84 protein-coding genes and 1 tRNA gene (2 of these 85 cut by a window edge) are annotated in these 115,343 nt (G+C 46.6%); 54 read left to right on the plus strand and 31 right to left on the minus strand.

Annotated features, from left to right (window positions below; all coding sequences use genetic code 11):
• Positions 1 to 1,015: the 5' portion of an efflux RND transporter periplasmic adaptor subunit gene (locus EHS89_RS04670; protein ID WP_229753799.1), read on the minus strand. It extends 65 nt beyond the left edge of the window; only the first 1,015 of its 1,080 coding nucleotides appear in the window; its start codon is at positions 1,013 to 1,015; its stop codon lies beyond the left edge, outside the window.
• Entirely contained in the window at positions 1,005 to 1,640 is a 636-nt protein-coding gene (locus EHS89_RS04675; protein WP_124924972.1) for a TetR/AcrR family transcriptional regulator, read from the minus strand. Before EHS89_RS04675 ends, EHS89_RS04670 begins: the two co-directional genes overlap by 11 nt.
• 306 nt (positions 1,641 to 1,946) lie before the next feature.
• Here EHS89_RS04675 and EHS89_RS04680 point away from each other — a divergent pair, with 306 nt between their 5' ends.
• The 3 genes from EHS89_RS04680 (at position 1,947) to EHS89_RS04690 (ending at position 7,707) form a co-directional block, all read left to right on the plus strand.
• A complete protein-coding gene (locus EHS89_RS04680) occupies positions 1,947 to 2,597 on the plus strand; it encodes a hypothetical protein (protein ID WP_124924973.1) in 651 nt (216 codons plus the stop codon).
• A 220-nt stretch (positions 2,598 to 2,817) separates the two neighbouring features.
• On the plus strand, positions 2,818 to 4,830 hold the full coding sequence (uvrB, locus tag EHS89_RS04685; protein WP_124924974.1) for an excinuclease ABC subunit UvrB: 2,013 nt from the start codon (positions 2,818 to 2,820) through the stop codon (positions 4,828 to 4,830).
• A gap of 231 nt (positions 4,831 to 5,061) precedes the next feature.
• Positions 5,062 to 7,707: a bifunctional diguanylate cyclase/phosphodiesterase gene (locus tag EHS89_RS04690; protein ID WP_124924975.1), complete on the plus strand. Its 2,646-nt coding sequence runs from the start codon at positions 5,062 to 5,064 to the stop codon at positions 7,705 to 7,707.
• Between the two features lie 286 nt (positions 7,708 to 7,993).
• Here EHS89_RS04690 and ald read toward each other — a convergent pair whose 3' ends face one another.
• Entirely contained in the window at positions 7,994 to 9,118 is a 1,125-nt protein-coding gene (gene ald, locus EHS89_RS04695; RefSeq protein WP_124924976.1) for an alanine dehydrogenase, read from the minus strand.
• 343 nt (positions 9,119 to 9,461) lie between these two features.
• Here ald and EHS89_RS04700 point away from each other — a divergent pair.
• From EHS89_RS04700 to EHS89_RS04715, 4 genes are all read left to right on the plus strand, one after another.
• Positions 9,462 to 9,538: transfer RNA gene (locus tag EHS89_RS04700), tRNA-Val, on the plus strand.
• A 506-nt stretch (positions 9,539 to 10,044) separates the two neighbouring features.
• Entirely contained in the window at positions 10,045 to 10,818 is a 774-nt protein-coding gene (locus EHS89_RS04705) for a hypothetical protein (RefSeq protein ID WP_124924977.1), read from the plus strand.
• A gap of 126 nt (positions 10,819 to 10,944) precedes the next feature.
• Positions 10,945 to 12,105, plus strand: coding sequence for a UDP-galactopyranose mutase (gene glf / locus EHS89_RS04710; protein ID WP_124924978.1), 1,161 nt, complete (start codon positions 10,945 to 10,947; stop codon positions 12,103 to 12,105).
• Positions 12,106 to 12,868: 763 nt separating this feature from the next.
• Positions 12,869 to 13,282, plus strand: a complete 414-nt coding sequence (locus EHS89_RS04715) for a nuclear transport factor 2 family protein (protein WP_124924979.1) — start codon at positions 12,869 to 12,871, stop codon at positions 13,280 to 13,282.
• A gap of 366 nt (positions 13,283 to 13,648) precedes the next feature.
• Here EHS89_RS04715 and EHS89_RS04720 read toward each other — a convergent pair whose 3' ends face one another.
• A complete protein-coding gene (locus EHS89_RS04720) occupies positions 13,649 to 13,987 on the minus strand; it encodes a hypothetical protein (protein WP_124924980.1) in 339 nt (112 codons plus the stop codon).
• Between the two features lie 359 nt (positions 13,988 to 14,346).
• Here EHS89_RS04720 and EHS89_RS04725 point away from each other — a divergent pair, with 359 nt between their 5' ends.
• From EHS89_RS04725 to EHS89_RS04755, 7 genes are all read left to right on the plus strand, one after another.
• Positions 14,347 to 15,624: an efflux RND transporter periplasmic adaptor subunit gene (locus EHS89_RS04725; protein ID WP_188885303.1), complete on the plus strand. Its 1,278-nt coding sequence runs from the start codon at positions 14,347 to 14,349 to the stop codon at positions 15,622 to 15,624.
• Positions 15,588 to 17,771 carry a hypothetical protein gene (locus tag EHS89_RS04730; protein WP_124924982.1) on the plus strand — a complete coding sequence of 728 codons (2,184 nt, stop codon included), beginning with the start codon at positions 15,588 to 15,590 and terminating at the stop codon, positions 17,769 to 17,771. Before EHS89_RS04725 ends, EHS89_RS04730 begins: the two co-directional genes overlap by 37 nt.
• 44 nt (positions 17,772 to 17,815) lie before the next feature.
• A complete protein-coding gene (locus EHS89_RS04735; RefSeq protein WP_170167414.1) occupies positions 17,816 to 19,636 on the plus strand; it encodes an efflux RND transporter periplasmic adaptor subunit in 1,821 nt (606 codons plus the stop codon).
• A 79-nt stretch (positions 19,637 to 19,715) separates the two neighbouring features.
• Positions 19,716 to 25,550 carry a DUF4347 domain-containing protein gene (locus EHS89_RS04740; RefSeq protein WP_124925332.1) on the plus strand — a complete coding sequence of 1,945 codons (5,835 nt, stop codon included), beginning with the start codon at positions 19,716 to 19,718 and terminating at the stop codon, positions 25,548 to 25,550.
• Positions 25,550 to 28,369, plus strand: coding sequence for a response regulator (locus tag EHS89_RS04745; RefSeq protein ID WP_124924984.1), 2,820 nt, complete (start codon positions 25,550 to 25,552; stop codon positions 28,367 to 28,369). The genes EHS89_RS04740 and EHS89_RS04745 overlap by 1 nt, the downstream gene beginning before the upstream one ends.
• Before the next feature lie 29 nt (positions 28,370 to 28,398).
• Positions 28,399 to 30,189: a putative bifunctional diguanylate cyclase/phosphodiesterase gene (locus EHS89_RS04750; RefSeq protein WP_124924985.1), complete on the plus strand. Its 1,791-nt coding sequence runs from the start codon at positions 28,399 to 28,401 to the stop codon at positions 30,187 to 30,189.
• A 354-nt stretch (positions 30,190 to 30,543) separates the two neighbouring features.
• Positions 30,544 to 31,050, plus strand: a complete 507-nt coding sequence (locus EHS89_RS04755) for an aminoacyl-tRNA deacylase (protein ID WP_170167415.1) — start codon at positions 30,544 to 30,546, stop codon at positions 31,048 to 31,050.
• Positions 31,051 to 31,053: 3 nt separating this feature from the next.
• Here EHS89_RS04755 and EHS89_RS04760 read toward each other — a convergent pair whose 3' ends face one another.
• On the minus strand, positions 31,054 to 33,312 hold the full coding sequence (locus EHS89_RS04760; RefSeq protein ID WP_124924987.1) for a bifunctional diguanylate cyclase/phosphodiesterase: 2,259 nt from the start codon (positions 33,310 to 33,312) through the stop codon (positions 31,054 to 31,056).
• Between the two features lie 302 nt (positions 33,313 to 33,614).
• On the opposite strand from EHS89_RS04760, the gene EHS89_RS04765 reads away from it, so the two are divergent.
• The 9 genes from EHS89_RS04765 to EHS89_RS04805 all read left to right on the plus strand — a co-directional run bounded on the left by EHS89_RS04765 (position 33,615) and on the right by EHS89_RS04805 (position 42,196).
• The gene (locus EHS89_RS04765; protein WP_124924988.1) at positions 33,615 to 34,265 is read left to right on the plus strand and encodes a cupin domain-containing protein; all 651 of its coding nucleotides are present in this window, start codon (positions 33,615 to 33,617) and stop codon (positions 34,263 to 34,265) included.
• Between the two features lie 2 nt (positions 34,266 to 34,267).
• Positions 34,268 to 35,113, plus strand: a complete 846-nt coding sequence (locus tag EHS89_RS04770; protein WP_124924989.1) for an Nmad3 family putative nucleotide modification protein — start codon at positions 34,268 to 34,270, stop codon at positions 35,111 to 35,113.
• 192 nt (positions 35,114 to 35,305) lie between these two features.
• Positions 35,306 to 35,620, plus strand: coding sequence for a hypothetical protein (locus tag EHS89_RS04775; protein WP_124924990.1), 315 nt, complete (start codon positions 35,306 to 35,308; stop codon positions 35,618 to 35,620).
• A 157-nt stretch (positions 35,621 to 35,777) separates the two neighbouring features.
• Entirely contained in the window at positions 35,778 to 36,533 is a 756-nt protein-coding gene (locus EHS89_RS04780) for a TetR/AcrR family transcriptional regulator (protein ID WP_124924991.1), read from the plus strand.
• A gap of 81 nt (positions 36,534 to 36,614) precedes the next feature.
• Complete coding sequence (locus tag EHS89_RS04785) at positions 36,615 to 38,936, plus strand: efflux RND transporter permease subunit (protein WP_124924992.1); 2,322 nt, start codon at positions 36,615 to 36,617, stop codon at positions 38,934 to 38,936.
• On the plus strand, positions 38,933 to 39,721 hold the full coding sequence (locus EHS89_RS04790) for an outer membrane lipoprotein-sorting protein (protein ID WP_124924993.1): 789 nt from the start codon (positions 38,933 to 38,935) through the stop codon (positions 39,719 to 39,721). The genes EHS89_RS04785 and EHS89_RS04790 overlap by 4 nt, the downstream gene beginning before the upstream one ends.
• Before the next feature lies 1 nt (position 39,722).
• On the plus strand, positions 39,723 to 40,925 hold the full coding sequence (locus EHS89_RS04795) for a hypothetical protein (RefSeq protein WP_124924994.1): 1,203 nt from the start codon (positions 39,723 to 39,725) through the stop codon (positions 40,923 to 40,925).
• A 471-nt stretch (positions 40,926 to 41,396) separates the two neighbouring features.
• Complete coding sequence (locus tag EHS89_RS04800; protein ID WP_124924995.1) at positions 41,397 to 41,858, plus strand: flavodoxin family protein; 462 nt, start codon at positions 41,397 to 41,399, stop codon at positions 41,856 to 41,858.
• Between the two features lie 104 nt (positions 41,859 to 41,962).
• The gene (locus tag EHS89_RS04805; protein WP_124924996.1) at positions 41,963 to 42,196 is read left to right on the plus strand and encodes a hypothetical protein; all 234 of its coding nucleotides are present in this window, start codon (positions 41,963 to 41,965) and stop codon (positions 42,194 to 42,196) included.
• Between the two features lie 110 nt (positions 42,197 to 42,306).
• Here the strand turns inward: EHS89_RS04805 and EHS89_RS04810 are convergent, their stop codons facing one another.
• On the minus strand, positions 42,307 to 42,552 hold the full coding sequence (locus EHS89_RS04810; protein ID WP_124924997.1) for a DUF6253 family protein: 246 nt from the start codon (positions 42,550 to 42,552) through the stop codon (positions 42,307 to 42,309).
• 274 nt (positions 42,553 to 42,826) lie between these two features.
• Here EHS89_RS04810 and EHS89_RS04815 point away from each other — a divergent pair, with 274 nt between their 5' ends.
• Positions 42,827 to 43,360, plus strand: coding sequence for a DUF4136 domain-containing protein (locus EHS89_RS04815; protein ID WP_124924998.1), 534 nt, complete (start codon positions 42,827 to 42,829; stop codon positions 43,358 to 43,360).
• 94 nt (positions 43,361 to 43,454) lie between these two features.
• On the opposite strand, the gene EHS89_RS04820 is transcribed toward EHS89_RS04815, so the two are convergent.
• Complete coding sequence (locus EHS89_RS04820) at positions 43,455 to 44,333, minus strand: DMT family transporter (protein ID WP_124924999.1); 879 nt, start codon at positions 44,331 to 44,333, stop codon at positions 43,455 to 43,457.
• A gap of 80 nt (positions 44,334 to 44,413) precedes the next feature.
• Positions 44,414 to 44,875 (minus strand): Lrp/AsnC family transcriptional regulator, encoded by a 462-nt coding sequence (locus EHS89_RS04825; RefSeq protein ID WP_124925000.1) that lies wholly within the window; start codon positions 44,873 to 44,875, stop codon positions 44,414 to 44,416.
• 288 nt (positions 44,876 to 45,163) lie between these two features.
• Between EHS89_RS04825 and EHS89_RS04830 the strand changes: the two genes are divergently transcribed.
• The 11 genes from EHS89_RS04830 to arsJ all read left to right on the plus strand — a co-directional run bounded on the left by EHS89_RS04830 (position 45,164) and on the right by arsJ (position 62,753).
• The gene (locus EHS89_RS04830; protein WP_124925001.1) at positions 45,164 to 49,957 is read left to right on the plus strand and encodes an NAD-glutamate dehydrogenase; all 4,794 of its coding nucleotides are present in this window, start codon (positions 45,164 to 45,166) and stop codon (positions 49,955 to 49,957) included.
• A gap of 402 nt (positions 49,958 to 50,359) precedes the next feature.
• Positions 50,360 to 50,518 (plus strand): sodium:solute symporter family transporter, encoded by a 159-nt coding sequence (locus EHS89_RS21560; RefSeq protein ID WP_211340296.1) that lies wholly within the window; start codon positions 50,360 to 50,362, stop codon positions 50,516 to 50,518.
• Between the two features lie 424 nt (positions 50,519 to 50,942).
• Positions 50,943 to 54,578 (plus strand): bifunctional proline dehydrogenase/L-glutamate gamma-semialdehyde dehydrogenase PutA, encoded by a 3,636-nt coding sequence (gene putA, locus EHS89_RS04840; protein ID WP_124925002.1) that lies wholly within the window; start codon positions 50,943 to 50,945, stop codon positions 54,576 to 54,578.
• 341 nt (positions 54,579 to 54,919) lie between these two features.
• Positions 54,920 to 56,629, plus strand: a complete 1,710-nt coding sequence (locus tag EHS89_RS04845; protein WP_124925003.1) for a putative bifunctional diguanylate cyclase/phosphodiesterase — start codon at positions 54,920 to 54,922, stop codon at positions 56,627 to 56,629.
• A 346-nt stretch (positions 56,630 to 56,975) separates the two neighbouring features.
• Positions 56,976 to 57,539: a YfiR family protein gene (locus EHS89_RS04850; protein ID WP_170167416.1), complete on the plus strand. Its 564-nt coding sequence runs from the start codon at positions 56,976 to 56,978 to the stop codon at positions 57,537 to 57,539.
• Positions 57,532 to 58,791 carry a sensor domain-containing diguanylate cyclase gene (locus EHS89_RS04855; RefSeq protein WP_124925005.1) on the plus strand — a complete coding sequence of 420 codons (1,260 nt, stop codon included), beginning with the start codon at positions 57,532 to 57,534 and terminating at the stop codon, positions 58,789 to 58,791. The genes EHS89_RS04850 and EHS89_RS04855 overlap by 8 nt, the downstream gene beginning before the upstream one ends.
• A 79-nt stretch (positions 58,792 to 58,870) precedes the next feature.
• The gene (locus EHS89_RS04860; RefSeq protein ID WP_124925006.1) at positions 58,871 to 59,233 is read left to right on the plus strand and encodes a metalloregulator ArsR/SmtB family transcription factor; all 363 of its coding nucleotides are present in this window, start codon (positions 58,871 to 58,873) and stop codon (positions 59,231 to 59,233) included.
• 1 nt (position 59,234) lies between these two features.
• On the plus strand, positions 59,235 to 60,248 hold the full coding sequence (locus tag EHS89_RS04865; protein ID WP_124925007.1) for a permease: 1,014 nt from the start codon (positions 59,235 to 59,237) through the stop codon (positions 60,246 to 60,248).
• Positions 60,249 to 60,263: 15 nt separating this feature from the next.
• A complete protein-coding gene (locus tag EHS89_RS04870; RefSeq protein ID WP_124925008.1) occupies positions 60,264 to 60,500 on the plus strand; it encodes a thioredoxin family protein in 237 nt (78 codons plus the stop codon).
• A 27-nt stretch (positions 60,501 to 60,527) separates the two neighbouring features.
• Positions 60,528 to 61,532 carry an ArsJ-associated glyceraldehyde-3-phosphate dehydrogenase gene (locus EHS89_RS04875; RefSeq protein WP_124925009.1) on the plus strand — a complete coding sequence of 335 codons (1,005 nt, stop codon included), beginning with the start codon at positions 60,528 to 60,530 and terminating at the stop codon, positions 61,530 to 61,532.
• 3 nt (positions 61,533 to 61,535) lie between these two features.
• Positions 61,536 to 62,753 carry an organoarsenical effux MFS transporter ArsJ gene (gene arsJ / locus EHS89_RS04880; RefSeq protein WP_373290084.1) on the plus strand — a complete coding sequence of 406 codons (1,218 nt, stop codon included), beginning with the start codon at positions 61,536 to 61,538 and terminating at the stop codon, positions 62,751 to 62,753.
• A 218-nt stretch (positions 62,754 to 62,971) separates the two neighbouring features.
• Here the strand turns inward: arsJ and EHS89_RS04885 are convergent, their stop codons facing one another.
• From EHS89_RS04885 to dctP, 3 genes are all read right to left on the minus strand, one after another.
• Positions 62,972 to 64,297, minus strand: coding sequence for a TRAP transporter large permease (locus tag EHS89_RS04885; protein WP_124925010.1), 1,326 nt, complete (start codon positions 64,295 to 64,297; stop codon positions 62,972 to 62,974).
• A 57-nt stretch (positions 64,298 to 64,354) separates the two neighbouring features.
• Positions 64,355 to 64,801 (minus strand): TRAP transporter small permease subunit, encoded by a 447-nt coding sequence (locus tag EHS89_RS04890; RefSeq protein ID WP_229753653.1) that lies wholly within the window; start codon positions 64,799 to 64,801, stop codon positions 64,355 to 64,357.
• Between the two features lie 83 nt (positions 64,802 to 64,884).
• Positions 64,885 to 65,901 (minus strand): TRAP transporter substrate-binding protein DctP, encoded by a 1,017-nt coding sequence (gene dctP / locus EHS89_RS04895; protein WP_124925012.1) that lies wholly within the window; start codon positions 65,899 to 65,901, stop codon positions 64,885 to 64,887.
• Between the two features lie 474 nt (positions 65,902 to 66,375).
• Here dctP and EHS89_RS04900 point away from each other — a divergent pair, with 474 nt between their 5' ends.
• Positions 66,376 to 67,071, plus strand: a complete 696-nt coding sequence (locus EHS89_RS04900) for a CBS domain-containing protein (protein ID WP_124925013.1) — start codon at positions 66,376 to 66,378, stop codon at positions 67,069 to 67,071.
• Positions 67,072 to 67,084: 13 nt separating this feature from the next.
• Here the strand turns inward: EHS89_RS04900 and EHS89_RS04905 are convergent, their stop codons facing one another.
• On the minus strand, positions 67,085 to 68,017 hold the full coding sequence (locus EHS89_RS04905; RefSeq protein ID WP_124925014.1) for a LysR substrate-binding domain-containing protein: 933 nt from the start codon (positions 68,015 to 68,017) through the stop codon (positions 67,085 to 67,087).
• Between the two features lie 189 nt (positions 68,018 to 68,206).
• Between EHS89_RS04905 and EHS89_RS04910 the strand changes: the two genes are divergently transcribed.
• Positions 68,207 to 70,258 (plus strand): NADH:flavin oxidoreductase, encoded by a 2,052-nt coding sequence (locus tag EHS89_RS04910; RefSeq protein ID WP_124925015.1) that lies wholly within the window; start codon positions 68,207 to 68,209, stop codon positions 70,256 to 70,258.
• Between the two features lie 261 nt (positions 70,259 to 70,519).
• On the plus strand, positions 70,520 to 70,723 hold the full coding sequence (locus tag EHS89_RS04915) for a (2Fe-2S)-binding protein (protein WP_124925016.1): 204 nt from the start codon (positions 70,520 to 70,522) through the stop codon (positions 70,721 to 70,723).
• 35 nt (positions 70,724 to 70,758) lie between these two features.
• On the opposite strand, the gene EHS89_RS04920 is transcribed toward EHS89_RS04915, so the two are convergent.
• The 3 genes from EHS89_RS04920 to csiR all read right to left on the minus strand — a co-directional run bounded on the left by EHS89_RS04920 (position 70,759) and on the right by csiR (position 76,078).
• A complete protein-coding gene (locus tag EHS89_RS04920; protein WP_124925017.1) occupies positions 70,759 to 72,714 on the minus strand; it encodes a sensor domain-containing diguanylate cyclase in 1,956 nt (651 codons plus the stop codon).
• 392 nt (positions 72,715 to 73,106) lie between these two features.
• Positions 73,107 to 75,005, minus strand: coding sequence for a PhoX family protein (locus EHS89_RS04925; RefSeq protein ID WP_124925018.1), 1,899 nt, complete (start codon positions 75,003 to 75,005; stop codon positions 73,107 to 73,109).
• A gap of 386 nt (positions 75,006 to 75,391) precedes the next feature.
• On the minus strand, positions 75,392 to 76,078 hold the full coding sequence (gene csiR / locus EHS89_RS04930; protein ID WP_124925019.1) for a DNA-binding transcriptional regulator CsiR: 687 nt from the start codon (positions 76,076 to 76,078) through the stop codon (positions 75,392 to 75,394).
• Between the two features lie 280 nt (positions 76,079 to 76,358).
• Here csiR and glaH point away from each other — a divergent pair, with 280 nt between their 5' ends.
• Positions 76,359 to 77,309 carry a glutarate dioxygenase GlaH gene (glaH, locus tag EHS89_RS04935; RefSeq protein ID WP_124925020.1) on the plus strand — a complete coding sequence of 317 codons (951 nt, stop codon included), beginning with the start codon at positions 76,359 to 76,361 and terminating at the stop codon, positions 77,307 to 77,309.
• A 97-nt stretch (positions 77,310 to 77,406) separates the two neighbouring features.
• Complete coding sequence (gene lhgO, locus EHS89_RS04940; RefSeq protein WP_124925021.1) at positions 77,407 to 78,621, plus strand: L-2-hydroxyglutarate oxidase; 1,215 nt, start codon at positions 77,407 to 77,409, stop codon at positions 78,619 to 78,621.
• Positions 78,622 to 78,829: 208 nt separating this feature from the next.
• Here the strand turns inward: lhgO and EHS89_RS04945 are convergent, their stop codons facing one another.
• Entirely contained in the window at positions 78,830 to 79,591 is a 762-nt protein-coding gene (locus EHS89_RS04945; protein ID WP_124925022.1) for a zinc ribbon domain-containing protein, read from the minus strand.
• A gap of 281 nt (positions 79,592 to 79,872) precedes the next feature.
• On the opposite strand from EHS89_RS04945, the gene EHS89_RS04950 reads away from it, so the two are divergent.
• Positions 79,873 to 81,117, plus strand: a complete 1,245-nt coding sequence (locus tag EHS89_RS04950; protein WP_124925023.1) for a L,D-transpeptidase family protein — start codon at positions 79,873 to 79,875, stop codon at positions 81,115 to 81,117.
• Positions 81,118 to 81,232: 115 nt separating this feature from the next.
• The gene (gene mepK, locus EHS89_RS04955) at positions 81,233 to 81,811 is read left to right on the plus strand and encodes a peptidoglycan L,D-endopeptidase MepK (RefSeq protein WP_244937334.1); all 579 of its coding nucleotides are present in this window, start codon (positions 81,233 to 81,235) and stop codon (positions 81,809 to 81,811) included.
• 20 nt (positions 81,812 to 81,831) lie between these two features.
• Here mepK and purU read toward each other — a convergent pair whose 3' ends face one another.
• The 4 genes from purU to EHS89_RS04975 form a co-directional block, all read right to left on the minus strand.
• Positions 81,832 to 82,689, minus strand: coding sequence for a formyltetrahydrofolate deformylase (gene purU / locus EHS89_RS04960; RefSeq protein ID WP_124925024.1), 858 nt, complete (start codon positions 82,687 to 82,689; stop codon positions 81,832 to 81,834).
• A gap of 155 nt (positions 82,690 to 82,844) precedes the next feature.
• Positions 82,845 to 83,165: a hypothetical protein gene (locus EHS89_RS04965; RefSeq protein WP_124925025.1), complete on the minus strand. Its 321-nt coding sequence runs from the start codon at positions 83,163 to 83,165 to the stop codon at positions 82,845 to 82,847.
• Positions 83,166 to 83,312: 147 nt separating this feature from the next.
• Positions 83,313 to 86,027: a cation-transporting P-type ATPase gene (locus EHS89_RS04970; protein WP_229753649.1), complete on the minus strand. Its 2,715-nt coding sequence runs from the start codon at positions 86,025 to 86,027 to the stop codon at positions 83,313 to 83,315.
• Positions 86,028 to 86,248: 221 nt separating this feature from the next.
• Positions 86,249 to 86,614, minus strand: coding sequence for a SpoIIAA family protein (locus EHS89_RS04975; protein WP_124925027.1), 366 nt, complete (start codon positions 86,612 to 86,614; stop codon positions 86,249 to 86,251).
• Between the two features lie 156 nt (positions 86,615 to 86,770).
• Here EHS89_RS04975 and EHS89_RS04980 point away from each other — a divergent pair, with 156 nt between their 5' ends.
• Positions 86,771 to 87,253 (plus strand): C40 family peptidase, encoded by a 483-nt coding sequence (locus EHS89_RS04980; RefSeq protein WP_124925028.1) that lies wholly within the window; start codon positions 86,771 to 86,773, stop codon positions 87,251 to 87,253.
• A 98-nt stretch (positions 87,254 to 87,351) separates the two neighbouring features.
• The gene (locus tag EHS89_RS04985) at positions 87,352 to 87,825 is read left to right on the plus strand and encodes a DUF2947 domain-containing protein (RefSeq protein ID WP_124925029.1); all 474 of its coding nucleotides are present in this window, start codon (positions 87,352 to 87,354) and stop codon (positions 87,823 to 87,825) included.
• Between the two features lie 13 nt (positions 87,826 to 87,838).
• Here the strand turns inward: EHS89_RS04985 and EHS89_RS04990 are convergent, their stop codons facing one another.
• Positions 87,839 to 88,240, minus strand: coding sequence for a hypothetical protein (locus EHS89_RS04990; protein ID WP_124925030.1), 402 nt, complete (start codon positions 88,238 to 88,240; stop codon positions 87,839 to 87,841).
• Between the two features lie 257 nt (positions 88,241 to 88,497).
• On the opposite strand from EHS89_RS04990, the gene EHS89_RS04995 reads away from it, so the two are divergent.
• Complete coding sequence (locus EHS89_RS04995) at positions 88,498 to 89,334, plus strand: endonuclease (protein ID WP_124925031.1); 837 nt, start codon at positions 88,498 to 88,500, stop codon at positions 89,332 to 89,334.
• A 5-nt stretch (positions 89,335 to 89,339) separates the two neighbouring features.
• Here the strand turns inward: EHS89_RS04995 and EHS89_RS05000 are convergent, their stop codons facing one another.
• Positions 89,340 to 92,525: an EAL domain-containing protein gene (locus EHS89_RS05000; protein ID WP_124925032.1), complete on the minus strand. Its 3,186-nt coding sequence runs from the start codon at positions 92,523 to 92,525 to the stop codon at positions 89,340 to 89,342.
• 330 nt (positions 92,526 to 92,855) lie between these two features.
• On the opposite strand from EHS89_RS05000, the gene EHS89_RS05005 reads away from it, so the two are divergent.
• Positions 92,856 to 93,209 (plus strand): hypothetical protein, encoded by a 354-nt coding sequence (locus tag EHS89_RS05005; protein ID WP_124925033.1) that lies wholly within the window; start codon positions 92,856 to 92,858, stop codon positions 93,207 to 93,209.
• A 24-nt stretch (positions 93,210 to 93,233) separates the two neighbouring features.
• Here the strand turns inward: EHS89_RS05005 and EHS89_RS05010 are convergent, their stop codons facing one another.
• The 3 genes from EHS89_RS05010 to EHS89_RS05020 all read right to left on the minus strand — a co-directional run bounded on the left by EHS89_RS05010 (position 93,234) and on the right by EHS89_RS05020 (position 97,955).
• A complete protein-coding gene (locus EHS89_RS05010; RefSeq protein ID WP_124925034.1) occupies positions 93,234 to 94,964 on the minus strand; it encodes a bifunctional protein-serine/threonine kinase/phosphatase in 1,731 nt (576 codons plus the stop codon).
• Between the two features lie 125 nt (positions 94,965 to 95,089).
• On the minus strand, positions 95,090 to 96,562 hold the full coding sequence (locus EHS89_RS05015; RefSeq protein ID WP_124925035.1) for a NarK family nitrate/nitrite MFS transporter: 1,473 nt from the start codon (positions 96,560 to 96,562) through the stop codon (positions 95,090 to 95,092).
• Between the two features lie 919 nt (positions 96,563 to 97,481).
• On the minus strand, positions 97,482 to 97,955 hold the full coding sequence (locus tag EHS89_RS05020; RefSeq protein WP_124925036.1) for a DUF6882 domain-containing protein: 474 nt from the start codon (positions 97,953 to 97,955) through the stop codon (positions 97,482 to 97,484).
• 99 nt (positions 97,956 to 98,054) lie between these two features.
• Between EHS89_RS05020 and EHS89_RS05025 the strand changes: the two genes are divergently transcribed.
• Together EHS89_RS05025 and EHS89_RS05030 are read left to right on the plus strand one after the other, a co-directional pair.
• Positions 98,055 to 98,681 carry a trimeric intracellular cation channel family protein gene (locus tag EHS89_RS05025; RefSeq protein ID WP_124925037.1) on the plus strand — a complete coding sequence of 209 codons (627 nt, stop codon included), beginning with the start codon at positions 98,055 to 98,057 and terminating at the stop codon, positions 98,679 to 98,681.
• 233 nt (positions 98,682 to 98,914) lie between these two features.
• Positions 98,915 to 99,172 carry a hypothetical protein gene (locus EHS89_RS05030; RefSeq protein ID WP_124925038.1) on the plus strand — a complete coding sequence of 86 codons (258 nt, stop codon included), beginning with the start codon at positions 98,915 to 98,917 and terminating at the stop codon, positions 99,170 to 99,172.
• Between the two features lie 481 nt (positions 99,173 to 99,653).
• Here EHS89_RS05030 and EHS89_RS05035 read toward each other — a convergent pair whose 3' ends face one another.
• The 6 genes from EHS89_RS05035 to EHS89_RS05060 all read right to left on the minus strand — a co-directional run bounded on the left by EHS89_RS05035 (position 99,654) and on the right by EHS89_RS05060 (position 104,724).
• The gene (locus EHS89_RS05035) at positions 99,654 to 99,992 is read right to left on the minus strand and encodes a DUF6547 family protein (RefSeq protein ID WP_124925039.1); all 339 of its coding nucleotides are present in this window, start codon (positions 99,990 to 99,992) and stop codon (positions 99,654 to 99,656) included.
• Positions 99,993 to 100,056: 64 nt separating this feature from the next.
• Complete coding sequence (locus tag EHS89_RS05040; RefSeq protein ID WP_124925040.1) at positions 100,057 to 100,533, minus strand: SMI1/KNR4 family protein; 477 nt, start codon at positions 100,531 to 100,533, stop codon at positions 100,057 to 100,059.
• A gap of 113 nt (positions 100,534 to 100,646) precedes the next feature.
• The gene (locus tag EHS89_RS05045; protein WP_124925041.1) at positions 100,647 to 101,135 is read right to left on the minus strand and encodes a hypothetical protein; all 489 of its coding nucleotides are present in this window, start codon (positions 101,133 to 101,135) and stop codon (positions 100,647 to 100,649) included.
• Positions 101,136 to 101,232: 97 nt separating this feature from the next.
• Positions 101,233 to 101,739, minus strand: coding sequence for a hypothetical protein (locus tag EHS89_RS05050; protein ID WP_124925042.1), 507 nt, complete (start codon positions 101,737 to 101,739; stop codon positions 101,233 to 101,235).
• A gap of 434 nt (positions 101,740 to 102,173) precedes the next feature.
• Complete coding sequence (narL, locus tag EHS89_RS05055; RefSeq protein ID WP_124925043.1) at positions 102,174 to 102,851, minus strand: two-component system response regulator NarL; 678 nt, start codon at positions 102,849 to 102,851, stop codon at positions 102,174 to 102,176.
• Between the two features lie 43 nt (positions 102,852 to 102,894).
• Positions 102,895 to 104,724, minus strand: coding sequence for a type IV pili methyl-accepting chemotaxis transducer N-terminal domain-containing protein (locus EHS89_RS05060; RefSeq protein ID WP_124925044.1), 1,830 nt, complete (start codon positions 104,722 to 104,724; stop codon positions 102,895 to 102,897).
• Positions 104,725 to 105,099: 375 nt separating this feature from the next.
• On the opposite strand from EHS89_RS05060, the gene EHS89_RS05065 reads away from it, so the two are divergent.
• From EHS89_RS05065 to narI, 6 genes are all read left to right on the plus strand, one after another.
• Positions 105,100 to 106,398 carry a nitrate/nitrite transporter gene (locus EHS89_RS05065; RefSeq protein WP_124925045.1) on the plus strand — a complete coding sequence of 433 codons (1,299 nt, stop codon included), beginning with the start codon at positions 105,100 to 105,102 and terminating at the stop codon, positions 106,396 to 106,398.
• A 187-nt stretch (positions 106,399 to 106,585) separates the two neighbouring features.
• A complete protein-coding gene (locus EHS89_RS05070) occupies positions 106,586 to 108,190 on the plus strand; it encodes an MFS transporter (protein ID WP_124925046.1) in 1,605 nt (534 codons plus the stop codon).
• A gap of 608 nt (positions 108,191 to 108,798) precedes the next feature.
• The gene (locus tag EHS89_RS05075; protein ID WP_124925047.1) at positions 108,799 to 112,545 is read left to right on the plus strand and encodes a nitrate reductase subunit alpha; all 3,747 of its coding nucleotides are present in this window, start codon (positions 108,799 to 108,801) and stop codon (positions 112,543 to 112,545) included.
• Positions 112,542 to 114,104 (plus strand): nitrate reductase subunit beta, encoded by a 1,563-nt coding sequence (gene narH / locus EHS89_RS05080; RefSeq protein WP_124925048.1) that lies wholly within the window; start codon positions 112,542 to 112,544, stop codon positions 114,102 to 114,104. Before EHS89_RS05075 ends, narH begins: the two co-directional genes overlap by 4 nt.
• Positions 114,097 to 114,834 carry a nitrate reductase molybdenum cofactor assembly chaperone gene (narJ, locus tag EHS89_RS05085; RefSeq protein WP_124925049.1) on the plus strand — a complete coding sequence of 246 codons (738 nt, stop codon included), beginning with the start codon at positions 114,097 to 114,099 and terminating at the stop codon, positions 114,832 to 114,834. The genes narH and narJ overlap by 8 nt, the downstream gene beginning before the upstream one ends.
• Positions 114,835 to 114,852: 18 nt before the next feature.
• Positions 114,853 to 115,343, plus strand: the 5' portion of a protein-coding gene (narI, locus tag EHS89_RS05090) for a respiratory nitrate reductase subunit gamma (protein WP_124925050.1). The gene runs 184 nt beyond the window's last position; only the first 491 of its 675 coding nucleotides appear in the window; it begins with the start codon at positions 114,853 to 114,855; its stop codon lies beyond the right edge, outside the window.

Below are 115,343 nucleotides of genomic sequence, written 5' to 3' on the forward strand. Positions count from 1 at the left end.
TGACGGGCATGCCAGGGAAAAGCTTTATCTGTCCGGCAGTGATAATGACTTCATCACCCTTAAGGCCGGATAAAATGTTTACTTCACCTGCTTTGCGAATACCCAGTTCAACCGGCGCCATACCAACAGTGTTATCGGTGACCGTCATAACAAAGAAACTGTTGTTCTGAGGAATAATGGCCTCCTCAGGTACCATAATTGCACTGTCATTGGTGCCGGTTATGATCTGAATACGGGCAAACAATCCTGGTCGTAACAGATTGTCGCGGTTAGCTATAGTCGCCCTAACCGCAATGTTGTGGCCACGTTCATCAATACTGGGTGAAATGGCATAGATAGAGCCATCGAATGATTCGCCGGGAAGGGCGTCAATCAATACTTTGATCTTCTGGCCCGAACGGATATTGGCGAGCTGATTTTCCGGTACGCGGAAATCAACTTTCATGGTATTCAGATCAGTCAGTTCCACCAGGTCCTGACCTACATTAAGGTAATCTCCGGGGCTGAATTGACGCAGACCTATAACACCGTCGAAAGGTGTCCTGATGGTCATTTTATCAAGACGGGTCTGAGCCAGTTCTTGTTGCGCCTGATCTACTTTAAGTTGTGCCAGAGATGAGTCCAGATCCTGTTGTGATCCAACCCGTTTTTTAACCAGGCTGGCAGCGCGTTTATAGGCGATGCGGCTAAGATTAACCCGTGCTTTACTTTCCTGAAGCTGGGCCTGGTAGAGGGATGATTCCAGAATCAGTAGCGGATCGCCAGCTGTTACACTAGCACCTTCCTGAAACAGAATTTTTTCAACTTTACCGCTTTGTTCAGGGCGCAGGATGATCGACTCATTTGCGCGCAGGGTGCCTACCGCTTCAATAACATGGGTGAGCGGCTTGCTTTGAACATGGATAACTTCAGCGGGTAGCCCTTGTGGGCCTTTAGTTTCTTCTGCCTGAATGGCGGCCGAGCCTAATAGAGCAATACTGATGATTGCAGGAGCAAATATTTGATTAAATTTCATCTTTTTTACCATCGCTAAGCGCCTGCGTAGTCAGCGGCGAAAACAGTGTGCATAACATATCAGCAACTTCGCGTAAGGGAGTGGCTGATGCTTCTACTTTTGTGCGTAACAGGGCGCCTTGCCAGCTATCCCAGAATAGTTGGGCCATAGCTCTTGCTGGCAGATCATCCCGTAAGCTTCCTTCTAACTGAGCCTCGCGGAAATCCTCTTCGATGCAATCGATGACCCGGTTGCATGAGAAACTGATAATTTCCTTGAAAGAGTCGCTGGCATTACCAATCTCTCCCATCATATTGGTGAGCAGGCAGCCTGTGGCTTCAGGGTCTTGTTCGTATTCGGCTATAAACACTTCCAGGGTAGCCCGAAACCGATGCTGCAATTCGCATTCAACTGAGTTAACGCGGTTTTCCCACTTTTCGTTTTCCTGTTGATGGTGGTACTCGAGTACTTCAATAGCGAACTGCTCTTTACTATCAAAGTAATTGTAGAAAGAGCCTTTAGGTACCTGGCAGGCACTCAGGATCTCTTTTAATCCCGTACCGTGATAGCCCTGTCGGTTAAACAGGTCCATGCCTGTTGCCAGGATCTTCTCTTTATTGTGTTCATTTCTTTTGGGGCGATTCATATCTATTAGACCGGTCGTCTTAAAACTATCGCTATTGTAGTCTGAGTTATAACAAAAGCAAATGACAATTTGCGCAAGGTTTCGTAAAGCTTTGTTAAGCTGCTGAATCTGGAGGAAAAGAAGGACGCCAGGTTTAGCAATCTTATGTGGACAATGAACTAAGCCCCCACTTTGGGTATTGCTAAGAAAAAGTCCTAGATACAGAGAGAGAAGTAGTGATTAAAGTGTCTTTGTTCATAGAAACATATAAAGGATTATCAGGGCAGGGGGGATCTGTACTGCTCATTTTCTTCAGGAATGAATACTATGTTGGTTGAAGCAACTACGTTAATAAAGCTTATCGCTATAGTGGCTATTTTGATGGCGATGTTGATGGCTGTTGAGATGGCCAGAGGCCGGATTGAAGGTGCAGGTTATTGGTGTGTTGGTATGCTAATGCTTGGATTGGGGGCCGGTATGGTATCGCAACGATATAATTTGGATGTCTTGTTCAGCCTGGTTGCATCGATGTCACTCGTCTCGGCCGGATTAGGGATGCTGTTGTTAGCTATTAATAGAGTGTTGCAAAAGCCCTTGAAATTGGCCTGGCTTGTTGTTCCTGTGATACTCATGGCTATAAATCAGTGGCTATATCTTGATGACTATATGCGTAGGGTCATGGGGGCCAGCCTGATACTGGGAGGACTGTTTTTTACGTTGGGCGTTATTGTTCTTATAGCGGAAGGTAATCCATTAAATCAGGAACGAGTGATTCTGTTAATGGTATCACTGATCCCCGGAGTGCTTTACTTATTGCGCTTTTTGATCATCGCACTGACACAGGGGGCTGAGTATTATGTGCTGTGGAATTCCCCGCTACAGTTGATGAGCTTTTACGCCGTGTTGCTGTTTTTGCCCCTTGCAAGTTACAGTTATTATTTCATTTTGCGGCGCTATCATATGAGTATTACGGCCTGAGATACTCCGGGCGTGAATTAGCTGCTAATTGCGACCCTTGCTGTCTTTTCTATCCTTATCACCCGTATTAATTAAAGCCATCAGAGTGCTCAATTTAAAATCTTTAGAGTGCGCGGCTTTGCCGCCGATAATAATCATCATCCTTTTAGCTGATGAGTAGGGCATAAAGGTCTGTGTCAGGGTATAATAACCGGCTACCGTTTTTACTCTATAGAGCATTATGAAACAGCGTTTCCAGCTACAGTCTGATTTTGAGCCCGCCGGTGACCAGCCTACTGCTATTAAAGGCCTGGTTGAAGGTATTAACGCAGGTCTTGCTGCGCAGACTTTACTCGGGGTTACCGGTTCCGGTAAGACCTTTACCGTCGCCAATGTCATTGCTGAATTGCAGCGGCCCACCATTATTATGGCGCACAATAAGACGCTTGCCGCGCAGCTGTATGGTGAGTTCCGGGAATTTTTCCCGAATAACTCAGTAGAGTATTTTGTCTCTTACTATGACTACTATCAGCCCGAAGCCTATGTGCCATCCTCTGATACCTTCATTGAGAAAGATGCATCAATAAATGATCATATTGAACAGATGCGTCTTTCGGCGACTAAGGCCCTGCTGGAGCGTGATGATGCCATTATCGTTGCGACGGTATCAGCCATTTATGGTCTGGGTGATCCTAAGTCTTACCTGAGTATGATGCTTCACCTGGATCGGGGAGATGAGGCGGATCAACGCTCAATTTTACGCCGTTTAGCGGAGCTACAGTACAAGCGTAATGATATTGAGTTGCACCGGGGGACATACCGTGTGCGGGGTGATGTTATAGATGTGTTTCCCGCCGAATCGGAAAAAGAAGCGGTACGTATAGAACTGTTCGATGATGAAATAGAAAACATCAGTTATTTCGATCCACTTACCGGTGAAGTGTTGCGTCGGGTGCCCCGCGCAACTATTTATCCAAAGTCACACTATGTAACGCCACGGGAAAAGCTGCTCGAAGCGGTGGATAAAATTCAGGAAGAACTGCATCCACGGTTAGAACAGTTACGCAGTAACGAAAAGCTGGTGGAAGTGCAGCGTCTCGAGCAGCGGGTAATGTATGACATCGAGATGATAAAAGAGCTGGGTTACTGCTCTGGCATCGAAAACTACTCCCGCTATCTGTCCGGTCGGGAGCCGGGGCAGTCGCCGCCGACGTTGTTTGATTATTTGCCGGACAATGCGTTGTTAGTGATGGATGAGTCCCATGTCACTATCCCTCAGCTTGGGGCGATGTATAAAGGTGACCGGTCCCGTAAAGAGACGTTGGTGGAATATGGTTTCCGGCTGCCATCGGCACTGGATAACCGGCCAATGAAATTCGAAGAGTGGGAGCGTCAGGCACCGCAGATGATCATGGTGTCTGCTACGCCGAGTAAGTACGAAGCAGCTAATGCCGGTCAGGTAGTCGAACAGGTAGTACGGCCCACAGGCCTGATCGATCCGGTAGTTGAAATACGGCCAGCGCGAACTCAGGTAGATGATCTGTTAGGCGAGATTCACAAGGTTGCAGCCAATGGTGAGCGGGTGATTGTTACTGTTCTGACCAAACGTATGGCTGAGGATCTGACCGATTATCTGGATGAGCATGGTGTTCGGGTGCGTTATCTGCATTCAGATATCGATACCGTTGAGCGAGTTGAGATTATTCGTGATCTGCGCATCGGCGAGTTCGATGTTTTGGTGGGCATTAACCTGCTCCGTGAAGGTATCGATATGCCTGAAGTTGGCTTGGTGACGATACTAGATGCCGACAAAGAGGGCTTCCTGCGTTCAGAAACATCAATGATCCAGACGATTGGCCGGGCTGCACGAAATATCAATGGCCGGGCAATTCTGTACGCAGATCGTATAACCGGTTCTATGCAGCGTGCAATCGATGAGACCGATCGCCGACGTACCAAACAAATTGAGCATAATAAGAAGCACGGTATCGTACCCAAAGGGATTAAAAAATCAGTCACGGATATTATGGAAGGTGCATCGTTTATACCCGGACGTGGTAGTAAATCGAACCGTAAAGTGGCTGAGCCGAAAGGTGAATACGATATCGATCCTAAGCAACTCAGCTCCGCTCAACTGGCTAAGACCATGAGTCGTCTGGAAGATCAGATGTTTGAAGCCGCTAAGAATCTCGAGTTTGAAAAAGCTGCACAGTATCGGGATCAGTTAGAGAAACTCAAACACAGTGGGCTTTGAAAAAGAATACCCTGATCAGAAAATCATACAAGTGTTTGAATTATGGGCATTACTCAATCTGGGGAATAACTTAAAGCTCAAGCCGGGTAAAGTTGTTATCTGACGTGTACATTTAAGTAGTCTTCCTCTGCGAGTATCACTGATGGCGTGTAATGTAGTTCATTTTATTCGTCAGTCTGGTTGTTTGATGACTAGGCCTGTCCTCTGTCTGACAAGAGAGAGGAGGGGCTGATGCGATCCAGAACTATCCTGTTTAGTCTTACATTACTCTGTTGTCTTATTGCGGCGGCAGGTGTGGCAGCCAACTACATGAACCTGATGAGCTTTGCTCAGAAAGATGCGCGCCGCAACGCTGAAAGTATCGTCACAATGCTCAATCATGAAGTTGATGCAACGTTTCGGGGGCGAATCAGTCAGGTTGCAGTGCAGTCTGCGTTGCCTGAAATTCAGCACTTTCTTCAAGGGGGGGGAATAGATGTCACCCCTCTTCTCAATAATATATGCAATCTGAATGACGCATCTATCTGCTACCTTTTGGATAGTCGTGGGGAGTTTGTTGCATCCAGCGAATTTGAACAAAAACAGCAGGCATTAGGTAAAAGCTTTTCTTTCAGGCCTTATTTTAAAGAAGCTATCTCCGGTGGTTCGGCAATCTATCCCGCGTTGGGGTATAGCACTCGTCGCAGAGGACTTTATTTTTCTCACCGGGTAGTAAATGAGCAAGGCCATTTTATTGGCGTTGTGGTGAACAAGTTTTCACTGAGTGAGTTAGAAACCCGGTTTGATCAGCTTAGTGGCCGACTGGCATTGATGGACGGTGACGGTGTGGTCTTTGCCTCAAACATGAAAGACTGGGTTTTCAGCAGTTTATTGCCTCTGGACCGGATTCAACAACGCGCCATTATTAATAATTCACAGTATGGTAGTGATGCACCCCAGGAGATGTCATTTGAATGGTTAAGTGAGACGTCGGTGCGAGACTCTTCTGGTCATGACTATAGTGTATACCGGGAGCCGGTAAACCCGTTGCCCGGATGGTCGCTGGTCTATATGACGGATAGTGATATCAGTTTATCGGGCGGGGCTGAGAATCGATTATTGATACTGCTGTTAGCACTGAGTCTGGTGGTGGTGGTGCTGGTGACGATGTTATTCAGGCATGGCAGTCATCAGATTCGGCGCCGGCTTGATGCGGAAACGAGTTTGCGCCAAAGTGAGACCCGGCTGTTGCAGTTATCTCAGGTATCCACCGAAGCGGTAGTGATGCACCGGGGTAATGAGATTATTGATTTTAATGAAGTCGCAGAGCGGATGTTTGGTTACGATCGTCAGTTATTACTCTCTACCCAGCTGTTACAGCTATTTAATGCAGATTCTGCAACAGAAACTGAAGCCTATTATAACGTCGGTGAGCATAACTTTGAGACTGAAGGGATGCGCCTGGATGGTGTTTACTTTCCTATAGAAGTGAATTTTAAAAGTACTCTGATCGATGGTGAATCGGTTGGTATGAGTTGTATTCGGGATATTTCTGAGCGTAAAGAGCATGAAGAAAAAGTCAGGTATCAGTCACAATTTGATGCGCTGACCAATCTGCCTAATCGTAAGTTGATGAAAGAGAGGTTGAATCGGGCGATTAACAGAGCCCGGTTAAATAATTACTTTACGGTGTTGATGTTCATCGATCTGGATGATTTTAAAAAGATTAACGACACCCTTGGTCATGAAGTAGGCGATGAACTACTGATCATGGTCGCCAAGCGATTACAGGATTGTGTAAGGGATGAAGATACTCTGGCCAGATATGGTGGAGATGAGTTTATTTTGCTGCTTGAGAATCAAGTAGATATAAATGATGCGGAGACCGTAGCAAAGAAGATACTGTCGATGCTGAGTATGGAATTCCGAGTGCAGGGTCGGAGCTTCTATATCAGCGGTAGCATTGGTATTGCCGTATCGCCTGCCGATGGTTTGGTTGCAGATGAACTATTGAAGTGCGCTGATACTGCAATGTATCAGGTGAAGGATGAAGGGCGGAATGGTTACTGCTTCTACACCCCTGATATGAATAGTGATATGTCTGACAGAATTGAGATAGAACATCAGTTAAGGGGAGCCCTGGAGCGTAACGAGCTATCCCTGAACTATCAACCAATTTACTGTCTCCATAATAAAAAGTTAATGGGCGTAGAGGTTTTATTACGCTGGAATAACGGTGTGCTGGGGTCGATACCGCCGGATAAGTTTATCCCTATAGCCGAGCAAACGGGTTTGATTATACCCATTGGCGAATGGATCATTCGTCAGGCTTGTCTGCAGGGCCTGGCCTGGAATAAGGATTGTGGTGAAAATTATCGGATTGCACTGAATGTTTCACCGCGTCAGTTCAGAAATGGGCATATCGTACAGGTATTGCTCAGGGTGCTAGATGAGACCGGCTTTGATCCCTCTTTATTGGTGATTGAGATTACCGAAGGCTTGCTGATTCGTAATGATAAAAACACGGCTCAGACTTTGTCGCGTATAAAGGCGATGGGCATTACCTTATCGATGGATGATTTTGGTACGGGGTACTCCTCGTTAAGTTATCTTAAGCAATTTCCTTTCGATATTATTAAAATCGATCAGAGTTTTGTGCGTGAATTGGCGGATGATCCTGGTGATCAACAGCTAGTGACTGCCGCCGTTGCGATGGCTAAAGGTTTAGGCTTAAAAGTTATTGCGGAAGGTGTAGAGACCGATTTTCAGGCAAGCTATCTTACCTCTGCCGGCTGCGATGCATTGCAGGGCTATTTCCTTGGGTATCCGGTGACTGCTGAAGAATTTATGGCAAAGGTTATCCCACCTAAAGAGTTTAAAGCGCTGGTGACAATATAAAAAAATTCCACTATTGAGTGGCGTTTTGTTGAGCTTTAAATCAAAGCTTAGCTGATAGCTTGCTCAGCTGGCACGTATTCATAACCCAGATCGTTAGCTACTGCTTTAAAGTTGGTCATGTATCGGGAGTTCCGCGGTGTACGTTCAGACTGTTACGTTACCCAGAGTGGATCATCCAATAGAGAGTGCTTACAAGCCTCGTTAACTAGTGTCAGAGCCGGAACCCGAATAAATAGCAGACAATAAAAAACGCCACATAAGTGGCGTTTTCGTTTGCAGATGAGAATTACTCTGCGATAGCTTGCTCAGCAGGTACGTATTCGTAACCCAGATCGTTAGCCACAGCTTCAAAGTTAATAGTACCGCGGTGTACGTTCAGGCCGTTACGCAAATGCGCATCATCCTTCAATGCTTTCTTATAACCTTTATTAGCCAGCGCCAGTGCAAATGGCAGAGTCGCGTTGGTCAGTGCAAAGGTCGAAGTACGGGCAACACCGCCTGGCATGTTAGCTACACAGTAGTGAACAACGCCATCGACTTCATAGGTAGGCTCCTGGTGAGTAGTCGCCTTCGATGTTTCGAAGCAGCCACCCTGGTCAATAGCAACATCGACCAGTACAGAACCGTTTTTCATCTTGCCCAGCATTGCACGGGTAACCAGTTTAGGTGCTGCAGCACCCGGAATCAGAACCGCACCAACAACCAGATCAGAGTTTATAACTTCCTGCTCAACAGATTCAGCGCTGGAGTACAACGTTTTCAGTTGAGGTCCGTACTGTGCATCCAGTTCTTTAAGGCGAGGTAGTGAGCGATCCAGAATAGTAACGTCAGCACCCAGACCCATTGCCATGCGAGCAGCGTTGATACCTACAACACCACCGCCGATAACGGTCACTTTAGCTGGTGCTACACCCGGGACGCCGCCCAGTAGAACACCCAGACCGCCCTGAGCTTTTTCAAGTGCATGTGCACCCGCCTGAATAGCCATACGACCAGCAACTTCACTCATTGGCGCTAGTAGTGGCAGGCCACGGTTAGCATCGGTTACCGTTTCGTAAGCAACGGCTACACAGTCAGATTCAACCAGCAGCTTAGTCTGCTCTGGATCTGGATCTGGAGCCAGGTGCAGGTATGTGAATAGTAGCTGGCCAGGGCGCAGCATTTTACATTCGTTTGGCTGAGGCTCTTTTACTTTGATAATCATATCAGCAGAAGCAAAGATCTCTTCCGGAGTATCGATCAGTTTTGCACCGGCCGCTTCATACTGATCATTAGTCAGACCAATTGATGTACCGCCATCACGTTGAACGATAACTTCGTGGCCATTTTCAATCAGTTCACGGACACCTGCAGGTGTCATACCGATACGATACTCGTGGTTCTTAATCTCTTTAGGGATACCAATCAACATAACTGTTCTCCTGCTGACTTATTTCTTGTTAGTGGATTTGGTTACACTAACACTGGTATTGAATATTTATCATTTGAAGTTTGTATTTTTTGCAGAGTTAATCACTATAAAAAAGCCAAAAAACAGAGTGTGTATATTGCAAATGTGGTCTGCTACTTGCTAATTTCGGCAGTGCAGCAAAGAAATAGTGATAATTCTCATATCTTTTAAGTATTGACTGTTTTTTGTACTAGGCCAACTTTGATGGTCATAGCGGATAGATTTATGATCTTATGTAAGAGTGAAATTGTTAGGAAAAGGGGCTTGCGTCGAAGAGCTAAAACCCTATAATAGCCCTCACTTCAGGACTATAGCTCAGTTGGTTAGAGCGCTACCTTGACATGGTAGAGGTCGGCAGTTCGAATCTGCCTAGTCCTACCAAATACAAAAGAGCCTCGCGAATGCGGGGCTTTTTGTTATTTGGACTAGTTTGATGAAGAGCCGAACGTAGTGAGGCAACATCGGAACCATAACGATGGCCCGAAGGGTGAGCAGCGTCGCTGTGAATAACTGGCGAAGGCAGTCGAGCCGAGCGCAGCGAGACAACATCGGAGCTTGCGACGATAGCCCCGAAGGGGTGAGCAGCGAAGCTGAGAATAATCTGCCGGTACTTGCTTAAGAGATACCAAATACAAAAGAGCCTCGCGAATGCGGGGCTTTTTGTTATCTGGCCCAGGTGGATGAGAGTCGAACGTAACGAGACAGCATTTTAGAGCTTATTCGATAGACAAGACTCTTGAGCTCTGTCAATCTGTCCTGATCTGGTTCTCAACAGGTAGCTGTGAGTATATCGCTGAGATGCTTTTTTGATTTCAAAGCAAGTGTTAAGTCGATTATCCGGAAATAAGTGTTTAAAACCGGATTCTACTTTTTTCTTTGAGTTTGATATGTCAAAGCAGTGTTTTCTTTTTCAGTCTCACTTTATGACGCCGGATGTCGAGCGGCTTTTCAGGCAGCTTGCTGATGAAACAAAAGAACTGGGAGATGCATTTATTCTTTATCATCTTCAGGATGGTAATGATGATGAGCTGTTGAGAAGAAATCCTCATTATTGCTTCACTGATGAAAGCATTGATGCGATGAACTACCGTAAGCTGGGGGAAGGATTGAGCCCGGGGGCAACACACTTTCCGGTGCTCAAGTTTAATCTTGATTTTGAAGAGTATGATTATTACTGGTTAATCGAGAATGATGTTCAGTATTCAGGCAGCTGGAATGATTTTTTCAGGTGCTTTGATGAGAACTGTGCTGATTACTTAACGTCTAATATATATCCCTTTGCATCAATGCCTGAATGGCCCTGGTGGGAACTCAGTCATCCGGATATTGAAATCCCTGAAAGTAAGCGTTTTCGTTCATTTAACCCTGTTTTCAGGGTGTCCTGTAGGGCTTTGACCGCTATGCATATACTACTGCGATCCGGTTGGCTGGGGCATAATGAAGTTGCAATGCCGACACTGCTTCATCTGGCAGGCCTGGATATTGAAGATTTTGGAGGAGAGGGGCCGTTTGTTCCAAAGGATCGTTTACATCGGTTCTATTCAAGCAGCCATGCAAATGAGTATGGCCGCCTGAATACAGGAACTTATCGATTCCGTCCTGCCTTTGAGCAGATTGGGGATCTGGAGGGAAAGCTTTATCATCCTGTTAAACTCAGGTAATACCTATAAACATCTCTTTTGTAAGCAGCTCGCGGAGCTTGAATATCTCTGTTGAGCATCTGGCGGTGGTAACAGTCTTCAAGGCTTGTTGTTGGCTTGCTGAACCAATATAAAGAATTTAAAAATATGAAGCTTCTAATTGTCGGGGCTGGCCTGACAGGGGCAGTAATTGCCCGAATCCTGGCAGAAAGCGGGCATGAATGTGTTGTTCTGGAGGAGTCTGGCCATGTTGCAGGTAACTGTCACACAGAGAAAGACTCCAAAACAGGGATTATGATGCACTGTTTTGGTCCCCATACACTGCATTCCGATGATGACCAGATATGGGATTTCATAGAAAGGTTCATCGAGATTTATCCCTACAAGCATAAGAAGCAAGCCTGGGTTAAAGGTGAAATCTATCCCTTTCCAATCAACCTGTCGGCGATCAACCGTTTTTTTAATACTGACCTGGATTCAGACCAGGCCCGAAACTTCCTTGAGCAGGAAGCTGCTCAGTTCCGGACGCAAGATCCGGAAAATTTTGAGCAGGCTGCACTATCTGGAATTGGTGCAGGACTCTATGAGGGATTCTATAAAGGTTATACAAGAAAACAATGGGGCCGTGAACCAACCGATCTGCCGCCGTTTATATTTCGTCGTTTACCTATCCATCTGGATGATGAAAGCAATGTTTATCATCACTCTAGGCAGGGACAACCGATCGGAGGCTACACGCTGATGGTCGAACGGATGCTGGATCATCCAATGATCGAGGTTCGGACGGGTGTTGCCTTTACTGCATGTATGGATACCACGGATTTTGACCACACGTTCTATTCCGGGCCAATTGATCGTTATTTTGGCTGGTGTCTTGGAAGGTTGCCTTATCGGACCCTTGATTTTAAACCAGAGCATCGTCGGGAAACGTTCCAGGAGTGCGGAACAGTAAATTATTGTGATGAAGATATACCCTATACACGGGTCGCTGAGCATAAGCACTTCTGGCCCTGGGAGGAACATAAACAGACAGTTATAACCTATGAGTTTTCGAGGGAGTGTGGAGAGGGAGATATACCCTACTACCCGGTCCAGCTAAATGAAGGTAATGAGCTATTTGAGAAATATGTTGAAATGGCGATAAAGGAACCACAGGTTAGTTTTGTTGGGCGCTTAGGGACATATCGATATCTGGATATGGATAAAGCAATTGGTGAAGCGATGCAATCGGCCTATCAAGCACTCGAAGCTATAGGGCTGAATGATTCTATTCCCGCCTTTTTCTTTTCGCCGGGTTCCTCAGAATAGCTGATAATGACAAGCAGGGCAGAGGTTTTCGATGGAGCCTTTTTCATTTTCTGTTTTCATCAGTAGATGGTTTTTGTGTTTCAAAAATGCTGCTAGGTATAGTTAGCAGGCCCTGTAATTCATAGTTAAGGCAACTACCCAAAATCAGTAGTGCTCTCTCCAAACTGTTTGATAAGCGTTTTATATTGTTCATACTGCGTGGCTTTCTATGTACTGCAGATATCGATATCACTGAATCACTAATTGTCACTGTCGCCTATGCCACGCCTGAAAATTATTTGGTGAATATGATGATACTGATTTGCCTTTTTGCCTTTTTGCCTTTTTGCCTTTTTGCCTTTTTGCCTTGGTGAACATACCAACCATCAGTGTTTGGACTTTGTCAGGGGCAGCCCTCCGAAACTGGCTAAGCGGCGAAAAGCGGATACTTTTCTTTTATAACTTCATGGCGTAACTGCTGATAGGCTCCATGATCCCGAAGTTGCTGAACAGTTGGTATGAGCATCAAAGTAGCAAAGCGCCTAATATAAGCTGGTTGATTCAGTTTTTGGTGTCTCTTTTGGTGAAAGGCAGCGATCAGATATTTTTCTGGCATATAGCTCTGGTAACTATTCCACTTTTGACACACCAGCCTGGGAACGAAAAAGGTCAACTTGTAGGTCGTGAGTAAATCACATTCAGTACTGCTCACAGAAAATAATCAATAAGCCTGCAGAATACCTACAAAATACATAACTAGTCATAGTTGTTTTAGGGGGAATAAATGTTATCACGTGAAGAAATGTTGATTGCTCTAAAGGGTTGGATAGCAGCTTGGGGGCGTCACGATTTTGAAGCGGTTATGGCGCTGTTTCATGAGGATATATTGTTTGAGCACTGGAACGGTAACCGGGTCGAGGGTAAAAATGATCTGGAGGATGGCTGGTCACCCTGGTTTAAGGAACATGAAGGTTTTTATTTTATTGATGAAGATATCTTTGTTGATGAAGTAGAGCAGAAAGCGCTGTACCGATGGGAGTTCCACTGGCCTTCAATTGAACCAGGTTTTGATGGAGAGCCTGAGGTACGCCGTGGTATTGATGTGCTTCATTTTAAAGATGGGCAGATCATACAAAAGCTGACCTACTCCAAAACTGTTCTGGAAATTTCAGGAAAGCGTCAGAAGCTTACGCCCTGATCACAGCTTGTGATACTGCTGATTCCCGGATTCATGGTCCGGATGCTTATCCGGACCATGAAATAACCTATTTAACCGATCCCCATCAGCATCCGTGGCAGGAACAAAGCCAGGTTGGGCAGGAATGTTACTGCTAGAACAACCTACAGGTAGCCAGCAGGATAAACATCAGGGTAGGTTTCTGTACTGAGTGAATTGACCAGCCATTAGTAGACACCTTAATCGCTCAATAGAACGTTCAGGTCATAACTAAATTTACATCGCAGCCCCTGTTATTCTAGCCAACAAATAGGTGCTGTTTGAATCCTGTAGGTTACGGATCCGGTACTCTTAGTAATAATGACAAAGCTCATATATGAACGCTGGTTACCCTGGGTACACCTGTACCGGCGTGTGAATTGAGAATGCATCATCAGCTTCCTGTTTAAGCATCAGTTGTACGCAATCAGGGTCTTGCCATTGTATGTGATTAAACAACTCAATAAGCCCGGCTGTATTCAGATTATTAGTTGCGCACATAAATATGTCACATTGCATACTTTGTTTTTCGCCAGCATAGGGCTCAACCTTTATTAGCCCGCTGAGAGGCGTATTTTGTTTGATGTAGTTGCTGATAAGGTCGGCATTTGCTGTTTTACTTTTATCCTGATCGTTATTGCCGTCATTTATCATCGTAATCAGGATAATATCTGTAATGCTGCTCATATCGGATAGCCTCTGTCTCTTGCTGAGAACGTAAGTTAGTTAGAGCTGATAATAAAAACTATAGCTATTGATAGCGGCTCTAACCATACCGTGTTGATAGGCTTTATAAGAGTTTTGGAAATGCGGGTTGTTTTGTGTTTTCAGGTCAGTTTATTCAGATAGAGAAATCGGGTTTATTACCCATTCTCGGTAGACGGTGCTTACTATTCCTTGAGAATCTAATTATATTCTTGGTAATCAGGGTGTTATTGATTCATACAACTTGTTAGATTCAGGGCATGGAGTTTTACATTTCAAGATTTGAATTGAGCGATGGAAGCGAATAATAAAACTGGATGTATATTCAGCGGGAGATGCTGTTGCTTAACGACTGGTTGAATACAGTTTGTGGCATGCTGACAGGGGCGCATAATGCAGGACTTTTTTCCGTTTCTAATGGGCAATTAGAACTGGATCATTGTTGGCCAGAAACGGGCGATTGCGCATCAGTCTTACAATTTAAAAAACAGGCTGAGCTTGCGTTAGCCGGACAGAATGCTGTCATAAGCTATGAGGTTGAAGCGCCGGGTTCTCCTTGCATTATCGCTCAGATGTTTAAGGCTAAAAAGGGCAAGCAATATGTGCTTCTGGTCTGTTTTTCCAGCGCAGATGTGAATCCAAAATACCAACTTTCACTGATAAACTGGGGTATTGCCTGGTTTCGGGTGCTAGACCGGCAAGCGTCAATAGAACAGCGTTTAATATTATCCGAACCGGTGATCTCTGATGACGCCCCCGTTGGTCCTGCATCTACTGAATCGTATTTTCAGCGTACTGTTAACCTGATTAAGTCCTACCCCAAGTCATCCGTTGTCAGTTTGATAACGCTGGTGCTCTGTTTATGGCTGCCCGTCGACCATTCAATTAAATCCCCGGTTGTGGTTGAAGGGCGGGTTCAGCGTTCTGTCACCGTGCCTGTTGATGGTTTTCTGAAATCGATCAATGTTAAAGCCGGTGATCGGGTTAGTCAGGGACAGTTATTAGCAACGCTGGATGAATCAGAATTTAGATTGCAGTTAGAACAGGTTAGTAATGATCTTAAGGTAGCTGATAAACAACATCGGTTGGCGCTTTCTCAGCTCAATTACAGTGAAGCACAACAGTTTGCTTTGCAGCGGGATATTGCAGAGATAGATATTCGTTTACTTGAGCAGCAATTAAGCCGCTTAGAACTTAAAGCACCTATTTCGGGGCAGATTATATCCGGAGATATGGGACGGGCCAGTGGCACCGCTGTTGAACGAGGCCAGGCATTGTTTGAAATGGCCCCGGTTGGCGATTATCGGGTGGTATTCAATGTGGATGAAACTGATATTCGGTACGTTGCCAAAGGTCAAAAAGGTGAAATTTTATTAAGTGGGCTTGGCAATACGTCATTCCCGGTTGAGATCGATAGGGTTTCCTCCATTTTTACGCCGGACCAGGGGCAAAGATATTATCGCTGTGAGGGGCGATTGCTGGGTGTTATCGATAATAACTTACGTCCCGGAATGGCCGGCACTGCCGATGTCATTGTAGGTAGCAAGTCGTTGGGAATTGTTTTGTTTGAGCCGTTACTGCAATGGCTGCGGCTCAAAGCCTGGCAGATTCTGCCATGATGCAAGGCGATAACCTGACCCTGACAGAGGCTAACCACTGGGATCGGGTGAAAACCTTAAAGCTAACCTGCGTCGATGGGCTCAGGTTCAGTCAGCGGACTGATAAAGGGCAGGTGTGGTGGTTAATTCAGAAAAACAGTTCTGACCTACAGTATCGTATTGATGATCTGTCTTACCGGATGCTACAGCAGTTAGATGGTCATATCACGCCGTTAGAGATATGGCAGGATACGGATACAGAGATTACATCAGAGCAGCTGGCTGCTCAGTTTGTACAACTGCTGGAGCTGGGGTTTCTATTGCCGGGTTCAGGTTCAGGTTCAGGTCCAGGCCAGAAGACGGCTACTCAGAAGGCTAAGAAGAAGCGGCTTCTTAATCCTGTGGGTTTTAATCTGTTCAGTTTTAACCCTGAGTTTATTCTTAAGCCCTTAGCACCCCTATGCCGTTATCTGTTCAATGCAGGATTTGGGATGCTATGGTGCGTGTTTATTTTTTGTGGCCTGCTGTTATGGCTAAATAACCATGATGATTTAGTAAGTTACTTCAATGCCCGGGCGGGCGACCCTTTATATATTTTGTTGTTTTGGCTGGTATATCCTGTTCTGAAGCTGATACATGAACTAGGCCATGGACTAGCGGTCTGGTTTGGTGGAGGTCAGGTAAAGCGAGCCGGAATATTGATGCTGGTTTTCATGCCGGTTCCTTTTGTAGACGCATCTGAAAGCTCCCATTTTCAGAGTAAAAAACTCCGTATGCTGGTGTCTGCTGCAGGAGTGATGGCCGAGATGCTTGTCGCAGCGATTGGATTGATGTTCTGGTACTTCAGTGACTCGGTTTTATTGCAAGAGATCGGTTTTATTGTTGCGCTTGCCGGCTCCGTATCGACTATTGTCTTTAATGCTAATCCGTTGCTGAGATTTGATGGGTACTATTTTCTGTCTGACTGGATTGACGTGCCCAATCTCGCCTCCCGTTCTCAGCAACTTGTACGTCGGTTTTTCTTTTCTCAGATATTTAAATTACGTAATTCAAAGGATGTTTTTACCTGTCAGGCTTACGAAAAAAAATGGTTAGTGTTATATGGTCCCGCCGCACTTTGTTACCGCTTGTTTATTATCGGCGTTATTGCATACCTGGTGAGTGGCTATTTTCTCTGGTTGGGTCTGTTGCTCGCAGCCTGGGCCATTGGGATACAGCTCATCTGGCCAGTGGCCACTTTTCTTAAAGAGGTTTGGCAGGCTGCTGTTGTGCAGCAAAGAATACAGCGCTTTACGGGAGTAACAATATCAGCATTAAGTCTTTCGGTTTTGATGTTGGTTATACCGGTCAGAACGACTGTTATTGCTGAAGCCGTGGTGGTATTGCCTGAAACCGCCTATCTGCGGACCTCGGTTGATGGTTTCGTCAGATCGATGAGTCTCTCTTCAGGTGCCGGTGTGAATCCCGGTGACGTCGTTATGCTGTTAGATAACCCGGAGCTTATTGCTCAGCGAGATAAGTTGAGCGCGGAACTTAAAAAAACATATAACCTGCATGCGTCTGTTTTACTCGATGACCCCCAGCGCGCCACCATCATTGAGGAGCAGATTAGTTCTCTGACTACTGAACTTAACTATCTTGAAGCACAGGTTGAAGGGCTTGCTGTGACGGCGGCTCAGGCTGGGAAGTTAACGATAGATAACTGGCAGGATCTCCCCGGTCGTTATCTGAAAAAAGGTGAGCTAGTAGGCTTTATATATCAACCGGGGCATTTTGAGCTTCAAACGGTAGTTTCAGTTGCCGATGCGGATGCTCTCAGCAAGGGAGAACTGTCAGCTGAAGTTAGTTTCTCCGGTTTTCAGGGCATTGAGATACCGGCTGAGAATATTCGTTCTGTTCCCCAAGCGGTTTCTTATCTGCCCGATGCGGTGCTGGGAAGTGCCCATGGAGGGGAGTTAATGATTGATATACAAGACACTTCTGGTATAAAAACATTGTATCCTGTATTTCAGTTTAATCTTGAGATACCGATATCTTATACAGAACTTGTTCAGGAAGAACGAGTACCGGCAAAAACGGCAATAGTTAAATTCAGTCATGCCCCCCGTAGCCTTGCCAGTGAGCTTTGGGCGTTGGGGCGTGAATTCTGGTTTATTAAAAGCATTTGAACTCAGCCTGATAGTGTCTGAGCGGCCATAAAAAGGAAACTGATTTGCGACCCTTTACGTTGTTTAATGTGATTGCTTCAGTGTTGTTTTCTCTTCCCCTGTCAGCCTCTGCCGATGTGGCTGACCAGTTGCCCGCCTTGGACTGTATTATCAATCCGTCAGAAAAAATCGATTTGAGCAGCCTTTCAGCTGGAGTCATTACCGAGGTACTAGTCAGACGTGGTGATGCTGTTACCCAAGGTCAAAAAATTGCTCAGTTAGATGATCGGGTCGAGCAGGTTTCAGTAATGCTTGCCGAAGCCCGCGCAGCTATTGAGTCTGAGTTGGAAGGTGGCCAGATCAACCTGGATTATGATCGTTATGCCTATAAACGGTTGACCAATTTATATCATTCGAAAGCGGTATCAGAACAGGATAAAGAGCAGGCCGAGAGGGCGGTAAAGCTTTCATCCGCGGCGATTAAACAGGCTCGCGAACAAGCTAAGATAAGAGAATTGGAGCTGTATCGTGCTCAGACATTACTGGAACAGCGTATTGTCCGTAGTCCAGTGGATGGAGTGGTACAGCGCAACCTTAAATTCAGAGGGGAATACGTAGACGAAGATCCTGTGGTACGTATTGTTACGTTAGATCCTTTGTATATTGAAACCATGGTGCCTATTAAGCATTTTGGCTCGTTACAGCGTGGCATGTTGGCTGAGGTTTATCCGGAAGTTCTGTCTCAAGAGGCAATGCAGGCCCGGGTTATTGCTATTGATCCGGTCGGTGATGTCGGTAGTAGTGCTTTTGGGGTTCAGCTGGAGATGGCTAATCCCGATAAGAAGATTCCAGCAGGAATTAAGTGTGACTTGAAGTTTACCGGGCAGCTTGAGGTTCGGTCTGAGGAGGAGCAGGAATCTGAAACTAGCAAAGTTGCAGTAAATGTTGCCGATGTAAGCAAAGGTTCTGATCAGGCTGATGATAGAACCGAAAATTCCCCGGTAAATACCCCAGAAACCAAAATTGAAATAGCTGAACAAGTAGCATTTTCTGAGAATAAAGAGCCTGAAGATCAAGAACCTGAACATAAAGTATCTGATATTAAAGATCCTGAAGTTGCTGTACCTGAGGCGATTGATGCGGATCTGGTAGCACCTGAAACAGCTATAGCGTCGACCGCATCTGAGCAAATGGCTGTAGAACAAAAGGAAGTAGACCGTCTGGTTCTTGGAAAGGAAGCAGATCTATCTGCGGTACCGGCTACTGAAGAATCAACTGATGTTGTGAACGAGCTTACACCGGTACAGACAGGAGATGCTATTGCGTCGGACCAGTCGCAGGCAGCTACTCAGGCAACTACTCAGGCAGTTGCGCAGACAGCTATACAGGCAGCTACTCAGGCAGTTGTGCAGACAGCTATTCAGGCAACTAATCAGGTAACTACGCAGGAAACTGATGCGGAACAGGAGCCTTCTGTTGTGCTGAAAAGCGTTGTTCTGGGACCTTATAAAACTGATAAGTTTCAGCAGGTTAGCGGCTTACTGAATACTGAAAATATCGCCTTTACTACAGAGACTTCAGAAGAGGTGCGTAAGATCGGTTATATCTTGCTATTGCGGGGTAGCAAGCAGGCTTTGGCGACAGCAGTCACCGAATTGAGGAGTTACGGATTGAAGGACGTTGAGTATCTCAACTATGGTGCTTATAAAGGTTCAGTCTCTCTGGGGGTTTTTTATAATGATCGTTCTGCTAATGAACGATCCCGTCTAATCTCACGATATGGTTACCAGCCTGAACAGGTAACTCGTTTTCGAAAGCAGAGTCTGGTAACGGTTCTGGCAGATATTCCGGCAGGAGATAACCGGTTAGAAAAGCTAGGGCTTTAATTTTATAGCGGTGCTGTAAGGGACATACTTAGTAATTTATACCGTTGTATTGCATTGTTTTATATGCAAAGGGGAATGGATGTCCGTAAAGCGGCGAACATCAGCTTCAGTCACCAGTTTGCTACTGGAAAGGGTAGAGCCACGTATTCTGCTATCTGCAGATCCTGTGGCGGCAGTCTTTGCCGTCACCACAGATCTGGCTGACGAGCCTGATTATGAAAAGTTATACAGTATTGAAGAGTTACTCCCCGTTACAACAAATGGGCAGGAAAGTTCTTTTCCCGCACCGCCCTCCAAACCTGAATTAATCGATTCAGACGATCAAGGATTAGCGTCCCTTTCAGACGTTCGCGAGATCATTTTTATAGATAGTCGGGTGCCGGACTATCAGGACCTTATGTCTCAGGTCGATTCGAACGACAACTCAACTATTACCGTGATACTTAATCCTACCGGTGATGGCATCGAGAATATGACTGATATTCTCAGTTCATATAATCAGATAGATACAATCCACATTATCAGCCATGGTTCTGATGGAGAACTGCAGCTGGGTGCAACGACTTTAAATACGGGTAATCTGGATGACTATTCCGGGCAGCTGGAAGCCTGGCAGGCTTCTCTAACCGATACAGCAGATCTGCTGATTTACGGCTGTAATCTGGCGGAAACTGACGTCGGTGTGAGCTTTGTGAATAATCTGGCTCAATTGACCGGAGCAGATATAGCAGCCAGTGATGATATTACCGGGCATTACACATTAAAGGGTGACTGGGAGCTTGAGTATCAATCAGGGGTGATTGAAAGTAGCTCTCTGTTTGCCAATAGCTTTGACTCTGGTTGGGTAAACACACTGGCCGATGAAGATGTAAAAGATAAGTTCGAGAGCCAGTCATATTTTAATAATGATGGGTCAGTTAACTGGAGTGGACCCTGGCAGGAGATAAATGAGAGCGATGGTCCCGGCGGCGGATCTGTATTTATTGTAGCTGGGCTGGATGGTGTTGTGATATTTGGTGCTGATGTGGGTTTGTCCCGTGAAGTTGATCTTTCTGCTGCAAGCTCTGCGATACTGGAGATTAAGTTTGCACCGGTCAATCTGGTCGCTACGAATGACTACGTGACTTTTGACGTTTCAAATGATGGTGGCGCCAGCTGGACCGAGCTTGACAGGATTCGAGGCCCTCAATTAGACACGTCCATTCACACATATAATTACGATATATCAGCACACACTGCATCAAATACTCAGATCCGTTTCTTGTCTTCTACTACATTCGATCTGGGGAGTTCGCTCTTAATCGATAGACTAACTATCGATTATAATTTGACTAGCAATCAGTTACCGACACACTCCCTGACAGTCAGCGGTACTCAAATCGAAGATCAGGTGCTGACCACTAGCGGAATAATTAATGATCCTGATGGTACTACTGGCGCGGTGTTTAGTACTCAGTGGCAGCGTTCTGCCGATGGTGATAACTGGAATGATATCTCAGGTGAATCTCTGAATTCCTATACCCTGGGAGATGCTGATGTTGGCCAGTATATTCGCTTTGCACAGACCTATACCGATGATGCAGGCAACGCAGAAGGCCCACTTTATAGTGATTCCACGTTGCAGATAGCGAATGTAAATGACCTGCCTGTTAATCTGCCGACCTTGTCCGGCACCGCACAGGAAGATAGTTTTCTGAGTGCGAATACCGGATTGATTACAGATGATGATGGTATTGGAGCTACTTTTACGTACCAGTGGCAGATATCGACAGATAATGGCGTGAACTGGAATGACATTAGCGGTGCGACGGGAAGTAGTTACTCTCTGGGCGACCCTGAGGTTGGACATCTGGTTAGAGTGGGTGCCAGCTATACCGACCTGCAGGGCACCAATGAGGGACCAGTTTATAGTGCTCAGTCTGCGTTGATAATAGGGTTGAATGATGTTGTTAATGGTTTACCGGTGATTACCGGCACCGTCACTGAGGATCAGACTCTTACAGCGGATACCGGCGCGATCACCGATCCCGACGGTATCAGCGGTTTTAACTATCAATGGCAGCGCTCCGCCGATGGCAGTAGCTGGGCAGATATCAGCGGTGCGATCAACAATACCTACAGCTTAGATGACAGCGATGTCGGTGACTTTATCCGGGTTGAGGTTAGCTTTACCGATGATCAGGGCTTTGATGAAGGGCCGTTACTCAGCAGTGCCACCGCGACGGTGACCGCCGTGAATGATGCTGTTAATGGTTTACCGCTGATTACCGGCACTGTCACTGAGGATCAGACCCTTACAGCGGATACCGGCGCGATCACCGATTCCGACGGCATCAGCGGCTTTAACTATCAATGGCAGCGCTCCGCCGATGGCAGTAGCTGGGCTGATATTAGCGGTGCGATCAACAATACCTACAGCTTAGATGATAGCGATGTCGGTGACTTTATCCGGGTTGAAGTCAGTTTTACCGATGATCAGGGCTTTGATGAAGGGCCGCTTTACAGCAGTGCAACGGCAGCGGTGGCCGCCGTGAATGATGCTGTTAATGGTTTACCGCTGATTACCGGCACCGTCACTGAGGATCAGACCCTTACAGCGGATACCGGCACGATCACCGATTCCGACGGTATCAGCGGTTTTAACTATCAATGGCAACGCTCCGCCGATGGCAGCAGCTGGAGTGATATCAGCGGTGCGATCAACAACACCTACACCTTAGATGATATCGATGTGGGTGAGTTTATCCGGGTTGAAGTCAGCTTTACCGATGACCAGGGCTTTGATGAAGGGCCGCTTTACAGCAGTGCAACGGCAGCGGTGGCCGCCGTGAATGATGCTGTTAATGGCTTACCTGTGATTACCGGCACCGTCACTGAGGATCAGACCCTTACAGCGGATACCGGCACGATCACCGATTCCGACGGTATCAGCGGTTTTAACTATCAATGGCAACGCTCCGCCGATGGCAGCAGCTGGAGTGATATCAGCGGTGCGATCAACAACACCTACACCTTAGATGATATCGATGTGGGTGAGTTTATCCGGGTTGAAGTCAGCTTTACCGATGACCAGGGCTTTGATGAAGGTCCGCTTTACAGCAGTGCCACCGCGGCGGTGACCGCGGTGAATGATGCTGTTAATGGCTTACCGCTGATTACCGGCACCGTCACTGAGGATCAGGTGCTCACGGCGGATACCGGCGCGATCACGGATCCCGACGGTATCAGCGGCTTTAACTATCAATGGCAACGTTCTGCCGATGGCAGCAGCTGGGCTGATATCAGCGGTGCGATCAACAATACCTACAGCTTAGATGACAGCGATGTCGGTGACTTTATTCGGGTTGAGGTTAGCTTTACCGATGATCAGGGCTTTGATGAAGGGCCGTTACTCAGCAGTGCCACCGCGGCGGTGACCGCGGTGAATGATGCTGTTAATGGCTTACCGCTGATTACCGGCACCGTCACTGAAGATCAGATCCTCACGGCAGATACCGGCGCGATCACGGATCCCGACGGTATCAGCGGTTTTAACTATCAATGGCAACGTTCTGCCGATGGCAGTAGCTGGAGTGATATCAGCGGTGCGATCACCAATACCTACAGCTTAGATGACAGCGATGTCGGTGACTTTATCCGGGTTGAAGTCCGCTTTACCGATGATCAGGGCTTTGATGAAGGGCCGTTACTCAGTAGTGCAACGGCAGCGGTGACCGCCGTGAATGATGCTGTTAATGGCTTACCGCTGATTACCGGCACTGTCACTGAGGATCAGACCCTTACAGCGGATACCGGCGCGATCACGGATCCCGACGGTATCAGCGGTTTTAACTATCAATGGCAACGCTCCGCCGATGGCAGTAGCTGGAGTGATATCAGCGGTGCCATTAACAATACCTACAGCTTAGATGATAGCGATGTCGGTGACTTTATCCGGGTTGAAGTCCGCTTTACCGATGATCAGGGCTTTGATGAGGGGCCGTTAATCAGCAGTGCGACCGCAGCGGTGACTGCGGTGAATGATCCTGATAGTGGCTTACCGGTTATCAGTGGCGCTGTGGTAGAAGATCAGATCCTCACGGCGGATACCGGCGCGATCACGGATCCCGACGGCATCAGCGGCTTTAACTATCAATGGCAACGTTCTGCCGATGGCGGTAGCTGGGCTGATATCAGCGGTGCGATCAACAATACCTACAGCTTAGATGACAGCGATGTCGGTGACTTTATCCGGGTTGAGGTCAGCTTTACCGATGATCAGGGCTTTGATGAAGGGCCGTTACTCAGCAGTGCAACAGCTGCGGTGACCGCGGTCAATGATGCTGTTAATGGCTTACCGCTGATTACCGGCACCGTCACTGAGGATCAGACCCTTACAGCGGATACCGGCGCGATCACCGATCCCGACGGCATCAGCGGCTTTAACTATCAATGGCAACGTTCTGCCGATGGCAGTAGCTGGGCTGACATCAGCGGGGCGATCAACAATACCTACACCTTAGATGATAGCGATGTCGGTGAGCTTATCCGCGTTGAAGTCAGCTTTACCGATGATCAGGGCTTTGATGAGGGGCCGTTACTCAGCAGTGCAACGGCTGCGGTGACCGCGGTGAATGATGCTGTTAATGGCTTACCGCTGATTACCGGCACTGTCACTGAGGATCAGACCCTTACAGCAGATACCGGCGCGATCACCGATCCCGACGGTATCAGTGGTTTTAACTATCAATGGCAACGTTCTGCCGATGGCAGTAGCTGGAGTGATATCAGCGGGGCGATCACCAATACCTACAGCTTAGATGATAGCGATGTGGGTGACTTTATCCGGGTTGAGGTTAGCTTTACCGATGATCAGGGCTTTGATGAAGGGCCGCTTTACAGCAGTGCCACCGCGGCGGTCAGTGCAGTGAATGATCCTGCAACAGGAAGCCTAAACATTAATGGCGGTAATACTATTGGTGACGTACTGACACTGACTAATAATATAGAGGACCCGGATGGACTGGGCTCCCTGAGCTATCAGTGGTATCGCGATGGTAGTGTTATCAGTGGAGCAGCGGGGCCAGGTTATTTACTGACAACTGCTGATGCAGGTAAAGAGATTAATGCAGTGGCTAGTTTTACGGATCTACAAGGGAACACTGAAACGGTGGCAAGTAAATCTGTAGCAATACAGGTGCCGGTTCCTGAGCCCGAAGCGGTAGTTCTTGAAATTGATCTTGAAGAAGTCGTTGAAGAGATAGTTGAAGAGGTAGCTGAAGAGGTAGCTGAAGCGTCTGAGTCGTTATCGGAAGGCAGCTCCGATGATCAGATTGAGGCGTTACCCGAACAAACAACAGCATCTCAAATCATTTTGGTTGATGCGGGTAATACTGTTATACAGCTCGACTCTCCTAAACTGATCGTTGAAGCTGTTGCGCAACAATATCAACGTCCAGACTATAACTCTTTGAATAGTGCGATAGCGCAACAAGTAGCTATACAGCAGTTTCAGCCTGTACTGAGTGCAATGGCTCATCCTATACAGCTTCAGAATCTAACCCAGTTTGTTGAAGGGATGGAACAGCTACAAAAAGGGGCTGCGGAGCAGGTAGAACTTGAAACAACAATGATTGGCGGCTCAATCGCGCTTTCCTCAGGCCTGTCAGTGGGCTATGTCATCTGGTTAGCACGTAGTGGAGTGTTGCTGAGTTCAGTACTGACATCCTTGCCTGCATGGCGATTTATTGATCCATTGCCCATTTTGGCGACCATGTCGGCCGAAAAAAATGATTCTGTTGATGATTCCGATCATGATGAAGATGAGTCTCTGGGTGCCATTATCGATAAGAGCAGTGATCAAGAGGGTGATGAGCTGACGGATTCAGGAAATCAGATCGCTGAGGATGCTCCGAAAGTTGTGAAGGAAAAGTAATGAGCTGGTTAAAACGACTAATCTCTGCCCGTAGTACTACCAGCCGAATTGCTTTCGGTCAGGTCAGTATGTTTATCAGCATCGCGTTGATCGCTGTAATTGTTGGCATTCTTCCGGATTACTTAGGCACCCGGCTTAAAGACAGAGTTGTTTTGGCTGAGGCGATTGCTGCTAATAGTTCGGTATTGATTACCCAGTCAGATCTGTTTCGGTTAGACGCTGTTTTGCAGCTAGTGGTTGATCGAAATAATGAAATTATTTCAGCAGGCGTACGAAAGTCAGATCAGAAGCTGGTCGTGGATGTGGCGAATCATCGTAGCCAATGGCAAACAGATAGTTCAGAAGACGTTGTCGATCGACAGATGTCTGTACCCATTTTTGCTGGTAGCACTAAATGGGGTAGCCTCGAACTCCAGTTTGAGCCTCTTTACGGAAAAGGGCTATGGGGGTTCTATCAGCGGCCTCTGGTTCAGTTTCTTCTGTTCTGTGGAATCATTCTCTACCTGGTGTACTTTCTGTATTTGGGGAAAATGCTAAAACAGTTAGATCCCTCTCAGGCAGTACCCGACCGGGTAAGGGCTGCGCTCGATACTATGGCGGAAGGGTTGATAGTGCTGGATCGTAAATCTCAGATTGTTCTGGCAAATCAGGCATTTTCTGATCTGTTAAATCGCAAGCCTTCATCCCTTATGGGCTTCGAAGTTGACCGCTTACCCTGGCAGCATAAAGGTAATGAAGAAGCAGAATATCCCTGGCTGAAAGCGCTTAAATCAGGCTTGGCTGAAATGAATCAAACTGTTCGCCTGGAGCTTGAGGATGGTGTGCGAACTTTCATGGTGAATTGCTCTCCCGTACTGGCTGACAAAGGCAAAGCCGGTGGTGTTCTGGTGAGCTTTGATGACATTACAGTGCTCGAAGAGAAAGAGGTTGAGCTACGACGTTCCAAAGATGAAGCTGAAGCGGCTAACCAGGCAAAGAGTGATTTTCTTGCCAATATGAGTCACGAAATTCGAACGCCAATGAATGCGATTCTGGGTTTTACTGAGGCGCTCAGGCGTGGTTACGGAAAAAATGAAGATAGCAACGAGCATTACCTTAGTACCATTCTGGTGAATGGTGAGCATCTGCTGAACTTGATTAATGACATTCTAGACCTGTCTAAAGTTGAGGCCGGGCATCTGGATGTTGAGTCAGTGACATGCAACCCTCATCAGATTATCCGCGAAGTAATACAGGTGCTGGATGTTAAGGCCAAAGAAAAGGCTATCGCGCTTCACTACAGTCCTCAGGGGAGTTTGCCCGAAACACTGTTGACTGATTCGGCCCGACTAAGACAGATAGTTACTAACCTGGTTGGTAATGCGATCAAATTTACCGACCAGGGCGAAGTAACAGTAATTACTAAAGCCGATCGTCGTAAAAACAAGCTGATTATTGAAGTGGCTGATACTGGCATCGGTATGTCAGAACAACAGGCTGCATCGGTATTTGACCCTTTTGTGCAGGCGGATAGCTCAATTACACGCCGCTTTGGTGGTACTGGTCTGGGCTTGTCGATCAGTAAGAAATTCGCAGAAGCGATGCAGGGTAAAATCTATGCGAGTAGCAAAAAAGGTATTGGTAGCCATTTCTATCTGGAACTGGAGATAAGGAATGATGGCACAGCTTTATTTATTGATGCAGAAGATATTCTCGCGCAACAGGAACAAATGATAGCTAAGGAAAATGCCAGCTGGAATTTCCCCGAAGCTAAAATACTTGTGGTTGATGATGCTGCCGAGAACCGAGAGTTAATTAGTCTGGTACTGATTGAGCAAGGTTTGAGTGTTGATGAAGCCGCTGATGGCCTGGAAGCATTACAGAAAATTAAGGTAAACAGCTATGACTTGATCATGATGGATGTTCAGATGCCTAGACTGGACGGTTACAGTGCTGTAAGGCAGATGCGCGAACAGGGAATTGAGTTACCGATCATAGCGCTGACTGCGCATGCTATGAAAGGCAGCGAACAGAAATGTCTTGACGCTGGTTATTCAGGTTATATGAGCAAACCGATTAAGATCGATAAACTGATAAGGTTGTTAGTCCGTGAACTGGGAGCAACGCAGTGTGATAGTTCAACGGGCAAGGAATCTAGCCTGAATGAAAATGTGGCTCTGGATGTTACACCTATCTATTCTGAACTACCGGTAAATAACCCTAAGTTTGAACAGATTGTTATGCATTTTATAGATCGACTTAATGAGGTTTGGCTGCTCATTCAGAAAGCTAAGAAGCAGCAAGACACGAGTGCTATCCGTGAGCAGGCGCAGTGGATGAAAGGGACTGCTGGTTCGGTTGGCTACTCTCAGTTAACGGAACTTGCCGCTAAGCTTGAAAAGTCTATCTCAGGTGAATGGGCAGATATCGAGAACTTAATTACCGAGATTGAACAGGTGATACAACAGATAAATGCAGGACTGCATAGTCAAACAATTCATAAACAAGCAAGCATATCGAATTCTGTGAGCTGGCCTATTCCTGAACAAGTGACATCGGAGCTGGCAGCGCAGAATGAAAAATTCAGAGCCATTGTAGAGCGCTTTACCAATAAATTGGGACCAAAGATTGATGAGATGCATGCATCTCATCAACATTCTGACTATGAAAGCCTAATGGCTTTGGCTCACTGGCTTAAAGGCAGTGGCGGATCAGTTGGGCTGCATATCTTTACTGATGTTTCAGCCGCACTAGAGAAGGCTGCCCGGGAAAGGCGAGGCGCTGATTGCGCTGAATTACTCGAAGTTATCAGTGAAATACATCGCAGAATTGTTATTTGATGATTGTCGTATAGAAGAGAAAATATGTTATGAATTTTCCAAATACAGTCACGGAACCGGGCTCAGATAGCTCCAAAACAGGTTTTCAGAATGCCTTGATTATGATGGTTGATGACGAACCAATCATGATGGAGATTGTTCAGGCTCATCTGGAAGGGGCGGGGTATAGTCGGTTTATTAGTGTTGAAGATTCTCGTGAGGCATTTGACGTACTGACTCACCGGCGCCCGGATATTCTTTTCCTTGATCTGGTTATGCCTCAGGTTGATGGTTTTGAAGTGCTGCGCCGTATCCGGGAACATGATGAGTTTGCTTATTTACCGGTCATTGTTCTGACCTCTTCTACCGATGCGGAATCAAAATTAAGGGCGCTGGAGCTGGGAGCGACAGATTTTCTGGCAAAGCCTGTAGATGCCAGTGAGCTGATTCTACGATTAAGAAATACCCTGACTGTAAAAGCCTATGTCGATCAGTTAGCTAATTCGGATGCGCTGACCGGCTTACCCAATCGTAAAACCTTGTTTGAAAAAATGGTTTGGGCAATTAAATATGACCAGATGAACGGTTATAAAACCGCTTTGCTCACAATAGGCTTAGACCGTTTCGGTAATGTAAATGAATCCTTGGGTATTCGTTGTGGTGATCAGTTGCTACAGCAGGTAAGCCAGCGGATTAAATCAGTTGTTAATCTTAGAACAAAGCAGTTTGTTGGACGAAGCGGTGAAACAGAGGTTGAGATAGCCCGGCTTTCAGGCGATGAGTTTGGCGTACTGCTGCCCTCATTTCATCAGCATGACCACGTTGCCTCGATGGCTAGCCATATCCTTGAAGAGCTGGCGAACGTATACATCGTTGATAGCCATGAACTTTATATGAGCGCTTGTGTGGGTATCTCTGTCGCCCCTGAGGATGGTGTAACCGGCGACGAAATGATCCAGAAAGCAGATGCGGCTTTACGTCAGGCTAAGCAGCAGGGGGGCGCCGAAATATGCTTTTACTCTAAGAATATCAACAGTAACCTGCAAGAGCGGCTGGAACTGGAAACAGATCTGCATAACGCCCTCAATAATAATGAATTTCAGCTGTATTATCAGCCTAAGGTTGATCTCTTGAGTAAGCGGGTGGTTGGTGCTGAAGCTCTGTTAAGGTGGATTCACCCACAAAAAGGATTTATCTCTCCTGAGCAATTTATACCTCTGGCTGAAGAAACAGGACTGATTTTAAAAATTGGTGACTGGGTCTTGAATGATGCTTGTCATCAGGCGGCGCTGTGGCATAGATCCGATATGTCAGATATCAAAGTTTCGGTGAATGTATCCGGGCAGCAGTTTAAAGAATCGGGATATATTGAGCATGTTAACAGAGCGTTAAAGCGTTCTGATTTACCCCCCTCTTTGCTGATGCTTGAAATGACCGAAAGCCTGGCAATGGACAATGTTGAAACCAGTATTGAATTGCTGAATGGGCTGAAGCAGCAAGGGGTTGGGTTGTCGATCGATGACTTTGGCACCGGCTATTCATCATTGAGCTATCTGAAGCGTTTCCCCCTGGATGAACTGAAAGTCGATCGTTCATTTATTACCGGAATACCTGAAAATGAAGAAGAGGCTCAGATCGTGCAGGCGATAATAGCTATGGCTAAGGCACTTCGTTTATCTGTTGTCATTGAAGGGGTAGAAACCGAAGCGCAACTGAATCTACTACAGCTGACACAAAGTGATCTTATTCAGGGGTATTATTTTAGTAAACCTCTGAAAGCCGATCAGTTTGAAGCCTATGCCCGCACAATGAACGATGAAGTTCCTGAGAGTGTTTATTGAGTAAGTTGGGTGGATTAAGTGCTTTTGAACTCATTATCTTCTTATGAGTAGAAGCTTCCAACATCAGCTTTGATCGGGAAAATGCAATCGAATATGATTCTGTTCCCTCGATCGGCCAGCTATTTGATAATGTCAAGTATATCCTGGTGATGCTTTGCAAAAACAATGCGTTATAGCCTTTTGCTGTAATTTGTTGTTGTGCTGCGGAACGGTTAAACAGAGCCATGGCACAGGTTGACTAAAAGAGATTGCCTGGTCTGCTAAAAGCAGATGTCTGATTTTTATCTTCATTGTTGTAACACGCATCTATACTGTTTTATGAAAGAACAAACTTATATGCCGGAGGTGAAGGTCATGACTGTAGCAACGACGCTGAACTCATATCTGAATAACAAAGCCTGCCGTTACGACATGGTGGAACATCCTTATTCAACAACAACAGCTGAAGCTGGCACTTCTTCGTCCATTCCTTTGAAGAAAGTGGCCAAAGCGGTGGTACTGCATGACCAGAATCGTTATCTGGTGGCGGCCATACCGGCGATGAATATGCTTGTGTTACCTGAAGTTGAACGGTTGATCGGTTGTCATGCTGAGTTAGCCACCGAGCCAGAACTTAAGCGCTTATTTGGTGACTGTGATGTGGGAGCTATTCCTGCGGTCGGTCAGGCTTATGGTCTAAAAGTGATCTGGGATGATGCATTAAAGGATGAAGATGATATCTATCTTGAAGCTGGAGACCACAGGCATCTGTTGCATCTGAAAAAAAGCCAGTTTATGCGACTGATGAAAAATAATCCTCATGGTGAGATCAGCTGTGCGCCAGAAGAGCTCTATGATATGAGCCATCTGCGGATGATGTGAAACTCATTCGATTGTGCCGTTAATAAACTCTCCAATAGCGGCACTGTTGTGGCTTTCTCTGATAAAGCTAAGCAGATCTGTCGAGGGCATTGGCTTGGCGTAGTAGTACCCCTGAATCATGTGGCAGCCCATTGTATTGAGCCGTTTTACCTGATCCAGGGTTTCAGCGCCTTCAGCCAGAACGGTAAAGTTCATTGCCAGGGCCATATCAGTGATCATTTTTACAATTAGCTGATTCTTTTTATTAGTTTCTAATTCAGTAATAAAGGCGCGATCAATTTTGAGCTTGCTAAGTGGGATATCTGCCAGGTACTGCATAGATGAGTAGCCGGTACCAAAGTCATCTATCGCGATAGTAAAGCCTGCTTGCTGTAGTAACTCCAGCTTATGAATACTGTTTTCAGGGTGCTCCATAAGCGTTGTCTCAGTGATTTCCAGTTCAACCTGATCAGGAGAAACCCCGTACTTTTTCAGAATAGTTTCTAACTGAAGCTGAAAATCATCCTGTTGCAGCTGCTTAGGTGAGATGTTGATGCTTACTCTGTCGAATTTTATTTCTTGTTTATTCCATTCGCTGATCTGTTGCCCGACCATCTCAATGACAGCGTATCCCAGTTTGATGATAAGACTCGAAGCTTCAGCAACCGGAATAAATTCATAAGGTGAAACGGTGCGTTGTAGCTCTTTAGAGTTCCAGCGAATAAGCGCTTCAACAGCATTGAATTTATGGTTAGAAAAATCATATTGGGGCTGATAAACCATATGAAATTCTTTATTTCGCAGGGCATTGCGTATCGCACTGGCAATCAGCAGATCATTACTTAACTGGGAATCTATATCAGGAGAGTAGATGCTGATATCAGTTTTGCGTTGCTTTTTCGCCAGGGCCATAACAGAAAAGGCTTTATCAATGAGTGATTCAATACCATCACCATGTTGTGGGAAGAAACTGGCTCCGATTCTTATTGAGCAGTTAAGCTGATGATCAGCGATACGGTAAACCCGGTTGAGGTTGTCGTTTAACTGTTGTAATTGCAGAATGCGATCGCGCTCTTCCAGTTGCTCAGTGTTTGGGCTATAGCCAATGAACCGGCTCTCAGAGAATACACCTAAGATTGACCGGTCATTAAATGAAGACTGGATACGACTACAGATCTGCTTCTGCAGTTCGTTTATGACCTGGCTGGGGTAAGTTGCCGTCAACTGATTGAAATCATCGATACTGATGATCTGAAGCATACCGTCCTGTCCGGGGTTCAGATACTGATCGGCTACCAGTTGTTTGAAGTGCTTTTTATTTGGTAGTCCGGTGATCGCATCCTGTTCAAGAAACTCCATTAACGGGGTCAGAACCTTTCGGTTAAGGGTGTAGAAGAGTAGGGCGATAAAGCTGAAAATCGCGAGAAAATAGGCTAGCAGGCTGAGCGTGTTGCTAACGATAACAGAGTTCAGGATGCGCTTAGGAATAGTAAAAACCAGATACCAGTCCGAGTTGGCGATAGGAAAGGAGCAGTATAAGAAATCCTGAGTATTTAGAAGTGTTTTATCACTGCTACTCAATATTGAAGATAGTGAGCGATTATTCAGACCTGGCAGCTGTTTGATACCAGTATTATGTAGTTCCTGATTCGGATGAATGAGAATATTGCCATTTTGCTCAGCAAGAAAGGCGTAGCCCCCCATTCCCAGTTTTATATCGAGCACCGTTTGGGTAACGAAATCAAGCGCAAGATCCCCTGAGACAACCCCGGTAAATTGTTCATTCCTGAATATCGGGGCGGTAATTGCTATATAGCGCTGATTGTTAGCATCAAAACCAAGGTAGGGATCGGTCATGACCGGCTTTCCTGCTGCTTTACTGGCCTGATACCAGGGGCGGGTTCGGGGGTCATAACCCGGAGGGATATCCCAGTTAACAAACCAGCTATAACCGTCGCTCTCTAATCCATAGTAGAGGTAATAGAAGTTTTTAGCTTTAAAGGTCTGATTAAGATAGAACTCAAAGTTGGAATTTTGTCGTAAAGGTTGATCGCTGTCGGACATTGTCTTAGCAAAGTTTGCGATAATATCCAGATTGTCGTTAAACCAACGGCTCAGTTGTACCGATGCAAGATTGGCTTTTAGTAATTGCTCCTCTTGTAACGACTTGTGTAGATTGTGACGGACCTCAGAATAGGCGACCAGCGTCGATGCCAGCAGACCAAGCAGCAGTAATGACAGGATGCTGTAAAACAGCTTGTTCTTATTATTAAGTTTTAGCATCGATTCGACGAATTAGTTTGGTAGTTTTTTTTCGAATACTGAGAATCATTCCCATCAATTATGGGTAGAATGCACTTTAACAGAATGGCTTGCCAGGGTCTTAAATGACCTATTTTTTATGTGTGAATTGTTGGCTTTTGGGTGGTTTCTTGATTTGCATCAAGTTTCAGTGCTGAGAGCTAGCACTGCCCAGTAACAAACTATGAACAGAAAATAATAGTACGCTAGGGGCTGTGCAGGAATAATTTATATCAAGATCTTCATTAATATGTTGTAAGAATATACCGGGAGTCTATAAGACTATGATAAACATGGATTATTCCAAATCGGTAACCATTGATACTCTTGGACAGGAATGGGTTGCCAGCCCTATGTCGGGTGTATGGCGCAAGCCCCTTGCCCGTGAAGATGCAGAGCGTGGTCATGCGACCAGTATTGTGAAATATGATGCTGGGGCATCTTTTTCCGCCCATGGCCACCCGAAAGGCGAAGAGATTCTGGTATTGCAGGGCGTCTTCTCAGATGAAACCGGTGATTACCCGGCGGGAACATATTTTCGTAATCCTGAGGGGTTTAGCCATGCCCCGTTTAGTAAAGAAGGCTGTACTATTCTGGTGAAATTACATCAGTTTCAGGCTGAAGACAGTGCTCATATCTGTATCGACACTCGCAAGGCTCTGGTACAGCAACCGGGTGTTTGTAAACATTTACAGTTGCATCAGTTTGCGAATGAACAGGTTGAGATGTTTCGTTGTATCGCTGATGCGGAACTCGATTTCAGTTATGCCGTTGATGGGTTAGAGATATATGTGATCTCAGGTAGTCTCTCGGACGAAGGCGGAGTCTACTATGCCGGGTACTGGACCCGAATGTATTCCGGCAAGGGTAAGTCTTATAAAGTGTCTGCCGGTAGCCTTATATGGGTTAAAAGCAATCATTTGAGCCTTAGTTAAACATGAAGCTGATTCTCAGTCGCAAAGGTTTTGATTCCTCGGCAGGAGGCTGTCCAAGTCCGATTCTACCCGATGGACGACTCCTTTCGTTGCCTATTCCCGATACAGCCTCTTCTGTACGGTATTCAGATTTACAGTATCCGGGGGTAAATAGTGGACGCCTTGTTTCACAGTTAAGCCGGGGACGGGTGAAAGGTTCTACGGGGGCTCATATAGATCCTGACCTTGATCGAAACTATCTTTCCCGAGCGAGCGGTTGGCGACCATTACTTGGACAGACCGGATCAGCTCAGGGGCACCTGCGTAAGCAAGAAATAACAACGGGTGACCTGTTTCTGTTTTTTGGTTTGTTCAGGGATGCTGAGATACATAACCGGCGCTGGCGTTTTGTGCCGGGGTCCCGTCCCCGGCATATCATATGGGGCTGGATGAGTATTGGTAAGATACTGAATGTCGATAGCTCAGATCTGAGTGCATCACTCTGGTTAAATTATCATCCACATCTACAAGGTGGTTCAGACGCTAATAATACGCTCTATCTGTCCGCAGAATCCCTGATGTTACCAGGTATTTATGATCTGCCTGCCTCAGGTGTATTCACAGAATATCATTCTGAGCTACAGCTGACTCATCCCGATTCTCCTAATCCTTCAGCCTGGCGGTTACCTGAGTGGTTTTATCCTGAAACCCGGACTCCGCTGAGCTATCACGCTAAACCTGAACGCTGGTCCAGAGATGAGCGTTACTGCCGGTTGCAGTCTGCAGCACGAGGGCAGGAGTTTGTTCTTGATGTTGACCAGTATCCTGAACTGACAGACTGGTGTGCTAATTTATTAAGGCTTAGTTAGTTTAATTTATTGTTACTTTAACCCTTAGTTAATCAGATTTAAGTCATCATCACTCATGCGTTGCTAGCGGGTTTTAATATAACCCCCAAAATGAGTGATGCCGCTTCGAAATATCCTCAATGCCCGACTAGACTGGAATGATATTCGGATGAAACGAAAGGTTTAGTGCTCGGGTAGCACAGGGATAAGTCTATGAAATTAGTTAAAGATCTGACCGATGATGGCATCATTTATTATTGGATTGATGAGGTGGGGGACCCTATTAGCGCTGATTTGCGCACCCTTGATGATGCAAGGGAGTGGCGTGTTCTTTATCTACATAATGCATACCAGGGTGCTGAGCGACGTACCTCAATCATTGATAGACGATATAACTCCGAAAAAAGACAATTTATGGAGCAAAACCATCAGTTTGCCCGGGGTAAATCTCAGGGAAGACGAGAGGCTGATATTCTTGTGACTGTTGATACGGATCTGGCAGCACAGAAAATTAAAGAATATTACTGAGACTATTCATGCGTGCTCTGTCGCGCGATCCATTCTTACATTGAACCGGTGCCAACTTTTACTATCAAATTAGTTTGTTATATCTATCCATCAGGACTTGAAGTATAAAATTCCATGTCTATAATTGACGAATCGTCATTTATAGGTTGTGTTATCCATGAGTCCACGTCAGGTTGATCTTCAAACCCTTCATAATCGCGAGCAGATTCTGCTTGATGCGGCGATGGACCTGATTATGAAACAGGGTGTGGAAGGCTTAACAATGGATAAGCTTGTTCGTGAGGTACCTTATTCGAAAGGGACTGTATACGGACACTTTTCCGGTAAGGAAGACCTGTTACTGGCAATTTGTAACAGGGGTATGGATCTGCTGGGTGGGTTGTTTGAGCGGGCACGACAGTTCGAAGGAACCAGCCGGGAACGGATACTGGCAATACACTTTTCCTATCTGCTTTACTCTCGTCTTTATCCGATGATGTTTATGCTTGTTATTACGGCTAAATCACCAGGGGTGACTGAAAAAGCATCAGATCGACAGCGGGAAGAGCATCGTCAGCTGGAAGCTAAAATCAGCGGTGGCATTATTGCCGTTATTGAGCAGGCTCTTGCAGATCGTGAATGCGAGAATCCGTATCAACTGACTTCTGAGCAGATCGCTTTTTCTAACTGGTCTACTGCGTTTGGTTCAATCTCGTTACTGAGTAAGGACTTTGAACAGTGTAGTGTCCGGGCGCAGTTGGATAGTGAGCAGGCGTTACTTAATAATATCAATCTGTTACTGGATGGATTGCACTGGCGCCCATTATTTTCTGAGTTTGACTACAATTTAACCCTGCAACGCTTTCGTAGCGAGATTTTTGCAGTAGAAGTTGAGATGTTGCGCGCCAAGGGAGTGGAGCTTCAGCCAAATTAAGCTGAAACATAAATAAACCAACGGCGTCGGCCGTTTTTTTTAATAACAATAATGACGTTTCGTCATTTTAAAGGCTTTCATATGAAGGAAAAACTATTTGCTTCAGTGCTGCGACATCCAATACTGGTTGTGCTGTTCACCATAGTGCTGGTGGTTCTGGCTGCTGCCGGTGCTAAAAACCTGGTTTTTAAAAGTGACTATCGGGTCTTTTTCAGTGATGAAAACCCCCAGTTGATCGCCTATGAGTCGATGCAGAACATCTATAACAAAAGCGACAACGTCTCTTTTATTGTGGTGCCTGCCGATGGCAATGTTTTCACACCTGAAACGCTGGATATTGTCGGTCGGATGACGACTGATGCCTGGCAGGTGCCTTACTCTACCCGGGTTGATTCGATTACAAACTTCCAATATACCTGGGCGGAAGAGGATGACATGATCGTGGAAGATCTGGTGATGGAAGGTGTCGAGCTGGATCAGCCTGCACTGGACCGGATCAGACAAATTTCGATCAGTGAGCCTCAGTTACTGAATAAGATTGTCTCTGAGCAGGGCCATGTGACGATTGTAAACGTAACGGTTCAGTTACCGGGTATCGATCCGGTTGCGGAAGTGCCTGAAGTTGTCGCAAAAGTGAGGGAGATTCAGCAGCAGTTTATGGCTGAAAATCCGGGGCTTGAGATTAAGCTATCCGGTATCGTTATGATGAATAACAGCTTTGCTGAATCCTCGTTGGAGGATAATGCTACTCTGGTGCCGGCTATGTTCGGGGTGGTGATTATTACCATGCTGTTTTTGCTGCGCACCTTTAGCGGTACGCTCTCTACTGTGGTGATCATTGCTGCCAGTATCGCCTCTGCAATGGGACTTGCTGGTTGGGGCGGATTATATCTGACCGGGCCTTCAGCGGGTGCGCCTACGATGATTCTGACACTGGCGGTTGCGGACTGTGTTCATATTCTGAGCACAATGTTCTATGAGATGCGTCAGGGAGAGGAAAAGAAAAAAGCACTGCTTGATAGTCTGCGGATCAATTTTCAGCCGATTATGTTGACCAGCGTGACAACGGCGATTGGCTTCCTCAGTATGAACTTCTCTGACTCTCCTCCGTTCCGTGATCTGGGTAATATCGTAGCGGCAGGCGTAATGTTGGCTTTTGTGTTCTCAGTCACACTGTTCCCAGCATTGCTGATGATTTTGCCGGTGCGGGTAAAAGTACGCACCGAGGAAGACCGGGACTGGACCCGTTCATTGGCGGGGTTTGTTACCGACAAGCGTAAACTGCTATTGCCGGGTATGAGCGTTATTATGATTGCGCTGATCGCCTTCCTGCCACAGAACCGTCTCAATGATGATTTTGTTAAATACTTTGATACTTCAGTACCTTTCCGTCAGGCAACCGATTTTATGCAGGATAACCTGTCGGGCATGACTCAGCTGGAGATTTCTATTAACAGTGGCGAGTCAAGCGGCATTAATGATCCAAACTATCTGATGAAGCTGGGAGCTTTCTCTGATTGGTTACGTGAACAGCCGGAAACCGATCATGTGAATACACTCAGTGATACGCTGATGCGTCTGAACAAAAACATGCATGCTGATGATGAAACATATTACAGGCTGCCGGAAGATCGGGAACTCTCTGCGCAGTACTTGCTGCTGTATGAGATGTCTCTGCCTTATGGTCTGGATCTGAATAATCAGTTGAACGTCGATAAGTCTTCAGTACGCTTAATCGGTACCTTCAGAAACATGACAAGTAATGAGCTGGTTAAGTTAGAGGAACGCATTAATAACTGGTTTAAAACCAATGCCAGTGAATACAATGCTCAGGTCACCGGGCCTAACCTGATGTTTGCCCATATCAGTCAGCGTAATATTCAAAGTATGCTGACCGGTATCGCTCTGGCCCTGGTACTGATTTCGCTATTACTTGGCATTGCATTACGCTCAGTGCGTTTCGGACTGATCTCTTTGATACCGAACCTGGCGCCGGCGATGATGGGCTTTGGTATGTGGTACCTGATTGATGGTCAGGTAGGCCTGGGTTTATCCGTTGTAGCAGGCATGACCCTGGGTATTGTGGTTGATGATACTGTGCACTTCCTGAGTAAGTATTTACATGCTCGTCGCCACAGAAATGCTGATGCTGAAGCGGCCGTACGTTATGCCTTTGGTAGTGTTGGGCGAGCATTATGGGTAACCACTTTTGTCCTTGTCTGTGGCTTTATGGTGTTGGCGCAGTCCAGCTTTAAATTGAATGCTGATATGGGCTTCCTGACAGCAGTTACTATCCTGATTGCCCTTATTGTCGATTTCCTGTTCTTACCGCCACTGCTGATGAAGCTGGATGGTAACAAGGAAAAGATTACAGTTGAGAATTCTGTCGGAGTTGAAAAATGAATATGATTAAACCTATAAACCTGCTGCTGACAGCTGTTTTGCTTAGTAGCCCTGTAATGGCGCAGACGCCTGAAGAGCGCGGACTAGAGATAGCAAAGGAAGCTAAACAGCGGGATTTAGGCTGGGGAGATATGCAGGCTGATATGCTGATGGTGCTGCGTAATAAACAGGGTGAAGAGAGTGTTCGGGAGATTAGGCTTAAATCACTAGAGCAGGAAAATGACGGTGATAAAAGTCTGTCTGTGTTTGATAAGCCAAGAGATGTTAAAGGCACTGCGTTTCTGAGTTTCTCTCATCCGGTGGGTGCTGATGATCAATGGCTCTATCTGCCAGCCCTGAAACGGGTAAAGCGAATCGCGTCTCGTAATAAGTCAGGCCCGTTTATGGGATCAGAATTCGCGTTTGAAGACCTGTCGTCTTTTGAAATTGAAAAGTACAGCTATAAGTTTATTCAGGATGAGGCGTGCGAAGCAGGACAGTGTTTCGTGGTTGACCAGTATCCGGTGGATAAAAATTCAGGTTATACCCGTCGGGTTGTCTGGATGGATCATGAGGAATACCGGATCTGGAAAGTTGAGTTCTACGACCGGAAAAACAGTCTTCTCAAAACCCTGACATTTAGTGGTTATCAGCAATACCTGGATAAATACTGGCGTGCGGACCTGCAGCAGATGACCAACCATCAGAACGGTAAAAGTACCGATCTGAAGTGGGGCAACTATCAGTTCAGAGTAGGGCTGAGTGATAAAGATTTTAATAAAAACTCCCTGAAACGGGCGCGCTAAAATGGATATGAGAGTACTTTCTATCAGTCTGGCGGCGCTATTGATGATACCTGTCAGCCAGGCTGAAGAGGTCTATTTTGAATTCAGCGGTAAGGCTTCCGGAGAACTCAGAGGGTATCTGGAAGAGGGACAGTTTCAGGATCAGGATTATCACATAGCGTCATCTGTGGCGATTGAGCCTGAGTTGTTCTGGGAGCTTAATAATGGCAGTGACACTGTTACCTTTACCCCGTTTTATCGTTTAGATCAGCATGATGAGGAACGTACCCACGGAGATATCCGCGAGCTTAGCTGGATTCACGTAGGTGATGACTGGGAACTGCGAACAGGTCTGCGTAAAGTATTCTGGGGTGTGACAGAGTTTAACCATCTGGTTGATGTGATCAATCAGACCGACGCTGTTGAAGATAGCGATGGAGAAGACAAACTGGGTCAGCCGATGGTTAATCTGTCACTGGTACGTGACTGGGGTATTGTAGATCTGTTTGTGCTACCGGGCTTTCGTGAGCGTTCCTTTGCCGGTAGTGAAGGGCGTTTACGTACCGGTTTGATAGTTGATACGGATCAGGCCCGCTATCAGTCAGATGATGAAGAGCAGCATATAGATACGGCTATCCGCTGGAGTCAGAGCTTTGATCTTTACGATGTAGGTTTGTACTGGTTTAGCGGTACTAACCGGGATCCTCGTTTTGAAACGGGTTTAAAAAACGGTAATCCGGTACTGATTCCAGTCTATGAACAGATCGATCAAATCGGTTTCGATGGTCAGGCGACTATTGATAGCTGGCTGTGGAAGCTGGAACTGTTATGGCGGGATACCCCTACAGAACAGTACAGTGCGATGCAGGCCGGGGTCGAGTATACCTTTTATGGTATTCGGGACAGTGCGGCTGATGTTGGCTTATTGGTTGAGTATGGCTGGGACGAGCGGGGTGAAGATGCCTCATCTGTGAGTCAGAATGATCTGTTTATCGGTAGTCGAATTACACTTAACGATGCGGCTAGTACTGAGTTTCTGGCGGGTGTTGGCTACGATCTGGATTATCAGAGTAAAAGCCTGTTTATGGAAGCGAGTAGCCGCTTTGGCGATAACTGGAAGCTGAGCCTGGATGCCCGGATTTTTGATGCTGAGGATGCTAATGATCCGATGGTAAATATCGAACAGGATGATCTGGTTCAGCTGACGGCTGAGTACTTTTATTGAATAGTGCTTTTTATAAGTGCTGATTATAAAACCGCCTGATGGCGGTTTTTTATTGTCTGGATATTAAGTGATATTTCCAATATTGATTAATAAATTAAAGTAACGCAGCGTAATGGTAAGTGTTCAGAGCAGAGTATCATCAGTCCGGGTATTCCTCTTGAAAATGCAAGGTTGGTAAAGCACCAGTATCAGTCATTGTTTACTCAAAGTACGATTTAATCTGGTCTACTATTAATAGCTAATCGTTAAAATTAATATTTTATGTATCAAAATTAAATAACAAGACATCACTCATAATTGACTGATAGGACCATGTATTGAAGTTTTTGTTAACTATTGAGCAGATGCTGGTTAAGTTGATTGTACCCATCAGGTAATGAAATCTTTGTGAATCAGCAATGGGCTTATTACAGCCTTGATGTATAGTGAGAATAGAACTAAAAGAAGGATCTGACTTAAGGAATTAGTGGGATGAAACAATTACTCATTGTCGCTCATGCACCTTCAGAGAATACCCGGGCAATGGCCGAAGCAGTATTAAAAGGTGCCAGCCATCAGGATATTGATAATGTAAGCTGCCGTCTGATCGCTCCGCTCGACGCTGAGCCAGCTGATGTCTTGGCTTGTGATGCCATTATCCTGGGTACAACCGAAAATCTGGGCTATATGAGTGGTGCCCTTAAGGATTTCTTTGATCGCTGTTACTACCCCTGTTTAGAAGTGAAGCAGGGTTTACCCTGTGCGCTATATGTCCGAGCGGGGCAGGATGGTACCGGTACATGCCGGGCGGTTGAGACTATTTGTACCGGGTTACGTTGGAACTGGGTTCAGCCACCTTTGGTGTGTCGTGGTGACTGGCAAGAAGGTTTCCTAGAAAAGTGCTCTGAGTTGGGAATGAATGTGTCTGCCGGACTAGATGTAGGTATTTATTGATAAGCGACAAGAAAACGGGGATAAATATTAGACGAAAGTATTGTGCGGTGCACAATGCGACATTATACTAACGTCTAAATTTTGACCAGTTAGGAACGTCCACGATGAAGAAAATGGTGTTTACCGGAGTTGAATGTGATGATCGCCGTATCGCGGGCGAGCTGCAGGCAATGGGTTATTCTGAATATCAGGCTGAGCACAAAGGTAAGTTGTCAAAGATGCTTGAAGCGGTAGGTAACTTTATCACCTGGATGCGCTGGAAAGGCGAGGTGGGTGTTTACGGTTGTCGTGTCGCTGCAGACCATGCACGTTACATGGAAGCAAAAGTAAACGCTTAGTCATTACCCGCTCTATTATAAAAAGCCGCTTACCAGAGCGGTTTTTTTGTATCTGATTATTCTGACTTTATGTTGCTTAGTACTTCATATTAGCCATACCAAAAAATAGCTTACTGTTTGGGTGGTACATATTCGATAAAGTCTTCGTCACAATCGCAGAGAACTCGTTTTCCCTGGCGTAAAACCAGACCTAATACTTCTTTGCTATTCTCATCGTGCTGGTCTTCGAAGTTACACAATGCCCAACATATCAGCGGTTGTTCTGAATGAGCACCGTTTGCTGAATGAAAACGGGCTTGCCAGCCTGTCGCCGGAATAATTGAATCAATCTCATACTTTTGATTTTCACCTAGCATAGTCACCTGCCCTTGGATATCTACATTAATAATCTGCAATAGTGACCTTTAGAACCTTAACTTTAGCCACCGTAAATAGAGGCTTTATATCGCCCAGGGTGTGTCGATGTTCTTTACTACTGCAATATCCTCCCCTTAGTTTGGTACAGCTGCGCAATAAGTGCTAAACGATTCGATAGAGTAATTCGAAGAAGTTAAGATTTTTGCTGTCTACATTAATAATTAATGAGGGGGATTACGAACCGAAAGGTTAATTCTAAGAGAGGTAAAAGCTATGAAGTTTCTAGCTTTAATGGTTCTTAATCTGATACTCCTGGCTGGCTGTAATGCGAACCCGGTCAAGGTTGATTATGAGCCCTCTTTTGATTTCACTGCGATCAAAAGTTATGCCTGGGCAGCCGATTATGATGCTGCTTATCAGACATCGCAAGATGGTCTGATGGATAAAAGGGTGCAAGAGGCCCTGGCTGATGAGCTGAGTTTAAGGGGGGTTATATATGACAAAGATAAGCCGGATATGCTGATTGGATATCAGATCAGAGATAAAGATAAACTGGATTATTATCGTTATCCTAGACTTAGAAGTTACGGTCACAGGCAGCATAGATCTTTGTTTTTCTATGATGAAGAACTGGTTGTCTTCAGTTATGTGCAACGGGTTTTTATGCTTGATGTACTGGACAGTCAAAATCAACTGATCTGGCGGGGGAGCTATGAAACGCGTCGTAAAGAGTTTTCAGTGCCGGAGGACAGGATATTTTATATTCGTGACTTAGTCGCCCGAATTCTGCTCAATTTCCCTCGATAGCTGAATTTCTATTACTGTTGTGGAAGTCAGCTCCGGGCGCTGATTAATTATGTGGGTTTGAATAATTTTGCGCATCTCATTGAGAGGTGGAATGTTACTTAGCTGACAGTCTGATCTGTTGAAACAGCACACCACTGATAATCAGAATTAATCCAATGACAGTCGAAAACATAATAGGTTCGCCGACCAGTACTGATAGTAGTATCAGTGATAAAGGTGGAGACAGATACACCAGATTACTTAGTTGAGCTGTGTTATCTGTCATTCGCATCGCCTGCATCCATAACAGAAAAGCGAAGCCCATCTCAAAGGTGCCTATATATATTCCCCCTGCGACTGCCTCCCAGGGCATAGGGGAAAAGCCTCCTTGCCATAACATCAGAGCTGAAAGCATCGGTAGGCTCAGACCAAAACAGAGCAGAAGCGAGACCACCGCATCCATCGGTTTGCGGGTGTTAAGAATCCAGTAACTGGCAAAAAAAACTGAGCTTCCTGCACCTAACACCACACCTAAAGGGTTTTGAAAATCCAGTGATAACAAGTTGCCTTCGGTAGCGATTACCAGTACACCAGTGTAAGCCAGGATGATACTGAGAAGGTTTTTCAGGGTGAATCGCTGGCCGAGAAAAGGCACAGCCAGAATGCTCAGAACCACCGCCCAAGTGTAGTTTAGTGCCTGAGCCTGCTGAGCCGGTAGCAGGTCGTAAGCGGCGAACAGGATGAGGTAGTACAAGGTAGGGTTGAGCAGAGCCAATAGCAGAAAATAGCCTGGAAACTGACGCAGATATTGTTGGGCCATTGTCAGTTTGTTCTGCTTAATGGTCGCTATCAACAGAATTACCACACTGGTAGCGACTGCAATCCACAGCATCTGTAACGGGCTGATAAGAGACAGAGTGAGCTTAAATGCACTGGCTACGGTAGACCACATCAAGACAACGCACAGGGCCAGCCAAATCGCTTTTTGATTCAAAAGATATATTTCACTCTGATATTTGGGTTGAAATAAGTAAGGATAAAATTCACAGCAGCGTTGAATTTATAGCAGCAAATTTATAACAGCTTAGACTCAATATCTTTTACATCTTCCATCACCACAAAGGTGCTGGTCTGAGCGACATAGGGTAGTGAGGAAATTTTTTCGCCCAGTACTTCACGGTAGGACTCCATACCGGTGGTGCGAATTTTTAACAGATAGTCAAAGTTAGATGCAATCATATGACACTGTTCGATCTCTGGAATTTCACGAACGGCTTCATTAAACGCCTGTAAAGCGCGGGTTTTGGTATCACTCAGTGTGACCTGAACAAAGGCGACATGCTTGGTGCCGAGTTTCTTCTGATCAACCAGCGCGATGTAACCTAGAATGTAGCCTTGTTCCTCCAGTCGCTTCATGCGGATCTGGCAAGGGGTCTTCGACAGGCCTACCCGGGATGCCAGTTCAGTCACTGTGATGCGGGCGTTTTTTTGCAGTTCACGCAGTATTGCTATGTCGAGTTTATCCAAATTATCCATAGAGAATCACAAATCTGGTTGTTCGTATGTTTTATTATAGTGAAAGGAAAGGATACGGCTATAAAACGAAAAAATACAGTGAAAAAGACTTCTGGTAATTTCCTATACTGACGTTTGAAATAATAAATCCATCAGATTTACGCCTATTCTAAGGTGATCCCGAAAGCAGGATCTCTTCTTGTGCGAATCTGGTGGGGTAAAAAGCCCGGGCAATAGGCCGATAAGGGAATAATAACAAGCCGGTAACTAGTAGCCGGACATAGCGAGTGCTATCTGGAGTCTCAAACCATGCATGATTTAGTGGGTCTGACCAAATCACAGATTCTTGAACTGCTGACCGAAAAGCTCTGTGCTCAGGTCACAAAAAGCCTGATCCCTTCGATGAAGCTGTTCGCTGAGCAGTTTTTCAGTGTATCGGCACCGGAAGAACTACAAAGCCGATCACAGGAATACCTTTACTCGACGGCGCTGTCTTATTGGCAACTGATGCAGACTTATCAGGCGCCTGCACCTGAGGTTCGGGTCTTTAACCCTGACTATGAACAGCATGGCTGGCATTCAAACCATACTGTCATTCAGATACACAATGTTGATATGCCGTTCCTGGTTGATTCGGTCCGGATGGAACTGAATCGTCGTGAACTTGCGATTCATGGCATTAATAACTGTGTTTTTGCATGTGAACGTACTAAAACTAACAAGCTTAAAGCGGTAAAAGCGGCAAAAAGCCGGGATGAAAATTCACAGATTGAATCATTGGTGTATCTTGAAATTGAACGCCACTCTGATCCTGAAGCGCTGGAAGCGTTGCGTCAGTCGCTGATTCAGGTGCTGAGTAATGTAAAAGCCGTGGTTGAAGACTTTGTGCCTATTAAGCAGAAAGTGTTGGATCTGAAAGAAGAGCTGCGTAACCGTGATGCGAACAGTGCTGAAATAAAAGAAACCCGCAAACTGATGGACTGGCTGCTGGACGATAACTTTATCTTTCAGGGCTATGAAGAGGTCAGCATCAGTCAAAGCAAAGGCAAGGTAACTGCCGCTGCGTTGAATGAGACTCAGCTGGGTACTCAGCGAAATACTGAAGTTACGGCAGACTTAAGTCAGTTAGAGCAGCAATTTGCACTGGCTGATCGATTGGTCATGTTCAGTAAAGATGTGGTGCGCTCTAAGGTGCATCGTCCTGCTTACCGTGACCTGATTATCGTGAAACGTTTCGATGATAAAGGTCAGGTGAATGGCGAGTGTCGTTTTTACGGTCTTTATACCTCGTCGGTGTTCCTGACCAATCCACTGCGCATTCCGGTGGTACGTCAGAAACTGATCTCAATTCTGTCCGTTTGTGGTTTTGAGCCGGGTGGCCATAGTCATAAAGCACTGGTACAGATACTGACAGATATGCCACGTGAAGAGCTTATTCTGGCGGATACAGCAGATCTTAAAGAGACCAGCTTCGGTATCTTTAACATGCAGGAACGGCGTAAAGCCTGCTTATTTGTACGTCAGGATGCCAGTAAGCGCTTTTATTCCTGCCTGTATTATATTCCCCGGGATCTGTATACCACCAAGCTACGAAATACCGTGCTGGAAATGTTATACAGTGGTCTGAATGGGCATGATTTTGACGCCAATTCACAGATCTCTGAATCCGTGTTGTCACGTACCCATTTTGTTATCTATGGTGACCCTGATCAGCAACAGAAAGTAGATCTGGCTACTATTGAAGCCCGTATTCTGGAGATATCCCGTTCCTGGGATGATGATCTGAATGTTAGTCTGATAGAAGCTTACGGTGAGGAGAAGGGGAGTCGTTTCGTAAACCGTTTCCGTAGCTCATTTACATCGGCTTATAAAGAGAACTTCTCTACCGGAAATGCCGTGTACGATCTGCAGCATATCTCTAATCTGCAGTCTGATTCTGACATAGCGATGAGTTTTTACCGCTCATTTGAAGAGTCGTCCGGTATTCTGAAGTTCAAATTGTTCAGTATGAACCACCCTCTGATTCTCTCAGAAGTTATTCCATTGCTGGAAAACCTGGGGTTGCGGGTTCTGGGTGAACATCCCTATGTTGTTACTGATCGCGAAGGCAAGCAGTTCTGGATCAGTGACTTCAGGGTAAGTTATGGGCATCAGTCTGCCATCGATCTGGATCAGGTAAAAACTATTCTTCAGGAAGCCTTTGCCCGGGTTTGGGAAGGGCAAGCGGATAGCGATGAATTTAACCGTCTGGTTATAGGTGCCAGCCTTAATTGGCGTGAAGTGGCCATGTTACGGGCCTATGGCCGTTACATTAAGCAGCTGCGATTCGGTTTCTCACAGCCATTCCTGGCGGATGTGCTGGTGCGTAATGTGGCTATCACTCAAAAGCTGGTGGCACTGTTCCGTTGTCGTTTTAAGCCGGGTAAGCAGGATGCTAACTTAGAACAGCAGATTGAGAACACTATTATTGAGGCACTGGAAGCGGTTAATAGTCTTGATGACGATAAGATTCTGCGTCGCTTCCTGATTGTTATTAAATCGACCCTGAGAACTAACTTCTATCAGCAGAATGAGGGTGTTGATAAGCCGTACTTCTCATTCAAGATTGATTCGCAATCCATACCGGATATTCCAGAACCTAAACCTAAATTTGAAGTGTTCATCTATTCACCACGGGTGGAAGGCGTACACCTTCGTGCAGGAAAAGTTGCCCGGGGTGGTCTGCGCTGGTCCGACCGAATGGAGGATTACCGTACCGAAGTGCTTGGTTTGGTGAAAGCGCAGCAGGTAAAGAATTCAGTTATCGTACCTATGGGCGCGAAAGGATGCTTTATCTGTAAGCGTTTGCCTGAAAAGGGCGGTCGTGAAGCGTTTCAGGCGGAAGGTGTTGAATGCTACAAGACCTATATTCGGGGCCTACTGGATATCACCGATAACCTGGTTGGTGGTGAAGTTGTACATCCTGAGAATGTTGTGCGACACGATGAGGATGATCCTTATCTGGTGGTCGCAGCAGACAAAGGTACCGCTACCTTCTCTGATATTGCCAACTCAATCTCTGAAGAATACGGTTTCTGGCTTGGCGATGCGTTTGCATCCGGTGGTAGTCAGGGTTATGACCATAAGGGCATGGGTATTACCGCACGCGGTGCCTGGGAGTCGGTTAAACGTCATTTCCGTGAGCGGGGTGTGAATACGCAGCAGGAAGAGTTTACCGTTATCGGTGTCGGCGATATGGCCGGTGATGTATTTGGTAATGGCATGCTGTTGTCAGAAACCATCAGTATGGTGGCTGCCTTTAACCATATGCATATCTTTATCGATCCGAATCCACAGGTAGCACCATCATTTGTTGAGCGTAAGCGGATGTTTGAACTGCCTCGCTCAAGCTGGACAGATTATAACAGTGAGCTAATTAGTGAAGGTGGCGGTATTTTTGAACGCTCCGCTAAATGGATCGATATTACGCCGCAGATGAAGCAGCGTTTTGATATTACTGAAGACCGGCTTGCGCCAAACGATCTGATCAATGCGTTGCTTAAAGCGCCGGTTGATATGCTCTGGAACGGTGGTATCGGTACTTATGTTAAGGCGACTCAGGAAACCCATGCCGAAGTGGGTGATAAGGCCAATGATAATCTGCGGGTAAATGGCCACGAGCTACGCTGTAAAGTACTGGGTGAGGGTGGCAACCTTGGTTTTACCCAGTTAGGTCGTATCGAGTTTGCCCTTAACGGTGGCTCATCAAATACCGACTTTATTGATAACGCCGGTGGCGTGGATTGTTCGGACCATGAAGTAAATATCAAAATATTGCTGAATGAGCTGGTCAGTCAGGGTGATATGACCATGAAGCAGCGTAATCAGTTGCTGCGGGATATGACCGATGATGTTGCTGAGCTGGTGCTGAAGAATAACTACCGTCAGGCACAGGCGCTGAACATGGCTGAAGCCTATGCTGAAGAGTCTATTGACGATTATATTCGTCTGATTAACAGCCTGAAGCGTGAAGGTAAACTGAATCCGGCGCTGGAATTCCTGCCAACCGAGAAAGAACTGACTAACCGTCGAGAGCAGGGGCTTGGCTTTACTCGCCCTGAGCTTTCGGTGTTAATTTGTTATGCGCGTATCGAGCTCAAGCAGGCACTGATAAATTCCTGGTTGACTGAAGATGCTGGTTTCTCAAAAGAGCTGGAAACCGCATTTCCGGCCCGTTTGTTAGAGAAATTCCCTGAAGCGTTGCATAACCATCGTCTGCGCCGTGAAATCATCGCAACACAGATCGCTAACGATCTGGTTAACCGTATGGGCATCACCTTTGTTCATAACCTTCATAATGCAACCGGTGTTAGCTATGCGCAGATTGCTGCGGCATATCTGGTTTCCCGGGAAATTTATGATGTAGAAAATCTGTGGCAGCAGATTGAAGCCCTGGATCATCAGGTGCCAGCGGAAACTCAGGTGGCGATGATGAAGGATATGATGCAACTGATGACCCGGAGTACACAGTGGTTATTAAGACAGCATCGTGACGGTTTGAATATGCAGTATTGTCTGGATACTTATAAGCCGTCAATTGATCAGATGGTGGGGAGTGTTGATCGAATTCGTGCGGTGATCCCGGCGAGTCGACTGGAAGAGAAGTTCCAGGGCTATGCCAGTACGGGTATTCCGGAGCCACTCGCAGCATTTTGTGCTGCCACTGAGAATGTCTACTGGTTACTGGATGTGATTGATGTTGCCAATACCATGGATGAAGATGTTGAGCTGGTGGCAAAGACCTACTTTGGTTTGGGTACCAATCTGAATCTGATCTGGATCGACCATGAGATACGTCAGTTTAATGCTGCAAATCACTGGCAGGCCCTGGCGAAAAACAGCTATCGAATTGAGTTGGATATTCAACATCGGGCACTCACCCTAAGTGTTTTACAGTCGGGTGAAAGGGGTAGCAGTGTTGAACATCGTATGGAGCACTGGCAGCAGAAAAATACTGAATTGCTGGAGCGTTGGCATACAACTCTCAGGGATATTCAGAATACTAAGCTGATCGATTGTGCGATCTTCTCGGTAGCCTTGAGTGTACTTCTTGAATTAAGCTGATTCTGATCAGTCATTGCAAAGCGATCCGGGTTTAATATCCGGGTCGATTTTTTTATCTGATATTTGTTAAATACCTGCCAAAGCAATTTTTACGTAATAAAGTGCTTAAGTTTATGGCATTAAAGAGACGTAAGCTCCTGAAGGTGAAGTTAAACAGGCAAAAGGACTTTTTGTTTTTCTTTAAAATATGAGGTTATGTGGCTGGCTCAGGCCATTTTTTTCAGCATGCTGCAGGCAGAGTATAGGCCTGCCTGCAGCCTGACTGGAACCTCTTTGACTGTTTTTATACAGCGTTGCTCAATAGGAAAGTCTGAAGAGAAGTTGGTTCAGGTAAGTTGTATTCTGGTTATCGTACATATAGCAGCCTTCTTGTCTCTGGATAAGGTTTTTTAAATTCTGAGCTTGGTATCCAGAGCTCGGGCGGGTTTCGGTGCCGCTTTAGGTAAGACTCTGATTTTGTCACTATACTGGAAGCGTATGAATAAGGCCGGTGGAATGGCGGGTATTTTGGCTGTTGTTATGACTATTGTAGTGACTGTTGTTGTAACTGTTGTGATATGAAAGCAACTGCGCGGTGATTGGTTAGATCTGTATGAAATGATTGTGCGTACTGTTTACCTTTATTGTTATCACTGTCGCGACATGCTCGACTCAAGCTCATTCCCGTTAAAGTGAAGAACACTTTGAATGTGTTAAAACTGAGAGTAAAGGCTGATGTTTAGCCTGATATTTTTTGACAGCCCCGGTCGTACGGGGCTTTTTATTGCCTGTGTTTTAGTACTACTGAATATTTTTGATTTAGGGTTAATGACTACAAAGTGGCTTTGATTGTAGAGCTAGAACTAATAATTAATATAAAAATAGTATTTATATTAATTTGTTTTTGTTTATTTGGAGAAATTGTCTTTGTGAGTGTGGGTAGAATGGGTGCTATATGACCGACTGAAACAGGTTGGTAAGAACAAGAACGATTAAAGGTGTAACTATGACTCAGACAACAGATCAGTACCGTACTCAGATTCGTGGTCACTACCTGGCAGATGAAAGCCAGGTAATCCGTACGCTTATGAACAATGCCCATATGACTGCTGATGATCGCCAGGTGATCTCAATCAGTGCAGCGCAGTTGGTAACTAAAGTTCGTAATGAAAGCTCACCATCAATGATGGAGAAGTTTCTTGCCGAGTATGGTCTGACCACTAAAGAGGGTGTGGCTCTGATGTGTCTGGCTGAGGCACTGTTACGGGTACCTGATGCCATTACTATCGATGCGCTTATTGAAGATAAGGTTGCTTCAGGTAACTGGGGTGATCACTTAGGTCAGTCCAACTCGACACTGGTTAACTCTTCTACCTGGGCACTGTTGTTAACGGGCAAGCTGATAGCGCCGACCGACGACAAAGGCTTAACGCAGACCTTGCGAGGTATGGTAAAGCGCCTTGGCGAGCCTCTGGTACGTACTGCGGTTGGTCAGTCAATGAAAGAGCTGGGGCGTCAGTTTGTTCTGGGTCGTACCATTGAGGAAGCGACTAAACGTGCCCGCAAGTTAGAAAAGCAGGGTTACTCCTACTCATACGATATGTTGGGAGAAGCGGCGCGTACCGATGCCGATGCGCTGCGTTATCATGAAGCATATTCAGCTGCAATCGCAAAACTGACTCCGGCCTGTATCCATCAGGATATACGTATGAATCCAGGTATTTCGGTGAAGTTATCTGCCCTGCATGCCCGCTATGAATTTGGTCAGAAAGAGCGGGTCATGACAGAGCTGGTTGAGCGCACTACGGCGCTGGCATTGCAAGCTAAGAAGGCCAATATGGGCTTTAATATCGATGCCGAGGAAGCTGATCGCCTGGATCTGTCTCTGGATGTTATCGAAGCGGTACTATCTGATGATGCACTGGCCGGGTGGGATGGTTTTGGTATCGTTGTTCAGGCATTTGGTCCTCGTGCTTCGTTTGTACTGGACTGGCTCTATGCCCTGGCAGACCGATTGGATCGTAAAATCATGATCCGTCTGGTTAAAGGTGCATACTGGGATGCAGAAATTAAGCGGTCCCAGGAGATGGGGCTGGAAGGTTTTCCTGTATTTACCCGTAAAGTAAATTCCGATATCTCTTACTTGTGCTGTGCTGAAAAGTTGCTGGCAATGACGGATCGGATTTATCCGCAATTTGCGACACATAACGCACATTCTGTTGCTGGCATCCTTCATCTTGCCCGCAACCTAAAAGCTGATCAGTTTGAGTTTCAGCGTCTGCACGGTATGGGTGAATCCCTGCATGATACGGTGCTTAAAGGGCAGGATACCCGCTGCCGAATTTACGCACCGGTGGGCGCGCATCGTGATCTGTTGGCCTATCTGGTTCGACGCTTGTTGGAAAATGGAGCCAACAGCTCCTTTGTAAATCAGATTGTCGATACCAGCATTAAGCCGGAAGAGATCGCCCGTGATCCTTTTACTGCTGTTGAAGCCATGGGTGATGATATTAGTAGTAGTGCCATATCCCGTCCTGCAAAGCTGTTTGGCGAGCAACGTCGCAACGCGAAAGGGTGGGACATTACTGATCCCCTGGAAATTCAAACATTAGAAGAACAGCGTGCACCGTTTAAGCAAGGGGTATGGCAGGCAGGTCCTGTTATTTCCGAGCCTGTTGTTGAAAGTGCCAGCGATGTTAAGGCTGGGTTAGTGACTAACCCGGCTCTGCCTGAAGATAAGGTAGGACAAGTAATCAGTGCTACGCCTGAGGAGATAGAGTCAGCCATCGTAGCAGCTCAGCAAGGTTATAAAGCCTGGTCCGCGCGGTCGGCCGCTGAACGGGCTGAATGCTTACTTCGGGTTGCTGACCTGTATGAGCAGCATGCTGCAGAGCTCTTTACTATAACCACCCGCGAAGCCGGTAAAACGTTGCTTGATGCGGTAGGTGAACTGCGTGAGGCGGTGGATTTTGCCCGTTTTTACGCAGAAGAAGCGAAACGTAATGAAGGTCATGGGCAGGCGCGGGGAATCATTACCTGTATCTCTCCCTGGAACTTTCCGCTGGCGATTTTCTCGGGTCAGATTCTGGCTGCTTTAGCTGCGGGTAATGCAGTATTGGCCAAGCCGGCTGATCAAACACCGCTGGTAGCTGCCCGGGCAGTAGAGTTGATGCATGAGGCAGGTATTCCTAAAGATGTTATTCAGTTGCTACCCGGTAGTGGTGTGGCTGTAGGTGCGCCACTGACCTCCGATAGTCGTATTGCCGGTGTCTGCTTTACGGGTTCAACCGCTACCGCGCAACGTATTAACCGAGTCATGTCAGCGAATATGGCTCCCGAGGCACCGTTAGTAGCTGAAACTGGTGGTTTGAATGCGATGATCGTCGACTCAACCGCGCTTCCGGAGCAGGTGGTTCGTGATGTGTTGGCTTCATCTTTCCAGAGTGCCGGACAACGTTGTTCCGCTCTGCGGGTTCTTTATTTACAGAAAGACATTGCTGAAAACTTATTGGAAATGCTGTTCGGCGCAATGGATGAATTGCGGGTTGGCAATCCCTGGTTACTGAGTACTGATGTAGGCCCGGTTATCGATCAGGCTGCCAAGCAAAAGATTGAAGATCACTGTAGTAAGTTTGCCGCTCAGGGGAGAGTGTTGAAAGCCTTAGCAGTTCCAGAGCAGGGTTTGTTTGTTGCGCCAACAGTTATTCAGCTGGATAGCATTGCGCAATTGGAAGAAGAGATCTTTGGCCCTGTCCTTCATATAGTGACTTTCGAAGCAAGTGAGATTGATCAGGTAGTGGATGCCATTAATGCGACTGGCTATGGTCTGACCTTTGGTCTTCACACCCGGGTTGATAATCGGGTTGCCCAGATTTGCAACCGGATTAAAGTCGGTAATCTCTATGTTAACCGTAACCAGATCGGTGCCATCGTTGGTTCCCAGCCTTTTGGGGGAGAAGGTTTATCGGGTACGGGGCCGAAAGCTGGTGGACCGGAGTATGTGAAGCGTTTCATGCAATCTCAGCAACGTAACCCGGTGTTCTCAGAATCTGAGGCTCAGGTCAGTGCAGCTGCTCTTCAGCAAGCGATCAATAAGCTGGATAACGCTGAATGGGCAGTCAACAGCGAGCGGGCACCGATACTGCAGTCCTTGTTTGCTGATCTGGATATTAATTTCTCTGAATTGAACATCGAAGCTGAGCTAATGCCAGGACCTACCGGTGAGATGAATCTGCTATCAAGTCACGCCCGGGGTGTTGTGCTATGTCTGGGGCCGGATCTGACATCAGCTCGTCAGCAGGCTGCTGTGGCGTTATCACAAGGTAATGCGGTGGTTATTGTGGCGCCAGGTGCGGAAGCTTTGTTAGCAAACAGCGAATCTGCTGGTATACCTATCGCAGCGATCGATGGGCTGCTCAAGCCGGGGGCGCTGGAGACCGCGCTTGGTTTTGCCGCAGTGACCAGTAATGCAGACACGGAAACCTTACGTAGTTATAGAAATGCACTGGCTGTCCGTGAAGGAGTACTGTTACCGCTGATTACAGAAAGCAGCTCCCCTGAGCGCTTTGTGATGGAGCGCCACCTTTGCGTTGATACTACAGCGGCGGGAGGGAATGCCAGTCTGATTGCTGCATCGGAGTAACACCTCCCATTAGATCTGAAGAAGTTTAGCGGTCTTGCCAGAGACTGCTATATTGCAATCCTGCTCCGCGGATTGCATCCCGCCGTCGGGTTTGGCTTTGTCAACTATCCGGCTTTTTTAGCCCCTCACCTGAGGGGTTTTTTTTATGCTTTTTCTAGCGTTATTTTACTCGAGACAGGATTTCTATAGCGCAACATTAAGGCTTCAGGTTATTAAGGTCCTTAAATTGGTTATATGAACCTTTCTGTTAGCGTTAATACAGGTTATGTTAATGCATACAAAGTTATGGTTATGCCGTTTCAATTGTAAAAGCAGATGAGTCCAGATCGGTGATTCTGATTATGGATGATCATCAAGAGTCTCTGTTTGTGCGTATAAAATTGAGCGCATTGAGTAAACAAGAAGCTTACGACAAGGAATTAGTTGTGAATGTAATTACCAATAGCACCAGCGATTTTCTTCATAATAATGTCAAAGTACTTCGATCCCGGGTATCAAAAACTGCCTGGCAGGGTATTTCTATTGCTGTAATAGCGCTGGTTATTGCCACTTTATCAGTGACTTACATTGATCAGGGACATCTGAGTATTAACGGAATGATAAAGGCTCAGAGCAACAATTTCGCCCTTTGGGTCATGGATGCTATTCCCTTTCTTTTTGCTTTTTGGGGACAGTATTCCAGTACTGTTCTAGCTTACGAAGCCAGCGCAATGGTGCTGGATCAGACTCAGGTGTTACGGGATAAAGCTGAGAACTTTGAAAAGCAGGCCCGTCACAGTGTGACCCATGACCTGCTGACGGATCTGCCAAATAAAGAGCTTTTTTACGACCGGGTCGGTCAGGTTATTATTTCACCCCGCGGCCAGACCGAGTTTTATATATTATTAGTCGAAATATCTAATTATAAAGAGATTAGCGATACCCTGGGGCGCAATAGCAGTGACAGCCTGATCAAGCAGATTTCGGTTCGCCTGCAAAGTGCTTTTCCTGCGCCTATTACTATTGCCCGGTTAGAAAACAATAGTTTTAGTATGTTATTCAGTAATTCTGTATCAGAAACAAAAGTACTTGATCTGGCTGAGAGTATTCATCGGGTATTACATGACACATTTTTCATTGAGCAGGTAAAGCTATCGGCTCATGCAAATATTGGTATTGTCCGTTTTCCAGTGCATGGTACGGATGTTGATACTTTAGTGCAGCGGGCAGGTATCGCTCTGTATGTGGCGCAGAATTCAAATAAAGGTTATGCGGTCTATGATTCATCTTTCGATGCCCATAGTCCAAAACAGCTTACCTTGATGAGTGAGCTGCATCATGCGATTGAAAAGCAGGAATTACAGCTCTACTTTCAGCCTAAAATCAGGGTGGCGGATAGCACTTTGTATGGTGTTGAGGCGCTAGTCCGCTGGAACCATCCTAAGCATGGTTTATTATTTCCAGATCAGTTTATCCCTTTGATGGAGCGGACCCGTTTGATTCAGGGATTAACCTGTTGGGTCATCCAGGAGAGCTTTGCTCAGTGTGCGAAATGGCACAAAGAGGGCTTAGATATTACATTGTCGATCAACTTGTCGGCTAAAGATCTGAATAATCCGGAGCTGCCCGATCTGATATCGGGCATTAAAGGGGCGACAGGTTTAAACCCCGAGTGGATTATTCTGGAAATTACGGAAAGCTCTATTATGACGGATCCTGAGGCTGCGATGGAGATCATTAACCGTATTCATGGGATGGGCTTTCAGTTTTCCATTGATGATTATGGGACAGGTTATTCATCGCTTTCATATCTGAAAAGATTACCGCTTAAAGAGTTGAAAATTGATCGCTCATTCGTGTCGGACATCTTAAGGGATGAGAGTGATGCAGTGATCGTAAACGCGACAATTAATTTAGCCCATAACCTTGGGCTAGAAGTGACGGCAGAGGGCGTGGAAGATGCTGAGATTCTGGCTCTATTGAAAGCTGAGGGCTGTGATCTGGCGCAGGGTTATCATATTGGTAAACCGATGCCGCTTGTTGAGTTTAATCATTGGGCAAAGAGTGTGTGACACGTAAAAACTATTTAGTTGATGCTATGGTCATCATGATAAATAATTGGGGTTCGTTAATTTGTTTGAAAAAGATATGTTTTGATTAATATCGGGCAGCTAATTGTTTGTAGTTGGGATTATATGGATTTAATCCAATGTTTAGATTGATCAGAGCTGATGGTTTTCAATAACGGCTCGGGGTAAGCGGTATTCAGAATGTATTCTTCTGATGTGCTCATTCAATATGTGCAGCTTGCCTGAAATGTTAAACGGATAAAATACTATGGTTAACCGCTAATATGAGTTTTTTTTCCCCTGTTCCGGGAATACAATTACAGACAATAATCGTCAGCTGAGCGTAAATGTGAAAACGACTGGCCTGACCCGGTATATTTTACTTCTTAGTTTGCTTCTGAGTACTGGTCTTGGCACTAGTCTTAGTTATGCTGCTACGCCTGGCGATCGGGAATATCAGATTAAACTCGCGTTTTTGACCAATTTTATTAGCTACACTCAGTGGCCAAACCATACAGAAAAGTTGAATCAATTTAATTTTTGTACCAGTAGCGATCGTTTTAAAGAATTAGCAACTCCCCACATTCAAAGTAAGAATTCTGCACAGCGCAACTTTGTTCTTCTAAAAGTAAAGCCCGGCGAAGAGCTACAGTGCGATCTGTTGTTTGTACTCACTGAAGATGCTGATATCTGGCAACCGTATTTAGCCGAGTCTAAGCCTGGCAGTATTTTATTGGTGGGCGAACGAAGAGGGTTTGCTAGCTCAGCAGGCATTATCAATTTCTTTCTTGCAGGTAATAAAGTCAGATTTGAGATCAACCTTGATCATCTTGAAAGCTCGGGACTAAAGATTAGTTCACGTTTGCTGCGGCTTGCGAAGTTGATACGTAGTGGGGAGAACTCAGATGATTAGAGAACTGTTCTCTCGTTTCACTATCGCCCAGAAGTTTGTGGCTCTGATTATGTTGATCAGCTCGATCTCTATCATCTTTGCAACGGCAATGTTCACCATGAATGAGTACTACTCAGCGGAACGTCAGTTGCGCGAGCGAGTCAATTTGTTAGGTGAAGTTGTGGCAGAAAATATAACTGCAGCGGTCGCTTTTGACGATAAGGACGCTACCGGTGAGTTGATCAACATTCTTAATGCCGATATGAGTATCCGCTTTGCTCAGGTGACGGATATTACCGGCGATATGATGGCCAGCTATGGTGATCGTAACTTTATCGATATGGATATTTCAGCTCTGTATAACAATTATGTTGTTATAGAAAGGGAGCTTTATCTGGACCGGCAAAGAGTAGGCCGGCTATTGTTGGTTGGAGATAAGGCTTCGTTTTATAGTCAGATTGAGGTCTACCTGGCGGTTGCTGTGTTCGTGTTAATCGGTTCAATACTGTTCTCTTTTGCGCTCTCATTCTGGCTACAGAAAAAACTTTCGGGGCCAATTATTCATCTTTCAAATGTCGCACGGGAAGTAAAAGATCAGGGCAACTATTCACTTCGTGCAGAGGTGATGGAGAATGATGAGATCGGTGATCTGGCAACTGTTTTCAATGGGATGCTGGAGCAGATCGCAAGTCGGGATCATATGTTGGAGACTGAAGTTAAAAAGCGTACAGAAGAGTTGGAGTTACTTAACCAAAAGTTGGCATCACAGGCATTTTATGACGGTTTAACCGGGCTGCCTAATCGTACTTTGTTTGAAAACAGATTATCAAAGGCTATGGCGCATCAGGACCGCCGGGGAGGTAAAGTTGTCTTGTTCTTTATCGACCTGGACGGATTTAAGCAGATCAACGATACGATGGGGCATTCTGCCGGCGATGAACTACTGATTAAAGCGTCTGAGCGGCTAGCAGTCGAGTGTCGGGAGATGGATACCGTTGCTCGCTTCGGTGGTGATGAATTCATTATGTTGATGGTGCTTGATGAGGATGAGAATGTAGCCACTATCGCAGCGCGAATAGTTAAACAGTTTAACCGACCATTTCTGCTTAACGGTGAAATGCGACGTATCACTCTTAGTATGGGGGTTGCTGTCTATGGTCAGCATGGTAACGATTTCGACACGTTGAAAACCTATGCGGATGAAGCGATGTACGTTGCTAAAAAGAAGGGTAAGAATGGCTTCGTCATCAGTTCGGCAGACGTTTCCCTTTAAAAGATAACAATCTAATTGCTAGTTTTTCTTTACATACGAAATAACATATATATGATTATTCGTATGTAAAGAGGTGGCTATGAATCCTGTTAGTTTCTATAAATGTTTCGCTGATGATACTCGTCTGAAATGCTTGTTGCTTATTCAGCAAGAGCAAGAGCTCTGCGTATGTGAGCTCACCACTGCTTTAGATGAAATACAGCCAAAAATTTCCCGCCATCTTGCGCTATTGCGAAAAAGTGGACTGCTGGTAGACCGGCGACAGGGGCAGTGGATTTTTTATCGAATTAATCCTGAGTTACCTACCTGGTGTCTGCAGGTTATAAGCACGACTGAGGCGGCTAATAATAGCTTCCTTAGTGATAGCGTTGCCCGACTGCATGCCATGGGTGAAAGACCTGAAAGAGCCGCTTTATGCTGTCATGCAGTAGAGGGTGGCTAAAATGTTTGAACAGTTTACTCATCTGGCGGACTGGTTAGTATATGATCTGGCTGGGTTTTCAGTCACGACGAAGGCCGGCGATGCCTTGCACTTTTTTGTTGAAGATACCGCTAAGATATTTGCACTACTGTTGGTGATGATCTACCTGATAGCGTTAGTTCGGGCCTCGCTGAATGTTGAGCGCGTAAGAGATTATCTGGCTGGAAAGCACCGGGGTGTTGGATATCTGATGGGCGCTGGCTTTGGTGCGGTTACGCCTTTTTGTTCTTGCTCCAGCATTCCCGTATTCCTTGGTTTTACCTCAGCTGGAATCCCGGTCGGGATCACTATGGCTTTTTTGCTCACCTCACCGCTGATTAATGAAGTAGCGGTATTGTTATTGATGAGTCTTCTGGGTTGGCAGTTTACGGTTTTGTATATCGTTATCGGTATGGCTGTGGGTGTATTGGGGGGACTGTTTCTCGATAGCATTCGTGCTGAACGCTGGTTGCAGTCGTTTGCAGCTGAAGCCCTGAAAAGAGGCCAGCAAAGTAGCGTTTCTCTAACGGCAGAGGCAGATACACAACCAGGCACAGAATCAAACCAGATGACCTTGGTTGAGCGACACAACTTTGCTAAAGCGGAGATGCTGGAGATTTTCGGCCGGGTCTGGAAGTGGGTAATCATTGGGGTTGGTTTGGGAGCTGCATTACATGGCTTTGTGCCGGATGGCTGGATTGAAGCGCATCTGGGCGATGGCCAGTGGTGGTCTGTACCTGCAGCAGTCGGTTTAGGTATCCCTCTCTACTCAAATGCGACGGGTGTGATACCTGTGATGGAGAGTCTGATAGGTAATGGCCTGCCCGTCGGTACGACACTGGCCTTCTGTATGAGTACGGTCGCAGCGAGTTTTCCTGAATTTATTCTCTTGAAACAGGTGATGCAGTGGCGATTGCTGGCAATTCTGTTTGCCATGCTGTTGTGTGCATTCACCCTGGTAGGCTGGATCTTTAATTATTTTTATCCAATGTTCTGATTTGAGGAAGATGCAATGAAAACCATCAAAGTGTTGGGCAGTGGTTGTGCAAAATGTACTAAAACGGCAGAGCTGATTGAGAAGCTGGCGGCAGAGCTTGGTGTTGATGTCAGGGTCATCAAAGAGACCGATGCTCAGACTATTATGACCTATGGTGTTATGAGTACTCCTGCAGTGGTGATCGATGAGCAGCTTATACATAGCGGCAGTATTCCTACTCAGGTCGATGTATCCGGCTGGCTACAGTCTTAACCGAACAGAACAGGATTAAAATTAACAATGAAAATAGGTATTAATGGCTTTGGCCGTATGGGGCGTCTGGCCCTGCGGGCGGCGTGGGACTGGCCGGGACTTGAATTTGTTCAGATTAATGATCCGGCAGGCGATACTGCGACGCTGGCACACCTGCTGACATTTGATTCAGTACATGGGATATGGCACCACGAGGCGACGGCTGAGGGCAGTGAGATGTTGATCGGTGATCAGCGCTTACAATGTACTCAGAATTCTGCGATTGAGGATACTGACTGGTCTGACTGCGATATTGTTATCGAAGCGTCCGGGGTGATGAAAAGTCAGGAAAAATTACAGCCTTATCTGGATCAGGGGGTAAGGAAGGTGGTGGTTACTGCCCCGGTGAAGGAAGAGGGGGTGTTGAATGTAGTGATGGGTGTAAATCAACATCTGTACGATAAAGATAAGTATCCAATTGTGACGGCAGCGTCATGCACGACTAATTGCCTGGCTCCGGCGGTGAAGGTAGTTCATGAAAAACTGGGTATAAAACATGGTTCCATGACAACCATACACGATATTACCAATACACAGACGATTCTAGATGCGCCCCATAAAGATCTGCGTCGGGCACGGGCCTGTGGTAGTAACCTGATTCCGACAACCACCGGGTCGGCCACCGCGATTACCCATATCTTTCCTGAACTGAAAGGTAAGCTTAATGGTCATGCGGTGCGAGTGCCCTTAGCCAATGCATCAATCACAGATTGTGTATTTGAGTTACAGCGGGAAACGACAGAAGCTGAAGTGAATGCGTTGTTCCGGCAAGCGTCTGAAAATGAGTTGAAAGATATCCTGGGCTACGAAGAGCGTCCCTTGGTGTCAGTCGATTACAAAACTGATCCCCGCTCCTGTATCGTCGATGCGCTTTCAACGATGGTGATTAATGGTACCCAGTTGAAAATGTACCTTTGGTACGATAATGAGTGGGGCTACGCCAACCGTACGGTAGAGCTGGTGCGAATGGTTGCTGAGCAGGAGCTGGCCTGAGTCGTGATTGCAGCACTAACTAAGCTGACACCCGAGATCAGGCAGTATCTGCTAGTAACCGGGAATTACTGGGCATTTACGCTGACCGACGGTGCACTACGAATGCTGGTGGTGCTGCATTTTCATCAGTTGGGCTATAGTCCGTTAGCAATAGCGCTGCTGTTTCTGTTTTACGAAATCTTTGGTGTGATTACAAACCTTGTCGGCGGCTGGCTCGGCGCCAGGATTGGGCTTAACCGTACCATGAATACCGGTCTCGGATTACAGGTAGCGGCGTTGGCAATGCTGTTAGTGCCAGCGACTATGTTAATGGTCCCTTGGGTAATGGCTGCTCAGGCGCTATCGGGTATCGCTAAAGACCTTAATAAGATGAGTGCCAAAAGCTCAATTAAATTACTGGTTTCGGGTGATGCTCAAGGTACGCTTTATAAGTGGGTCGCTATTCTGACCGGGTCTAAGAATGCCCTGAAAGGGGCGGGCTTCTTTCTCGGAGGAGCGTTGCTCACCCTGTTGGGTTTTCAGGGAGCGTTACTGCTAATGGCGGCTGCTCTGGCTGTGGTCTGGCTATTCAGTCTGCTAATGCTGAAACGGGATCTGGGTAAAGCTAAAAATAAACCAAAGTTCAGTCAGTTATTTTCTAAAGCCAGAGCAATTAATTATCTCTCTGCGGCCCGTATGTTTCTGTTTGGTGCCCGGGATGTCTGGTTTGTGGTTGCTCTGCCGGTCTATCTGGCCAGTAGCTTAGGCTGGGATCATTGGCGGGTAGGCGGTTTTCTGGCCCTCTGGGTTATCGGTTACGGTATTATTCAGTCGTTTGCGCCTTACTTTACCGGTAAAAGGTCTGGTCGGGTTCCTGCAGGTAAAGAGGCATCACTCTGGGCGTTAGGCTTATCAGTACTGCCGGTCATAATGGCGCTTTCTCTGTCGACCGGTTTTTACTCAGACACTATCTTGCTGGGAGGCTTGCTGGTCTTTGGGGGCATCTTTGCTATCAACTCTTCACTGCATAGTTATTTGATAGTCAGTTATGCTTCTGAAGATGGCGTTTCAATGGATGTAGGCTTTTATTACATGGCTAACGCGATGGGACGTTTAATTGGCACAGTGCTTTCTGGGTACTTGTATCAGGTTGCAGGACTTACCGCCTGTCTTTGGTTTTCAGCTCTGTTCCTGGGGATAGCAACGGTTATTTCGCTGCTGTTGCCCCGACATTCGGGATAGGTATGTTTTCTTAGAGCTGCATATGTGAATAGCTTGTGTAAAAGGCTTGGGTGAATAGCCTGTTGTGTTTTATTCAGATGTGATGATCCGCTTTTCATATTGATGTAATCAGGTAAGCGCATCGGTAACAACAAAAAAGCTCTGGCAATATTGCCAGAGCTTTTCAATTTTTGACTCAGATATTATATCTCTACTATAAGTCGCTACTGCTTAAGTCATTATTTTCCAAAGATCAGCTCTGGTAACCAGAGAGCGATCTGAGGGAAAGATACAACCAGTGCAAGGCCGATGATCTGCAGGATAACAAAGGGTATTGCCGCTTTATACAGATCGTAGATTGTGACGCTTGGCGGCGCCACCGATCGCATATAAAAGAGATTGTAGCCAAAGGGGGGCGTTAGGTAAGCCGATTGCATGCTGATGATAAACAGCACAGCAAACCAAACTGTATCGAAACCCAGTGAATCTACAATAGGTACAAATAGCGGTACCGTAATAAATACGATAGCGAAGTCGTCCAGGAACATACCCAGTAGGAAGTAGCACCCAAGCATCGCGATAATGACCCAGTAAGGGGACAGCGCAGTATCTTCAATGAACTCTTCCAATACCATGCCTGCACCAAGGCCGATGTAGATCTTACTAAAGAATACTGCGGCTAGCGTAATCCATAGCAACATACCCATTAGTTTGGTTGTGCCTATGAGTACTTCTTTCATTACCTCCCAGCTCAGTGTGCGGTAGATCAGAGCACAAAGTACTGAGCCAACAGCACCCACTGCAGAGGCTTCTGAAGGCGAGGTAACACCAAAGATAATACAGGATAGAACGGTGGCAATCAGTGAGCCAGGCAGGACCAGGGCCTTAAGCGCGACCAGTTTGCCGCGCAGATCGACACGATCTTCTTCAGCAATAGGCGGAGCCAGGGCAGGATTCATTTTGGCGCGGATATAGACATAAACAATATAGATACCAGCCAGCATCAAGCCAGGCATCAGGCCCGCAGCAAACAGTTTACCGACCGATTCCCGGGCCAGAAAGGCGTAGATGATCATCAGTACGCTGGGTGGGATCAAAAAGCCTAATGCACCGCCGGCCATGATCGTACCGGTCGCCAGTTTTTTGTCGTAACCCCGCTTGAGCATTGCAGGCAGAGCGATAATGCCCAGGCTGACAGTTGCCGCACCGGATACACCGGCCATTGCTGCGATCAGGGCGCAGACAATAACAGTACCCATGCCGAGGCCGCCTGGCGTCCCCCCCATGAGTTTATTGATCATCTCAAACAGATCATCGGTAATGCCTGAGCGTTGCAGCATTAATCCCATGAAGATAAACATGGGTAGTGCAACCAACAGGAAGTTATCCATTGAGGAGAACGTGCTGATCGCTAGCAGTTCAATGCCCGCAGGCCCCCAGAGGAAGTAGGCAGAAGTCACACCAACGGTGAGTAGCGCCCAGGTCAGGGGGGCGCCCATAATCAATAGCAGCAGCATGCAGCCGAACATGCCGCCTGTTACGACTAACGGATCAAGATCTAACACAATTAGCGTCCTTTTTTATTTTGTTCACTGCTCATTTAAAAAAACAAACACTAAAAGTTATTGTTCTACGACGTCCACAGCGGGAGTAATTCCAAGGGCCGTCCGCAGATCTCGGATAAAGTGTACCAGGCTTTGTAACCACATCAGGCCGACTGCTAATGGCAGAACCGACTTGAAAGGGTAGATAGGTGGAGCCCAGGTGCTTTTCGATGAAAGCTCACCGCTTTGCCAGGATTCTGCTGCAAATTCAAAAGCAACAACGAAGAAAACAGCAAAAATTACTAAGCCGATACCACCGGTAATAACATCCAGTATTGCGCGGCCGCGAACAGAGAATAAATGATAGATCGCTTCACTACGGACGTGGCCGTGGTGGCGATGGGTATATACACCCGCAAGGATACAGAACGTACCATATAGCATGGTCGTTGTTTCATGAGCCCAAGAAGTAGGACTATTAAACAGATATCGGGCGGTGATCTCATAGGTGAGAACAACCATCATAGCAAGGCACATCCAGGAGACGGCCCTGCCTATGAAGTCGGATATCTCGTCTTGCAAGTCAAGTAAGCGAGATATCCCGGACATTAGCCTCTCCCGGTTGCTTTAGCAGCGGCTTCCAGAATCTGGATAGCTTTAGCGTTGCGTGGGGATTTAGCGGCTTCTTCTTCCCAGATTACTTTAGCTGCTTCGCGCAGGCGCGCCTGATCAGCTTCTGGAAGTGTGTTGAATTCGAACAGGCCTTCGGTGCCCGCTTCAATAGAACCACTTACCATCCAGGTGTGCATCTTACGTGCGTGCTTAGCATAAGCCATTTCGATGATGCGTTTGTGATCGTCAGACATGGAATCCCATTTCGCCTTGTTGATCAGCATGTCATCAGCATAACCCGGGTTAACCATACCCAGGAAAGTGTAGTACTTAGCTGATTCATACAGTTTCATCGCCTTGTACTCGTTGGTACCCGCGTAGATAACACCGTCGATAGTACCGGTAGACAGACCCAGGTACAGCTCTCCACCCGGCAGGTATACCGTTGGGATATCGAATTTTTCCAGAACCTTGGCAACAGAAGGTGTCGCACGGATCTTCATGTTTTTCAGATCGTCCAGGCTGTTAACCGGCTTAGTGGTCAGCAGGTCGAAGGGTCCGCCCATGATTGGCCCCAGGTAGTGAACGCCTTTCTCAGCGTAAGCTTCACGTACCAGATCATTCAGACCTTTAGTTTCGCAGATGTATTGAGCTTCGTCATAATCAGTCCATGCGCCTGGCAGACCGGCTTCGATAGAAGCGATGTCCAACTGGCCAGGCCAGTAACCAGCGTAACCCTGACACATATCGATAGTACCTTTGCTTACTGCCTGAAGCATGTCAGCATTAGGTACAAGCTCACTACCACGGAAGCGTTTTACGCGCAGGGTCTTGTTAGAAGCTGTCTTAACGTCATCAACAAATGCATCATGCATCTCATCAGATTCAGTACCCCAGTATGTCTGCATACGCAGGCGAACAGTCGATGCTGCTTGAGCGTTGGTTGTGCTCATAGCCAATGGTGCTGCTGCAATACCTGCTGCTGCGGCCTTCAGAATATTTCTTCTTTTCATATTACTTCCTAGGTCAGTTTCTGCGGGTTAATTTCATTATTATGTAAGTTCTTTTATCCAGCGACTGTTTAAAGACGACCTGATAGAAAAACTGAATCTACAGTATATTGCGCTTAAAGTAGTCTTTTTCTCTGTATTTTTATCTTAACTGGTCAAATTATGCATATTAGTGTTTGAAAACACCATCATATTACTAAGCTGAACGGTTACAGAGTGCTACTTATCTAAAGCACAGTATAGTCGCCGATCAATCATCCCTTCGTAAGAAGGATCCGGCCAAACGCTATTTATAGTCTAAACACTTCATCGGAGCCATCTGTAAGCGTCAGTTTGCTTGCTTATTTGCGACATTGGTAGGTCAAATTCAGCATGAATTGCGGTTAATCAATTTTTTGATCATTTTGCATACCAGCGCTTCTGAATTGCCATTGTCTATACTTGGCAGTGAAGAGATGATGCGAACGGAGAGGCAATATGAATGCTGCAGATATTATGACCACTTCCGTGATAACAGTAACTGCCGATACCAATGTGCGTGATATCGCTGCGCTGTTGCTTTCGAAACGGATCAGTGCCGTGCCAGTGATTGATGAAAACCGGAAAGTATTAGGTATTATCAGTGAAGGCGACCTGATGCGCAGGATTGAAAATGATACAGGGGAACAGCATTCCTGGTGGATTGAGAATCTTTTTTCAGCCAGTCACGATGCCGAACATTACCTGAAAACCCATGGTCGTCGAGCGGCTGAGCTGATGTCCACCGATCTGATCACGATAACCGAAGAAACTCCGCTGCATGAAATTGCCGGTTTGCTGGAAACTAATCATGTGAAAAGGGTGCCGGTAATTCGCGGGGACAAACTGGTGGGAATTGTCAGTCGTGCTAATTTATTGCAGGGCCTGACTGCGAAAGGCCCTGTTACAGCGACCATAGGATCGGCAGATGACCGGACGATCCGGGAAAGTCTGTTGCATGAGCTGTCTGACGAGGTAGGCATAGTGCAAGGCAGGGTCAACGTCACCGTCAGTGATGGTGTTGTCCAGCTGTGGGGCCTGGTTTACAGCGAGGCGGAGAAGAGTGCAGCTGAAGTTGCGGCTCTGAATACGGCAGGGGTCAGGTCAGTAGAGAATTTTCTGGGTCAACTGCCGCCCTGGATGTCGGAGGCTTGAGACTACCAGGTTGCTAGCCCTGTTCATTTTGAGCTTGCTGCAGTATCCAGTCGCGAAAGGTTTTAGCTTCAATGGATAGCGGGGCTTGGCTGGATTCCACAAGATAGTAGCCTCGGTGGGTATTGAGGGATTGCTGTAATGGTTTGATTAATAATCCTTGTTTGAGCAGATCACTGACCAGATGTTTCCAGCCCAGCGCGATACCCTGACCATTTACAGCGGTTTGTAACAGAAGGGGGTAGTTGTTGATGCGTAGACCACCGCTGGGTAATGGACCTTTTACATCCTGGCTTTTCAGCCATAAAGACCAGTCGGTCGCTTTCCAACTGATATTTCGCCAGTGCTCATCATCCAGATGAAGTAGCTGGTGCTGTAACAGATCTTCCGGCTTATTAATCTGAGCTCGGGTGTTGAGGTAGTTGCTACTGCAGACGGGGAACACCTCGTCGGCAAACAGAAAAGTCGCTTTTACACCGCTTTGATTATCGTAATCGCCGCAACCGAATGCCAGATCCACTCCCTCTGTTTGCAGGTTTATATCCCGGTCACTGGCCAGGATACGAACTTCCAGATTGGGATGTAGTTGCTTAAAAGCCAGCAAGCGGGGCGATAGCCAAAGAGAGGCAAAGGCGATTGTTGCTGACACTGTGAGATGACTTTCTGGCTTAGCATAGCGTAGCTCTGTCACAGTAGTAGCGATATGTTCCAATCCCATACTAACCGACTGTAATAGTAGTTCGCCGGCATCGGTTAGTTTTACGCTGCGATGTCCCCGTATGAACAGCGGACGACTCAGGTATTCCTCCAAGCTTCGAACCTGCCGTGATATGGCTGTTTGCGTTACATGAAGCTCTTCTCCGGCCTGAGTAAAACTGAGAAGACGGGCGGCTGCCTCAAAGGTAACCAGTGTACTGAGCGGAGGGAGTTTTTTCTTAAACCCGACCATAGTTACACCTCAAATAATCGTGTGGAATGAATTACACATAACTTAAAGTTATGCCAGTTGACTTAAAAATATCATTTGAAGCGGATAGATAACAACGGCAAAAATAAGCAACGCTTCCGCAAGGATAAAAATAAATCAGTAATGGGCTGCTTAAGATTGTGGTTCGTTTCAACCTGAAGGCAGAGCCGTATGAACAACAAAGACCCACTACTGCAACCTTTTCAATTAAAGCATCTGACATTGAAAAACCGGATCATGACTACTTCCCATGAGCCGGCTTATCCTGAAGATGGTATGCCTAAAGAGCGCTATCGTGCATACCATGAGGCGCGTGCAAAAGCTGGCGTAGCCTTGACCATGACCGCCGGCTCGGCCACCGTTTCGAAGGATAGTCCTCCGGTATTCAATAATATTCTGGCCTATAAAGACGAAGTGGTTCCCTGGTTGAAAGATGTGGCTGATTCCTGCCATGAGCATGGCACTGCAGTGATGATTCAGTTAACCCATCTGGGTCGTCGTACCGGTTGGGCGAAAGGAGACTGGCTACCGGCTGTATCACCCTCACACCGCCGGGAAGCTTCACATCGTGCATTTCCTAAAAAAATGGAAGACTGGGATATTGATCGAATTATCCGTGACTATGCTGATGCCGCTGAGCGCATGAAAGCGGCCGGACTTGATGGTATTGAGTTGCAAGCATATGGTCACCTGATGGATCAGTTCTGGTCACCATTAACTAATACTCTGGATGGGCCTTATGGCGGCAGCCTGGATAACCGGTTGCGTTTTAGTCTGGATGTATTGGATGCTATTCGAAAGCGAGTAGGTGATGATTTTATTGTGGGCGTACGATATACCGCTGATGAGATGATTCAGGGGGGTATCAGTCGGGAAGAGGGATTAGATATATCCCGGTGCCTGAGGGATACCGGACAGGTGGATTTCCTGAATGTAATTCGCGGAAGAATTGATACCGATCCGGCACTGACCGATGTCATTCCGGTGATGGGGATGAAAAACTCACCCCACCTGGATTTTGCCGCTGCAGTACGTGAAGCGACTAATTTTCCAACATTTCATGCCGCAAAAATCCCCGATGTTGCGACTGCTCGATATGCTATCGCGGAAGGTAAGTTAGATATGATTGGTATGACCCGTGCGCATATGGCGGATCCTCATATCGTGAAGAAAATCATGGAAGGTCGGGAAGAGGATATTCGTCCATGCGTAGGTGCGACCTACTGTCTGGATCGTATCTATCAGGCCGGTGATGCCTTCTGTATCCATAATGCAGCAACCGGGCGTGAATTAACTATGCCCCATGATATCCCCAAAGCGGAAAAGCCCCGGAAAGTGATTGTTGTCGGGGCAGGCCCAGGTGGGCTGGAAGCGGCACGGGTTGCCGCAGAAAGGGGGCATGAAGTCATTGTATTCGAAGCTCAGCCCGATGCGGGTGGGCAGGTGCGTCTGGCAGCGCAGAGTGAACGTCGACATGAGCTTATCTCTATTATTGATTGGCGAATGGCTCAGTGCGCTGCGCATGATGTTGAGTTTCGATTTAATAGCTGGGCCGAAGCTGATGACATCCGCGCCGAGAATCCTGATGTAGTCATTATTGCCACAGGAGGACTGCCGGATACTGAGGTGCTGGAGGCCGGTAATGATCTGGTGGTTTCCGCCTGGGATATTATTGCCGGTGATGTTAAACCTGCTAAGCGGGTGTTGTTGTTTGATGATGCGGGCGATCATGCGGCGATGCAGGCGGCAGAGATAATTGCAGAATCCGGGGCAGAATTAGAAATTATGACTCCGGACCGCTCGTTTGCTCCGGATGTTATGGCGATGAATCTGGTGCCCTATATGCGAGCAATGCAGGAAAAAGAGGTAACCTTCACCGTCACCTACCGACTGCGCGATGTAGTACGAGAAGGCGATAAGCTGAAAGCGTTGGTTGGCAGTGATTATCTGGAATCAGCAGGTCATCTGGACAAATCCCGCATCGTTGATCAGGTGGTCATCAATCACGGTACTATTCCGATGGATGAGCTTTATTTCGATCTAAAGCCTGACTCGACTAACCTGGGAGAGGTGAACTATGAGGATCTGATCGCCGGGAAAGTTCAGCATCAGATTAACAATCCCAATGGTGATTTTCAGCTCTTTCGTATCGGTGATGCGGTCTCTTCCCGTAACACCCATGCAGCGATCTACGATGCGCTTCGCTTGGTAAAAGACCTTTAATTAACCAGGTTTGAATCAACAAATGCGTTTTACATTGGTATAACAACGCCCGGAACTCTCCGGGCTTTTATTATTTAAAGAACAGGGCTGTGTGGCGGCGACTAAAATTCAGATTTACTCATCGAGCTGAGAAAGTCGCAGGTTAGTAAGAGCAGAGATCAGCTCAGTAATTTCGTTCATCCGGTAGTGAAACGATTTCGCTATTCGAGGTTTATATTAAGCACTAGACTAGCGGCTTTCTTAATCAATCGGATAGCTGGAATGGATAGCGAAAGAAAACAACAGGACCCTACACTGGTATGTACCTGTAATGATTTGTATCAGGTTGATATTGAAGACTCGATTGAATTTGGTGAAACCGAGTATCGGGAAATCTTTGCTGTGCAGGGTTTACAGCCGCGCTGTGGTGAATGTGTCGAACATGTGGGTGAAATAGTTGAGGTTTCCCTGCATAAAGTTAGCTAAGAGGCCTGAAATAAATTTCTGCCAAAGTCAGGAAGTCAGGCGAAACTATAACCATTTCTTCCGGCTTGTTTAGATTGGTACATAGCCTGATCTGCTTCATGAAGCAGGGACTCTAATGGCTGGCCAGGGTAATGCTGCGCAATACCAATGCTGATACCGACACTGAGTTGGTTGTTTTTGTAGATAAAAGGTCGTTCAAGCGAGCTTAATATTCGCAGAGCAACCTTCTCCAGCTGTTCTTTATTTCCAGGAGATGGCAGCAATGTCGCAAATTCATCTCCTCCCATTCGACATAAAGTGTCACTTTCACGTAGTAACTTACGAAGACGGTTAGCGACTTCGCGTAATATGAAGTCCCCGGCATCGTGACCAAATTCATCATTTATTGGTTTGAATCGGTCCAGATCCAGATACATAACCGCAATCGGTAGTTTATCTCGTTTGGCATGGGCCAACTCTAACTCAAGCATCTCGATAAACAGTCTACGGTTACAAAGCCCGGTTAAAGAGTCGTGATGGGCAAGGTGATGTATCTGCACCTGATCATCAATGAGTTTTAGCTGCACCCGGTAGTACATATAGGTGCCTGTGCCTGTTACGGATAGCACGATAAAGAAGAAGAAAAATAATAACTGAGATATTTCATTCAACTCAGCGGATACATCTTTCTTTGTTAAGAGTATGACGAGTTTCCAACTGGGCCAATGATTGTTTGAGCCTGCAGTCTGTTCTAATTGAGCGCCGGTATTGATGGTATCAAAAATATAAAAGCCTTCGCTGCTTTCAAAAACGCCAATTCGATTACTGCTGATATTATCCCAGGCGTCTGAATTAAGATTTTGCAGGTTGCGGTCTTTAAATTGTGGAAACATAAATGCCCAGGCAGATTTAAAGCTCTGACCGTACAGCCAGTAGCCTTGTTCATTCAGCAGCATAACTTCACCACTGATGGTTGAATTGGCCTGGCGCAGGTTATCCAGCAGACTGGAGGCGTTCAGGTTGATGATAAGCATCCCTTGTCTTTGTCCATCGTGAGTAAACACCGGGGTGACTGCTCGTACTATCGGTTTGTAGGGAAGTTCGATCTTGCCGTGCTCGATATTCAGATCCATGGGTGAGATAAATATTTCACCCTTCTGTAACTGCTGAGAAGCTTGAAAGTAATAACGGGATGCTTTGTTCTGTAAGTGCTGAGGCGCCAGGGCGAAAGGCCCGTTATATTGCTGATCTATTCGTATTTTTTCATTACCCCGGTTATCAATATAACGGATTTGATCGTAATCACGTTTTATAAGAGCGAGGTTCAGATAATCCTGAGTGGCTTCATAAAGTGCTGAAGAGTCTTTGGCCAGTACCTGTTGAAGATTTTGTTGCATTGCCAGAATTTTTACGTCGAGCGATGCCTGGGCCATCTGGCGCTGCATATTGTTTCTGATCTGGACCAGTTGCTGTTGTTCGCGTTCGATAACCTGTTCGATATGGCTTTGTGCCTGCTGCTGATAGATATTGAGCAGGAAAAATATAAACAGACATAAGCCAAACAGGTAGCTGGAAATAACAGTGCTGGCTATTCGACTTTTATCAGGTTTGTAGAACGTGGCGACTCTATTGCCAGGGGGGATCAGTAAATAGTAATGAATTAATGCCGAGGAAAGCAGGGCCAGTAATAGCGCATTGAAAAACACCATCAGGGAACTATCAGAGTTCGCTCCTGAAAGTGACAAGATCAACATTAGCATCGCTTCGATGCCAAACACGATCAATGCAGATTGAAAAAAAAGTGCCTCACGGGTCAACCTGTTATCCGGGTATATCGCCTTTTTATATAGTAGAAAGCGTATCGCTATTGTTGCGGCGATGGCGACGACACTGGCATCGATAAATGCGACCAGCCAGAAAAAACTACTACTGATAGTAAGCTGATCAAGTGTCAGCATCACCAATATCTCGGTGATGAAGAGGGTTAGAAAGAGTGGTAATAAAGCAAACATCAGAGGTTACAACAGTCCTGCGATCGCGAAAGCGTTTGTAGCACTTAAATGGCGTGGTGTAGCCCAAGTATCTATACAACCAGGTGATCAACTGATGGGCACTATATGATGGATAATGGTATCAAAGTGCATTAATTAAGCAAGAATTTGTTTGATTTTATACGTATAAATGGAAAGGTTATTTGTTAAAAAGTATCTTTTCTTTTAGGGTTTGTACCTATTTTATTTATTTATCTTATTGAAAATAAATGGTTTAATTTTCTAATTAATGGTTAGTTTAAATATTAATTAAAATAGCTTGTGGTGCTTGAGTTGATAGTTAATGAATTTTACTCTGTTTAAGTAGTGAGAGCAGCCTGTGGAATAAACACAGGCTGTTTTTGTCATATTGATCAAGTGCCTATAATGCCGCCATCTTTGCGTTGAACGACCATAATGGTGGAGCGAGGTTTCCTGTTTCCCCCGGCAGGAAAGTGGGACGGTTGGTCTTTCTCCCCGGGGTGCTGGACACCGATAAATACTGTACGCTGGTCAGGACTGAAGGTGAGTCCGGTCAGCTCACAGGCGATTGGCCCCGTTGCAAAGCGACGTACTTCTCCGGTGTTTGGGTCCGCAACCAGAACCTGATTATTACCCATCCCGGCAAAATCACCCTCGTTGGAATATTTTCCATCGGTCATTATCCAGAGACGGCCTGCCTGGTCGAAACCCAAACCATCGGGGCTGTTAAACATGTTCTCATCGGTGATATTGGCAGAGCCAGCGTAGAAGTCTTTATGTACGGTTGGGTTACCAGCAACCAGGAACAGGTCCCATTTGAAGGTTGATGAAGTGTTGTCACCGTTGCTCTCTTTCCAGCGAACAATCTGGCCATAGTTGTTTGCCGCTCGCGGATTCGGGCCGCCAACAGGTTGATTGTCTTTCCTGCCACGGTGCTTGTTGTTGGTCAGGGTACAGCAGACGGTTTTTGTTTCCGGGTGTACTGCAACCCATTCAGGACGGTCCATGGTCGTGGCACCAACAACCGTCGCCGCTTCACGGGCAAAGATCATTACTTCTGCCTGACTGTTGAAACCATTCTCTCGGGTCAGACTGTTCTTGCCGTAAGTCAGTTCGATCCATTCGCCAGTGCCTTTCACTTCGCCCTCTTTAGCGTTGAAGCGGGCAACAAAGAGCGTACCTTCTTCAAGCAGGTTACGGTTGCCGGCCTTGTCAGAAGCGTTGTATTTGTTCTTAGATACGAATTTATAGATGTGTTCACCGCGCTCATCATCACCCAGATAAACAACGACATGACCATTGTCAGCAACGGTAACGGCAGCGTTTTCATGTTTAAAGCGGCCTAGTGCCGTACGTTTGAGTGGTGTAGAAGTCGGATCCATCGGATCGATCTCAACGACCCAGCCGTGACGATTTGGCTCATTGGGTTCTTTGGATACATCGAAGCGGCTATCAAACTGATGCCACTGGTATTTACTGTCACTTTTAATACCGTAGCGCTTTTGATGAGGATCCTGTTCGCCTTCTGGTTTAGCAAAGTAGCCGTTGAAATTTTCTTCGCAGGTTAGGTAAGTCCCCCAGGGGGTCTCACCGTTTGCGCAGTTATTAAATGTGCCCAGTACTTTTTTACCGGATCTGTCGGCACTGGTTTTAAACAGATCATGGCCCGCTGCAGGGCCGGTTAGCATCATCTCCGTATTTGCTGTAATACGACGGTTGTAACTTGAATCCTTAATATATTCCCAGCCGATATCCGTACGTTTTATTTCAAACACCGAGACACCGTGAGCTGCCTGGGCTTTCTTCACATCATCAGCGGTGAGTGCCTTACCTTTGTGGTCGAATAGCAGTGTGTAGTTGGTGTATTCGTTGTTGACTGCCAGCAAGGCACGGTCGTCAGACAGAGGGAAGAAACTCATGCCGTCGGTGTTGTCGCCGAACTGGCCTGCCTGAGCGCTGCTTGGCTGACTGCCGTTCTCATTAAATGCGGGGGCGCCGGATAGGATTGGGTCGCCCCAGGAGATCATGGGACGGGCAATATAGCCTTCTGGTACCACAAAGGTATCTGCAGTGCTGGTAGGGATCTTTCTAAAACCTAACAATTTACTCTCAGGGTGGCTGCTGGCTGCGATCGCTTGTGCCATTGGATTCGCCGCCAGAAACAGTCCCATTGCCGTTGCGCCACCTTGCAGTAAGCGGCGACGACTTAAACTCGCGTCAATCATTTTACTGAAGTCGGAGTCCTGCTCTTGCTTAATAGCGCTGTCTGCCTGCAGATGATCTTTGATCATTATTATATCCCTTAATCTTTGAGTAACTGGGTTGGTTTAATGCCCTCAGACTAAAGCGTATATATGAAACTTATATGACCTGAATATAACAGGAGGATGACAGAGTTAAAGAGAAAGTATAGTGGGCTTTAGTGACCAGAGCAGAGAGCCATTTAAAAAATTTCCTGTTATTAAACTGCGAGAGCAATGAGGAAATTCATCCCGCTAATGGCCTGGTGTGGCTTTGCTGATTTCTATAAAAGCTAAATCAAACAGTATGTTATAGATTTAGTTAGTGAGTACTTCGGGAATGGGTGTCGGTGTTAGTGTTCACTAACCCTAAGGACGTGTTCATATTAGCAACAGGTAAATGGCGCAATTGCGTGTGGCAAGTTGCGAAACGACGTCTAGTTGCTCATCGTCTCGTCAAGCGCCCGGCTAGGGCTTAGCAGGTGCTGCTTAATCAATTTTGTTGCCCCGTCAGCGTCACGGTTCAGCAGCGCATCGATCAGGCGCATATGTTCTTGCTGATTGGCTTCGAAGAAAAGCTGATCTGCCATATTCTTTTTTAGCCATAGGTTGCGATATCGGGACGCCTTTTCATAAAGCGAGCGACGTACATGGAGTAGGGCGGGCGACTGACAGCCGGCTGCGATAGCGGTATGGAATGCCTGGTGACGACGCTCCCACTCTTGCGGATCTTTCTCGACCTGAGCGCCAAACTTTTTCAATTTATGGGCAGCGGCCATAATATTCGCTTCCCACTCATCATCGCCGCGCTCGATAGCCTGACTGATACAGAGCGCCTCGATCTCGGCCCGGGTTTGGTAGATATCCTGCATCTCTTCACGGGATATAGGGTGCACCTTAAAGCCGCGTTGGTTTTCAACGACCACCAACTGCTCAATGAGTAGTTGTGAAAGCGCTTCACGAAGCGGACTTACCCCAACCTGATAGCGTTCCTTCAAACGGGCCATTTTTAGCTTCTCACCCGGTTTGAAGTAGCCGGTGAGGATATCCTGCTTTAACTGACCTACCACTTTCAGGGCAGAATTATCCCGGCTGTCATCTGGCGCTGTATTTCTGTCTGTCATGATTTATAAGGCCTAATAGGCTGTTTTTTAAAGCATTTATTGAAGATGGTCTGGGATTTTAACACGATATTCTAAGTTGCCGACATTTAATAGTTAAGTCTGGCATTGAAATAAATATTGACGATTATCAATAATGTCGACATTATCTCATCTCGTCGATGTTGTGTTGATCCAGATCAGGGTCTGACGGCAGTTAAAAGTAAAAAAGGATTCCCGCTAGGGATGTTATCTCTACAGAGAATCCGCTGAACAAAACGAATACAGTTTTGGAGAGAAAAAAATGACAGCTCTACTGCGTGAAGTTGAAGCCACTGAACCACAAGGTTTTTCCGTTGCCCCTTTTGCCGCTAACAAGCGTCTGCAAGTTGTTACTCTGACTGCAGAGACAATTGCAGCCTTTGATCAGGCTATTGCTGAGTGGCCATTGCAGGCGCTGGAATATAAGCCATTTTTACGTTATGCCGTGGCGGACAAGTTAGATGCGCTTACCGGTTATAGCCTGGGCAAATTTCTTAATGCAACGATGCGTGATCGTGATACTGCGGCTTTCCTGCTGCAGTATGAAGGTCAGCCTGAAGTGACCGAAGGTGAGCTGCGTACAGAGTTTGAAATTAAACTATCGACCGCTATCTCTCATATTATCGGTTTGCCTAACCTTGATGCGATGTATGGAAAATACTACGCCCGCTTTACCGTACTGAATGATGACAATTCTGACAGTTACCTGCGTCAGGCTCATCGCCGGATGGAACTGCATAATGACGGTACTTACGTAAATGAGCGTACCGATTATGTGCTTATGCAGAAACTGGGTGAAGCGAACATGGAAGGCGGTGAGTCATTGCTGCTGCACATGGATGACTGGGCTGATCTGGATAAGTTCTATCGTCATCCTCTGGCGAAGCAGGATATCGTTTGGGGTGCGCCAAAGTCTAAGAATGTTGAAACTAAAGTTAAGCACCCGATCTTTTTTGAAGAAGACAAGAATGGTAAACCGCACATGCTGTTTATCGATCAGTTCGCTGAGCCACAGAATATGGCTGAGGGTATCTACCTGTATGAGATGGGTGAGTCCATTGAAGCGGATGAGAACTTTTTCCGTGTACGCCTGCCGGTGGGGTCTATGTTAGTCGTTCAGAACCATTGCTGGTTGCACGGCCGTGATAAGTTTGTATCCCATCCTGAACTAAGCCGTGAGCTGCTGCGTCAGCGTGGTCACTTTACTAAGTAATATCCTTGCTTGCTGCGATATAATACGGCGGATTGACTCGGGTCTATCCGCCGTTTTGTTATTCAGATTTTTAAGTTGTAACGGGTAAAAAAATATCATGACATACGATTATATTATTATCGGCGGCGGTATCGTCGGCATGTCTACCGGCTGGCAGTTAAAACACCGCTTTCCAGATGCATCAATTTTGTTGTTAGAGAAAGAGTCTGTTTATTCTAAGCATCAGACCGGGCATAACAGTGGTGTTATCCATGCGGGTGTTTACTACGCACCTGGCAGCCTTAAGGCTCAGTTCTGTAAGGCGGGTGTTGCGGCGACGATGAAGTTCTGCGACGAGAATAATGTACCCTACGACCAGTGCGGCAAACTGTTGGTTGCAACTAATGCATTGGAAGTAGAGCGTATGCAGGCGCTATATGAACGCTGCGAGACTAACGGTATCGATGTTGAGCTGCTTGATGCTGCACAGTTAAAAGCGCGTGAACCGAATATTGTGGGTGAAGGGGCGATTCTGGTTAAAGAGACGGCCATTGTTAACTATCAGCAAGTAACTACCAAGATGGCGGAGCGCTTTGTTGAAATGGGAGGCGATGCCCGTCTTAATCATAAAGTGGTTGGTCTCACTGAAACAGCAGATGAGGTTAAAGTGGAAGCCGTACACAACGGTGAGAATCTAAGCTTTAAGGGCAAGTTCCTGATTACCTGTTCGGGCCTTATGGCGGACCGTACCACTAAGATGCTGGGAATCGATACTGACTTCCAGATCATTCCATTCCGTGGTGAGTACTATAAACTGCCGGAAAAATACAATCAGATCGTTAATCACCTTATCTATCCAATCCCAGATCCGGATCTGCCATTTTTGGGGGTACATCTTACCCGAATGATCGACGGCTCAGTGACTGTTGGTCCGAATGCGGTGCAGGGCTGGAAGCGGGAAGGTTACGGCAAGATCAATATCAGTCCAAGAGATATCTGGGATATGGTGACCTTTTCCGGTTTCTGGAAAGTACTTAAAACCCATATTAAAACCGGTATTGTGGAAACTAAGAATTCCCTCTGGAAACCGGGTTATCTGAAACTGGTTCAGAAGTATTGTCCGCAGTTGAAAGTACAGGATCTGCAACATTATCCGGCGGGTATTCGCGCCCAGGCTGTGATGAAAGATGGCTCGTTGGTGCATGACTTCCTGTTTGCTGAAAGTTCACGTTCACTGCATGTTTGTAATGCACCTTCGCCAGCGGCTACGTCAGCTATTCCTATCGGTGAATATATTTGTGAAAAAGTGATAGAGCAGACCCGTATTTTGTAAGAGAGGTGTATTCTAAGGCCAGCGCTTAGTCAGACCAACAGTAGTACTGACTTGAGTGTGGTTTGCGGTCGCAGTAACAAAAAAGAGAGCCAGTGGCTCTCTTTTTTTATGTTGAAACTCAGGCGTTGCTCTTGTTGAAGATAAGCGTTGCTGTCGTTGAAGTTAAGCGTTGCTCTTGTTGGAAGTTAAGCGTTTCTCTTGTTGGAAGTTAAGCGTTGCTATTAGCTTCAATCGACTGCGTCAGATCCTGGATGACAGTCTGAATATCGCCAGAGCGGGTGTAAAGCTCCATTTTTGCACCGCCGACACCTGTTACTTCTAGGGCTGCTTTACGAGACATAATGCCAAGAATGATCAAAGCCGTAGTGATGATATACAAAAATGGTTCTTGCAACATGAAGCCTGTGGCAAAGCCTGAAGCACCCAGTACATAGAGCCAGTAATGTCCATTAGATGATGATTTGCTGAATTCTGCAATGCGCTCAGGATTGATGGTAAAGTTCATATCGATGAACATGTTCTTACCCTGATATACCACTAAATCATCCTGCTTTATGGAGTCATGATAGCGTTGGCTAACCTTCTCCATATCCTCCTCTATCTCAGTAATATTACCGGTACTGGCGATTAGTCCTTTATCATTATAGATAAAACCGAGAATAAACAAACCGGCGACGGTTATACCGACAGCGATCGGCCAGTCAAAGCTAAGCCAGCCAAAAATGATAGCAAATGCAACAGGAAGTCCGATAACTACCCAGACCCAGTTACGGGTTTTGGTACTCGACATTGCGGCGATTTCAGCCAATACAAAATTTGATCCGCCGGCTTTAAACAGTTCTTTCTTTTCCTGTTTAGGTTTTGCTACTGGGGCAGATGCAAGGGGTTGTTGTGGGTGTCCGCAGGTCGGACAGGATATTGCAGCATCAGATATCTGATTACTGCCCTCAGAGCAGGATATTAGAGCCATTTTTCTTCCTTAAAATCTTACTAATCCAGAAAACTACAGGGCAGCTTACGTGCGACAGAGTATCAATTTGTGCACTGCGGAACAATGTCTTAAGAAAACTTAATGTATGTAGATCAAAGTGTATAAATGAGGGGAGCTAGGATTAGAATTTACACGGCGACTAATTAATCCTGCCGGGCTGGAGTTAAGTCTATAACCTTTAGATCTTTGCTTTTTCGATTATGTCGGTCTGTACTGATGTGTACCGGGTATAGAATGGAATCTTCCCCTTTGAGGTGGCTATGTTGTACAGATGTTTATTGATACTCTGGCTGTACTGTTCGGTGAATGTGCAGGCATGGGCGGTGGAGCACCCTGTTATTTTTAAGAGTCTGGTTGAACAGAGTCAACCGGATAAGGCTGGGCCGGGACAAGCCTTTTACACTCTTGAGCAGGCAATTGACTATTATCAGCAATTGAACTGGCAACATCGCTGGCCTCAGTTAGCGGAAGGGCCGTTGTTACGTGAAGGGGATCGCAACCCTCAAATAGCAACGCTACGCCAGCAGCTATTTCTGTTGGGGGATTATCCCCGGCTCACAACACTGACACGGGACTCCCAACGGTTTGATCAGACGCTGACCCTGGCGTTAAAACGGTTCCAACAACGTCACGGAGCTAAGGTTGATGGCATTCTCGGTCCAGACAGTCGCTCGATGCTCAATGTTCCGCCTATTCAGCGAATTAATCAGTTAATTGTTAATCAATATCGGATAAAAGCTTTTTCTGAAACTGCAGGGCAGCGCTACCTGCAGGTCAATATTCCAGAGTTTCGGCTCCGGTTTATTAACGGTGGTGAAGTCCTGTTACAGATGAAAACAATCGTTGGACGAAAAAAGCGTAAAACACCGGTATTCACTACTGAGATTCAGGCATTGATTCTTAACCCCTCATGGACAGTACCAAAGAGTATTGCCTGGAAGGACATTATTCCGGTATGGATGCAAAAACCTAACTATCCCGAGCGACTTAATTTGCAAGTAGCAAGGGGCTGGGGTGAGCAACGGGAGCTGCTAAATAGCAGTGAAATTGATCCAGAGTCGATGTATCTGGGGCGAAATTATACTTACTTCTGGGAAGCCCCCGGGCCGGATAATACATTAGGCCGGTTAAAGTTTATGTCCCGCAGTCGTTATGCTATTTATCTTCATGATACCTCGGCTCCCGGCTTGTTTAATGAGCCGCATCGGGCATTCAGTTCAGGCTGTATTCGCGTTGAAAAAGCCCAGTTACTGGCTGAACGTTTACTGGAAGTCGATAGTCCGCAGCAATCCGGTTTACTAACTGAAATGTTGGCAACAACTGAAACCGGTGAGATCCACCTGAGACAGCCTGTCGCTGTTCATATGACATACTGGACTGCCTGGATAGATCAGTCCGGGGTATTAAATTTCCGTAACGACATCTATAAACGGGATAGCTGGGAGTTAACTCAGTTAACCGGCAGTGCTCAAAACGAGGCCATGGTGCCACAAGCAGTTGATTAAATTCTGTACAGCGAGGGTGAGTTAATGGATAATCACTGGCTGAAATTTGATCAACTTACTACGTTCTCTGATAATGACAAATACGAAACATTCGCGCAGGCAGTTTCTGCGCAAGATGGGACTGCTTTCCGCCGGTGCAGCCCTTTCTTCACCAGCGGTTGCTGCAACTGTAACTTCCTCTGCCAGCCCGTCTCTTGCTTCACCGGTTGCTCTTGCATCGACTCATAAGTCGTTAGCTATCGACTCAGATATGACGTTAGCATTCAATAACCTGCATACAGGCGAGTCCCTGAAAACAACTTTCTTTGCTGAAGGACAGTTTATCGATGAAGGAATACAGGCGATCAGCTATCTGCTGCGGGATCATCGGAATAATCAGGTAGGCTTGATGAACCCCGAGCTGATGGTGATGTTGCATGATTTGCAGCAAACACTGGGGGCAACCAAGCCTTTTGAGGTGATTTCAGGTTACCGCTCTGCCGAAACTAATGCGTTGTTAAGTCAACGTAGTAACAAGGTGGCTAAGAAAAGCTTACATATGCAGGGTAAGGCGATTGATATCCGAATTCCCGGTATACAGTTAACGAATGTGCATACGGCTGCGCGGCAGATGAATCAGGGGGGAGTCGGGCTTTATACCCGCAGCAACTTTGTTCATCTGGATACGGGGCGGCCCAGGTTCTGGGGTAGCTAAGCCGCCGGTCTGTGTTTGCCCTATTGGGCAAACACGACAGTCCTGTTTCCGTTCAGGAAAACCCTTTGTTCTACATGCTGTCGTACGGCCCGGGTCAGGGTTACACGCTCAATATCTCGTCCTTTGGCGACCAGATCGTCCGGATAGTAGGCATGGTCTACTGAATCAATTCCCTGAGCAATAATTGGCCCTTCGTCCAGGTCATCGTTGATATAGTGGGCTGTTGCTCCGACCGTTTTCACACCTTTTTCATAGGCCTGATGATAAGGTTTGGCACCTTTGAATCCTGGCAGCAGTGAGTGATGTATATTGATCGCCCAGCCTTCGAGCTTCTGACACATTTCTGCTGATAGCACCTGCATGTAGCGCGCCAGTACAACCAGTTCTGCGTTACTCTCTTGGATTATCTGCCAGATCTGAGCTTCCTGTTGGGGCTTGGTATCAGCAGTGATTGGCAGGTGATGAAAAGGGATATCATACCAACCTGCCAGCTCTTTAAGGTCTGGATGATTTGAAATAATAGCCGGAATCTCGATATTCAGGGATCCCATCTTATATTGATAGAGCAGGTCATTGAGACAGTGGTCAAACTTCGAAACCAGCATAATAACTCTGGGTTTGTAGTCTGCCGGACGTAATTCCCAGCTCATTTCAAACTCACTGGCCCGTTCACTGAACTGCTGTCGGAAATCATCTTCTTTGAGGGCTGACTCTGCGTTGAAACAGGCACGGATAAAGAAGCGATTACTGTGACTATCGTCGAACGAGTGAAGTTCTGTTACATAGAGTTGATGCTGGCGTAGTAAGCCGGTTACCGCATCAATAGTACCAAGGCGACTGGGACATTGGGCGGTAAGTATCCAGTGCTGATCTGACATAGTTAAGCTCCTGCACGGAAACCTGAGATTGGTTCCCATAAAAGTATCTAAGATAAAAATTATCTAAGCTAAATTATAGCCAGGATGTGCAGGTCCTAACGTACTAACTGATTCTAAACAAAAAACGCGCCTGATGGCGCGTTTTTTAATATTTATTATTCAAACACTATTCGCAGTGGTTCGCCAAAGTCATCATAGATAACTTTTTTACGGTTACTGCTTTGTTTGATGCTGGTTGATACTGCAGGTTTTTGCCGGGACGGTTTACGCGAATCAATCTGCGCCAGAACATTGTTGAGCGGGGTACGCTCCTGACGTTGTGGATTGAGTATAAAACCGGCGTTGCGGTATGAGCCGTTGACCAGACCAGTCGCGCCATTATCAACTTCATCGACATGACCGCCCTGTTGCAGGAAGGCCTGAGTCTGTTGCATTAACTGCTCACGCAGTTCAGCTTTGGTTGGGCGTTTGATCATTTCTGGCACCAGGATTGTGTAAATAACAGCCAATTATGCACTATTGAGGGATCGATTGGCAAAAAAGATCCCCCATTTTGTTGATGTAGCTATCTTTAATAGCTGCTTTCTGTTGATTTATGTCTGTTATTTCATCCGCTTAGAGGTTTATTCGGCTGCTTTAGGTTTATGTATAAGTTTTTTCTCAAGCTCAACCGCCAGAAACATGATGATCCCCACCACTATGATGCGGCCCCAGGCTGCCAGATCAATCGCTGTGGTATGAAAGAACAGCTGCATTATCGGTAAATAAGTGAATAACAGCTGGAATACCAATACCAGGGCAATGGCGTAGAGCGCGTAACGATTGCCTAAAAGACCGTTTTTATTGAGTACAGAGTCTGTCAGGAATCGGGAGTTGAGGAGATAAAATACCTCCATTACTACCAGCGTATTTACGGCAACGGTACGGGCTGTTTCAATGGTTACGCCGGTGCTTATCTCCCACAGGAATAAGCCAAATGTGCCTGTGACCATCAACAGCGATACAAATACAATTCGCCAGATCATAAAGGGGGAAAGGATCGGCTGACGTGTATTGCGGGGGTGACGTAACATGACATTAGGCTCAGTCGGCTCAAAAGTAAGTGACAATGCCAGTGTGACGGCTGTGATCATATTGACCCAGAGAATCTGTGCGGGCGTTACCGGTAACATAGTACCCAGAGCGATCGCCGCTAATACGGTGAGTGCCTCGCCGCCGTTAGTCGGCAGGATAAACAAAATAGATTTACGGATATTATCAAATACGGTGCGGCCTTCTTCTACCGCATGGGCGATAGAGGCGAAGTTATCATCGGCCAGTACCATCTCTGAGGCTTCTTTAGCGGCCTCAGTGCCTTTGACGCCCATGGCAGTGCCCACATCTGCCCGTTTCAGGGAGGGGGCGTCGTTGACGCCGTCACCGGTCATTGCAACTACATGCTGTTGTGCCTGCAGTGCTTCGACTATTCGTAGTTTATGCTCCGGGCTGGCTCGGGCAAATACATCGGTATTTTCTACCGCATCCTGAAGCTGGCTATCGGTGAGTTGCTCCAGTTCGTTGCCGGTAAGGGAGCGGGGAGATTCCGTTATACCCATCTGTCTAGCGATAGCACTGGCGGTGGCGACATGGTCTCCGGTAATCATTTTGACTTTTATACCGGCCCGATGACATTCGGTGACTGCCCGTATAGCTTCATCGCGGGGAGGATCGATGATACCGACCACGCCTAAGAGAATAAGCCCGGCTTTTACATCATCAAAATGCAGGCTTCGGTGTTCTTCAGGCAGCGACAACATTGCCAGTGCCAGGGTGCGTTTTCCCTGACTGGCGATCAGTTCCTGCTGTTCTACCCAATAGCTGCTATCAATGGCTTGTGAGTCACCTTCAGCCATCTGCCATTGGCAACGAGGCAGAATCGCTTCGATCGCCCCTTTGATATAGACCACACCGTTACCGTTATGGTCATGGTGGAGGGTCGCCATAAAGCGATGCTCAGATTCAAACGGGATCAAATCATCACGGGGCATGGCCAGGTGAAGCTCGTTCAGGTCGATGCCTGATTTCGCACCCAGTACCAGTAAGGCGCCTTCTGTAGGATCACCCTCAATTACCCAGTCTTCATCTTTCTGATTTAACTGTGCTTCATTGCAGAGTACTGCGGCACGGCAAAGTTGCTGGATTTCGGGCAGGCTATGAAGATCCAGGTCTTCCTTATTACAGCTAAAAGTACCATGCGGGTCATAGCCAACTCCGCTGATCTCAGCGGAACATTGAGTAGAAATCAGGCTGGTTACTGTCATTTCGTTACGGGTCAGAGTGCCGGTTTTATCTGAACAGATAACAGAAACAGAACCCAGAGTTTCTACCGCAGGCAATTTGCGAATAATTGCGCGCCGGTTTGCCATACGTTGAACCCCGATTGCCAGTGCAATGGTGATAACGGCGGGCAGACCTTCAGGTATGGCAGCAACAGCCAGGCCTACAGCGGCAAGAAACATATCGCCTAAAGCATAGTCACGTACCCAATAACCAAACATCATGGTAGCGACCGCGACCAATAAAATAGCGCCGGTCAGCCAGCGGGCAAAGCTGTCTAATTGTCGGGTCAGAGGGGTGGTCAGCGAAGTGACTTCTGCTAATAAAGTGCTGATACGGCCTATTTCAGTCTCTGCGCCTGTGGCGATAACGGTACCGGTGCCCTGACCAGAAGTGACCAGGGTGCCGGAAAACGCCAGATTGGTTCGGTCTCCCAGTGCGGCATCAGCCGTTACTGGTTGGCCCTGTTTCAGTACGGGTACAGATTCACCGGTTAATAACGCTTCCTCGATATTCAGCTCTTTGAGTTTATGCAGGTGCAGATCCGCAGGTACCCGGTCACCTGATTGAATGAATACCTGATCGCCGGGTACCAGTTGTTCAGCTGGTATCTGCTGACGGTGTCCATTACGTATGACAACCGCCTGTTGAGAGAGCATATTACGCACGGCATCAATTGCCTTTTCGGCCTTACCCTCCTGTACAAAGCCTACCAGTGCGTTAATCAGTACCACGGCTACGATAACACCGGAATCGACGCTGTGGCCTAGCAGTGCAGTCACTATTGCTGCAACAATCAAGACATAGATCAGGACATTATGAAACTGCGACAGCAGACGCATTAGGGGGCTGCGGCGAGGAGGCGCTGGGAGGCGGTTTGCACCAAATTTAGCGTGGCGGGCATCAACCTGGTCTGCGGTTAACCCCTGAACTGATGTGCTTAATGTTGCAGCGATCTGTTCAGCTGTTTGTGTATGCCAATCTGGTAGTGGGGGCTGTTTCAAAGTTGCACGGGTATTCATGGTTTGCATCCCTGTACGGTGGAAAACATTAGGAAACCTGCGAATGAATCCGGAGTTTTCTCAATGAGCCTAAGGCGTTTAGGGCTTGATTGAAGGCTCCTTGGGTAAGAATAGCTAAAAATGAGGGGAAAACGTGTTGCACAGATCAATAGATATATCAGATCAGTGATTACCGGTGTAATCACTGATCGGGGTCAAACACTTAGTTTCAATTGTTATGCTCAGGCACCGTCTATCCAGTGAAGGGCTTGTAAAAACTGGCTTTCTGTAAAATGCTTAGCTTCACCGCTGATAAAGACAGCCCCCAGTTTTACTGCCCAGTCGAGCCAGGTGTTGCCACCGACAACCGCTAACCGGATAAAGTCAGTACCATGTTGAATGCCCAGTTTGGTATCTTCCCAGATAGCTCCGGCTTCCCATCCGGTAAAACCCTGATCCAGATAGATCAGGCAGCGGACCCCACCATGTGTCGCTGTTTTCTGTTCCAGTAGGGGGAGTAAAATGTCCTGATAATCAGTGCTGGTTAGCTGATCGGTTGCTTGTACCACAATAATATCGCCAGCTGTTTCCGGCAGAACATAGAGCATTGTTGTTTCCTTTAAATACAGCGTTAAGGGCTGTAGTTTAACTATCAGGCTGTCACAGTCAAAAAAACTGATGTGCAGCCGATAATTTGGAATAGCGTTGCAGAAATACCCGTTAAGGAAAGTCTGTTTAAAGAAAGCTCTGTTATGAAGGTCTCTATGCTTAGATTGTCAGTTGTCTTACTTGCTTTGTTTATTGCTGGTTGTGGTAGTACGCCTACTCATCAATCTCAGTCCTATGAATATCAGGGAGAAATCAGTGCAGCTGAAAGAAACAGAAGAAACGCTCTGCTGACCCATTATAAACAGTGGCAGGGTACCCCCTATCGTCTTGGGGGTAACGGAAGAGATGGTGTGGATTGTTCAGCCTTTACTCAACTTACATTTAATCAGCGCTTTGCTTTTCAGCTTCCCCGTACGACAGAAGCACAGGCGTTACAGGGCGAACAGGTTAGCCGAACCTCATTGGTTGTTGGTGATCTGCTGTTTTATAAAACCCGCGCAAAAGTACGTCATGTTGGTATGTATGTGGGTGAGGGGCAGTTCATGCATGCCTCGACCAGTAGGGGAGTTATGTTGTCCGATATGTCTAACCCATACTGGAAGGCAAGGTTCTGGCAGGCCCGCCGCGTTATAAAATAATCAGAACAGTCTGGGTTTGAGTCGGGTTGATTGTTGACTGTACGGTTTCTGGTATAGTGTGGCCGCTATCAGATTAATGCGGACAAAGCAGAGTAAAGATGAATTATCTGTCGATTGAACAATACCCTAAAGCCTGGATCTTTCGTCATAAAGATATGCCGGTTAGTGAAGAGGATCTGGCCCAGATTAAACCTCTGACTGATGCTCGTGCTGAGCAGGTTTGGTCACAGCAGATCAGTAAGGAATGCAATCATCCTGAGAATTTTGGTCCTGCGGACTGGGCCAATAAAAATCAGACCTGGCTGGAAACAGATAACTGGCAGAGTCTTTGGGAGTCCGATGATCCTGCAATACCAGAGCTACTGGCTCAACATCTGCAGTGGGAGGATGAAACGGTTGTATGGTTCTGTTATTCCAGTGAGCATGTTATCGAAACCAGCTGGGATGTGTTTCGTCGTAACTGGAAAAACTTTCTGTTTTTTGATGATGGGCCGCTATTGATCGGTAAAAAACGTAAACAGGTTGCACAGTTTCATCAAACCGGTAATTTCCGCATCGGTAACCGTAAATAGTCGAGTGGATGGGTCATTTAAAAGGAATTTTGAGGGTGAAAGTTACATCGCCATCTGTATTGGTTTCTATTTCGGTCTGAATATCCCCCTGTAAGTGTTGGGTTTCGAATATAAAACCCTGACGGCGTAGGAAAATGATCGAATCTTGTGTGAGTTGCTTTTGCGTATGTTCTCTTAGTTGTTGATCGATCAGTTTTATCCGATCTTCATTTCCTTCTAGAAAACCCTTTTGCTCTGGGGTGGCGCTGTTTCCTTCGATATCAGTATATAAGTAGGGCAGGTCATAGGGGAGAGCGTCTGCATAACTCTGAGGTGAGATTAAAATTGGCAGTAATAAAGTGCACATACTCCACGAGAAGTAGCTGAAGACTCTGTTGTGTGCGATCTTTGATCGACAAATCAATAAAATGGCCATGTGCGCCCCACGAAACGGAAAAAATTCCATCCCTGAAATAAAGGTTAGATCATAAAAATAGATAGGATGTTGAATTAAATTCAGTTTTTAAGTTCGTAAGCGCTTTTGCTATAAAGGTGGAACGGCTTATTTCTTGGAATTAATTTATTGATTTATAAGATTTTTTGTTTGTAGTTGTATATCAGATTGGCAAGTTAGGAACTGCCATTGTTTCCACGGATTAGGAGATGACATATGTGAAGGTTTAGGACTCTTTTATGCTTCGTTCATTTGTATTATTGCTCTTGTCTGTCTCTGTTGCACTGCCGCTCTGGGCAGCCCCTCCTTCCTCCTTTAGTAAATCAAAACGCATTTTGGCAGAGCTGTATCAGCCGAATCAGGTTAGTTTTTATTGCGGCTGTGAGTATCAGGCTCAGGGTAAGAAACTGGTGCCACAGTGGCAAGACTGCGGTTATTCACCCCGTAAGAATGCGAATAGAGCGGCCCGTATTGAATGGGAGCATGTTGTACCCGCCTGGGCATTTGGTCATCAGCGGCAATGTTGGCAAGAGGGAGGGCGTAAGGCCTGCCATAAAGATAAGGTGTTTCGTAGTATGGAAGCCGATCTGCATAATCTGGTGCCGGCTATCGGCGAAGTGAATGGGGATCGCTCAAACTATAGTTTTGCACAGCTGGAAGGTGAGCCCCGGGTTTATGGTCGCTGTGATATGGAGGTTAATTTTAAAGCTCGAAAAGTAGAGCCGCCGGCTGCACGTCGGGGAGATATTGCCCGTACTTATTTCTATATGCGTGACCAGTATGGTCTCAATATAAGCAATAAGCAGGTTCAGCTGTTTAATGCCTGGCATAAGCAGGATCCGGTTGATAGTTGGGAGCTGGAGCGAAACCGATTAATTGAGGCTGTGCAGGGTAATGCAAACCCTTATGTGGTTGAAATGGAGCTAATCTCCACCTCTGTCCCTGCGCAAACTAACCCGGTAGCAGACACTGTATCTGGGACACCTGCCCAGGGGCAAACCCGGGAAGAGGAGCAACAGTCTTCACTGGCGAAGCAGCTGGCGCAACAGATTTTGCGTAAACTGGGTAATTTGTAACGTCCCTAGTGTTCGGATTCACAGAGTTTATCCCGTGTCTGAAAATCCTGGTGCCATTGGTCAAACCCGTCGGCAGTCAGTGCTTTAGCGTAGAAAAAACCCTGGCCATAGTCACAGGCGGCATTGCGTAATAGTTGGTGTTGTTGCTCTGTTTCTATCCCTTCAGCGATAACTTTTAGTCCCAACGTATGGGCCATGACTATGATCGCATTACAGAGCACCAGATCATTTGAATCCGGCTGTAGGTTTTGTACAAAGCTACGGTCGATCTTCAGATAGTCGATATCCAGCTGGTTCAGATAGGCCAGTGATGAATAGCCGGTACCAAAGTCATCCAGAGCAACCTGGATATTAGCATCCCGTAGTTTAAGCAGTTGTTGCTTAGTTTCTGCCCTGGTCTCCATTAGGAGGTGTTCGGTAATTTCGATATTAATAGCTGAGCCGCAAATTCCGGCGGAATTGATCAGGTGAATCCAACGCTCCGGTGTATAGCTATGGGCACTGCTTGTGTCAAAGTGCGCAGGGGAGGTGTTTACGGATATCTGGAAGTCCGGCGAGAGAGTATTACGCCAGGCTTTTACCTGCTGTAGTGCTTCAGTAAACACCCATTCTCCAATTTCGAGAACCAATCCACTCTCTTCAGCTTCTGGAATGAACTGGTCGGGGTAAACCAGACCCCGCTGAGGATGATTCCAGCGGATCAGTGCTTCTGCCCGACAAACCGCCATCGATTGTAAATCCACTATTGGCTGATATCTCAGTTCAAATTCTTTATTAGAAATCGCTTCCCGTAACTGTTTAACAAGGTTGACCCGCGTAACCGCCTGTTCCTGCATTTGCCGGGTAAAATAATGCATGGTATTGCGGCCAGAGTCTTTAGCGTCGTACATCGCCTGATCGGCATTCTGAATTAACTGATCGGCATTATCAGCATCCTGAGGATAGAGTGTTGCCCCGATGCTGGCTGAGATGAACAGTTGCTGGTGGTTTATCTCAAAAGGTTGCTTCAGTACATTGAGTATTTTCTCAGCGACTAATTCGATCTGAGAGTTGCTTTCTATCTGAGGCAGAATCAGGGTGAATTCATCACCTCCTAACCGTGCAATGGTATCGCTGCTGCGTACCAGCTCAGAGAAGCGTTTAGCCACTTCAATCAGCAGTTTATCGCCAATATTATGCCCCAGAGTATCGTTAACCTCTTTGAACCTGTCCAGATCGAGAAAGAGCAGGGCAAGGGAGGTTTCCGAGCGGGCAGCCAGGCGAATTTCCTGAGTCAGTCGATCCATGAACATGCGTCGGTTTGGCAGGCCTGTTAATGGGTCAAAGTTGGCTTGCTTCCATATGAGCTCTTCAGATCGTTTCTTCTCGGTGATATCGGAAAAAACCGCAACACGTTGATAGACCGAGTGATCATCATTTAGCAGAGTATTAATATTGAGCCAGGCGACATAGACCTCGCCATTCTTTCGGCGATTCCATATTTCACCCTGCCACTGACCCGTTTGATTCAGGCTGTCCCAGAGTTCGTTATAAAATATTTCATTATGTACTTCAGAGCGTAGTAAAGAGGGAGTGTTGCCAATGGCATCGTCTTGGCTATACCCGGTAATTTGAGAGAAGGCACTGTTGACCTTGACGATTTTACTTTCGCTATCAACGATCATGATAGCGTCATTTGTTTCAAAGGCGGCTGCGGCCAGTCGCAATTGCTCTGTCTGTTTCTGCTTGTCGATATTGACATGAGTACCAGCGATACTTAATGGCCGGTTTTCTCTGTTAAAGGTTATGGGCTTACCGCGGCTCTGAACCCATAACCAGTTGCCTTGTTTTGTCAGCAGTCGGAACTCTATCTCAGAACTGGTGTTATTGAGCATTTGAGGCATAAAACTAATAAAGAAGTCGACCTGATCATCCGGGTGCAGGAGTTTACGAAACCCTTCCCTATTCAGTTCAAATTCTTTGTCTTCATAGCCAAGCATCTGATAACACTGGCTATTCCAACTAATTCTGTCAGTACCTAAATTCCAGCTCCAGATACCGGTACCCGTGGCCTCCATGGTCAGGCGGTAGCGCTGTTCTGACTCTTCTAACGCTTGTTCGTAGCGTTGCCTCGAGGTGTGTAGCTGATTAAAGGCCTGAATAAGCTGACCTACTTCGTCTTGCTGACTTACTTTAAGTAAACGATCAGATTGCTTGCCTTGTGCCATGGCCATGATCGTTTCCGATGCATCTCTGAGCGGTGTTAATTGCTGTTTTAACAGATAGGCTATCAGACCTGCCATCAACAGAATGCAGAGAATCGTAATGAATGTGATGGTCAGGATCAGATCATTAGCTGTCTGCATGGCCAGCTTAAGTGGATAGGTCCTGATAACGATCCACCCCATTTGCTCTATCCGGTCTGAGGTGTAGATTATCTGATCTCCCTCTCTGTCACGGCTTATGCCTGAGGGCTTGCCCGCCAAAACCTCTTTAATGCACTGACAAACCTTCGCTTTATTGTATTTTTGCAGGGCTGCACTCTGTTTAGATTCGGTAACAAATATTTCCAGATTTGGGTCGATAATCAACATCTGACCTTCATCTCTGAAGGCTTGCTGAGAGATCTCTTTTAACAGGTTGTCTTTAGCCAGAACGTTAACGCCAAAAATGTAGCCCAACAGGTCGCCTGAGCGGGATAAAATCGGTGTATTGATAGCAAACAGTGGAGTGTTAAGTCCTTTACCGATTAATGGTCGGGTAATGACCGTTTGCCTGGTTTTATTAACCGCCTTCATATGAGGCCGATTGGCAAAACTGATGCCGGTCCGGTTAGGAACAATCGGGTAATCAACGATTGAGATGCCCTGGCGGTTAAGTACAACTAAGCCTCCGTTGAACATTGAGTGAAGGTAGCTTTCGTTGTTAAGCGCCGTTTGAATGCTGGCGTTACTGATGAGTCCCTGTTTATTTTTTAGAGTGAGTGCGAATTGTTCAAGGTATTTAACCCGTTTGTTCAGCGCAGAATCCATCTGCTCAACCACCATATTGATCATTGATTGCTGCTGATTAACCAATAACTTAGCTGACTCATTACGTAGATAACTAATAATCAACACAGTAAGAGTGACAGCAATCAGCAGAAACCCGGATAGCGTCAGAATCAGAACACGGTTGCGAAGAGAGGTTGGAGAAAAGCGTATAAAACTCATTATTGCGGATCCCTGTGTTTGACGGGGAGATCAGTCCGGTCAGCCACAAAAGGTAGATCGTAAATCAGACAATCCTGTAACTCTTTGTATCATAGCCCAGATAAAATTGGGTGAGGAAAAACATGGTCATCAAAATGGTTAATGTTATTTCTTACTATTTTTATCGTTTTTTATTGATTTTACGGGTTTTTAGCGTTTTTTATAGACTTTAGTTCTTTCTTGTTTGTCCGGCGATACCGTTCTTGTAGCACGTGCTGTTAAGTTTTAATTGTTAAGTGCCGATACCTGTACTGCTTACCCTTATCAAGGTGAGGGGAGAAGAGAGGGGATATGGGTTTAAAAGTTGTGTTTATTTTAGTTCTGATGACCGGTGTAGTACGGGCAGATACTGAAGAAGATTTTCTGTTAGTTGGGCAGGGGGCTTACAGTTGTTATCACTATCTGTATGACCTGGAACAGTCAAAAAGGCATGTTCAGTTTGACCGTGTCAGAGACTATCATCACTGGGCATCGGGCTATATCAGTGCGGTGAGTATGATGACACCTCGTGGAGAAGAGATGCTTCGTAAACACCGAAATGATGATGCCTATCGTTATATCAGGCATTATTGCAGGAATAATGAGGATGCTACTTTTGTTAATGCGGTTGCCCGCTATGTGATTGATCTGGGAGGCCGGCTATAACGGCAAAGCGCATATTCAGGTTTCTTAATCACCATTTAAAAACAGAACAACCAGCGCAATAGTCGATACAAACCAGACTAAAAACAGAATTTGCCAAAAGATCATTGAGCTTTTAGTGCTGATCTTCTCTTCCCTGGGGATCAGAAATTCCGGATTAGGGTGGGTCAGATCCTGCATAAAATCCTGTAGTGCGTTGTAACGCTTTTCAGTATTTATCTCTAAGCCCTTTTCCAGTGCCCGGTCGAACCATTCAGGTAGTATCTCGTTATATCGATCAGCCGGAACATAAGAGAGGCGTCGTAACTGTTGCTGTTTTTCACACTTTTCCAGGGCCACGCCATAAGGTAGGTGCTTGGTAAACATCTCATAGGTAATGGCTGCCAAAGAGAAAATGTCGCCCTGAATACCGGTATTGGCGCCGAGCCGGAATACCGGATCCGAGTAGTTGACAGTGCCAAGAATACGGTCACGTTGCAGAGGTACAAAAATCTCATTTACACCGGCAACAAATACCGAGCCAAAATCAACAATTTTGACTTTCAGGTCTTCTGTAATCATGACGTTGCTGGGTTTAAGATCCTGATGCAGCGTTTCTTTCTGGTGAAAAGCTTCAAGGCCGAGCGCGATCTGCTTTATCACTCCAATGGCCTCAGCAGGACTAGGAGCTAAGCTTTCTTCGATCCAGTCTTCCAGCGTCGTCCCTTCGACTTTTTCCATTAAGTAATAGAGGAAGTTTTTAGGTCGGTTCGGAGTAATAACTTCGACTACATAAGGGCTCTTAATGCGACTTCCTACCCACTCTTCCATGATAAAGCGCTCTATATATGCGGGATCATCATCAAAGTTTTGAGAAGGGGTTTTCATGACCAGTTCCTGGCCCGATGCCATGTCCGATACCAGATAAAGCTGGCTGCGGGTGCTGGCATAGAGTTCACGTTCAACCTTATAGCCATCAATCTTCATTCCCTTTGATAATTCAGGGGGAAAGGGTAACTGGGTAAGCTTGTCGGTTAGCTCATTAAGGCTTTCATTGGGCAGTGAATCAATACGTACTAACTGACAGCTGAGGTTATCAGGACTGCCGGTGGCGTGTGCTGCCTCAGTCAGATCGATGCACGCCTGATGCAGGTCCGGGGCCTGGTTAATAATCTCAACCTTGCGTTCCGGTGACAGGTAGTCATGCACGCCGTCGGTACTGAGTAGGAAAACATCGCCGGGTTCAATGGCTACTTTTCGGTAGTCGATTTCTAACCGGGTATCCATCCCCATGGCACGGCTAAGGCAGCTGTTGCTCTCACTGAGGGGAGTTATATGGTCGATAGTCAGTAACTCAAGCTCACCCGCTCTCAGACGATATATGCGGCTATCACCGATATGAAACAGGTGTGCGGTGTGGGATTTGATTATGATGATGCTAAGCGTACAGATGTAGCCGCGTTCAGCTGAGAGGAATTCGTGACTCTTGCCGTACAGGTTGCGGTTAATCGCGGTGAGTACCCGCTGGGCAGATTTTTTAACCGTCCAGATATCGGGAGTATCGAAATAATCGTTTATAAATTCCCGCACACAAAGTTCGGCGGCTTCACCACCGGCTTCGGCGGTACTGACACCGTCGGCTATCAGGCTAACGGCGCCCTTTGTGGTTAGCAGGTTACCAAGCGGCATAAAAAAGCTGAGACAGTCTTCATTGCGCTGTTTGCGCCCTGTTTCACTGTACTGACCGGTTGTCAGCCTTACTTCACCGTTGATATGCATGCAGTTATTCCGTTTTAACTGAAAAGCCTTTAGCTAAATCTGAAATCATTTTTAGCTAAAGACTCTGACAACTCCCTAAAGAAAAAAAGGACCGGCATCAATAACCGGCCCTTTTAACATCCAGATTACTGGACGTCGATCAGTTCTACAGTACCGTCCGGCAGTACTTCTGCCATCTGTCCCTGTGGTTCATCCATAAACTGAACAAGCACGAAGCAAACCGCAGCGGAGGCACTAATCACCATAAAGAAGGTGGAGTAGTCTACGAAGGATAATACGGTCAGGTAGCATACCGCACCGACGTTACCATAAGCGCCCGCCATACCGGCGATCTGACCAGTCATGCGACGCTTAACCAGAGGTACTACTGCAAATACGGCACCTTCGCCGGCCTGTACGAAGAATGAGCAACACATAGTGGCGACAACCGCCAGAGGAATCCACCAGCCGGATGTGATCTGACTGAGGATGAAGTAACCGATAGCAAGACCAATAATCAGTACAGAAAGCGTTTTACGACGACCGATAGTATCACTCAGGTGACCACCGGTAGGGCGGGCAACCAGGTTCATAAAGGCAAAACCAGATGCCAGCAGACCGGCCTGAACAGGAGTCAGACTATCGAAGGTATCCAGGAAGAACAGTGGCAGCATAGATACAACCGCCAGCTCAGAACCGAAGGTGACGAAGTAAGCAACGTCCAGTACCGCAACCTGCTTAAACTTGTAACGCTGAATCTCGGGTACGCCGTGCTTCAGGTTCTCTTCGTTTACATGGTAGATTGCACGCACCTGAACCAGGAACAGTACAACAAGTACGACATACAGTGCGGTCGCAGCTGTATCAGTCAACAGGCCAACACCGGTAGGTGATAGTTTCCATGTCAGTACCGCCAGGGCTACGTACATTGGAATGTTCATACCGATATAGAAGAAGAAGTCAGCTTTTGAAGTTACTTCAAGGCCGCCGTGCTTCTTAGGCTTGAAGTAAGTAGAGCCTTTAGGTGTGTTACGGGCAACACGGTAGTAGATGAAACCGTAAATAATGGCCATGACACCAGTCATACCCAGTGCATAACGCCAGCCGTCATCACCGCCAAACATCAGGGCAATCGTTGGTAGAGACATCGCACCAGCTGCGGAGCCGAAGTTACCCCAACCACCGTAGATACCTTCTGCAACACCCACCTGTTTAGCCGGGAACCATTCGCCAACCATACGGATACCGATAACAAAACCAGCACCAATGAAACCGCTCAGGAAGCGTAACATGGCCAGTTGCTCATAGGTTTGAGCGGAGGCAAAAGCAAGACAGATCATACCACCGATAACAAGCAGCATACTGTATATGTTCCGGGGACCGTATTTGTCCACCAGGGTGCCAATAATGATTCGTGACGGAATGGTAAGAGCAACGTTTAGAATCAACAACGCTTTAACTTCAGGCGTTGTCAGACCAAAACTCTCTTTAATGAAGACCATGAGTGGCGCGTGTGAGAACCACACAACGAAGGTCAGGAAAAAGGCAAACCAAGTGACGTGAAGAGTTTTAATCTTCGGATCACTGAAATTTAGCAGCCTGATTTTATCAGTGGACATTGAATTTCTCCTTCGAGAAAAAAGCGGTTAAAGCGACTGAGTATTTAATGTAACGAAAGCCTTTCATCATTTTGGAGCTGGTGGGCAATCTCATCAGCTGTACGGGATTCGTTACGTCATGTGTGAAACTAAAGTAGAAGGGGATGTGAGTTGTTGATATATATCAACTGATGAAGTCGGTATTAGTACGGTGTTTTCATAAAATACCACTTTAGTGGTACCCATTATGGCATTTGTTATCTTATTGATATTAATGGTTATTTTTAGGTTTGCTGTTTGTATTCCGCAGTGCGGAAAGTGGAGGTATTTTTGTTTGGATATTAAGGGGTATTAATGGTTGCAAGGATATTTAACCGGTTAATCAGTGGCAGGTCAGATGGAGGGCTAAAGCGGCGCGATATTCTGCAGTAGGGGGTGATTGCAAAGATATGATGTTTATCAAGTAAAAATGGTTCTTAAGAGGTAGCTTAAATTTATCTCCAAAGAGGGATTTTTCTGATTTGGACGGAGGGGTAAATTGATTCTCGTTGTCAGGGAAGCGGTCTTTCCGGTCTGCTATATATGTTGCTAAGTAGATCGGGACAGGCTCAGCCGCTTTCTGATTACGGAACTGTTGAAAGGTTCAGTAGAGATTTGCATAGAGATCTTCGATGGCTACCTCCCTCAGGTTATCAGGAGAGTTTTGTGGGTCATGCTGTGGTTCCTAACGTTGACAATTGTGGACACCCCCGGCGGGATGGACCCTTTTTAGGGTAACAAGCGACCTCATCAACGCTTCCAGACTGACCCCTGCCGGGGTTTTTATTGCTGACCTCTATCCTTACATAGCCTTGTATCCCTTGACGTTATTCAACTATTTTCTTACCTCTTCTCCTGTAAAAGAACATCCAGATAATTCTTAAAAAATTCTGATTCATGCTTAGTTAGCCCACTTTAAATCTGTAATAACCAGATAAGTAAATCCGTTATCTGATGTAATTCGATACGCGCCTCTGGCTTTCAGTATTCTGGCGCTAACGGATGTCATTTCCCAACCGTCGATCTCATCGGCAAACCACTTCTCTGTCGTAAGAGCGGAGAAGTGATGGGTCTCACCGTAGATGCGAACTCTGTGCATCTGGTTCTTGCTATTACTCAGAATTTTGCTGTTAGCCCATGACCAGAGCCAGGTATCAGACCGGGTTGAAACGGAGCCAACAATTTGAATTCTGGCAAGGACGGCAGGGCGGTCATTGTTCAAGAAAACCAGGGAATCAGATACTGGGTCTAAGCTAAATCTTTCATGATCTTCCAGATGGTATTGCTGCATCATTGCGCTTTGCTTACGCATCAAGCGGAGATACGCTTCCTGCAGGTATCTGTTCCAGCATTCTTCGGTAGTTGGGTCTGACATAAGCAAGCCAGTAAAAAAAGTGTTTCAGGTTATTTAAGGTATAGTAGAAAAAATTGAGATTATTGTTATCTTTCAGGCAGATATTGTAGGGAAAGGCTTATGTCGTTCGATATTACCGCAGTAGTAAATATTATGGGGTTAGCTGCTGTGGCGGTGTTCGCCATATCGGGCGCCCTTGATGCGGCTCGCCAGAAAATGGATATTCTGGGATTCATGCTGATCGGCACAGCGACTGGTATCGGCGGTGGTACGCTGCGGGATGTGTTGTTGGGTAACGTGCCTGTGTTCTGGATTCGTGAGCCGGTATGGATTTTAATCTGTCTGGTTGCTTCAGCAGTAACCTATTTTATTGCCCCAAAACTCGCTTCACGATCGCGCACGCTAATCTGGATGGATGCGGTGGGTCTTGCGCTGTTTGCCGTGGTGGGAACTGAGATCGCGCTAGAGTTCGGTACATCATCTTTAATCGCGATTTGCATGGGGGTGATGACCGCAACTTTTGGCGGTATTGCCCGTGATGTACTCTGTGGCAGTAACCTGACACTGATGAACGAAGAGCTTTATATCACTACCGCATTGGCAGGTTCAGTTGTGTACCTCTTGCTCAATAGCTTTAACCTTCCTAATAGTTATGACCTGATAGGAGGCTTCCTGGTAGCCTTTATACTGCGAGCACTGGCGATTCAGTTTCATCTGAAACTGCCAAACCCCCATCGTAAGGATTAATCTGCTTTCAGCAAGAAAAGCACAGCTTTTGGTTCGGTGCTTACAACTAGAAAAGAGGGCGTAGGGGAGGGGTAAGGTCACGCTAACGGCTTGTCAACGGCGTGTATAAGATGGCAGCTTACTAAGTCCGATGACCGCAGTTTATTACCTTTCTTTATTAAGCAATCGCATTCTAATGTTTAAAATATTTACATATTTTGTAGAGAATAAACCACGCTACAGAATAGTTTATTATGGTAAATATAACAGCAGCACCCCTTGCGGAAGAAGATGAGACGGCAAATAGTGTGGCATTAGGTAAAAGCATTACAAAATCACCATGCCCTGGCAAAAAAGCGGGCATTGTCAGTGCTATCATTAACAACAATAATATTTTATATGGCGTTTTTGGCATTGGTGTTTTTGACAAAAATAAAACTACAATAACGCCAAAAACACAGCCTATTAAAACGTTTGAATCTATTTCTAATCGCATATTGTTATTCTTTTGAAGCTAACGCTTACCTAAAGCGTGACGCTTTGGCACGTTGTTTCTGCGCTGCTTGCATAAACTGTGATAATTCGCGGCATTGCATTTGAGGCGTTTGTTATATACTGCCCTTTATAAGGGCTGAGACCAGCAACATAACTCCAGCCAAGCTAAATACCACCGTAGCAGTTAATTTAGGTATCAATATCCTTGTCCTAGGAATGCCTTTAAGAATCCCAGCCAACATTGTAAGAATAAAAAAGACCGTGACTAATAATACGCTACCAAGAATCAATGAGTCACTAGGGCTGTTTTCAAATTGAGACAATTCACGAAGGAACATGACTACAAAAATTAAAGTAGCACAATATAAAACTAACTTGTCAAAAAGCGAATATCTATGTTTCATAATCTAGGCATCTAACGCTGAGTGAATGGGCGCGCGGTAGTTTGCGCGTCCAGCCAGCTTTGCTGGCGATCATTGATATTCTTGTTATGGTTTGCTATTTCGGCCATGAATCACCTTCGCTACGGGCAACAAAATCGAAATTCAGCTGTGTATCGAATGGCTCTTTAGGCAGCTTTACACCTTTATATTCAATCGATGCATTATCATTAAGCAGAACCAACAAGTCATGAATCCCAGATTCATTCGATTCTTGAATGATTTTTGCTAATTCAGTTCGTTGCTCATTTGAAAGAGTCGATAAAATTTCATTACGTTTAATATTATCAGGTACTTCAGGAAACGAGCCTTTCTCAACCCAAGTCGATATCGCAGACTTTTTGATCCCGACAACATCATCGATGAATGATTTGTATGATTCTAGTTTGGTGCTCATGCTTTAAAGACCATAACGCCGGCAGCAGCGGCCGGAGGTCCGACTGCCTGCCCTTGTTAAGCGCCTAGTCATATAAGTGCCCCAAACTAACAGAATTTGAATTAAGCCAATAAGGGTAAGAACCTTTAACTTTGACCAAGCTCTCCAAAAGAGACTTGAAACTGTATGCAATTATGGGAGATTCACTTGTTGCATGAAGCTCCCAGAAGCTATCGTAACAGTAGCCAAACTGAGAATTTCCCAGATTAATGCTTATTGCTTGTTCAGGGCCATTTCTTGCGATGATATAGAAATTGTTAGAAATATCATCTTTGGGTATATCTTCCTCAAATCCTTCAGGCAGTATATCTGGATTGGCAGGAATTAATTCTTCTGGTGAAGAGATCTTGAACCAATAGTCACTTCCCTCAAATAAAAGCACACCTCCGCAGAGTGAATAAAACTCTTTTAGATCATCAGGAAGATCTATTTCAGGAAGGCCTGAAGGTGGCAATACCTTGCAGCTTTCCATGTCACCAATCCGTTGGAGTAATTCTCTCATTCTCTAGTTGCCTAAACTCTCTCTGCGCTTAACGCCCGGCTTTGGGGCTGACTTGTAGCGGCGAAGCAGCGAAAAGGAAGTCCCAGCCACGAAGTGGCAACAACAGCCGCTTGTTATCTGCGCCCAGCTTTAATATTTTCATTTGCTTCCCTGTGAAAGATGTATAAACCAAGCTCATGAAATATTGGGCTCTCAGCTCTCAAAGCACAGCTTAGTTGAATAACAACCATGTCATTTATAAACTTTCCAGGATATTCCATTTTCATATCGACGTAGTTTTTTTGTACTACGCTCTCTATTTTTTCTACATCCTTTTGGCACTCAATAAGAGTTGCATAAGCTCTCTTTGCTTGAATTGAATATATTTTTCCTGAGTCGGCGAAATACAAAAGGCTGTAATCATAAAACATTGGTAAGTTTGCTGTTGGCGGCATTGGAACATCAAGCCCTAATACTGCTATTGGCAAACCATTGGTTTCTCTGTTGTCAGTATAAGGGGAGAGCTCTTCTCCATAAGGAAGCTGAAAAGGGTTAAGAGTCTCACTTGACGCATTTGCCAACTGGCAAAACGTTAAAACCATAATAGCTAGATACTTGTACATAATTTGATAATCCAGATAACGCCGCGCTAACGGGCTGGCGCTGCGTAGCAGCGACAGTCCAAGACCAGCGGAGCTGGGCTGAGTGTTGAGCGCCTTGTTATACCCATTGTTTGGCAACCTTGTTTATGAACGCTGCTAAGTCTGAAATGCTGCTAATTTCAGGGCTATGAGTTTCAGGCTCTTTTTCCCAAGGCTTGAATATTAAGCTTTTGATTTTTATAGCTCTAAATTTACTCTCAATATCGATCTCGTCATCGAGCTCAAAGATATCTCGAAGCTCCAGCAGTACCTCTAGGTTTAGAATTAAGCCTTCTGGTATTTCAATATTGGATTTCAATACATTGGTTTCGAAGACTTTCCCGTCTTCGAGGTGAATATCAAGATCACAGACGAGATAGTCAGACTCTATCGGGCTTACGTTATCAAGTAGCTCGAAGACCCCCTCGTGGAGACTAGACCCCTGCTTTTCATCGATGAGAGTAGCTACCTGAAAAATCACGTCAGACAGCAATGAGTCTTGTAGCTCCGGCGATACATTATGAGTCTCGATAGTAGGCCTAATGGTAGCGGCTAACTCTATCAAATCTGATTCTTCGAATTTCATACGGAACTACACCTTCCTTGGGGTATAACAGCTAAATATACGTCAAATTGACGTGATTAAACGCGTCAATTTGACGTATAACTCCGAAATGGAGTTTATAGAAAAGGGGGGTAACGCTTTGATATTCATAAGCCTTCCTTTGCTTATCGAGATTGCTGTTTTGGAGAAAAACATCAAATTGACGTATATCCTCACATATTAGCCAATATTTTTAAAGGGCAAGGAATAGGAGGGCTGAAGTCGGTGATGGTATGTAAAGTTGTGACCTGCGTCCGCTTGTTTCAGTGACGGCAGTTAATAAAAAAGAGAGCTAGTGGCTCTCTTTTTTTGACAAGTAAGTGTAGTTTTCCAGCTAAAAAACCAGCAAGTGACTACACCGAATATAGGTGCGTTCTATCGAGCCGCTCCGCTGCGGTCTGTCATAACGCTCCGCGTTATGACAAGCCTTCTTGCACTGCCCAAACCGCTACTTCTACCCGAGAGCGCAGGCGTAGTTTTTTCAGCAGATGTTTCACATGGACCTTGACGGTGCCTTCGGTAATATTCAGTTTGCGGGCGATCAGTTTATTAGGCAGACCACCGGCAATCAGTTTAATGATCTGCTTTTCCCGTGGGGTCAGGCTGTCGGTATCGGCACTTTTATCGGTACGGCCTGATTGTAGCGCCTGAGCGAGTAGAGCTGTGAGGCGATCACTGATGACCATTTTACCCAGAGCGGCCTGCTCGAGGTTTTGCATCAGCTCTTCGGGCTCCATATCTTTTAATAAGTAGCCATCGGCACCGGCTTTAAGTGCAGCGACGACATCTTCTTCATTATCTGAGACGGTAAACACTACGATCCGGGATGCAACTTCAGCTTCGCGAAGCATTTTCAAGGTTTCGATGCCATTGATTTCGGGCATGTTAAGGTCGAGCAGAATCAGATCCGGGTCCAGCTCCTGAGCCCTTTTTACCCCTTCAATTGCATTTGAGGCTTCACCTATCACCTTAATGCTGTCTTCAAGATCAATTAGTTGTTTAACACCCTTGCGTAATAGCGGGTGATCATCAATCAATAGAATAGAAGCAGGGCTGCTATCGGGGCTATTACCGGAATTAGTCTCTGTGCTCATAATATTTTCTTTATTGTCTTTTGTTACTGATAAGTGAATGTTATCAGATTCGGTTTTCTTGTTTTGGGTTGAATATTGCCTGGACCTGAAGCCCACCATCCGGCAGGTTAATAAGGTTCAGGTCACCATTTAGCGTTGCCACCCGGTCGCGCATTATGATGACACCGTAGTGGTTTTTAATTTCGTGGTTATCGGGCAAACCAACGCCGTTGTCCTCGATTAATACCTCGATAGTATCTTGTTTCTGGGTCAGTAGCACGGATACATCAGTTGCTTTAGCGTGTTTGACCACATTGGCCAGCGCTTCACGAACCAGCTGCAGTACGTGTATCTCTTCGTTAGGGGAGAGTGTCTGATGGCGAATGTCATAATTGAAATTAATCTGGAAGCCCAGACGTTCAGAAAATTCATCTATGGTTGCTTCAAGGGCGGGTTCTAAGCCGGGTTTATCAAGCTTGAGGCGGAAGGTCGTTAGCAGTTCGCGCAACTGGCGATAGGCGTTATTTAAACCTTCTCGTAGCTCATTGATAACATCATTTATCTGCTCTTCAGGTTTGTCTTTTTCACGCAGGATCTGTAAGCGGGTAACCTGCATTTTCAGGTATGAAAGCGATTGTGCCAGCGAGTCATGTAGCTCCCGTGCGATAACTGCACGTTCTTCGATCAGTGACATTTTCTCTTTTTGCTGGGCTTTGAGCTCCAGTGAAAGGGCGACGCTGAGGTTTTCTACCACGGTTTCAATGAGCTTTATCTGGTCTTGGTTGGGTCGGGCTGCAGGATTGAACTGGGCGTTAAATTCACCGAAATAGGTCTCATTTGTCTGTATTGGTAGTGAAAGTGTCTGTTGCGGCGTTTCAATTACCTGCGGGACGATACAACGATCACAGCTTTTGTCGCTACAGTCTAATGGTCGTTCAAGCGACTGGGTACTCACCTGGCGGTAGTGCTGTTTTTTATCAGGCTCGGTCAGGGTTACCTGGATAGGTCCGACCGGGGTAATGGTTTCAAGCTGTTGAAGTACCGGAATCATACGGCGGCAGATATCGTCTTTACGAGTAAACTGTCGGCTGGTTTCGTACAGTAGTTGTAGGGATTCGTTGCTTTGGCGTAACTGGGCTGTTTTCTGGTTTACCCGGTTTTCCAGATGGGAATACATTTTTGATAGTTCTTCTGCCATGTCATTGAAACTGCGGCCCAGTACACCCAGTTCATCCTGGCTTTTGTAGGTGGTGCGGCTGGTTAATTTACCCCGGCTTACCTGGCGGGCCATCTCTACCAGTTGCTGTAGTGGTACGACTACGTTATTCCTGATATCCAGCATCGCAATAAAGATAATCAGGATGGTCATAAACAGGCTGATACCCTGAACTAAGCTGAGTAGCTTAATTTTGGATTCGGTACTGCGCTCTAAAAGCTGCACCATTTTGTCGATACGGGGCACGAACGCTTCAATATCGTCGACAAAGCGATTGTCGACAGAGGAACCTTCCATTAGTGCTTTGTGTAGCGAGGGGGCGAGGCGTTGCTCCCAGTCATCCACGATACTGCGGTATTGCGAGTAAAGCTGGTGGTCGCGGGTCTCGGGGATAACTTCAGCCATGATCGGGCTGTTAATACGGGTACCAAACTCTTCAATGGTGCTTTGAACTTCTTCGCGTAATTCAGGGTATGGGCGGGCCTGGTACTGCTGAGCTTCCGACACAATACGGAATGACAGCATGCGCAGGGAGCCGGCCAGATTGATACCTGCCGCATCGCCCTGGGTACTTTCGGCCACAATAACCGAGCCGATCATACTTATGAGGGCCATCAGGCTGATGGCGAACATTGATGCGCCCAGACGGGCAATAATTGAGTGCTTGAAAATCTTCATATGGCAACAGTATAAGGTAATTAGGGCAGCTAAATGGGGGCTGACAAAAGCGAAAGTAAGAACGGTATCTAATTATGTATCTGAATTCAGTCTGAGTATAGCGTCGTGCGGAGTTAATTTTTTGCTGCAATGCGAGAGGGTGTACTCATAAAGAGTTGGATTTTATTGGCTGGTGGGTATTTGCTGTTCTGGGTTTGTGATTAAGTTAATATTATCAATAGCTTATATTTTATTTGAGTGGTACCTCTTTGGTGGTATTTGGCTTTCGTCTAATAAACGCCGGTAGGTCATTGTTTGATTTCAATCAATATTTATCGGCCTTAATAGGCATAAGTTGGCGTTGTATTAATTAAACGCGCGATGGAAGTGCCTTATATGTTCGCCAATGAATCCCAACAACAGATATCAGCCCTGGTGATGAGCACCCTGGCTTTTGTCGGCTGTTTTGCGGTTTGGACGCTGTTTTCGGTGATTGGTATCGAAATAAAAAGCGAACTGAATCTGAGCGAAACGGAATTTGGTATTCTGGTTGCTACACCTATCCTGACAGGCGCACTGGCCCGATTGCCAATGGGAGTTCTGGTCGAGCGTGTTGGCGGTCGTCGACTGATGGTCTTGTTGATGTTACTGGTCAGCTTACCGCTTTATGGTCTTTCGATTGCACAGACCTATCAGCAATATCTTTTAGTTGGCCTGGGGCTTGGTCTTTCCGGTAGCAGCTTTATCATCGGCACTCACTATGTTTCTGCCTGGTCCAGTAGTGAGAACCAGGGCCTAAATATGGGCATTTTTGGCTCAGGTAATCTGGGTGCATCACTGACGAACCTGGTTGCTCCTCTTATTATTCTGGCTTACGGCTGGCGCCAGGCGCCGGTTGTTTATGCTTTTGTGCTGGTTTTACTGGCGTTGATGTTCTGGATGATGACCAGTGATGATCCGAATCATGAGAAACCTGAGCAGCGCAGTAGCTACAAGTTGTCCGAACAGCTTAGTGTGCTCTGGGATCTGCGAGTATGGCGCTTTGGTCTTTACTATTTCTTTGTTTTCGGTGGCTACGTCGCGTTGACGTTATGGTTGCCGGACTATTATGTCACTCACTATGGGCTGGATCTGACTACCGCCTCGTTTTTGACATTACTCTTTACATTGCCGGGGGCTCTGACCCGTATATTTGGCGGCTGGTGTGCCGACCGGCTTGGCGCAAGACATGTGAACTGGACTGTGTTCTGGGTCTGTCTTGTGTGTCTGTTTTTCCTCTCCTATCCACCCACAACTATGACTATTCATGGCATCGAGCGTGATGTAACTATCAACGTCGAAATGCCGGTCTGGCTGTTTACTGTACTAGTGATGATTGTGGGTATCGCGATGGGTTTCGGAAAAGCCAGTGTGTACCGCATCATCTATGACTACTATCCCGAGCGGATAGGGGTTGTGGGTGGCATGGTGGGCGCTCTGGGGGCGATCGGTGGTTTCGCACTGCCGGTCATGTTCGGTCTGGTGGCCGATGTTCTGGGGGTGCGTAGCTCCTGCTTTATGTTGCTTTATGGTCTGTTAGCTGTGTGCATGATGGTGATGTTCTACGGTGTACAGTTTGAAGAGCGGCGGCGGCGGTTACGGGATGCCATTCAGAATAACTTTCTTAAGGAAAGTACAGATTTCAGAGATGTTTAGCACAATTTTCCAGTGGCTCTGGGGAAGTGTTTGGCTTAGCTGATCTCATCCGGTACAGGGGTTTGTACCAGAGGAAAGGTTTTAAAAAGTATCTGGTTAATACAGATACATAAAATATGAGAGTTCGATTAAGTGTCATAGTACCTTGCCACTAAAGGCGGGACTGAACACTGGGAGATACTAAGGTATGGCTGATATTCACAAGTGGGATGTCGAAGACGACCAATTTTGGGAGTCTACCGGCAAGAGCGTTGCAAGCCGCAACCTCTGGATCTCAATTCCGAGTCTTTTGTCTGGTTTTGCTGTCTGGTTGTACTGGGGCATCATCACTGTACAAATGCTTAACCTGGGATTTGATTTCGATAAAGCTGAACTATTTACGCTCGCGGGTATTGCTGGTCTGACCGGTGCAACTCTGCGTATTCCAAGTAGTTTCTTTATTCGTATTGCAGGTGGTCGAAACACCATCTTCTTTACTACGGCATTATTGATGCTGCCTGCTGCAGGTGCTGGTTTCGCGCTGCAGGATAAGGATACACCGCTGTATGTATTCCAGATCCTGGCATTCCTGTCCGGTATCGGTGGTGGTAACTTTGCCTCTTCAATGTCAAACATCTCTTTCTTCTTCCCTAAGAAGAAGCAGGGTCTGGCTTTGGGTCTGAACGCTGGTCTGGGTAATGCGGGTGTAACTACCATGCAGATCCTGATTCCGCTGGTAATGACTTTCGGTATCTTCGGTGGTGAGCCGATGATTCTGGAAAATACCTCCGGTACGCTGATCGGTAAGATCCCAGCGGGTTCTGAAACTTACATTCACAATGCTGGTTTTGTATGGTTGGTACTGCTGATTCCTCTGGCGATTGCTGGTTGGTTCGGTATGAACAACATCCGTACTGATGCTGTTTCCCCTGATATCGGTTCTCCGGTAGGTTCTATGGGTAAGATTGCTGGTCTGCTAATGATCGGTTTCTTCACCGCAGCATGTGGCCTGTACATCATCCTGCCAGCACCTGTTGGTATTGGTGCACCAGGTTGGGCTAAGTGGCCTGTAATCGCCGGTATTCTGTTCTCAACTATCATGTTGATGAAACTGATTCCGGGTGATATCAAACCGAACCTGCAACGTCAGTTTAAGATTTTTGATAACAAGCACACCTGGGTGATGAGTATCATCTACACCATGACCTTCGGTAGCTTCATCGGTTACTCCGCAGGTTTTGCGCTGGCAATTAAAGTAGTATTCGGTTACCAGCACCTGATGGTTGATGGTGCAATGACGCATAACGTTGTTAATGCTAATGGCCCATCTGCTCTGATGTATGCCTGGATGGGACCTTTCATTGGTGCCCTGATCCGTCCAATCGGTGGTTGGATGGCCGATAAGCTGGGTGGCGCTAAAGTAACTCAGTACTGTGCGATCGTAATGATCGGTAGTGCATTGGGTGTGGCTTACTTCCTGAAAGCGGCTTACCAGTCTGCGACTCCGGAAGAGTTCTTTGTTCCATTCCTGATGCTGTTCCTATTGCTGTTCGCAGCAACTGGTATCGGTAACGGTTCTACTTTCCGTACTATCGCGATGGTATTCCCGAAAGAGCTGGCGGGTCCTGCCCTGGGTTGGACTTCAGCTGTAGCGGCTTACGGTGCGTTCCTGATTCCTAAGATCTTCGGTGAGCAGATCAAACTAGCTACTCCTGAAAACGCACTGTACGGTTTCGCGGCGTTCTACCTGGTTTGTCTGATCCTGAACTGGTGGTACTACCTGGGACCTAAAGCTGAGTTCAAAAATCCGTAGGGTTGTTAATTCAGTAAGATCACAAAGCTTTGCTTTGTTAGCTGGACCGGTGGGCTTCGCCCACCACGCTAGTCGCAGCTACGCTGTTTGCTAGTGGCCAGAGAACGAAAATTAAAAAACCGCCGTTTGGCGGTTTTTTTGTATCCGGGATAAAGGAAGTTGGCGCTGCTTCAAATATTAGCCAGGTTTTATGTTTTTTCTGGCGTGTGGCGTAGTCGTGTCTGGCTGCTCAGGATATTGGATTTTGTCGGGTAATACCTACAAAGATACGGTTATATCAGTGTATCGAATGATATCTTGCTTGAGGTGGTTTTATTCCTTATAAAACAATGACTTATGATTGTATGTGAGAGGTACCTCTTTAGAGGTATGTGTGGTTTTTGTGAATCGAACACTTTTTTGAATGTTGATCTGGGTCAACACGCGCGTATAAGTTCTGCCGTATTTTGATCCAACAGTAAGCTGTGATTACGCCAATTTAATCACTGTCTGCCAGAGTAACTCCAGACTGTTGTCCCAGCCAGATGACAATTTGGATTTAAGCATAACAATTAGAGCTCGGAGCTTGCTCCGTCCTGACCAACGATAAGGTTTCAGGGGACACAATTATGAGTCACTTGCTTGATCGATTAAGATTTTTAAATAAAAAAACAGGTACGTTTTCCAAAGGGCATGGTGATACCACTGCGGAAAGTCGTTCCTGGGAAGATGGTTACCGTAACCGCTGGCAGCACGATAAAGTCGTTCGCTCCACTCACGGTGTTAACTGTACTGGTTCTTGTTCTTGGAAGATCTACGTTAAGAACGGTCTGATTACCTGGGAAACCCAGCAGACCGATTACCCACGTACTCGTCCGGACTTGCCAAACCACGAGCCTCGCGGCTGTCCACGTGGTGCCAGCTACTCTTGGTACATCTATAGCGCAAACCGTCTTAAATACCCAACGGTACGTAAGAGTCTGCTTAAACTATGGCGCGCGGCGCGTGCAACAATGGAACCGGCTGAAGCCTGGGCGTCTATTGTTGAAGACAACGCTAAAGCACAGTCTTATAAGACTAAGCGTGGTCAGGGTGGTTTCGTACGTTCCAGCTGGGATGAAGTAAATGAGATGATCGCTGCGGCGAACGTCCATACCGTTAAGAATTACGGTCCTGACCGGGTAATGGGCTTCTCGCCAATTCCTGCGATGTCCATGGTATCTTACGCTGCCGGTGCTCGTTATCTGTCTCTGATCGGTGGTGTTTGTCTGAGTTTCTACGACTGGTACTGTGACCTGCCGCCAGCGTCACCAATGACCTGGGGTGAGCAGACCGACGTTCCTGAATCTGCTGACTGGTACAACTCTAACTACATTATTGCCTGGGGTTCTAACGTACCTCAGACACGTACACCAGATGCGCACTTCTTTACCGAAGTACGTTATAAGGGTACTAAGACTGTTGGTATCACGCCGGATTACTCCGAAGTTGCTAAGCTGTGTGACCTGTGGATCAACCCTAAGCAGGGTACTGATGCAGCACTGGCGATGGCTTTCGGTCACGTTATCCTGAAAGAATTCCACGTTGATAATCCAAGCGAGTACTTTACCGAATACGTGCGTCGCACCACGGATATGCCGTTCCTGGTTGAGCTGGAGAAGCGTGAAGATGGTTCTTACGCTGCCGGTCGTTTCACCCGTGCATCCGATTTTGACGCTGGCCTTGGCCAGGACAACAACCCAGAGTGGAAAACTGTAGCCTTTGATGAGCAGAGCAATAGCTATGTTGTACCAAATGGTTCAATCGGTTTCCGTTGGGGCGAGAAAGGTAAGTGGAACACTGAAGAGAAAGAAGCCAGCGAAGGTCGTTCAACGACGCTGAAACTGTCTTTGCTGGATAGCCATGACGAAGTAGTGTCTGTCGGCTTCCCTTACTTCGGTGGTGAAGAGAACGAACACTTCACCCACAACAAGTTTGCTGACATCGTTCATCACAATCTGCCGGCTAAGAAAATCAACACCGTTGATGGCGAAAAGCTGGTCGTAACAGTATATGACCTGATGCTGGCTAACTACGGTGTTGACCGTGGTTTGGGCGGCGACTTTGTTGCTAAGTCTTACGACGATAACGCGCCTTATACTCCAGCATGGCAGGAGCCTATCACTGGCGTTAACCGTGATGTAGTTATCCAGGTAGCCCGTGAGTTTGCCGATAACGCTAACAAAACCAAGGGTCGTTCCATGGTTATCGTTGGTGCCGGTATGAACCACTGGTACCACATGGACATGAACTACCGTGGTCTGATGAACATGCTGATCATGTGTGGTTGTGTTGGTCAGTCCGGTGGTGGCTGGGCACACTACGTAGGTCAGGAAAAACTACGTCCTCAGTGCGGTTGGTTGCCTCTGGCATTTGGTCTGGACTGGACGCGTCCGCCACGTCACATGAACGGTACCTCTTTCTTCTACAATCACTCTAGCCAATGGCGCTATGAGCGACTGGATGTAGATGAGATTCTGTCGCCGCTGGCCGATAAGTCTAAGTGGACCGGTAGCCTGATCGATTACAACGTGCGCGCTGAGCGTATGGGTTGGTTGCCATCAGCTCCACAGCTGAGCCGTAACCCACTGGATATCGTTAAGTCTGCTGAAGCGGAAGGTAAGTCGCCGCAGGATTACACGGTTGAACAGTTGAAGTCCGGCGCACTGGGCTTTGCTGCGGAAGATCCTGATAATCCACAGAACTTCCCTCGTAACTTGTTTGTTTGGCGTTCTAACCTGCTGGGTTCTTCCGGTAAGGGTCACGAATACCTGCTGAAGTACCTGCTGGGTACTAACAACGGCGTGATGAACAAAGATCTGGGTGAAGATGGCCTTAAGAAGCCAGAAGAAGTGGTATGGCATGATAAAGGTGCAGAGGGCAAGCTGGACTTGCTGGTAACTCTGGACTTCCGTATGTCGACTACCTGTCTGTACTCCGATATCGTGCTGCCAACGGCAACATGGTACGAGAAAGACGACCTGAACACTTCGGACATGCACCCGTTCATTCACCCACTGTCTGCAGCAACTGACCCTGCCTGGGAAGCGCGCTCTGACTGGGATATCTACAAAGGTATTGCCGAGGCGTTCTCTAAGGTTTGTGTTGGTCACCTGGGTGTTGAGAAAGATATCGTTACTGTACCAATGCAGCACGATACTCCGGGAGAACTGGCACAGCCGTTGGGCGTAATGGACTGGAAGAAGGGCGAATGTGAGCCTGTTCCTGGTGTGTCTATGCCTACTCTGGCGGTGGTTGAACGTGACTACCCGAATACTTACAAGCGTTTCACCTCGATAGGGCCTCTGCTGGAGTCTCTGGGTAACGGTGGTAAGGGTATTACCTGGGATACTAAGGAAGAAGTTGAGTTCCTGAAGCAGCTGAACTGGACTCACACCGAAGAGGGTGAATCTGAAGGTCGTGCGCAGCTGAATACAGCGATCGATGCCTGTGAGATGATCCTGAGCCTGGCGCCGGAAACTAACGGTACTGTTGCGGTTAAGGCCTGGGAAGCTCTGGGTGAGTATACCGGTCTTGATCACTCGCACCTGGCTAAGCCGAAAGAGGAAGAGAAGATTCGCTTCCGCGATGTACAGGCGCAGCCACGTAAGATCATCTCTTCTCCGACCTGGTCAGGTCTGGAAGATGAGCACGTGTCTTATAACGCTTGTTACACCAACGTTCATGAATTGATCCCTTGGCGTACCGTGACCGGTCGTCAGCAGTTCTATCAGGATCATGAGTGGATGCGTGACTTCGGTGAAAGCTTGCTGGTGTATCGTCCGCCGATCAACACCAAGTCTGTTAAGCCGCTGATGAACAAGAAGTCTAACGGCAACCCGGAAATCGCGTTGAACTGGATCACACCGCACCAGAAGTGGGGTATTCACTCTACTTATAGTGACAACCTGATCATGCTGACGCTGTCCCGTGGTGGTCCGATCATCTGGATGTCTGAAGTCGATGCCGAGAAGGCGGGTATTGAAGATAATGACTGGGTTGAGATCTTCAACGCTAACGGTGCACTGGCTGCACGTGCAGTTGTATCGCAGCGTGTTAACGAAGGTATGACCATGATGTATCACGCTCAGGAGCGTATCGTGAACGTACCTGGCGCTGAGACTACCGGTACACGTGGTGGTATTCATAACTCGGTAACCCGTGTATGTCCTAAGCCGACTCATATGATTGGTGGCTATGCTCAGCAGTCTTACGGCTTTAACTACTACGGTACTGTAGGTTCTAACCGTGATGAGTTTGTTGTGGTGCGTAAGATGAAGCGTATCGACTGGTTGGACGGCGAAAACAATGACACCGTTCAGGAGGCCGTGAAATGAAAATTCGTTCTCAAGTAGGCATGGTGCTGAATCTCGATAAATGTATCGGTTGTCACACCTGCTCAATCACCTGTAAAAACGTATGGACCTCCCGTGAGGGTATGGAATATGCGTGGTTCAACAACGTTGAATCTAAGCCTGGTATCGGTTACCCGAAAGAGTGGGAGAACCAGGACAAGTGGAACGGTGGCTGGAAGCGTACAGCTTCCGGTGATATCGAACCGCGTATCGGTGGTAAATGGCGCGTGTTGGCGAATATCTTCGCCAACCCGGATCTGCCAGAAATCGACGATTACTACGAGCCGTTCGATTTTGACTACCAGCACCTGCACAATGCGCCGGAAGGCAAGCATCAGCCGGTTGCACGTCCACGCTCACTGATTACCGGTGACCGCATGGACAAGATTGAGTGGGGTCCAAACTGGGAGGAAATCCTGGGTACGGAATTCTCCAAGCGGTCTAAAGATAAGAACTTCGATAACATCCAGAAGGAGATCTACGGCCAGTTCGAGAACACCTTCATGATGTACCTGCCACGTCTGTGTGAGCACTGTCTGAACCCTGCGTGTGTAGCATCTTGCCCAAGCGGCGCGATCTACAAGCGTGAGGAAGATGGTATCGTACTGATCGATCAGGACAAGTGCCGCGGCTGGCGTATGTGTGTCAGCGGCTGCCCTTACAAGAAGATCTACTACAACTGGAAAACCGGTAAGTCCGAGAAGTGTATCTTCTGTTACCCACGGATTGAATCTGGTCTGCCGACTGTATGTTCTGAGACCTGTGTTGGTCGTATCCGTTACCTGGGCGTGCTGCTTTATGATGCGGATCGCATCAAAGAAGTGGCTGCCAGCGGTAACGAACAGGATCTGTACGAGAAGCAGCTGGAGATCTTCCTGGATCCTAATGATCCGGAAGTTATTGCTCAGGCACGTAAAGATGGTGTAACTGACAATGTAATCAAGGCTGCCCAGAACTCGCCAGTATACAAAATGGCGATGGACTGGAAATTGGCTCTGCCACTGCACCCTGAGTACCGTACGCTGCCAATGGTTTGGTACGTGCCACCACTCAGCCCGATCCAGTCTGCAGCTGATGCTGGCAAGATCGGTATGAACGGTGCGCTGCCGGATGTTGATTCCCTGCGAATCCCGGTTAAGTACCTGGCTAACCTGCTGACTGCCGGTGACGAGAAGCCTGTTAAGGAAGCGCTGAAGCGTATCCTGGCGATGCGTGCTTACAAGCGTGACGAGCAGGTTGAAGGCAAGCTGAATCTGGAAGTTCTGGAAGAAGCGGGTCTGACCGAAAACCAGGCTAAAGAGATGTACCGTTACTTGGCAATCGCGAACTACGAAGATCGTTTCGTGGTACCGACCAGCCACCGTGAACTGGCTAAAGAAGCCTTCCCGGAGCGTAGTGGTTGTGGTTTCTCCTTCGGTAACGGTTGTGCCGGTGGTGAGTCTGAATTCAACTTATTCGGCAATAAGAAGCAGAACGTGACTATGGTCCAGAAGATCAGTGGCGTGACGCAGGTTGATCCGAAGGAGCTGACCGATGCGTAGCCTTAAAGTGATCTCATTGCTGATGGATTATCCTGAAGCTGAGCTCTTTGAGGGTCGTGAAGAACTGATTGAGGCGCTGCGCAGCGATGCGCAGCTGGCCGAAGACCAGAAAACGGCTCTAATTGAGTTCGTTCAGAAGATCTGCTCTCAGGATCTGCTGGATGCGCAGGATTATTATGTCGGTAACTTCGACCGTGGTCGTTCGCTGTCGCTATTGTTGTTTGAACACGTGCACGGTGAATCCCGTGACCGTGGTCAGGCGATGGTTGATCTGATGTCCGTTTATGAGGACAAAGGATTCGCAATCGACGTACGTGAATTGCCGGATTACATTCCGTTATTCCTTGAATATCTGTCGATGCGTCCTGCAGAGGAAGTACAGCAGTGGTTAACGGAAGTCAGTGAAATTCTGGCGTTGCTTGCAACTCGTCTTGAACAGCGTGAGTGCCATTATGCGGTGCTGTTTAATGCAGTTCTGAGTGTGGCTGGCCTTGAGGTCGATCGCACTGAGTTGAAAGAGAAAGTCGAGAAAGAAGAGCGGGACGACACACCTGAAGCCCTGGATAAAATCTGGGAAGAAGAGATGGTGTCCTTTACTGAAGGCAGTGCGGTATCTGGTTGTGGCGATGATGCCATTACCCAGCGTCGCAAAGAGTTTGAATCTGTTTCAGTGGTGCAGGTTCTCGATAATTCGACTAACAACGCCCAGACTGGCATAGCCGGTTCGTAAGAGCCCGGGAGAATAACAATGTCATATATTAATGATCTATTATTTGGGGTTTACCCATATATTGCCGGCGCAGTCTTCCTGATTGCCAGCTGGATTCGCTATGACCGTGAGCAGTTTACCTGGCGTGCAAGTTCCAGCCAGATGCTGAGCTCAAAAGGGTTCCGTGCGGCGAGCAACATGTTCCACGTGGGCGTGCTGTTCATCTTCTTCGGACACTTGGTTGGTCTGTTAACACCCCACGCGCTTTACGAGCCGTTCATCTCTACTGGTAACAAGCAACTGCTTGCGATCATTAGTGGTGGTGCTGCTGGTCTGCTGTGCTGGGTAGGTTGCTTCCTGCTGTTGAAACGTCGCCTGGGTGATCCACGTGTACGTGCAACCAGCTCGGGTGCTGACATCTTCATTCTGGTGCTGCTGTTTGTACAGGTAACACTGGGTCTGCTGACTATCCCATTCTCTATGGGTCATCTGGACGGTAGCGTAATGTTGATGCTGGCAAACTGGGCGCA

The organism is Amphritea balenae (genome assembly GCF_003858655.1).
In the GTDB taxonomy this organism is placed as follows: domain Bacteria; phylum Pseudomonadota; class Gammaproteobacteria; order Pseudomonadales; family Balneatricaceae; genus Amphritea; species Amphritea balenae.

Coding starts and splice junctions, on each gene's coding strand:
- EHS89_RS04740 (WP_124925332.1), top strand. CDS start 19,716: ATGTCCGTAAAGCGGCGAACATCAGCTTCAGTCACCAGTTTGCTACTG.
- narH (WP_124925048.1), top strand. CDS start 112,542: ATGAAAATTCGTTCTCAAGTAGGCATGGTGCTGAATCTCGATAAATGT.
- EHS89_RS04790 (WP_124924993.1), top strand. CDS start 38,933: ATGAATATGATTAAACCTATAAACCTGCTGCTGACAGCTGTTTTGCTT.
- putA (WP_124925002.1), top strand. CDS start 50,943: ATGACTCAGACAACAGATCAGTACCGTACTCAGATTCGTGGTCACTAC.
- EHS89_RS04775 (WP_124924990.1), top strand. CDS start 35,306: ATGAAATTAGTTAAAGATCTGACCGATGATGGCATCATTTATTATTGG.
- EHS89_RS05045 (WP_124925041.1), bottom strand. CDS start 101,135: ATGTACAAGTATCTAGCTATTATGGTTTTAACGTTTTGCCAGTTGGCA.
- EHS89_RS05025 (WP_124925037.1), top strand. CDS start 98,055: ATGTCGTTCGATATTACCGCAGTAGTAAATATTATGGGGTTAGCTGCT.
- EHS89_RS04780 (WP_124924991.1), top strand. CDS start 35,778: ATGAGTCCACGTCAGGTTGATCTTCAAACCCTTCATAATCGCGAGCAG.
- EHS89_RS05065 (WP_124925045.1), top strand. CDS start 105,100: ATGTTCGCCAATGAATCCCAACAACAGATATCAGCCCTGGTGATGAGC.
- EHS89_RS04995 (WP_124925031.1), top strand. CDS start 88,498: ATGCTTCGTTCATTTGTATTATTGCTCTTGTCTGTCTCTGTTGCACTG.
- lhgO (WP_124925021.1), top strand. CDS start 77,407: ATGACATACGATTATATTATTATCGGCGGCGGTATCGTCGGCATGTCT.
- EHS89_RS04925 (WP_124925018.1), bottom strand. CDS start 75,005: ATGATCAAAGATCATCTGCAGGCAGACAGCGCTATTAAGCAAGAGCAG.
- EHS89_RS04830 (WP_124925001.1), top strand. CDS start 45,164: ATGCATGATTTAGTGGGTCTGACCAAATCACAGATTCTTGAACTGCTG.
- dctP (WP_124925012.1), bottom strand. CDS start 65,901: ATGAAAAGAAGAAATATTCTGAAGGCCGCAGCAGCAGGTATTGCAGCA.
- EHS89_RS04755 (WP_170167415.1), top strand. CDS start 30,544: ATGACTGTAGCAACGACGCTGAACTCATATCTGAATAACAAAGCCTGC.
- EHS89_RS05030 (WP_124925038.1), top strand. CDS start 98,915: ATGGTAAATATAACAGCAGCACCCCTTGCGGAAGAAGATGAGACGGCA.
- EHS89_RS04855 (WP_124925005.1), top strand. CDS start 57,532: ATGATTAGAGAACTGTTCTCTCGTTTCACTATCGCCCAGAAGTTTGTG.
- EHS89_RS04675 (WP_124924972.1), bottom strand. CDS start 1,640: ATGAATCGCCCCAAAAGAAATGAACACAATAAAGAGAAGATCCTGGCA.
- EHS89_RS04980 (WP_124925028.1), top strand. CDS start 86,771: ATGCTTAGATTGTCAGTTGTCTTACTTGCTTTGTTTATTGCTGGTTGT.
- EHS89_RS04720 (WP_124924980.1), bottom strand. CDS start 13,987: ATGAGCAGCATTACAGATATTATCCTGATTACGATGATAAATGACGGC.
- EHS89_RS04705 (WP_124924977.1), top strand. CDS start 10,045: ATGTCAAAGCAGTGTTTTCTTTTTCAGTCTCACTTTATGACGCCGGAT.
- EHS89_RS05010 (WP_124925034.1), bottom strand. CDS start 94,964: ATGCATATCAACGGTGAAGTAAGGCTGACAACCGGTCAGTACAGTGAA.
- EHS89_RS04985 (WP_124925029.1), top strand. CDS start 87,352: ATGAATTATCTGTCGATTGAACAATACCCTAAAGCCTGGATCTTTCGT.
- EHS89_RS05050 (WP_124925042.1), bottom strand. CDS start 101,739: ATGAAATTCGAAGAATCAGATTTGATAGAGTTAGCCGCTACCATTAGG.
- EHS89_RS05000 (WP_124925032.1), bottom strand. CDS start 92,525: ATGAGTTTTATACGCTTTTCTCCAACCTCTCTTCGCAACCGTGTTCTG.
- EHS89_RS04875 (WP_124925009.1), top strand. CDS start 60,528: ATGAAAATAGGTATTAATGGCTTTGGCCGTATGGGGCGTCTGGCCCTG.
- EHS89_RS04680 (WP_124924973.1), top strand. CDS start 1,947: ATGTTGGTTGAAGCAACTACGTTAATAAAGCTTATCGCTATAGTGGCT.
- EHS89_RS04975 (WP_124925027.1), bottom strand. CDS start 86,614: ATGCTCTATGTTCTGCCGGAAACAGCTGGCGATATTATTGTGGTACAA.
- mepK (WP_244937334.1), top strand. CDS start 81,233: ATGGGACTGCTTTCCGCCGGTGCAGCCCTTTCTTCACCAGCGGTTGCT.
- uvrB (WP_124924974.1), top strand. CDS start 2,818: ATGAAACAGCGTTTCCAGCTACAGTCTGATTTTGAGCCCGCCGGTGAC.
- EHS89_RS04945 (WP_124925022.1), bottom strand. CDS start 79,591: ATGGCTCTAATATCCTGCTCTGAGGGCAGTAATCAGATATCTGATGCT.
- EHS89_RS04890 (WP_229753653.1), bottom strand. CDS start 64,801: ATGATGGTTGTTCTCACCTATGAGATCACCGCCCGATATCTGTTTAAT.
- EHS89_RS04950 (WP_124925023.1), top strand. CDS start 79,873: ATGTTGTACAGATGTTTATTGATACTCTGGCTGTACTGTTCGGTGAAT.
- EHS89_RS04905 (WP_124925014.1), bottom strand. CDS start 68,017: ATGGTCGGGTTTAAGAAAAAACTCCCTCCGCTCAGTACACTGGTTACC.
- glaH (WP_124925020.1), top strand. CDS start 76,359: ATGACAGCTCTACTGCGTGAAGTTGAAGCCACTGAACCACAAGGTTTT.
- EHS89_RS04760 (WP_124924987.1), bottom strand. CDS start 33,312: ATGCTAAAACTTAATAATAAGAACAAGCTGTTTTACAGCATCCTGTCA.
- EHS89_RS05035 (WP_124925039.1), bottom strand. CDS start 99,992: ATGAGCACCAAACTAGAATCATACAAATCATTCATCGATGATGTTGTC.
- EHS89_RS04860 (WP_124925006.1), top strand. CDS start 58,871: ATGAATCCTGTTAGTTTCTATAAATGTTTCGCTGATGATACTCGTCTG.
- EHS89_RS04730 (WP_124924982.1), top strand. CDS start 15,588: ATGGCTGCGGCTCAAAGCCTGGCAGATTCTGCCATGATGCAAGGCGAT.
- EHS89_RS04770 (WP_124924989.1), top strand. CDS start 34,268: ATGAAGCTGATTCTCAGTCGCAAAGGTTTTGATTCCTCGGCAGGAGGC.
- EHS89_RS04900 (WP_124925013.1), top strand. CDS start 66,376: ATGAATGCTGCAGATATTATGACCACTTCCGTGATAACAGTAACTGCC.
- EHS89_RS05075 (WP_124925047.1), top strand. CDS start 108,799: ATGAGTCACTTGCTTGATCGATTAAGATTTTTAAATAAAAAAACAGGT.
- EHS89_RS04990 (WP_124925030.1), bottom strand. CDS start 88,240: ATGGCCATTTTATTGATTTGTCGATCAAAGATCGCACACAACAGAGTC.
- glf (WP_124924978.1), top strand. CDS start 10,945: ATGAAGCTTCTAATTGTCGGGGCTGGCCTGACAGGGGCAGTAATTGCC.
- EHS89_RS05070 (WP_124925046.1), top strand. CDS start 106,586: ATGGCTGATATTCACAAGTGGGATGTCGAAGACGACCAATTTTGGGAG.
- EHS89_RS04910 (WP_124925015.1), top strand. CDS start 68,207: ATGAACAACAAAGACCCACTACTGCAACCTTTTCAATTAAAGCATCTG.
- EHS89_RS04965 (WP_124925025.1), bottom strand. CDS start 83,165: ATGATCAAACGCCCAACCAAAGCTGAACTGCGTGAGCAGTTAATGCAA.
- EHS89_RS04785 (WP_124924992.1), top strand. CDS start 36,615: ATGAAGGAAAAACTATTTGCTTCAGTGCTGCGACATCCAATACTGGTT.
- EHS89_RS04815 (WP_124924998.1), top strand. CDS start 42,827: ATGAAGTTTCTAGCTTTAATGGTTCTTAATCTGATACTCCTGGCTGGC.
- EHS89_RS04825 (WP_124925000.1), bottom strand. CDS start 44,875: ATGGATAATTTGGATAAACTCGACATAGCAATACTGCGTGAACTGCAA.
- EHS89_RS04745 (WP_124924984.1), top strand. CDS start 25,550: ATGAGCTGGTTAAAACGACTAATCTCTGCCCGTAGTACTACCAGCCGA.
- purU (WP_124925024.1), bottom strand. CDS start 82,689: ATGTCAGATCAGCACTGGATACTTACCGCCCAATGTCCCAGTCGCCTT.
- EHS89_RS04810 (WP_124924997.1), bottom strand. CDS start 42,552: ATGCTAGGTGAAAATCAAAAGTATGAGATTGATTCAATTATTCCGGCG.
- EHS89_RS05040 (WP_124925040.1), bottom strand. CDS start 100,533: ATGAGAGAATTACTCCAACGGATTGGTGACATGGAAAGCTGCAAGGTA.
- EHS89_RS05060 (WP_124925044.1), bottom strand. CDS start 104,724: ATGAAGATTTTCAAGCACTCAATTATTGCCCGTCTGGGCGCATCAATG.
- ald (WP_124924976.1), bottom strand. CDS start 9,118: ATGTTGATTGGTATCCCTAAAGAGATTAAGAACCACGAGTATCGTATC.
- EHS89_RS04690 (WP_124924975.1), top strand. CDS start 5,062: ATGCGATCCAGAACTATCCTGTTTAGTCTTACATTACTCTGTTGTCTT.
- EHS89_RS04865 (WP_124925007.1), top strand. CDS start 59,235: ATGTTTGAACAGTTTACTCATCTGGCGGACTGGTTAGTATATGATCTG.
- EHS89_RS04805 (WP_124924996.1), top strand. CDS start 41,963: ATGAAGAAAATGGTGTTTACCGGAGTTGAATGTGATGATCGCCGTATC.
- EHS89_RS05015 (WP_124925035.1), bottom strand. CDS start 96,562: ATGTCCACTGATAAAATCAGGCTGCTAAATTTCAGTGATCCGAAGATT.
- EHS89_RS04915 (WP_124925016.1), top strand. CDS start 70,520: ATGGATAGCGAAAGAAAACAACAGGACCCTACACTGGTATGTACCTGT.
- narL (WP_124925043.1), bottom strand. CDS start 102,851: ATGAGCACAGAGACTAATTCCGGTAATAGCCCCGATAGCAGCCCTGCT.
- EHS89_RS04970 (WP_229753649.1), bottom strand. CDS start 86,027: ATGAATACCCGTGCAACTTTGAAACAGCCCCCACTACCAGATTGGCAT.
- EHS89_RS04845 (WP_124925003.1), top strand. CDS start 54,920: ATGGATGATCATCAAGAGTCTCTGTTTGTGCGTATAAAATTGAGCGCA.
- EHS89_RS04870 (WP_124925008.1), top strand. CDS start 60,264: ATGAAAACCATCAAAGTGTTGGGCAGTGGTTGTGCAAAATGTACTAAA.
- EHS89_RS04715 (WP_124924979.1), top strand. CDS start 12,869: ATGTTATCACGTGAAGAAATGTTGATTGCTCTAAAGGGTTGGATAGCA.
- narJ (WP_124925049.1), top strand. CDS start 114,097: ATGCGTAGCCTTAAAGTGATCTCATTGCTGATGGATTATCCTGAAGCT.
- EHS89_RS05005 (WP_124925033.1), top strand. CDS start 92,856: ATGGGTTTAAAAGTTGTGTTTATTTTAGTTCTGATGACCGGTGTAGTA.
- EHS89_RS04765 (WP_124924988.1), top strand. CDS start 33,615: ATGATAAACATGGATTATTCCAAATCGGTAACCATTGATACTCTTGGA.
- EHS89_RS04795 (WP_124924994.1), top strand. CDS start 39,723: ATGGATATGAGAGTACTTTCTATCAGTCTGGCGGCGCTATTGATGATA.
- EHS89_RS05020 (WP_124925036.1), bottom strand. CDS start 97,955: ATGTCAGACCCAACTACCGAAGAATGCTGGAACAGATACCTGCAGGAA.
- EHS89_RS04920 (WP_124925017.1), bottom strand. CDS start 72,714: ATGTTTGCTTTATTACCACTCTTTCTAACCCTCTTCATCACCGAGATA.
- EHS89_RS04750 (WP_124924985.1), top strand. CDS start 28,399: ATGAATTTTCCAAATACAGTCACGGAACCGGGCTCAGATAGCTCCAAA.
- csiR (WP_124925019.1), bottom strand. CDS start 76,078: ATGACAGACAGAAATACAGCGCCAGATGACAGCCGGGATAATTCTGCC.
- EHS89_RS04800 (WP_124924995.1), top strand. CDS start 41,397: ATGAAACAATTACTCATTGTCGCTCATGCACCTTCAGAGAATACCCGG.